At 71.9% G+C, this 84,479-nt stretch carries 70 protein-coding genes and 1 pseudogene (1 of these 71 running past the window's edge); 33 read left to right on the top strand and 38 right to left on the bottom strand.

Annotation, left to right across the window (positions count from 1 at the left end; translation table 11 throughout):
• The first annotated feature begins 30 nt into the window (after positions 1 to 30).
• The 3 genes from ACWC5C_RS11035 to ACWC5C_RS11025 all read left to right on the top strand — a co-directional run bounded on the left by ACWC5C_RS11035 (position 31) and on the right by ACWC5C_RS11025 (position 8,428).
• A complete protein-coding gene (locus ACWC5C_RS11035; protein WP_450875130.1) occupies positions 31 to 5,046 on the top strand; it encodes an SAV_2336 N-terminal domain-related protein in 5,016 nt (1,671 codons plus the stop codon).
• 204 nt (positions 5,047 to 5,250) lie between these two features.
• Positions 5,251 to 6,750, top strand: a complete 1,500-nt coding sequence (locus ACWC5C_RS11030) for an amino acid permease (protein ID WP_450875129.1) — start codon at positions 5,251 to 5,253, stop codon at positions 6,748 to 6,750.
• 61 nt (positions 6,751 to 6,811) lie between these two features.
• Positions 6,812 to 8,428 carry a GMC oxidoreductase gene (locus tag ACWC5C_RS11025; protein ID WP_450875128.1) on the top strand — a complete coding sequence of 539 codons (1,617 nt, stop codon included), beginning with the start codon at positions 6,812 to 6,814 and terminating at the stop codon, positions 8,426 to 8,428.
• A 61-nt stretch (positions 8,429 to 8,489) separates the two neighbouring features.
• Here ACWC5C_RS11025 and ACWC5C_RS11020 read toward each other — a convergent pair whose 3' ends face one another.
• Positions 8,490 to 8,717 (bottom strand): DUF5133 domain-containing protein, encoded by a 228-nt coding sequence (locus tag ACWC5C_RS11020; protein WP_450875127.1) that lies wholly within the window; start codon positions 8,715 to 8,717, stop codon positions 8,490 to 8,492.
• 55 nt (positions 8,718 to 8,772) lie between these two features.
• Positions 8,773 to 10,245 carry an MFS transporter gene (locus ACWC5C_RS11015; RefSeq protein ID WP_450875126.1) on the bottom strand — a complete coding sequence of 491 codons (1,473 nt, stop codon included), beginning with the start codon at positions 10,243 to 10,245 and terminating at the stop codon, positions 8,773 to 8,775.
• 93 nt (positions 10,246 to 10,338) lie between these two features.
• Between ACWC5C_RS11015 and ACWC5C_RS11010 the strand changes: the two genes are divergently transcribed.
• The gene (locus ACWC5C_RS11010; RefSeq protein ID WP_450875125.1) at positions 10,339 to 11,532 is read left to right on the top strand and encodes a cytochrome P450; all 1,194 of its coding nucleotides are present in this window, start codon (positions 10,339 to 10,341) and stop codon (positions 11,530 to 11,532) included.
• A gap of 12 nt (positions 11,533 to 11,544) precedes the next feature.
• Here ACWC5C_RS11010 and alc read toward each other — a convergent pair whose 3' ends face one another.
• From alc to ACWC5C_RS10990, 4 genes are all read right to left on the bottom strand, one after another.
• Positions 11,545 to 12,747 (bottom strand): allantoicase, encoded by a 1,203-nt coding sequence (gene alc / locus ACWC5C_RS11005; RefSeq protein WP_450875124.1) that lies wholly within the window; start codon positions 12,745 to 12,747, stop codon positions 11,545 to 11,547.
• Between the two features lie 114 nt (positions 12,748 to 12,861).
• Entirely contained in the window at positions 12,862 to 14,640 is a 1,779-nt protein-coding gene (gene gcl / locus ACWC5C_RS11000; protein ID WP_450875123.1) for a glyoxylate carboligase, read from the bottom strand.
• 26 nt (positions 14,641 to 14,666) lie between these two features.
• Positions 14,667 to 15,563, bottom strand: a complete 897-nt coding sequence (locus ACWC5C_RS10995) for a 2-hydroxy-3-oxopropionate reductase (RefSeq protein ID WP_450875122.1) — start codon at positions 15,561 to 15,563, stop codon at positions 14,667 to 14,669.
• Positions 15,564 to 15,605: 42 nt separating this feature from the next.
• On the bottom strand, positions 15,606 to 16,439 hold the full coding sequence (locus ACWC5C_RS10990) for a hydroxypyruvate isomerase family protein (protein WP_450875121.1): 834 nt from the start codon (positions 16,437 to 16,439) through the stop codon (positions 15,606 to 15,608).
• A gap of 396 nt (positions 16,440 to 16,835) precedes the next feature.
• On the opposite strand from ACWC5C_RS10990, the gene ACWC5C_RS10985 reads away from it, so the two are divergent.
• Complete coding sequence (locus tag ACWC5C_RS10985) at positions 16,836 to 17,036, top strand: DUF3311 domain-containing protein (protein ID WP_385437544.1); 201 nt, start codon at positions 16,836 to 16,838, stop codon at positions 17,034 to 17,036.
• Positions 17,033 to 18,526, top strand: a complete 1,494-nt coding sequence (locus ACWC5C_RS10980; protein WP_450875120.1) for a sodium:solute symporter family protein — start codon at positions 17,033 to 17,035, stop codon at positions 18,524 to 18,526. Before ACWC5C_RS10985 ends, ACWC5C_RS10980 begins: the two co-directional genes overlap by 4 nt.
• A 74-nt stretch (positions 18,527 to 18,600) precedes the next feature.
• On the opposite strand, the gene rpsN is transcribed toward ACWC5C_RS10980, so the two are convergent.
• From rpsN to ACWC5C_RS10920, 12 genes are all read right to left on the bottom strand, one after another.
• On the bottom strand, positions 18,601 to 18,906 hold the full coding sequence (gene rpsN / locus ACWC5C_RS10975; RefSeq protein ID WP_385437541.1) for a 30S ribosomal protein S14: 306 nt from the start codon (positions 18,904 to 18,906) through the stop codon (positions 18,601 to 18,603).
• The gene (gene rpmB, locus ACWC5C_RS10970) at positions 18,906 to 19,142 is read right to left on the bottom strand and encodes a 50S ribosomal protein L28 (protein WP_385437540.1); all 237 of its coding nucleotides are present in this window, start codon (positions 19,140 to 19,142) and stop codon (positions 18,906 to 18,908) included. Before rpmB ends, rpsN begins: the two co-directional genes overlap by 1 nt.
• Positions 19,143 to 19,213: 71 nt before the next feature.
• A complete protein-coding gene (locus ACWC5C_RS10965) occupies positions 19,214 to 20,713 on the bottom strand; it encodes an ABC transporter ATP-binding protein (RefSeq protein ID WP_450875119.1) in 1,500 nt (499 codons plus the stop codon).
• On the bottom strand, positions 20,710 to 21,531 hold the full coding sequence (locus ACWC5C_RS10960) for an ABC transporter permease (RefSeq protein WP_450875118.1): 822 nt from the start codon (positions 21,529 to 21,531) through the stop codon (positions 20,710 to 20,712). Before ACWC5C_RS10960 ends, ACWC5C_RS10965 begins: the two co-directional genes overlap by 4 nt.
• Complete coding sequence (locus ACWC5C_RS10955) at positions 21,528 to 22,481, bottom strand: ABC transporter permease (protein WP_450875117.1); 954 nt, start codon at positions 22,479 to 22,481, stop codon at positions 21,528 to 21,530. Before ACWC5C_RS10955 ends, ACWC5C_RS10960 begins: the two co-directional genes overlap by 4 nt.
• Positions 22,478 to 24,079: an ABC transporter substrate-binding protein gene (locus ACWC5C_RS10950; protein ID WP_450875116.1), complete on the bottom strand. Its 1,602-nt coding sequence runs from the start codon at positions 24,077 to 24,079 to the stop codon at positions 22,478 to 22,480. Before ACWC5C_RS10950 ends, ACWC5C_RS10955 begins: the two co-directional genes overlap by 4 nt.
• A 21-nt stretch (positions 24,080 to 24,100) precedes the next feature.
• A complete protein-coding gene (locus ACWC5C_RS10945) occupies positions 24,101 to 24,883 on the bottom strand; it encodes a class I SAM-dependent DNA methyltransferase (protein WP_450875115.1) in 783 nt (260 codons plus the stop codon).
• Positions 24,884 to 24,903: 20 nt separating this feature from the next.
• On the bottom strand, positions 24,904 to 26,148 hold the full coding sequence (locus tag ACWC5C_RS10940) for an MFS transporter (RefSeq protein WP_450875152.1): 1,245 nt from the start codon (positions 26,146 to 26,148) through the stop codon (positions 24,904 to 24,906).
• Positions 26,138 to 27,217: an enolase C-terminal domain-like protein gene (locus tag ACWC5C_RS10935; RefSeq protein WP_450875114.1), complete on the bottom strand. Its 1,080-nt coding sequence runs from the start codon at positions 27,215 to 27,217 to the stop codon at positions 26,138 to 26,140. The genes ACWC5C_RS10940 and ACWC5C_RS10935 overlap by 11 nt, the downstream gene beginning before the upstream one ends.
• Positions 27,214 to 28,305, bottom strand: a complete 1,092-nt coding sequence (locus ACWC5C_RS10930; protein ID WP_450875113.1) for a PLP-dependent cysteine synthase family protein — start codon at positions 28,303 to 28,305, stop codon at positions 27,214 to 27,216. Before ACWC5C_RS10930 ends, ACWC5C_RS10935 begins: the two co-directional genes overlap by 4 nt.
• Positions 28,302 to 29,147 (bottom strand): Rossmann-like domain-containing protein, encoded by an 846-nt coding sequence (locus ACWC5C_RS10925; protein WP_450875112.1) that lies wholly within the window; start codon positions 29,145 to 29,147, stop codon positions 28,302 to 28,304. The genes ACWC5C_RS10930 and ACWC5C_RS10925 overlap by 4 nt, the downstream gene beginning before the upstream one ends.
• Complete coding sequence (locus ACWC5C_RS10920; protein WP_450875111.1) at positions 29,144 to 30,400, bottom strand: ATP-grasp domain-containing protein; 1,257 nt, start codon at positions 30,398 to 30,400, stop codon at positions 29,144 to 29,146. The genes ACWC5C_RS10925 and ACWC5C_RS10920 overlap by 4 nt, the downstream gene beginning before the upstream one ends.
• A gap of 160 nt (positions 30,401 to 30,560) precedes the next feature.
• On the opposite strand from ACWC5C_RS10920, the gene ACWC5C_RS10915 reads away from it, so the two are divergent.
• Positions 30,561 to 32,063, top strand: a complete 1,503-nt coding sequence (locus ACWC5C_RS10915; protein WP_450875110.1) for an alpha/beta hydrolase — start codon at positions 30,561 to 30,563, stop codon at positions 32,061 to 32,063.
• A gap of 117 nt (positions 32,064 to 32,180) precedes the next feature.
• Here ACWC5C_RS10915 and ACWC5C_RS10910 read toward each other — a convergent pair whose 3' ends face one another.
• Positions 32,181 to 32,591 (bottom strand): hypothetical protein, encoded by a 411-nt coding sequence (locus ACWC5C_RS10910; RefSeq protein ID WP_450875109.1) that lies wholly within the window; start codon positions 32,589 to 32,591, stop codon positions 32,181 to 32,183.
• A gap of 470 nt (positions 32,592 to 33,061) precedes the next feature.
• On the opposite strand from ACWC5C_RS10910, the gene crtI reads away from it, so the two are divergent.
• The 3 genes from crtI to ACWC5C_RS10895 are packed head-to-tail and all read left to right on the top strand — an operon-like array spanning position 33,062 to position 36,605.
• Entirely contained in the window at positions 33,062 to 34,618 is a 1,557-nt protein-coding gene (gene crtI / locus ACWC5C_RS10905) for a phytoene desaturase family protein (protein WP_450875108.1), read from the top strand.
• Positions 34,615 to 35,604: a phytoene/squalene synthase family protein gene (locus tag ACWC5C_RS10900; RefSeq protein ID WP_450875107.1), complete on the top strand. Its 990-nt coding sequence runs from the start codon at positions 34,615 to 34,617 to the stop codon at positions 35,602 to 35,604. Before crtI ends, ACWC5C_RS10900 begins: the two co-directional genes overlap by 4 nt.
• Positions 35,601 to 36,605 (top strand): DUF5914 domain-containing protein, encoded by a 1,005-nt coding sequence (locus ACWC5C_RS10895; protein ID WP_450875106.1) that lies wholly within the window; start codon positions 35,601 to 35,603, stop codon positions 36,603 to 36,605. Before ACWC5C_RS10900 ends, ACWC5C_RS10895 begins: the two co-directional genes overlap by 4 nt.
• Here ACWC5C_RS10895 and ACWC5C_RS10890 read toward each other — a convergent pair.
• The 4 genes from ACWC5C_RS10890 to ACWC5C_RS10875 form a co-directional block, all read right to left on the bottom strand.
• Positions 36,554 to 38,155 (bottom strand): FAD-dependent oxidoreductase, encoded by a 1,602-nt coding sequence (locus ACWC5C_RS10890; RefSeq protein WP_450875105.1) that lies wholly within the window; start codon positions 38,153 to 38,155, stop codon positions 36,554 to 36,556. The genes ACWC5C_RS10895 and ACWC5C_RS10890 overlap by 52 nt on opposite strands.
• Complete coding sequence (locus tag ACWC5C_RS10885) at positions 38,152 to 39,366, bottom strand: lycopene cyclase family protein (protein WP_450875104.1); 1,215 nt, start codon at positions 39,364 to 39,366, stop codon at positions 38,152 to 38,154. The genes ACWC5C_RS10890 and ACWC5C_RS10885 overlap by 4 nt, the downstream gene beginning before the upstream one ends.
• A gap of 28 nt (positions 39,367 to 39,394) precedes the next feature.
• Complete coding sequence (locus ACWC5C_RS10880) at positions 39,395 to 39,877, bottom strand: sortase (protein ID WP_450875103.1); 483 nt, start codon at positions 39,875 to 39,877, stop codon at positions 39,395 to 39,397.
• A 244-nt stretch (positions 39,878 to 40,121) separates the two neighbouring features.
• Entirely contained in the window at positions 40,122 to 40,691 is a 570-nt protein-coding gene (locus tag ACWC5C_RS10875) for a TetR/AcrR family transcriptional regulator (RefSeq protein ID WP_450875102.1), read from the bottom strand.
• A gap of 88 nt (positions 40,692 to 40,779) precedes the next feature.
• Here ACWC5C_RS10875 and ACWC5C_RS10870 point away from each other — a divergent pair, with 88 nt between their 5' ends.
• The 3 genes from ACWC5C_RS10870 (at position 40,780) to ACWC5C_RS10860 (ending at position 43,607) form a co-directional block, all read left to right on the top strand.
• The gene (locus ACWC5C_RS10870; RefSeq protein WP_450875101.1) at positions 40,780 to 41,271 is read left to right on the top strand and encodes an FBP domain-containing protein; all 492 of its coding nucleotides are present in this window, start codon (positions 40,780 to 40,782) and stop codon (positions 41,269 to 41,271) included.
• 71 nt (positions 41,272 to 41,342) lie between these two features.
• Positions 41,343 to 42,818: a DUF1996 domain-containing protein gene (locus ACWC5C_RS10865; RefSeq protein WP_450875100.1), complete on the top strand. Its 1,476-nt coding sequence runs from the start codon at positions 41,343 to 41,345 to the stop codon at positions 42,816 to 42,818.
• Positions 42,819 to 42,956: 138 nt separating this feature from the next.
• The gene (locus tag ACWC5C_RS10860) at positions 42,957 to 43,607 is read left to right on the top strand and encodes a TetR/AcrR family transcriptional regulator (protein ID WP_450875099.1); all 651 of its coding nucleotides are present in this window, start codon (positions 42,957 to 42,959) and stop codon (positions 43,605 to 43,607) included.
• Positions 43,608 to 43,614: 7 nt separating this feature from the next.
• On the opposite strand, the gene ACWC5C_RS10855 is transcribed toward ACWC5C_RS10860, so the two are convergent.
• Positions 43,615 to 44,862 (bottom strand): ATP-grasp domain-containing protein, encoded by a 1,248-nt coding sequence (locus ACWC5C_RS10855; protein ID WP_450875098.1) that lies wholly within the window; start codon positions 44,860 to 44,862, stop codon positions 43,615 to 43,617.
• A gap of 155 nt (positions 44,863 to 45,017) precedes the next feature.
• Here ACWC5C_RS10855 and ACWC5C_RS10850 point away from each other — a divergent pair, with 155 nt between their 5' ends.
• The 8 genes from ACWC5C_RS10850 to ACWC5C_RS10815 all read left to right on the top strand — a co-directional run bounded on the left by ACWC5C_RS10850 (position 45,018) and on the right by ACWC5C_RS10815 (position 55,155).
• Positions 45,018 to 45,536 carry a hypothetical protein gene (locus ACWC5C_RS10850; RefSeq protein ID WP_450875097.1) on the top strand — a complete coding sequence of 173 codons (519 nt, stop codon included), beginning with the start codon at positions 45,018 to 45,020 and terminating at the stop codon, positions 45,534 to 45,536.
• Positions 45,506 to 46,930 (top strand): hypothetical protein, encoded by a 1,425-nt coding sequence (locus tag ACWC5C_RS10845; RefSeq protein ID WP_450875096.1) that lies wholly within the window; start codon positions 45,506 to 45,508, stop codon positions 46,928 to 46,930. Before ACWC5C_RS10850 ends, ACWC5C_RS10845 begins: the two co-directional genes overlap by 31 nt.
• The gene (locus tag ACWC5C_RS10840) at positions 46,927 to 48,447 is read left to right on the top strand and encodes a VWA domain-containing protein (protein WP_450875095.1); all 1,521 of its coding nucleotides are present in this window, start codon (positions 46,927 to 46,929) and stop codon (positions 48,445 to 48,447) included. The genes ACWC5C_RS10845 and ACWC5C_RS10840 overlap by 4 nt, the downstream gene beginning before the upstream one ends.
• A 12-nt stretch (positions 48,448 to 48,459) precedes the next feature.
• Positions 48,460 to 49,572, top strand: coding sequence for an ATP-binding protein (locus ACWC5C_RS10835; RefSeq protein ID WP_385437508.1), 1,113 nt, complete (start codon positions 48,460 to 48,462; stop codon positions 49,570 to 49,572).
• Positions 49,569 to 52,406: a hypothetical protein gene (locus ACWC5C_RS10830; RefSeq protein WP_450875094.1), complete on the top strand. Its 2,838-nt coding sequence runs from the start codon at positions 49,569 to 49,571 to the stop codon at positions 52,404 to 52,406. The genes ACWC5C_RS10835 and ACWC5C_RS10830 overlap by 4 nt, the downstream gene beginning before the upstream one ends.
• 109 nt (positions 52,407 to 52,515) lie before the next feature.
• Positions 52,516 to 53,634: an amidinotransferase gene (locus ACWC5C_RS10825; protein WP_450875093.1), complete on the top strand. Its 1,119-nt coding sequence runs from the start codon at positions 52,516 to 52,518 to the stop codon at positions 53,632 to 53,634.
• A 118-nt stretch (positions 53,635 to 53,752) separates the two neighbouring features.
• On the top strand, positions 53,753 to 54,310 hold the full coding sequence (locus ACWC5C_RS10820) for a carboxymuconolactone decarboxylase family protein (protein ID WP_450875092.1): 558 nt from the start codon (positions 53,753 to 53,755) through the stop codon (positions 54,308 to 54,310).
• Positions 54,307 to 55,155 (top strand): RNA polymerase sigma-70 factor, encoded by an 849-nt coding sequence (locus ACWC5C_RS10815; RefSeq protein ID WP_450875091.1) that lies wholly within the window; start codon positions 54,307 to 54,309, stop codon positions 55,153 to 55,155. The genes ACWC5C_RS10820 and ACWC5C_RS10815 overlap by 4 nt, the downstream gene beginning before the upstream one ends.
• A gap of 6 nt (positions 55,156 to 55,161) precedes the next feature.
• On the opposite strand, the gene ACWC5C_RS10810 is transcribed toward ACWC5C_RS10815, so the two are convergent.
• The 5 genes from ACWC5C_RS10810 to ACWC5C_RS10790 form a co-directional block, all read right to left on the bottom strand.
• A complete protein-coding gene (locus tag ACWC5C_RS10810) occupies positions 55,162 to 57,396 on the bottom strand; it encodes a transketolase-like TK C-terminal-containing protein (RefSeq protein ID WP_450875151.1) in 2,235 nt (744 codons plus the stop codon).
• 297 nt (positions 57,397 to 57,693) lie between these two features.
• On the bottom strand, positions 57,694 to 58,530 hold the full coding sequence (locus tag ACWC5C_RS10805) for a carbohydrate ABC transporter permease (protein ID WP_450875090.1): 837 nt from the start codon (positions 58,528 to 58,530) through the stop codon (positions 57,694 to 57,696).
• Positions 58,527 to 59,516: a carbohydrate ABC transporter permease gene (locus tag ACWC5C_RS10800; RefSeq protein WP_450875089.1), complete on the bottom strand. Its 990-nt coding sequence runs from the start codon at positions 59,514 to 59,516 to the stop codon at positions 58,527 to 58,529. Before ACWC5C_RS10800 ends, ACWC5C_RS10805 begins: the two co-directional genes overlap by 4 nt.
• 2 nt (positions 59,517 to 59,518) lie before the next feature.
• Entirely contained in the window at positions 59,519 to 60,820 is a 1,302-nt protein-coding gene (locus ACWC5C_RS10795; RefSeq protein ID WP_450875088.1) for an ABC transporter substrate-binding protein, read from the bottom strand.
• A gap of 99 nt (positions 60,821 to 60,919) precedes the next feature.
• The gene (locus tag ACWC5C_RS10790) at positions 60,920 to 62,164 is read right to left on the bottom strand and encodes an aminotransferase class V-fold PLP-dependent enzyme (RefSeq protein WP_450875087.1); all 1,245 of its coding nucleotides are present in this window, start codon (positions 62,162 to 62,164) and stop codon (positions 60,920 to 60,922) included.
• A gap of 236 nt (positions 62,165 to 62,400) precedes the next feature.
• Here ACWC5C_RS10790 and ACWC5C_RS10785 point away from each other — a divergent pair, with 236 nt between their 5' ends.
• From ACWC5C_RS10785 to ACWC5C_RS10755, 7 genes are all read left to right on the top strand, one after another.
• Positions 62,401 to 63,147 carry a FadR/GntR family transcriptional regulator gene (locus ACWC5C_RS10785; RefSeq protein ID WP_450875086.1) on the top strand — a complete coding sequence of 249 codons (747 nt, stop codon included), beginning with the start codon at positions 62,401 to 62,403 and terminating at the stop codon, positions 63,145 to 63,147.
• A gap of 48 nt (positions 63,148 to 63,195) precedes the next feature.
• Positions 63,196 to 64,047, top strand: a complete 852-nt coding sequence (locus ACWC5C_RS10780; protein WP_450875085.1) for a TetR family transcriptional regulator C-terminal domain-containing protein — start codon at positions 63,196 to 63,198, stop codon at positions 64,045 to 64,047.
• Positions 64,048 to 64,072: 25 nt separating this feature from the next.
• A complete protein-coding gene (locus ACWC5C_RS10775) occupies positions 64,073 to 64,567 on the top strand; it encodes a thioesterase family protein (RefSeq protein ID WP_450875084.1) in 495 nt (164 codons plus the stop codon).
• Positions 64,568 to 64,608: 41 nt separating this feature from the next.
• A complete protein-coding gene (locus ACWC5C_RS10770) occupies positions 64,609 to 65,781 on the top strand; it encodes an acyl-CoA dehydrogenase family protein (RefSeq protein ID WP_450875083.1) in 1,173 nt (390 codons plus the stop codon).
• A 7-nt stretch (positions 65,782 to 65,788) separates the two neighbouring features.
• Positions 65,789 to 67,876 carry an acetate--CoA ligase family protein gene (locus tag ACWC5C_RS10765; RefSeq protein WP_450875082.1) on the top strand — a complete coding sequence of 696 codons (2,088 nt, stop codon included), beginning with the start codon at positions 65,789 to 65,791 and terminating at the stop codon, positions 67,874 to 67,876.
• A complete protein-coding gene (locus tag ACWC5C_RS10760; RefSeq protein ID WP_450875081.1) occupies positions 67,869 to 68,654 on the top strand; it encodes a carnitinyl-CoA dehydratase in 786 nt (261 codons plus the stop codon). Before ACWC5C_RS10765 ends, ACWC5C_RS10760 begins: the two co-directional genes overlap by 8 nt.
• Before the next feature lie 74 nt (positions 68,655 to 68,728).
• Positions 68,729 to 68,914, top strand: a complete 186-nt coding sequence (locus tag ACWC5C_RS10755) for a hypothetical protein (protein ID WP_385437490.1) — start codon at positions 68,729 to 68,731, stop codon at positions 68,912 to 68,914.
• A 51-nt stretch (positions 68,915 to 68,965) separates the two neighbouring features.
• Here ACWC5C_RS10755 and ACWC5C_RS10750 read toward each other — a convergent pair.
• Positions 68,966 to 69,398 (bottom strand): annotated as a pseudogene (locus ACWC5C_RS10750) (hypothetical protein); the annotation flags it as partial.
• Positions 69,399 to 69,693: 295 nt separating this feature from the next.
• Between ACWC5C_RS10750 and ACWC5C_RS10745 the strand changes: the two are divergent.
• On the top strand, positions 69,694 to 70,704 hold the full coding sequence (locus tag ACWC5C_RS10745) for an alpha/beta hydrolase (protein ID WP_450875080.1): 1,011 nt from the start codon (positions 69,694 to 69,696) through the stop codon (positions 70,702 to 70,704).
• 682 nt (positions 70,705 to 71,386) lie between these two features.
• On the opposite strand, the gene ACWC5C_RS10740 is transcribed toward ACWC5C_RS10745, so the two are convergent.
• From ACWC5C_RS10740 to ACWC5C_RS10725, 4 genes are all read right to left on the bottom strand, one after another.
• Entirely contained in the window at positions 71,387 to 72,385 is a 999-nt protein-coding gene (locus ACWC5C_RS10740; RefSeq protein ID WP_450875079.1) for an aldo/keto reductase, read from the bottom strand.
• A gap of 28 nt (positions 72,386 to 72,413) precedes the next feature.
• The gene (locus ACWC5C_RS10735) at positions 72,414 to 73,208 is read right to left on the bottom strand and encodes an SDR family NAD(P)-dependent oxidoreductase (protein WP_450875078.1); all 795 of its coding nucleotides are present in this window, start codon (positions 73,206 to 73,208) and stop codon (positions 72,414 to 72,416) included.
• A gap of 51 nt (positions 73,209 to 73,259) precedes the next feature.
• On the bottom strand, positions 73,260 to 74,084 hold the full coding sequence (locus tag ACWC5C_RS10730) for an aldo/keto reductase (protein ID WP_450875077.1): 825 nt from the start codon (positions 74,082 to 74,084) through the stop codon (positions 73,260 to 73,262).
• Positions 74,085 to 74,233: 149 nt separating this feature from the next.
• Positions 74,234 to 75,454 carry an MFS transporter gene (locus tag ACWC5C_RS10725; RefSeq protein ID WP_450875076.1) on the bottom strand — a complete coding sequence of 407 codons (1,221 nt, stop codon included), beginning with the start codon at positions 75,452 to 75,454 and terminating at the stop codon, positions 74,234 to 74,236.
• Between the two features lie 169 nt (positions 75,455 to 75,623).
• Between ACWC5C_RS10725 and ACWC5C_RS10720 the strand changes: the two genes are divergently transcribed.
• The gene (locus tag ACWC5C_RS10720) at positions 75,624 to 76,091 is read left to right on the top strand and encodes a MarR family winged helix-turn-helix transcriptional regulator (protein ID WP_450875075.1); all 468 of its coding nucleotides are present in this window, start codon (positions 75,624 to 75,626) and stop codon (positions 76,089 to 76,091) included.
• A gap of 165 nt (positions 76,092 to 76,256) precedes the next feature.
• Here the strand turns inward: ACWC5C_RS10720 and ACWC5C_RS10715 are convergent, their stop codons facing one another.
• Entirely contained in the window at positions 76,257 to 78,782 is a 2,526-nt protein-coding gene (locus ACWC5C_RS10715; protein ID WP_450875074.1) for a SpoIIE family protein phosphatase, read from the bottom strand.
• Positions 78,783 to 78,817: 35 nt separating this feature from the next.
• Positions 78,818 to 79,651 (bottom strand): amidohydrolase family protein, encoded by an 834-nt coding sequence (locus tag ACWC5C_RS10710; RefSeq protein ID WP_450875073.1) that lies wholly within the window; start codon positions 79,649 to 79,651, stop codon positions 78,818 to 78,820.
• 83 nt (positions 79,652 to 79,734) lie between these two features.
• On the opposite strand from ACWC5C_RS10710, the gene ACWC5C_RS10705 reads away from it, so the two are divergent.
• From ACWC5C_RS10705 to ACWC5C_RS10695, 3 genes are all read left to right on the top strand, one after another.
• Positions 79,735 to 80,481 carry a GntR family transcriptional regulator gene (locus tag ACWC5C_RS10705; protein WP_450875072.1) on the top strand — a complete coding sequence of 249 codons (747 nt, stop codon included), beginning with the start codon at positions 79,735 to 79,737 and terminating at the stop codon, positions 80,479 to 80,481.
• A 61-nt stretch (positions 80,482 to 80,542) separates the two neighbouring features.
• Positions 80,543 to 81,826 carry an MFS transporter gene (locus ACWC5C_RS10700; RefSeq protein WP_450875071.1) on the top strand — a complete coding sequence of 428 codons (1,284 nt, stop codon included), beginning with the start codon at positions 80,543 to 80,545 and terminating at the stop codon, positions 81,824 to 81,826.
• Complete coding sequence (locus ACWC5C_RS10695) at positions 81,823 to 83,208, top strand: GntP family permease (RefSeq protein ID WP_450875070.1); 1,386 nt, start codon at positions 81,823 to 81,825, stop codon at positions 83,206 to 83,208. The genes ACWC5C_RS10700 and ACWC5C_RS10695 overlap by 4 nt, the downstream gene beginning before the upstream one ends.
• A gap of 24 nt (positions 83,209 to 83,232) precedes the next feature.
• Here the strand turns inward: ACWC5C_RS10695 and ACWC5C_RS10690 are convergent, their stop codons facing one another.
• Entirely contained in the window at positions 83,233 to 84,000 is a 768-nt protein-coding gene (locus ACWC5C_RS10690; RefSeq protein WP_450875150.1) for a glucose 1-dehydrogenase, read from the bottom strand.
• 116 nt (positions 84,001 to 84,116) lie between these two features.
• Positions 84,117 to 84,479 carry the 3' portion of a zinc-dependent alcohol dehydrogenase family protein gene (locus ACWC5C_RS10685; protein ID WP_450875069.1) on the bottom strand. It continues 654 nt past the right edge of the window, so the window shows 363 of its 1,017 coding nt (coding positions 655-1,017); its start codon lies off the right edge, out of view; it ends in the stop codon at positions 84,117 to 84,119.

Raw genomic sequence — 84,479 nt, 5'->3', positions numbered from 1 at the left:
GACCACCCCGTCGCCCCCAACCAGGACAGCGTGGCCCGCTGCATGCGGCTCGCCCTGGACGACGCCCGGATCAAGCCGGAGGAGGTCGACTTCGCCGCCGCGCCGGAACCGCCCCCGCCGCCCCCGGACCCGCCCACCCCGCTCCACACCCCCGACGCCGCAGCGACGGACGGCTCCGGGGACGGCGGCAGCACCCCCGGCGGGCGCGGCGGACGCGGCGAACCCGGCACCCGGGCCAAGGCCCTCCCGGTGCGCCGCCCGCCCGCGCTGCCCCGGCGGCTGGAGCTGGCCCGCGCGCTGCGCCCGCTCAAGCGGCGGGTCCGGGCGCCCGGGCGGCGCATCCTGGACGAGCCGCTGACCGCCGACCGCTCCGCCCGCGCCCGCCGCCCGGTCCCCGCCCTGTGCCACGCCTGCGAACGCTGGCTGGAGCTGGCCCTGGTGGTGGACGACAGCGTGTCGATGTCCGTATGGCGCCGTACCGTGGACGACTTCCGCGAACTCGTCGAGGGACACGGCGCCTTCCGGGACGTACGCCTGTGGCGGTTCGACGCCGACGACCCCGCCCTCGTCCTGCGCTACGGCACCGCCGGTGAGGACGGCGCCGACCAGGCGGCGGAGGGCCGTAACCCCGCCGAGCTGCACGACCCCTCCGGGCGTCGGCTGATCCTCGTCCTCACCGACGGGGTCGGCGACCTGTGGGGCACCCCCGACATGACCGCGACCGTACGGGAGTGGGCGCGCCGGTCGCCCCTGGCCGTCGTCCAGATGCTGCCGCCCGACCTGTGGCACCGCACCTGGCTGCCCCCGGTCCGCGCCGAGCTGCGCGCCACCGGCCCCGCCCGGCTGACCGTACGGCCCGAGGGCCCCGCCGCCGTCCACGCCGGAGCGGCCGCCGACCTCGCGCCGCTGGTCACCCTGGACCCCGAATGGTTACGCCCCTGGGCCCAGGCGCTGTCCGGCAGCCGCACCACCTGGCGGCCCGGCTCGGCCGTCGACCTCGGCCGGGAGCCCTGGTACGGACGCCCCGAGGCGGCCGCCGACGCCGCGCACCGCCTGCCGGACGACACCGCGGCCCCGGAACGGGTCGAGGAGTTCCGCACCTGGGCCACCCCCGAGGCGCTGAACCTGGCGTACCTGCTGTCCGCCGCCCCGCTCACCCTGCCGCTGATGCGCTGGCTCCAGCAGCATCTGCTGCCCGCCACCGGACCCGCCCACCTCGCCGAGGTGTTCCTCTCCGACCTGCTGGTGCGCACCGCCGCCCGCCGCCGGGGGGAGGACCCGGACCAGGTGGTGTACGCGTTCCGCGACGGCGTACGCGACGAACTGGCCCCCGGCCTCACCCGCACCGACGCCTACCAGGTGCTCACCACCCTCATCCAGGCCCCCGAGGCGCTCGCCGTGCCCTTCGGCGGCTCCCTCGACTTCCGGGTGCTGGCCGCCGACCCGAGAGGCCCGCTCGAACTGGCCGGTGGCCGCGCGTTCGCCACCGTGGCCGCGTCGGTGCTGGGCGGTCTTGGCGGCGAACTCGCCCCGTACGCCGCGCGGATCCACGCGGCGCTGATCGGCGGCCACCCGGCCGGGAGCGGGGGAGCGGCCGACGGGCCGGTCTTCGTGGAGTGCGCCCGGGTGGGCGGCCGGGACGTGGCCGTGACGACCTCCGGCGGCGAGCTGTGGATCTGGGACCTGGCCACCGGCCACGGCCGTCTGGTCACCCACCGGGGCGCGTTCGGCATCACCGCCCTCGCCTGCGCCACCACGGCCTCCGGCCGCAGCCTCGCCGTGACGCTGTCCGCCGACGGCGCGCTGACCGCCACCGACCTCGGCGCCGCCGTGGACCAGGCGCCCGAGGGGGGCCCGAACGTCTGGGAATGCCTCTTCCGGGGGGACATCACCCAGATCCGGCCGCCCGTGCTGGCCTGCCATGAACTCATGGGCCAGCAGGTCGTGGCGGTCCTCGGCCCGGGCGGGATCAACCTGCTGGACCTCGACAGCGGCGCCTCCTTCCTGCCCACCGTCCCGGTGGCCGAGCGGGTGAGCGCGCTGGCGCTGCTGACCGAAGGCGGCCGGTCCCATCTGCTCACCGGGGACGCCGAAGGCGTCGTGCGCGGCCGGGTCCTGGAGTCCGCCGAGGTGGTCGTCGGCGGCGGCGAGGCACCGGCCGGCGCGGCCCGGCCACCGGGGCGGCGCCACGTGCTCAGCTTCGGCTTCGGCGCCGCCGCGGACCCCTCGCTGGAGCCCGCCTGCCGCGGTCTCGCCGAGGCCTTCGAGGAGTTCGGCTGCCGCACCCGGCTCGCCATGGACGTCACGGCACGGGAGTTCCGGCGTACGGTCGAGGAGACCTCGGCCGGACTCACCGACGCGGACGCCCTGATCGTCCATGTGGCGGGCCAGTCGGCGGAAAGCGGGACGCTGTTCAGATCGCTGCCCACCGATCAGACGCGGGGGCGGCGCCTGATGATCGCGGACGACTGCCCGGCCGTACGGAACGCCCTCGTCCCGGTCTTCGGCTTCGACGCCGTCCTCATCTCCGGGCCGCCCGAGCGGGCCCCCGCCTGGGACCTCACCCTCGCGCTCGCCGAGTCACTGCGCCACTTCGCGGCCGGTCGCGGCAGGCGCGCCCGCTACGAGCAGTTCATCTCCTTCGGGGACGTGCTGGACCTCGCCCACGAACTCACCGACGGCCGCACCTCGAACAGCGTCGTGCTGTCGCAGCGGGACAACGACGACTTCCTGCCCAACCCCCGCTACCGCCCGTCCCTGCTGCCCCTCCTCGACCAGGGCCCGGCGGAACCACCCGAGACACCGGCCCTGCGGCAGCTCACCCACTGGATCGACAACCGGTCCGGGGGCGGGCTCGCCCTGGTCACCGGGGAGCCCTGGAGCGGCAAGACGACCCTGCTGGCCGCGCTGGCCACCCGGATGCGGCGCTTGCCCGGCCGCCCCACGCCGGTGGCGGTCTCCGCGGCCGGACGCGACGCCGCCGAGCTGGCGTGGGCCGTCGCACGGGAGATCACCATGCCCGGCGCCCCGGTGCCGGGCACGCCCGACCAGCTGGTCGCATGGCTCCAGCAGCTCACGGTCCCGCCCGTCGTCGTGGTCGACGCCCTGGACGAGGCGCGGGACCCGGAGGCCGTCGTGGCCGGACTGCTGCGCCCGCTCCTCGACTCCGCGGCCTGCCGACTGGTGGTCGCCACCCGATCGGGCCGCGCGATGTTCACCCTGATGGGCAGCGAACAGCACACCCGCATCACCCTCACCCCCTCCCCGGAACTCCAGCACCGCACCCTGCGCGAGATGTGCGACCGCGTGCTGGCCACCGCCCCCGCCTACCGCGCCGCCTCCGCCGCCCCCCTGCGCGAGGCGTTCGGCGAGGCCGCCGCCAGGGCGCTCGTCGAGCGGAGCCCGGTCGCCGAGCAGGTCCTCATCGCCCGCGCCTACGCCGGATTCATCGCCTCGCGCGGCGAACCGCTGGAGGACCCCGAGGACGCGCGCTGGGTGGGTTCCGGCGTGCCCCGCACCAGCGCCGACGTCGTGGCCCTGCTGCTGGCCGACGCCCGTAACCCCTGGACCGTGCCGGTGCTCACCACGCTGGCGGCGGCCGGGAACGACGCGCTGACGGACACCGAGATCCAGCGGCGCTGCGGGCCGCCCTCGCTCTACGAGGTACGGGAGGCCCTGGCGCCCGTACGCGGACTGCTGGACTCCCTCACCGACGGCCGGGACCGGACGCTGTACCGCCTGGCGGCCTCATCCGTCGCGGCACAGATCCTGGAGGCGCAGGGCCTCGACCCCGCGTGCGAGCCGACGCCCCGGCGGCTGTGGTCGAAGCCGGTTGCGATGGGGTTCTGCGCGGGCCCGGTCACGGCAATGGCCGCCACGGCCGGGCCGTCCGGACCGGCGCTCTGTTTCATGGGATCCGGCAGCTCCGTGCTGATGCTTACCCCCGTCGTCGCGGGTGAAGTGTTGGGGGCGCTGTCGGTCATGGAGGGATCGGAGGGCCAGCCCCTTCCGCAGCTGCGGTTCGTCGACTGGGGAGGCGACCAGGCGCTGGTCCGCAGCTCCCGGCAGCGCTGCACCGTGTGGCCGCTGAACGGTCCGACGCACCCCGAAAACCGCACACCCGAGGACCTGGGCCCCATCGAGGCGTTCACCGCCACCATGACCGCCGACGGGCGCCCCCTGGCGGTCGCGGTGAACGAGAAGGGCGCTCCCCGGGCCTGGCATCTGGACGACCGCACCCCCGCCGGTCAGCCGTTCACCCCCGCCCCCCGGGTGCTGGGTGTCCATGGCTTCGGCCATGGTCAGCACAACCCCACGGAGCTGTCGCACCAATGGCTCCTGGCCCTGCGCGACGGCGCGGAGCGGGTCGGCCACACCGGGCCCTCGGCGCCCTTCGACGTGCGCGTCGCGTACTACGGCGGCGCCTTGCGCACCGCGGGCGGGAAGACCGACAACGGCAACGGCGACAGCGGTAATGGCGGCAACGGCAACGGCCGGGGACGGCTGCGCCGCCTCGCGGACGCCCTCGTACGGGCCGTGGGCATGCCGAACGCCCTGCTGCCCGGCATGGGCAGGGAGCTGTACGTCTATCTGCACGACCCCGCGCAGCGGGCCCAGGCGCGGCACATCGTCGCCGAGGCCATCGCCGCACGGCGGCCGGACGTCGTCATCGCCCACTCCCTGGGCTGCGTGGTCGCCTACGAGGCGCTGTGCGAACGGCCCGACCTCTCGGTGGACCTGCTGGTGACCCTGGGCGCGCCGTTCGGCCTCGACCTGGTCTTCAACCGGCTGGAACCCGCGCCCGTCGACGGCCGGGGCCAGCGCCCCCCGGGCGTACGGCGCTGGGTGAACCTCGTGGGCACCGACGATCCGCTGGCCACTCCGCGCGACCTGGCCGAGCGGTTCGAGGGCGTCTCGGTCAACATCCAGTGCGAGGGGCTGGGCCTGGACACCGTCCGCACCCAGGGCTACAGCTATCTGCACAGCGTCGAGCTGGCCACCGTCCTCTCCGAGCACCTGGGCCGTGGTGACCGCCGGGATAAATAGTGTGCCAAGCGGCTCATGTTATTACATGTGTATGAAACCGGGGGCCTCGATGCGTGACACCTGTCGATGGTCGGGGTGTGGTCGGACACCTAGGTTTCACTGAACCGCAACCCACCCCACATCCGCCTCCACCAAGGCTTCGGTCCTGCTCAGGGCCGCTTTTCGTGCTGCCGATCCCGCCGTCATGAGAGACGAGGAACGATCATGAGCGCCCATAAGCCGATCACTACGGACGCCCGCGCCCCCGGCGCCGACTCGCCGCCGGGTGCGGCCCCGCCCGGCGGTTCCGGTTCCGGTTCCGGCTCCGGTCTGCAGGCCGGGCTGAAGAACCGCCATCTGTCGATGATCGCCATCGGCGGGGTGATCGGGGCCGGGCTGTTCGTCGGCTCCGGGGCGGGGATCGCCGCGGCCGGGCCCGGCATTCTGCTGTCGTACGCCCTGGTCGGCACCCTCGTCGTGCTGGTGATGCGGATGCTCGGCGAGATGGCCGCCGCCGATCCGGTCTCCGGTTCGTTCTCGTCGTACGCGGACCGGGCGCTCGGCCGCTGGGCGGGGTTCACGATCGGCTGGCTGTACTGGTTCTTCTGGGTCGTGGTGCTGGCGGTGGAGGCCACGGCCGGGGCCGCCATCCTCACCGGATGGGTGCCCGCGGTGCCGCAGTGGGCGTGGGCGCTCATCGTGATGGTGGTGCTGACCGCGACGAACCTGTTCTCCGTGGGTTCCTACGGGGAGTTCGAGTTCTGGTTCGCGGGCATCAAGGTGGTCGCGATCGCCGTGTTCATCGTGGTCGGCGGGCTGGCGGTGTTCGGCCTGCTGCCGGGGGGCTCCGACGGTGCGATCGGTGCCGCGAATCTGACCGGCCATGGCGGCTTCCTGCCCAATGGTCCCGGTGCCGTGCTCACCGGGGTGCTGATGGTCGTGTTCTCCTTCATGGGCAGCGAGATCGTCACCCTCGCGGCGGCGGAGTCCACCAATCCGCGCAAGGCGGTCGCCCGCGCCACCAACAGTGTGATCTGGCGGATCGCGGTCTTCTACCTCGGTTCGATCGCCATCGTGGTGACGCTGCTGCCCTGGGATTCCCCCGAGGTGAAGAAGAGCCCGTACGTGGCCGTGCTGGACCACATCGGTATCGCCCACGCCGGTCAGCTGATGGACGTGATCGTGCTGACCGCCGTGCTCTCCTGTCTCAACTCCGGCCTGTACACGGCCTCCCGGATGGCGTTCTCGCTCGGCGGTCGCGGGGACGCGCCGAAGAGCTTCAGCCGCACCACCGGGCGTGGTGTCCCGGCCACGGCGATCCTCGCCTCGGTCGTCTTCGGCTTCGTGGCGGTGTTCTTCAACTACGCCTACCCCGACACCGTGTTCCAGTTCCTGCTGAACTCCTCCGGCGCGGTGGCGCTCTTCGTATGGCTGGTGATCTGTTTCTCCCAGCTGCGGATGCGCAGGATCCTGGAGCGCGAGTCGCCGGAGCGGCTGACGGTGAAGATGTGGGCATACCCGTATCTGACCTGGGTCACCATCGGCATGATCGTCTTCGTGGTCGGCTACATGTTCACCGATCCGACCGGCCGTGAGCAGATGATTCTGTCGCTGCTCGCCGCGGCGGTGGTGCTCGGTGTCGCCGTGGTGCGCGAGGTCCGGCGGAAGTGCACACCCGAGGCGCCCGAGTCGGCCGAGGAAGCACCCGCGAAAAATCTGACGTAGCGTCAAAAGACCATGTGCGCGCAGGATGGGCGGAGTGGCCGACTCCGCCCATGATGCGGCCATGGAAGGAAAACTGACACGTCGTCACTTTCTGGGGCTGGCGGCCCTCCAGACGGCCGCCGCCCTCGGTCTCACCAGAATCGGCCTCACCCCGGCGGCCGCCGCCCGGAGCGCCGACTACGCCCCCGCCCTCGTCATCGGATCCGGCTACGGCGCGGCGGTCGCCGCGCTCCGGCTGGGCGAGGCGGGCATCCGCACCCTGGTCATCGAGATGGGCCGACTCTGGGAGGCGCCAGGGTCAGGCGGTTCGGTGTTCTGCTCGATGACCGCCCCCGACCACCGCTCCATGTGGTTCAAGCGCAGGACCGAGGCGCCGCTGTCCACGTTCCTGTGGCTGGACGTCATCAACAAGGACATCACCCCCTACCCCGGGGTCCTGGACCGCGTCCGGCACCCGAACATGTCCGTCTACGTCGGCCGCGGGGTCGGCGGCGGATCGCTGGTCAACGGCGGTATCGCGGTCACCCCGCCCCGCGCGTACTTCCAGGAGGTGCTGCCGGGCGTCGACGCGGACGCCATGTACGGCACGTACTTCCCGCGCGCCAACCGCATGCTCGGCACCGCCGCCATCCCCTCCGACTGGTTCGAGACCACGGAGTGGTACCAGTACGCCCGGGTCGCCCGCGCCCAGGCGAGCGCGGCGGGGCTGAAGACCGTCTTCGTGCCCAGCGTCTACGACTTCGACTACATGCGGCGCGAGGCCGCCGGGACCGCCACCAAGTCCGCGCTCGGCCAGGAGGTCATCTACGGCAACAACCACGGCAAGCGCAGCCTCGACAAGACCTATCTGGCGGCGGCGCTCGGCACCGGGAACGTCACCATCCACACCCTCAGCCGCGCCCGGGCGGTGCGGCGGGCCGCCGACGGTACGTACGTCGTCACCGTCGACCGCATCGACACCACCGGCGCCGTCACCGCGACGGACGAGATCGCCTGCCGCTCGCTCTTCCTCGGCGCGGGGAGCCTCGGGACGACCGAACTCCTGCTGCGCGCCCGCGAGACCGGCGCGCTGCCCGCGCTGAACGCGGAGGTCGGCCGGGGCTGGGGCGGCAACGGCAACGTCATGCTGGGCCGCGCCAACCACATCTGGAACCCCACCGGGGCCCATCAGTCCACGATCCCGGTGACGGCCATCGACGACTGGTCCAACGCGGCCAACCCGGTCTTCGCCGAGATCGCCCCGCTGCCCGCCGGAACCGAGACCTGGGCCAGCCTCTACCTGGCCATCACCAAGAACCCGCAGCGCGGCACGTTCACCTACGACGCCGCCAAGGACGCCGCCGTACTGAACTGGAGTGCCACCCAGAGTGCCCCGGGTATCGCCGCCGCGAAATCCCTCTTCGACCGGGTCAACGCGGCCAACGCCACCATCTACCGCTACGACCTCTTCGGCGACACCCGCGCCTTCGCCGGTGACTTCTGCTACCACCCGCTGGGTGGCTGCGTCCTGGGCCGCGCCACGGACACCTACGGCCGGGTGGCCGGTTACCAGCGGCTCTATGTGACCGACGGAGCCCTCGTCCCGGGCTCCATCGGCGTCAATCCCTTTGTGACGATCACGGCCCTGGCGGAACGCACCATGTCCCGTGTCCTCGCCGAGGACGACGTCGGCCGCTAGCGATACGCGGCCCCGGGACGTACCGCATCGCGCCCCGGGGCATCACGTCACGTACGTGGCGTCACATGCTCAGCACGGAATCGTCCTGGACGCGGGCGCCGGGGAGCTGGTGCCGGGCGGCGATCAGGGCGGTGTCCACATCCCGGGTCCCGGTGGAGACGCACAGCGTGTACGCGACGTCGTCCATGCGCTGCCGCACCTTCGGGCTGCCCACGTCGGCGTGCAGGGCCTGCAGGGTCTCGTACTGCTCGACGAGATTGCGCAACACGGCGGGGTGGGCCATCAGCATGGGGGCTCTCCTCGGGTGATGAGACTGCTGGACAGGGGGCTGGTCGCGGATCCGTCTACCCGGCGCGCGTGGCCCCATGCGTGGCCGTCGCGGGCGCCGCCGCCACGGGTGCGGCAGGGCGCTGCCGGGGCAGGAAGGCGGCGAGGACGAAGGCGAGCAGGGCCGCTCCGGCACCGATGGCCATGACCACCCGGAAGCCGTCCTGGGCGGGGAGGGTGACGGGGCCGAGCGTGGTGGTCATCTCGGCCAGGACGACGCCCGCCACCGCGCTGGAGATCGAGGTGCCGATGGACCGCATCAGGGTGTTGAGGCTGTTGGCCGCGGCCGTCTCCGTCACCGGCACGGCCGCCATGACGAGCGCGGGCATGGAGCCGTAGGCGAGCCCGATACCGGCGCCGATGACACAGGACACCAGGACGAGGTGCCAGATGGCCGACATCAGCACGATGTTGAGGGCGTAACCCGAGGAGACCACGACGGCGCCGATCATCAGCGTCACCTTGGGGCCCTGGTTCTTGGAGATACGGGCCGACAGCGGCGCCATGGCCATCATCACCAGACCCGACGGCGCCATGACGAGGCCGACGGTCAGCATCGTCTCCCCGAGACCGAAACCCGTGGCCTTCGGCATCTGGAGCAGCTGCGGCATCAGCAGGGACATCGCGAACATGGAGAAGCCGAACACCGCGGAGGCGAGGTTGGTGAGCAGCACCTGACGCCGCGCGGTGGTGCGCAGGTCCACCAGCGGCCGCGCGGACCGCAGTTCCCACCGGCCCCACAGCGCCAGCGTGAGGGCCGAGGCGAGGAAAAGACCGAGGGTGAGCCCGCTGGACCAGCCCCAGGCGGCCCCCTTGGAAATCGCCAGCAGCAGGCAGACCAGCGCGACCGACAGACCCGCCGCCCCCGCCACGTCGAACCGTCCGCCGCTGCGCACCGCGGATTCCGGGACGAGCCTGGCGACGAGCACGGTGGCGAGGACGCCGAATCCGGCGGCGGTCCAGAACAGCACATGCCAGTCGGCGCGTTCGGCCAGCAGTGCGGCGGCGGGCAGGCCCAGGGCGCCGCCGACCCCGAGCGAGGCGCTCATCAGGGCGGTGGCCGCGCCGAGCCGTTCGGCGGGCAGTTCGTCGCGCATGATGCTGATGCCGAGCGGTATGACCCCGGCCGCCAGGCCCTGCAGGGCGCGTCCGACGACCATCGGGGCCAGGGAGTCGCTGAGGGCACCGACGACCGACCCCGCCACCAGCAGGCCCAGGCTGATCAGGAGCATGCGGCGCTTGCCGTACATGTCTCCCAGCCGCCCGATCACCGGTGTCGCGACGGCGGCCGCGAGCAGGGTGGCGGTCACCGCCCAGGTGGCGTCCGAGGCCGAGGCGTTCAGCAGGCTGGGGAGCTTGGGGATCAGCGGGATCACCAGGGTCTGCATCAGCGAGACCACGATCCCGGCGAAGGCCAGGACCGCCACGACGGTGTTCGCCCGCGGCGGTCCGGAGGCTCCGGCGGCGGGTCTGGGCAGGGCGTCGGACATGGCGGAGCCTCCGTCTGGGACAAATTTAAATCAGCTGGTTGACTTAATGTACCGGACCGGGAAGGCTGTGACACAGCAGAGGAAGGGACAGGCATGACGCTTGCGGAGTTTCCGATGGCCAGGGCGGCGGGCTGCCCGTTCGACCCGCCTCCCGCGCTGCGGGAGGCGACGGAGGAGGGGCCGCTCGCGAGAGTCCGGCTGTGGGACGGCAGCACGCCGTGGCTGGTGACCCGGCACGCCGAGCAGCGGGCCCTGCTGGGCGACGCGCGGGTCAGCGCCGACGCCGCCCGGCCCGGCTATCCCAGCTCGGCCCCGCTGCCCCCGGGCGGTACGGGCTTCAGCTTCATCCTGATGGACGACCCCGAACACGCCCGGCTCCGGCGGATGGTCACGGCGCCGTTCGCCATCAAGCGGGTGGCGGCGATGCGTCCGGCCGTGCAGAAGATCGTGGACGGGCTGATCGACGAGCTGCTGGCCGGGCCCGCTCCGACCGACCTGGTACGGGCGTTCGCCCTGCCGGTGCCCTCGCTGGTGATCTGCGAGCTGCTGGGGGTGCCGTACGACGACCACGACTTCTTCCAGGAGAACAGCAACGTCCTCATCAACCGTGAGGTGACGCCCGAAAAGCGGTCGGCCGCCCACGCGGCGCTGCTCGGCTACCTGGACGGCCTGATGGGCGAGAAGATCGCCCAACCCGTGGACGATCTGCTGTCCGGGCTGGCCGGACGGGTCACGGCGGGTGAGCTGACCCGCGAGCAGGCGGCCCAGACGGGCGTACTGCTCCTGCTCGCGGGCCACGAGACCACCGCGAACATGATCGCGCTGGGCACCCTCGCCCTGCTGGAGAATCCCGGACAGCTCGCCCTGCTGCGGGAGTCGGACGATCCGAAGCTCATCGCCTCGGCGGTGGAGGAGCTGCTGCGCTACCTCAACATCACGCACAGCGGGCGGCGCCGGGTGGCGCTGGACGACATCGAGGTCGCGGGCCAGGTGATCCGGGCCGGGGAGGGGATCATCCTGGCCAACGACATCGCCAACCGCGACCCCGAGGTCTTCCCCGACCCCGACCGGCTGGACATCGAGCGCGACGCCCGCCGCCATGTGGCGTTCGGCTTCGGGGTGCACCAGTGCCTGGGCCAGCCGCTGGCCCGGATGGAGCTGCAGGTCGTCTACAGCACGCTCTACCGCCGCATCCCCACCCTCCGGCTGGCCACCGATCTGGAGAAGATCCCCTTCAAGCACGACGGTTCGGTCTACGGCGTCTACGAACTGCCCGTGACCTGGTGAACCCGCCCCGGCTCAGGCCGGGTTCACGCCCAGGAGGCTCCGTACCCGGGCGGCGAAGAGCGGGTCGGCCCCCTCCAGGGCCTTCCGCAGCCCGGCCTCGTCGGCGAAGGGCCGCGCGGCCGCGAACTCCCGCGCCCGGTCCGCCGGGGCGCCGCACTCGGCGGTGAGGACGGCCGTCGCCTGGTCCGTGGGCAGCGCGTCGAACCAGCGCAGCCCGAGCGCGGCCAGGCCGTCCGGGGTGGGCGCGCCGAAGAGCCGGAGGCGGGCCAGCCCGCCGTCGGGGTGGATGTCCAGCCGGACGTGGGTGACCGGCTGGGTGGTGGTGATCCGGAAGCGGTGCGGGGTGTCCCGCTGCAACCGGGTGCGCGGCAGCAGATCGAACCACGCGCCGGCGGCGTCCAGGTCCCCGGCGGTGGCGTCGATGCCGCGCAGCCGGGCCGAGCCGGGGGAGTTGCCGATGAAGTACGAGGTGTCGATGGTCGCGTGGGTGATACGGCCGCGGGTGGCGAGCTGCGCCACGATCCAGTCGTTGCCGTCGTCGCGGCGCCTGCGGGTCTCCCAGCCGTCGCCCATGACCCGGGGCAGCCCGGGGGCGAGGACGTTGTTGGGCGGGGAGTAGAACCGGTTGCTGGCGTCGATGACCTCGCCGCCGTTCTCCACGGCCGCCAGGTCGAAGGCGGCGGGGTTAAGGAAGCGCGGATCCGGCACCACCTGTCCGTGGACGCGCAGCCGCGCCACCCCTCCGTCCGGGTGGATGTTCAGCCGGACATGGGTGAAGCGCTGTTCCACGTCCACGGCGAAGCGGTGCTCGCTGTCACCGCCCAGGGCGCTCTTGGGGACGATGCTCACCCACGCGGCGTCCGCGATCTCCTCGGGCGTGGGATGGCCTTCGACCGCGCACGCCTCGAGAGAGCAGTGTTCGGGGTAGTTGCCGGTGAAGTGGGCCGTGTCGACGACGACGCCGTGGATCACGCCGGGGGTGCCGAGGCGGACGATGGCCCAGTCGTGGTCCCCGTCCTCGAACTCGGGGCGGCGTCGCCGGGTCTCCCAGCCGTCCATGATCTGGCCCTTGTGGCCGAAGGTGTGGGGCTGGAAGACCGGTGCCGCGGGGCGGAGCAGGTTCTCCTTCTCGGCGAAGAACTCGTCGTTGGCCGCGATGACGCCGCCGCCGAGCGCGCGGGCGGCGAGGTCGGGCAGCAGGGTGAAGTCCGTCATGTCTCTCCTCGGCTCGGGAGCCGTTGCCTGAAGCCTCCCGGCGGCGCGGCTTCGACCGCGTGGATCACGCCGCCGGGAGGAGTGTGAGGGTGCCGGGCGGGGCCGCCCGGGGTGTCATCCGATGGCGGTGCGGACCGCCGTGGGGGCGTGTTCGGGGCTGGTGGCCAGCTCCTCGAACTCGTTGACGTTGTCGAGTTCGGTGCCCATGGACACGTTGGTGACGCGCTCCAGGATGACCTCGACGATGACCGGCACCCGGTGTTCGGCCATGAGCTTCCTGGCCTCTTCCAGGGCGGGCGCGATGCGGTCGGGTTCGAAGACCCGGATGGCCTTGCAACCGAGCCCTTCGGCGACCTTCACGTGGTCGACGCCGTAGCCGCCGACCTCGGGGGCGTTGATGTTGTCGAAGGAGAGCTGGACGCAGTAGTCCATGTCGAAACCGCGCTGGGCCTGGCGGATCAGCCCCAGATAGGCGTTGTTGACGACGACATGGAGGTAGGGGATCTGGAACTGGGCCCCGACCGCGAGTTCTTCGATCATGAACTGGAAGTCGTAGTCGCCGGAGAGGGCGACGACGGTGGCCTCCGGGTCGGCCGTCGCCACGCCCAGCGCGGCCGGGACGGTCCAGCCCAGCGGCCCGGCCTGCCCGGCGTTGATCCAGTGCCGGGGGCGGTAGACGTGCAGCATCTGGGCGGCCTGGATCTGGGAGAGGCCGATCGTGGAGACATAGCGGGTGTCCGGCCCGAACGCCCGGTTCATCTCCTCGTAGACCCGCTGCGGTTTGACCGGCACCTGGTCGAAGTGGGTCTTGCGCAGCATCGAGCCCTTGCGGCGGCGGCAGCTGTCGGCCCAGTCGGCGCGGTCCTTGAGGGTGCCCGCGGCCTTGAGTTCCCGGGCGGCCTCGACGAACAGCCGCAGGGCGGCCCCGGCGTCGGAGACGATGCCGTAGTCGGGCGCGAACACCCGGCCGATCTGGGTGGGCTCGATGTCGACGTGGACGAAGGTGCGGTCCTTGGTGTACGTGTCGACGCCGCCGGTGTGGCGGTTGGCCCAGCGGTTGCCGACGCCGAGGACGAAGTCCGACTCCAGCAGGGTGGCGTTGCCGTAGCGGTGGGAGGTCTGGAGACCGACCATGCCCGCCATCAGCGGATGGTCGTCGGGGATGGAGCCCCAGCCCATCAGCGTGGGCACCACGGGCACCCCGGTCAGCTCGGCGAACTCCACCAGCAGATCGGCCGCGTCGGCGTTGATGATGCCGCCGCCCGCCACCAGCAGCGGCCGCTCGGCGGCCTGGAGCAGCCCGATCGCCTTGTCGATCTGCGCCCGGGTGGCGGCCGGTTTGTGGATCGGCAGCGGCTCGTAGGTGTCCGGGTCGAACTCGATCTCGGCCATCTGGACGTCGATGGGCAGGTCGATCAGGACCGGCCCGGGGCGGCCGGACCGCATGAGGTGGAACGCCTGCTGGAACGCGCCCGGCACCTGGGCGGGCTCCAGCACGGTCATCGCCATCTTGGTCAGCGGCGCCGCGATCGAGGCGATGTCGACCGCCTGGAAGTCCTCCTTGTGCAGCTTGGCCACCGCCGCCTGGCCGGTGATGCACAGGATCGGGATCGAATCGGCGCTCGCCGAGTACAGACCGGTGATCATGTCGGTGCCCGCGGGGCCGCTGGTGCCCACGCAGACCCCGATGTTCCCGGCCCTGGCCCGGGTGTAGCCCTCGGCCATGTGCGAGGCGCCCTCGACGTGCCGGGCCAGGACGTGGGTGAGGCCGCCGTCGCCGCGCATCGCGGCGTAGAAGGGGTTGATCGCCGCTCCGGGGAGACCGAAGACGTGGGTGGTGCCCTCGCGCTTGAGGATTTCCACCGCCGCCTGGGCCGCTGTCATACGCGCCATGGGGTTGCTCCTGTGGTTCCGGGGGTTCAGTGGATGTCGCGGCCGGCCAGGCGCTCGACGCCGCGCAGCAGTGCGGAGTGGTCCAGGCCGCCGTCGCCGCAGGCGCGGGCGGAGGCGACCAGCTGGGCGACGACGGAGCCGACGGGCAGCGGTGCGCCGACCGCCCGGGCGGCGTCGGTGACGATGCCCATGTCCTTGTGGTGCAGATCGATGCGGAAACCGGGCTGGAACGTACGGTTCAGTACGGCGTCCCGCTTGCGGGCCAGCACGGTCGACCCGGCCAGGCCGCCGCCCAGCACCTCCAGCGCCGCCCCCAGGTCCACCCCGGCGTTCTCCAGGAACACCACGGCCTCGGCCAGCGCCTCGAGGTGGACGGCGACCATCAGCTGGTTGGCGGCCTTGACCGTCTGGCCGGAGCCGTGCGGGCCGACGTGCACGAGGGTGGTGCCCAGCGCCTCGAACACCGGCCCCGCCTCGGCGAAGTCGTCCGGCTCGCCGCCGACCATGATGGACAGCACGCCCTCGACCGCTCCGGCCTCACCGCCGGAGACCGGGGCGTCCAGCGTGCGGACGCCCTTCTCCTTGGCGGCGGCCTCGACCTCCAGGGAGGTCTGCGGGGTGATGCTGCTCATGTCGATCAGCAGGGTGCCCGGCGTGGCGTGGGCCAGGACGCCGTCCTCGCCGAGGACGACCTCCTTCACCTGCGGGTCGGCAGGGACCATGGTGATGACGACCTCGGCGTCGCGCACCGCCTGGGCGATGCTGTCCGCGCCGTGGCCACCGGCCGCGATGAGCTTGTCGACGGCGGGGCGGCCGCGGTTGTAGCCGGTGACGGTGTGCCCGGCCCTGACCAGGTTGGCGGCCATCGGGCCGCCCATGATGCCCAGGCCGATGAAGGCGATCTTCCGTGGTGTGGCGGTCATCGTGGCGCTCCTTCGTATCGTGGCGGTTGTTCGGACACCGGGTCAGGCCTGGGCGGAGCTGCCGCGCCGCTCGCGCGGGAGCCAGTCGAAGCTGTCGGCGCCCGGGCCCTGGGCCTTGTACTCCAGGCCCACCCAGCCGTCGTAGCCCGCCTTCTCCAGCGCGGTCAGCTGCCCGTCGAGGTCCAGCCCGCCGGTGCCCGGGGCGCCCCTGCCGGGCGCGTCCGCGATCTGGACGTGGCCGACGCGTCCGGCGTGGTCGGCGATCACCCGCGCCACGTCGTCGCCGTTGACGGCCAGGTGGTAGAGGTCGGCGAGGAGGCGGAGGTTGCGGGCGCCGGACGCGCGCTCGACCCGGTCGATGACGCCGAGCGCGTCCGCCGCGGTGAGCAGCGGATACGCGGGGGCGCCGCTGACCGGCTCCACCAGGACCGTGCCGCCGATGCGCCCGGCGGCCTCGGCGGCGAGCGCCAGGTTCTCGGTGGCGAGGGCGTCCTGCTCGGCCGGGTCGGCTCCCTCGACGCGGTTGCCGTAGAGGGCGTTGAACGCGCGGCAGCCCAGCTGTTCGCCGATGGCCACGGTCACGTCGATGTTGTCGCGGAACTCCGTGCCGCGGGCGGGCCAGGACACCAGGCCGCGGTCGCCGCCGGGCATGTCCCCGGCGAAGAAGTTCAGCCCGGTCAGCCGGACCCCGGCGTCCCGCACCGCCCGGATGAAGGCGTCGATGTCCTTGTCCTCCGGCACCGCCACGGTGTGGGGCCACCAGAACTCGACGGCGTCGAACCCGGCGGCCTTCGCCGCGGCCGGGCGCTCCAGCAGCGGCAGCTCGGTGAACAGGATCGACAGGTTGACCGTGTACGGGAGGCGGTGGTCGCTCATGTCTCACATCCCAGGAAGGAGAGTGCTCCGCAACTTCCACGATGCGGATAGTGTTTTTTGCTTAGCGGAATAACAACCCGCGAGGTGCGCTGGCGTCAAGCCCCTGGCGGCGGTTGATGGCGATGGGCCCGCTTCAACAAAATGTTTGATCCATCCGGTCCGTGCGAAGCGTTGACATGGCTTCGCGGCGGACCTATACATCTCCCAAGTTGAAAAAAGTTTTCCGCGAAGTGGAATGGCCTGGATGGGGAGAGGTGACCACCCCCTCCCATGGGCCGAGCCGTCCCCCGGTGGCAGCACCCCCAGCACCCCGGCGGGACCGTCCCACGCTCGTGTCATCCCCAGAGGAGCCCCGCCCCGTCTGTGGAGTGCGGCCCGCCCCAGGAGGTTCTTGACGTGAAACCCATCCATCTGCTCGGCGCGATCCCGTTTCTCGGGATCCTCGGGGGGATCTTCTTCGTCAACCGGGTGACGCCCTACGTCCTCGGTATGCCGTTCATCCTCTTCTGGCTGGTCCTGTGGGTCGTGCTGATCTCGGTGACCATGGCCGTCATCTACCGGCTCGACCCCGCCAACCGTGAGGAGACCACCTCGTGATCGCCCTCGCCGTCATCGGCCTCTTCCTCGCCGCCTCGCTGCTGCTGGGGCTGCGCGCCCGCCGCGGCAGGGACATGGACCTCGAACAGTGGTCGGTCGGCGGCCGCGGCTTCGGTACGATCTTCGTCTTCCTGCTGCTGGCCGGCGAGATCTACACGACCTTCACCTTCCTCGGCGCCTCGGGCTGGGCGTACGGCAAGGGCGCCCCGGCGTACTACATCCTCTGTTACGCCTCACTCGCCTATGTGCTGTCCTACTGGCTGCTCCCGGCCGTGTGGCGGTACGCCAAGCAGCACCGGCTGATCTCGCAGTCCGACTTCTTCGTGGCCAAGTTCGAGAGCCCGCTGCTCGGCGCCCTCGTGGCCCTCGTCGGTGTCATCGCGATGGTGCCGTACCTCGTCCTGCAGCTGAAGGGGCTCGGGATCATTGTGTCCGTCTCCTCCGACGGACGCATCCCCTCCCACTGGGCCATCGTGATCGGCACGGTCGCCCTGACCGTCTACGTCACCATCTCGGGCATCCACGGTTCCGCGTGGACCGCTGTCATGAAGGACGTGACCATCCTCGCGGTCGTCCTGATCCTGGGCATCTATCTGCCGATCCACTACTTCGGCGGCTTCGAGAACATGTTCCAGGCGGTCGACAAGAGCCAGGCGGGCTTCCTCACCCTGCCTTCCAGCGGCATGAGCACCTCGTGGTTCTCCTCCACCGTGTTCCTCTCGGCGCTCGGCTTCTACATGTGGCCGCACACCTTCAGCGCCGCCTACAGCGCGCAGAACGAGCGTGTCTTCCGCCGCAACGCCATCTTCATGCCGCTCTACCAGCTCATCCTGCTCTTCGTCTTCTTCGTAGGCTTCGCCGCCATCCTCGTCGTGCCCGGCCTCAAGGGCGCCGACGCGGACCTCTCGCTGCTGCGCATCACCACCGCCACGTTCCCCTCGTGGTTCGTGGGCATCGTCGGCGGCGCGGGGCTGCTCACCGCGCTGGTCCCCGGATCGCTGCTCCTCATGACGTCCGCGACCTGCCTGGCGAAGAACGTCTACCGACTCGCCCGCCCGCAGAGCAGTGACCGCCAGGTGACCCGCCTGGCACAGTGGCTGGTTCCCGCGCTCGCGCTGGTGTCCCTCTACTTCACCTTCAACGGCGGCAGTTCGATCGTGTCGCTGCTGCTCATGGGCTACGCCCTGGTGACCCAGCTCTTCCCCGCCCTGCTGGCGAGTCTGGCCAAGCGGAATCCGGTCACCAAGCAGGGAGCGGCCGCGGGCATCCTCGTCGGAGTGGTCACGGTCGCCGCCGTCACCCTCTCCGGCGCCACGGTCGGCAGTCTGCTGCCGGGATTCCCGCAAGCGATCAAGGATCTGAACGTGGGCGTCATCGCGCTGGTCCTCAACACCGTGGTGATGGTGGCCGTGTCCGCCGCCACCCGCCCGGCGGGGCGCCCCAGCCCCGCGCCGCAGGCCCAGCCCGAGGCCACGGCCGGTGCGGGCTGATGCCTCGCTGATGGCTCATGGATACGCCGCCACCCCCGGCCCGGCCGGGGGTGGCGGCGTGTGTACGGGCGGCGTCACCAGCTGCTCTTGGTCACCCCGGGCAGCTCGCCCGCGTGCGCCATCTCGCGCAGCCGGATGCGGGACAGACCGAAGGCGCGCAGATGGCCACGGGGGCGGCCGTCGACGGAGTCCCGGTTGCGTACGCGGGTGGCGCTGGCGTCGCGCGGCTGGCGGCGCAGCTCCCGCTCGGCGGCCAGGCGTTCCTCCTCCGGGGTGTGCGGAGCGGCGATGAGCGCCTTCAGCTGGGCGCGGCGCTTGGCGTAGCGGGCGACGATCGCGCGCCGCTGCTCATTCTTGGCGATCTTGCTCTTCTTGGCCATCAGACCTTTCCTCCCCGGGCGCGGATGCGGGCCACGGCGGCCTCGACGCCGATGCTGTCGACGGTCTTGACGGCCCTGGCGCTGAGGGTGAGCCGCACATGGCGGCCCTCGCTGGCGAGCCAGTAACGCTTGCGCTGGATGTTGGGGTCGAACCGGCGCTTGGTGCGGCGGTGGGAGTGCGAGACATGGTTGCCGAAGCCGGGCTTCCGGCCGGTGAGTTGGCAGTGGGCGGACATGGGTCCTCTCCGGGGTCGTGTCCAGGGGTGTGGCTGCCACCGTAGCAGCTAGATGAAAATGATAACCAAAACTAGTGCTCGACCACCTCACCCGCGTCCAGCACCACGGTCCGCGTGGCGAGCGAAGCGGTGTCCGTGTCGTGGGTGATGAGGATCAGCGCCAGGTCGTCGCGGTCGCGCAGCAGCGCGGCGAGCAGATCGAGGAGGCCGCGCCGGGTGACGGTGTCCAGGCCCGAAGTGATCTCGTCGCACACCAGCACCCGGGGCCGGGCGAGCAGGGCACGGGCCAGCGCCGCCCGCTGGAGTTCGCCCCCGGACAGCTGCCCGGGGAGCCGCTGTACCAGCTCGTCCGCCAGCCCGAGGCGGGCCAGGGTCGCCCGTGCCTCGGCCCGCGCCTCGGCCGGGGCCGCGCCCCTGAGCCGTACCGCCGTGCGCGCCACCTGGTCCAGCACCGGCCGGTGTTCGTCGAAGGCGGCCCGTGGGTCCTGGAACACGTACTGGACGGCGGCGGTCTGCTCCCGGGTGCGGACGCGCAGGCTGCGCGGCAGTGGCGTCCCGTCGAGCAGCACCTGCCCGTCGTGGTCCCGGTGGAGTCCGGCCAGGCAGCGGCCGAGGGTGGTCTTGCCGCTGCCCGAGGGGCCGAGGACGGCCAGACAGGTGCCGGTGCGCACGGTGAGTTCGCCGGTACGGAGCACAGGGGTCGAGCCGTGGCGGGCGGTCAGGCCGCGCACCCGCAGGACGGCGTCGCCGGGTGGCACGGGAGCCGTGGTACCGGTCGCGGGCGCGTGTGTCGTGGTCGAGGGCTTCGTGGCCCCGGTCGCGGGTCCCGTGGCCCCGGTCGTGGATCCGTGTGCCGCGAGGAGTTCGCGGGTCCAGGCGTGGGCGGGGGAGTGCCACACCCGCTCGGCCGGTCCCGCCTCCACCACCTTCCCGTCGCGCATCACCGCCACTTCGTCGGCCAGGGTCCGCACCACGTCGAGGTCGTGGCTGAGCAGCACCACCGCGATGCCCTGCGCGGCCACCGAGGACAGCCGCTCGACGATACGCCGCTTCGCCACCGGGTCCTGCCCGGTGGTCGGTTCGTCCGCGACCACCACCCGGGCCCCGAGCAGCAGCGCCTGCGCGAGCACGACACGTTGCTGCTGGCCGCCCGACAGCTGATGCGGATAGCGGCGCAACATCGCGCCCCCGTCCGGGAGTTGGGCCTGCGCCAGGGCGGTGAGAACACGTTCGCGTGACCCCGCGCGGCGCTCGGAGCGCGGCAGCTGCCGCACCTGGCCGCGCGCGATGTCACCGAGCAGCGCGCCGACCCGGCGGGCCGGGTTGAGGACGGCGGCCGGGTGCTGGGGCACGTATCCGGCCAGGCCGTCGGCCACCCGGACCCGGCCGGTGACCTTCGCCCCCGGCGGGTACTCGCCGAGCAGCGCGAGGCCCGTGGTGGTCTTGCCACTGCCGGACGAGCCCACCAGCGCGATGACCTTCCCGGGCAGCGCCCGCAGGCTCACCCCGTCGACAATGGCCCGGCCGCCGGTCTCGACGCGCAAGTCCTCGATCTCCGCGACCGGCTTCATGTCCGTTCCCCCTTCTCCAGTCGCCGACGGCGTTCCAGTACGGCGTCGCACAGCAGGTTGCATCCCGTGGTCAGGGCGACGATCAGCAGCGCGGGCACCACGGCCGCCCAGGGCTGGACGAACAGCCCGGTGCGGTTGCGGTCCACCATGACGGCCCAGTCCGCGGCGTCCGGCGCGACGCCGATGCCCAGGAACGCGGCCGTGGCCACCAGATACAGCACCCCGGTGAGCCGGATACCGGCGTCGGTGGCGAGGGTGCGCAGCACCGACCGGCCGACATAGCCGAAGCCGATCCGCCACCATGTCTCGCCCTGCATGCGCAGCGCCTCCACGGCGGGGCGCGAGGCGGCCTCGGCCGCGGCGGCGCGTACGGTCCGGGCGGCGTCCGGGATGGTGGCGAGCGCCACCAGCAGGGCGAGCCCCACGGCGCCCGGCGGGACGGCGGTGGCCACCAGCAGGAGCAGCAGCAGCGACGGCACCGCGAGCAGCACATCGAGGGGACGCATCAGCAGGTCGTCCAGCCACCGCCGATGGGTCAGCGCGGCCAGCAGCCCGACCGGCAGGGCGATCAGATAGGTGAGGGCCGTCGCGGCGAACGAGACCAGGACCACCGGGCGTCCGCCGAGCAGGATCTGCCGCCCCACGTCGCGGCCGGTGAAGTCGGTGCCGAGCCAGTGGCCGCCGCCGAGCGTGAAGGACACGCCGCGCGGCCCGGCCTCGCCCGCGAAGAGCGGCCCGAACAGGGCCAGGGCGAGCGGCACACCGGTGAGCACGACCGCGACCGCGTAGCGCCCCCGCTTGCCGGGGTGGGTCCTCACGCCGCCACCTCCGCCCGGGGAGCGAACCGGTGGGCCACCAGATCGGCGCCGGTGTTGAGGACGACGGTGATGAGCCCGAACACCACCGCGAGCCCCTGGACGATGGGCATGTCGCGCTCGGCGACCGCGTTCAGCAGGACGGTTCCCAGCCCCGGGATCACGAAGAGGCCCTCCACGACGATGACCCCGCACAGCAGCCAGTCCACGGTGCGGGCCAGGTGCTGGGCGGCCGGGGCGACCGCGTTCGGCAGGGCGTGCGCGTAGCGGACCCGGACGCCGGAGACGCCGTACCGGCGGGCCTGGGCGGCGTACGGCGAGGCCAGCGCGTCGATCATCCCGGCGCGCACCAGCCGGGCCAGCGAGCACACCGGCCGGGACAGCAGCACCAGCACGGGCAGCGCCAGGGTGGCGGGGTGGGCGAGCAGATCGGTGCCGTAGCCCACGGCGGTCGGCGGAAACCAGCCAAGACGCAGCGCGAACACGGTCACCAGGAGGGTGCCGAGGGCGAATTCGGGGACGGCGTACACCCCGAGCGCCACCGAGCTGATGACCCGGTCCGTACGGCGCCCCTCGTGGCGCGCCGCGAGCACCCCGAGGCCGACGCCCAGCGGCACCAGGAGTAGCAGCGTGAGCCCGGCGAGGAGCAGCGTCGGCGGGATGCCATCGGTGACGTACGAGGTGACGGGGCGGCCGGAGACCAGCGAGGTGCCCAGGTCGCCGTGGAGCAGCCCGGACGCCCAGTCCAGCAGCCGCGCGTACGCGGGGCGGTCCAGGTCCATGGCGTCCCGGATGGCGGCGATCCGCGCCGGGTCGGGCTGGTCCCCAGCCAGCGCCACGGCCGCGTCGCCCGGCAGCGCCTCGGCCAGCGCGAACACCAGCAGCACCACGGCCACGGTCTGCGCCGCGCCGAGCAGCAGCCGCCGGGCGAGCCAGGAGCGCAGACCCGTCACCGCAGCCAGACCTTGTCGAACCGGGCCCAGTCCAGGGTGTTGGCCGGTGCGTCGCGCGCCACGCCGCCGACCGTGCGGGCCGTACCGATGATCCAGTCGGCGAACCCCCAGACCAGGAAGCCCCCTTCGGCGTACAGACGGCGCTGCATGCGCGCGTACACCGCCGCCCGCTGCTTGGCGTCCCTGGTGGACTGGGCCTGCTGGTAGAGGGCGTCGAAGTCCTTGTGCTGCCAGTGGGTGGCGTTGGTGGTGGAGCCGGTGAGCAGCCGCTGGGAGATATGGGATTCGATGGGCATGGCGCCGGAGCGGTAGCTGCACAGGGTGCCGGAGTCGAGGATGTCGTTCCAGTACGAGTCCTTGCTGCCGTTGCGCACCGTGATGGTGACCCCGGCCTTGGCGGCCTGGTCGCGGAAGATCCCGGCGGCCTCGGTGAATCCGGCGGCGACGGCCGAGGTGTCGAGGGTGACCCTGAGGTCTTCCGCGCCCGCCTCTTTCAGCAGCTCGCGGGCGCGTCCGAGGTCCTGTTCGCGCTGCGGCAGGCCGTCGGCGTAGTACGCGTAGCCCTTGCCGAAGAGGTCGTTGCCGATCTCGCCCGCCCCGGACAGGGCGCCGTCCACCAGCTCCTTCCGGTCGGCGATGAGGAAGAACGCCTCGCGGACCCGCTGGTCGTCGAAGGGCGGGCGGTCGGTCTTCATGGCGAACGCCTGCATGGCGCTGCCCTTCAGCCGGACGATCTCGATCTGGCCGGTCCCCTCGTGGGCGCGCGCCGTGGTGGGGTTCAGCTCGTGGGCGTACTCCACCTGGCCGCCGAGGAGGGAGTTGACGCGCGCGGACTCGTCGTTCGCGACGATGAATTCCAGCCGGTCGAGGTAGGGCGCGCCGTCCCAGTAGGCGTCGTTGCGCCGCAGCACGGTGGAGCGGCCGGGGGAGAACGAGACGAGGCGGAAGGGCCCGCTGCCGACCGGCGTCCGATCGAAGTCCTCGGCGCCCTCGGGGACGATGTACGCGCCGAACGCGGCGAGCACATTGGGGAATTCGGCGGTCGGGCGCTTGAGGACGAACTCGACCGTCCGCCGGTCCAGCGCCCGGCTGGCCTTCAGATCGATGGGCTCCAGCGACGCCTTGGCGCGGAAGGCCTTCTCCGGGGTGGCGATGCGGCGGTAGCTGTAGAGGACATCGCCTGCGGTCACCGGCTTTCCGTCGTGGAAGGCGGCATCCCTGAGCGTGACCTTCCAGCGGTCCAGGCCCGCGTTCGGCTCCCACGACGTGGCGAGGCGCGGCCGGGCCACGAGGTTCGCGTCGTAGTCGGCGAGCTTGTCGTAGAGCGCCTTGGCGCGGGCGGCGTCGGCGAACAGGGCGCCCAGGTGCGGATCGAGGCTTTCGCTCGCCCCGCCACCGGCGAACGCGGCGCGCAGCCGCCCGCCGCGCTTCGGCTTGCCCTCGCCCGGTCCGGGCGCGCCGGAGGGAGCGCCGCCACATCCGGTGAGGGTGAGCGCGCCGAGCGAGGCCGCGCCCGAGGCGGCGAGGAAGCCACGGCGGTGGAGGCCCGGGTGGCGGAGGCCCGGGTGGCGGAGGCGGGGCGCGGGGTCGTCATGCATGAGGTGTCCTTGGCTAGGCGGTCAGGGGTTTTCCAGCCGGGCGATGAGGTGCAGCCGGTCGGCGTCGGCCCTGTCGCCGGGGGTGTCGCCGTCCCGCCACGGCGGTTCGGTGCGCGGGCCCGGCCCGTCGTACAGGGCGAGGACGGTGAAACCGTGTGCGGCCAGGAAGTGGCGCAGCTCCTGGGGGAGCAGCAGCCGCCACGCGGAGCGCTGCTCGACCGGTGGCGAACCGTCGTCGGCGGTCCACACCCGGGTGCGGCGCAGCAGTTGCGCGGTCCGGTCGACGCGGAGGGTGGTGGTGGACCGGTAGCCGGTTCCCCGCCAGGTGAACGCGTTGACGGCCGGAGTGTCCAGGAGGTCGGTGCGGCCCAGGAAGTAGGCGCCGTTGCGCATCTCCGCGACGAGCAGGCCACCGGGTGCCAGAGCGCGGTGGCAGGAGGCGAGGAAGCCGTCGAGTTCGTCGTTGGTGTGGCAGTACAGCAGGGCGCTGTCCAGACACACGACGGCGTCGTACGTGCCGAGTGCGAAGCCGCGCAGATCGGCCCGGCGGTACTCCGGCCCGGGATGCCGCTCGCGCGCGTGGTCGAGCATGGCGGTGGACATATCGGCGCCGGTCACCGTGCGGCCCGCGCGGTGCAGATGCGCGGCGTCGCGCCCGGTGCCGCAGCCGAGGTCCAGGACGCGCGGCCCCGCGCCGTACCGCCGCAGGGTGTCCTCGGCCCAGCGCCCGGCCAGCCGTTCGGGGTCCGGGAACCGGGCCTCGTACAGCGCGGGGCTGTCGGTCAGCAGATTGCCGGATCCCATGTCGCAGCTCCTGTCCCCGCTCACGCGGCCGCCACCAGGGGCTCGGTACGGGCGGGCAGCGCGCCCGTGCGGTGCAGCCAGGCGACGCCGCCCGCCGAGGCGAGGCCGAAGCACAGGCAGCAGGCCCACGGCAGCCACGCGGCGCCGCCCTCCCCGGTGTCCATGGCCCAGCCGACGGCCGTGTTGCCCACGGCAGCGGCGATGCCGGACACCACGTAGAACACCCCGAAGTAGGTGCCGGTCAGCTCCGGCCGCCCGAAGCCCGGGATCAGGTCCATCACGAACGGCTGGGCGGCCATCACCCCGAGGTAGAGCAGCAGCGCACCGGCCAGCACCGGCAGCGCGTACAGCACCGCCGTGCCACGGCCACCGGGCGAGGCCCCCGCCACCAGCATCGGCGGTACGAACGCCAGCCCCATCAGCGCGAGGCCCGCGCCGATCCACCGGCCCCGGCTGCCACGCCGCTTCAGGGCGCGGGTGACGCGCAGTTGCAGCGCCAGGTTGGCGACCGTGCCGACGAGGAACACCAGCCCGGCCGCGCCGTCCCAGCCGGTGGCCTGGCGCGCCCCGGCGGGCAGCAGCAGATACAGCTGGTTCTCCAGGGTGAACATGCCGACCATGGCCAGGGCGAACGCCAGGAAGGCCCGGTTTCCCACCACTTCCCGCCAGTCCGAGAGGACACCGCCGGACGACGGCTCGACCTCCCGGGCGGGCAGCACCAGCGCCTGCGCCACGGTCAGCACCGCGAAGATGGCGGCGGCGGTGAGCGCCGAGGCGCGGAAGTCCACGAGCAGCAGGGCGCTGCCGAGCAGGGGCCCGATGAGGGCGCCGGTGGTGGCGAACACGTTGAACAGAGCGAACGCCTCCGCCCTGCGCCCGCCCGCCTCCCGGGCGAGATACGCGCGCACGGCCGGGTTGAACAGCGCCCCCGCGAGGCCGCTGAGCACGGACGCGGCCAGCAGTACCGGCAGTCCGTCGCCGAGCGCGAACAGGGCGAATCCGGCGGTGCGTACGGCGCATCCGGCGATGATGACGTTCCGCGCGCCGAGCCGGTCCGCGGCCGATCCGCCGATCAGGAACAGTCCCTGCTGGCTGAGGTTGCGCACCCCGAGGACGATGCCGACGACCGCCGCCGACATGCCCAGATCCTCGCCGAGGTGGGTGGCGAGATACGGGATGAGCAGATAGAAGCCGGTGTTGACGCCGAGCTGGTTGACCAGCAGCAACCGGATGGCGAGCGGGAAGCCGCGCAGTTCACGCCACATTTTCACGGCGGCCCTCCTCTCCCGTCTCCTCGGTGGTGGCCAGTGGCCGTACGCCGAGCCCGGGGTGGCCACTGGCCCGCACCACGCCGTCGGTGCCGCCGATGCCGGTCCACGGGTCGCGGGCCAGCAGCAGGTGTCCGTCCAGGTCGGTCCAGCGGGCGTGGCCCGCGAGGTGGACGGCGGGGGCGATCCCGAGGGTGCTGGCGGTCAGGCAGCCGAGCATCAGCGCGGTGCCGCTGCCCTCGATGAGCGAGGCGATCCGCAGCGCGGCGTGGACACCACCGCACTTGGCGAGCTTGACGTTGACACCCTGGACCCGTCCGGCGAGGCGGCGGACGTCCTCGTAGGCCACCGCGTCCTCGTCGGCGATGACCGGGAGCGGCGCGTGCGCGGCGAGCCGGGCCAGCGCCTCGGGGTCGCCCGGCGCGATGGGCTGCTCGACGGCCTCGACGCCCAACTCGGCGCATTGGGGCAGTAGTTGGCGCGCCTGGGCGGTGGTCCAGGCGCCGTTGGGGTCGAGCAGCAGCCGGGCGTGGGGTGCGGCGGCCCGTACGGCCCGTATCCGCGCCAGGTCGTCCTCGGGGTCCGGGGTACCGGCCTTGACCTTGATGACGGAGAACCCGCTGTCGGCCAGGCACCGGGCCCGCACCGCCGCGCGCTCGGCCGCGACGATGCCGATCGTGCGGGCGGTGGCGGCGTACGGCTCGGCGGTGGCGCCGACGAGCCGGTGGACGGGGTGTCCCGCGCGCTTGCCGCACAGGTCGAGGAGGGCGGATTCGACGGCCGCCGTCACCGCGGCGGGGCGGTGGCCCGGTTGCTCCTCCCACAGGGCCCGCAGCGCGCTCTCCGGGTCGGCGAACCGGCCCAGCTCCAGGGCCGCTTCGTGCAGCAGCCGCTGGAGGGCGGCGGTGTCCAGGCCGTAGTACGCGCTGCTGACGGCCTCTCCGTGGCCGCGCTGCCCGGCGTGTTCGATCCGCAGCCACACGGCGTCGCGCGCGGCCATGGTGGAGCGGGAGATGCGCAGTGGCTCGGCGAGGCGGAGCGTCACGGTGCGTTGGCTGACGTTCACGGGCTCTCTTCCCGGGTCGGGGTCCCGCCGGTCAGCGGGTCGGTGACGGTGGTGCAGCGGGCCCAGCCGGTGGCCTCGGCGGCGTGCGGGTGGGCGATCTGCACGGGGCGGGTGGCGGCGGTGGTCAGGTCGACGCCGTGGGCGGTGGTGAAGTCGTCGTCGTAGACGGTGCCGAGGTAGCGGTGCGGCCCGTCGGGGAAGACGGTGGCGACGACGGCGCCCGGGTGGACACGGGCGGCCCAGGCGGACACCAGCGCGACCGCGCCGGTGCTCCAGCCGCCGCTGACGAAGCTGCCCCGGGCCAGCCTGCGGCAGGAGTCCGCCGCTTCGGCCGGGCCGATCCAGTGGACTTCGCCGAAGGCGCCGTACGCCACGTTGCGCGGATGGATGCTGCTGCCCAGACCGCGCATGAGCCGGGGCCGGGCGGGCTGGCCGAAGATGGTCGAGCCGGTGGCGTCCACGCCGATGAGCCGCAGCCCGGGCCAGCGAGCGCGCAGCGGGCGGACGAGGCCCGCGCTGTGGCCGCCGGTGCCGACGCTGCACACCAGGATGTCGAGGTGGTCGAGCTGGGCGGTGAGTTCATGGGCAAGGGAGGCGTAACCGGCCGTGTTGTCGGGGTTGTTGTACTGGTCGGGCCAGTACGCGTCCGGCAGCAGGGTCCGCAGCGCGCGCAGCCGGGCGAGGCGCGCGGCCTGCCAGCCGCCCTCGGGCGCCGGGCGGTCGACAAGTTCCAGCTGGGCACCGTAGGTACGCAGCAACCGCCGCATCGACGGTTCCAGCTCGGTGTCGCACACCAGCACGATGGGGTGGCCGAGCGCCTGGCCCGCGAAGGCGAGCCCGACGCCGAGGGTGCCGGAGGTGGACTCCACCACCGGGGCGCCGGGCCGCAGTTCCCCGCGCTCCCGGGCGCCGAGCAGCATGGACACTGCGGCGCGGGCCTTCATGCCACCGGCGCCGAGCCCTTCGAGCTTGGCCCAGAAACCGGGGTGGGGGCAGGGCAGATCGGTGGTGACCCGGGCGAGCGGGGTGCGGCCGAGCAGGGCGAGGAGGTCGGGGTTGGCGGTGGTGTGCTGGACGGCCGTGGTCATGCGGAACCCCCATAACAGTGAATGAGCCCGGGGCCGCCGTCGAGCCAGAAGAAGGGGTACGGCTCGGCGCACACCGCGCTGACCCCGGCGCCCAGGAAACGCGGCAGGATCGCGCTGCCGGTCTGGGCGAACATCACCAGCGGCTTCCCGTGGCGCAGCGCGTGTTCGCGCAGCGGCTCGAAGGTGCCGTTGCCGAGTGTCATACCGGAGGCGAGCACGGCGTCGCAGCGGTCCAGCTGGGCCAGCGCGTCGGTGACGACCGGCTCGCCCCACTCCGTCGTACCGCCCTTGAGATCGCACGCCACATAGCCGAGGCCGCGTGAACGCAAGGCTTCCAGAAGGGAGTTGACGACTCCGACCACCAGCACGGTTTGGCCCGGCGCCGGGCCGAGCAGCCCGGTGACGGCCTCGGCGCGGGCACGGGACTTCTCCAGCGAGGTACCGGCGGCCAGCGGCTGGGGGTATGCACCGGACGCTGGGGAGGTGTGCGGCAGCGTCCGCAGGAGATAGGCGTCGAGTGCGGCGATACGGACCGGTGTCAGCTCGTGGCGCAGCAGCCGCGCCACGTCCGCGCCGACGCAGTCGTCGATCGCCTCGTCGGGCAGCGCGCCCGGCTCGACCGCGCACGAGCCGACGGCCTCGCCCAGCCGCAGGCTCAGCACCTCGTTGCGGTAGCCGCCGCTGCGGCCGTCGTGGCGTACGGCCTGGCGCGTGGTGAAGGCCACGGCGATCCGCTGGGTGCGCGGATCGGGCCCGAAGGCGCCGTCCAGCACCCGGTCGACCAGGTCTTCGTACGAGGCACACGGCGGCGCGGCGGTGAGCGGGCCCGGGCGTGCGGTCACCGGGCCACCAGCCGCGGGCGCAGTCCGGACAGCAGCGCTTCGACCCGGTCGCGGGCGCCGGGCCCCTCGGGGTCGCCCGCCATGACGTGGCCGAGGTACGCGTTGTTGTTCCCGGCCGCCGTGACGGCCGCGCCGGGCTCGGTGAGCTGGACCTCCAGGACGTCCGGCGCCTCCCGTACGGTGTCGCCGCCGTCGATCGCGGCCAGGGTGCCCGTGGTGTCCGGCACCAGAAAGCCGATGGCGGCGCTGCGCAGCCCGGTGTCCCAGCCCCGCAGGTCGGGCCGGTGGCCGAGGGCGACGTCCACGCAGGCGGTGGCGAGGTCGATCCCGGTGACGTGGCGGATGAGTTCGGTGATGCGGTTGCCCGCGGGGCGCGGGTTGACCTCCACCACGCGTGGCCCGGCTGCGGTCAGCTTGATCTCGGTGTGCGCCACGACGCCGTCCAGACCGAGCGCCTTCAGGGCGGACAGCGCGGTCTCGCGCGCCGCCCGGTCGTCGGCGGGCGCGAGGGTGGCGGGGAACATGTGGCCGGTCTCGATGAACGCGGGCGCCCCGCCGACGCTCTTGTCGGTCACCCCGATGACCTCGGTGGTGCCGTCGTACGACACGGTTTCGACGCTGACCTCCGGGCCGTCGAGCAGCTCTTCGAGCAGTACGGCGGGGGAGCGGCGCTGTCCCCGGGCGTTGACCGGGAAGCCGTCGAGCGCGCGCCACGCGTCCCGCAGCGCGGCCTCGTCGTCGACGCGCCGTACGTACATCCCGGCGCACAGGTCCACGGGCTTCACCACCAGCGGATAGCCGATGTCGCGGGCCGCGTCGGCCACCTCGGCCCAGCCGGAGCGGACCGCGAACCGGGGTCCGGGCAGTCCGGCGGCGTCGAGGGCGCGCCGGGTGGCGTCCTTGCGGCAGGCGGTCTCCACCGCCTCGGCCGAGGGGCCGGGGAGGCGCAGGCGGTCCGCGATGCGCGCCGCCACCGGCAGGTAGTAGTCGCACGAGGTGATGACCCCGTCGAAGCCGAGGGCCGTGTGCAGCCGCTCGGCCTCCGGTAGCAGGGTGCCGGGGTCGTTGGTGTCAGCGGTCAGCACATGGCGGGCGGCCAGCAGCGGGTGAGCGGTGCCCTCGGGTGCGGAGCGCAGGTAGTGGTGCAGGTCACGGGTGAGGAAGGTGAACTCGTGCCCGCTCTCGCGGATCGCCCGTGGCAGCAGCCTGCTCATCGATCCGACCCAGCTCTCCACCATCAGCAGATGAGCCACAACTCTCCTTCGTCGCCGTGCGGTTGGTTTCCGGGCAGGCCGGGCCGCGCCCTTGGCGGCAGGGGCACCCGTCTTGACCGCCTAGACGATATCGATAATCGTTTTCATTGTCATCTGATGATCCGACCGGATCCTCTGAGCTGAGCTGATTGCGAGACACATGAATCCGGCTGTACGACGCACCGTCCTGTGGTGCGCGCTCGCGGCAAGCGCCGCCGCCCTTCTCCCGTCCACCCCGGCCCGCGCCGGGGCCCCCGTCCGTGCCGGGATCCCCGCCTCGCCGCTGCGTTTCGGCGCCTGCCCGGCCTCCGTACCCGACCCGCCCGCGCCCGCGCGCGTCACCTGCGCGCGGCTGACCGTGCCGCTCGACTGGCGCCACCCGGGTGGCGAGCACATCCGGGTCGCCGTCTCCCGCGTACGGGCCTCCGGAACCCCGGCCGAGCGGCGCGGCATCCTCATGGTCAACCCCGGCGGACCCGGCGGCTCCGGTCTGCCGTACGCCGTCACCAAGCGGGCCAAGCTGCCCGAGAGCGTGCGGCGTTCGTACGACATCATCGGCTTCGACCCGCGCGGTGTCGGCCACAGCGCCCCCGCCGACTGCGGCCCCATGGGCGGCCACTTCGACACCCCCGGCGCCGACCCCGTGCCCACCGGCCGCGCCGCCGAGCGGGCCCACCTCGTCGCCCTGCGGCGCATGGCGGACGACTGCGCCAGGGGAGCGGGCCACGCCCTCCGCCACCTGTCGACGGAGCAGACCGCACACGACATGGACGCCCTCCGCGCGGCGCTCGGCGAGCCGCGTACCGGCTACCTGGGCGTCAGCTACGGCAGCTACCTCGGCGCCGCCTACGCCGCCCGGTTCCCCGGCCGGGTGGGCCGCATGGTGCTCGACAGCGTCGTCGGCCCCGAGGAGTGGTACGACTTCGACCTGACGCAGGCCCGGGCGCTGCTGCGCCAGCGCGAGGTGTTCTTCGGCTGGGCGGCGCGCCACGCGGACCGTTTCGGGCTCGGCGACGGTACGGACGCGGTACGCGACGCCTACCGCCACGCGCGGGCCCGGCTGACCGGCGGTGTCGGCCCGGCCGAGTTCGACCGCGCCGTGTACCACGCGCTCGGCCGCACCGAGCGCTGGACGGACCTCGCCGACGGAATCCGGGCGACCCTGCGAGACGGCGACACCGCGCTCCTCCGCCCGGACGCCCCCTTCGACGGCGCGGAATCGCGCAACTACGAAGCCGCCAACCGCATCGTGAAGTGCGCGGACGGCCACGCCCCCGCACCCCGCCAGGTGGTGGCCGATGTGCGCCGTATGCGACGGCTCGACCCGCAGCCGGTCCTCACCGGGATCGAGGCGTCCACCTGCGCCTACTGGCACCACCGCCCGGCCCACCGCACCCCGCTCGGCGGCCCCGGCGCCCCGCCCGCCCTGCTCATCGCCTCCGCACACGACCCCGTCACCCCCATCGAGGGGGCGCACCGGCTCCGCCACCGGCTGCCGGGCTCCCGGCTGGTGACACTCCACCAGGACTACTCCCACGGCGTGTTCGCCAGCCGGGGCAACCCCTGCGTCGACCGGGCGGCCGCCACGTATCTGGTCGACGGCCACCTCCCGGCCGCCGATGTGCACTGCACGGGCCCCGGCCTGCCGGAGCCGGGGCGGTGAGGCGGTTAGGGGCCCGCACGGTCGAATTCGTTCGGCCGTACGGCCCCGGGCGCGGGTGCGCGGCCCGGCCGTCAGAAGACTGAAACCATGCACCGCCGCCCACCAGCCCTGCCCCGCTCAACAGCGGCCCACCGCGCCACCCGGCCGTGCGGCGGCGTGACGCCCCGCGCCCCAACCACCCACCCGGCTGCCGCCACCGGCCGGAACACGCCCGGTGCCTACCCCGCCACCGGGCGCGTCCGGGGCCGGGGCCTGGGCGAACTGCCCCGCTCGGTGGCTGGCCACCCCGCCGCCCGGCTGTATGGCCCGCCGGGCTGCGGCGTGACGTCCCGCGTCCGCACTGCCCGCCGGGGTGGCGGCGATCCGCGCGCCGTCACCGGCCGGAACGTGCCCGGTGTCTGCCGCGCCACCCGGCGGGTCCTGGGACGGGGCCTGGGCGAACTGCTCGGCTCGGCGGCGGGCCACCGTGCCGCCCGACGCGTCCCGGGCCGTGCCCGGGGCCGCCTGCCCTGCTCGGCGGCAGGCCACCGGGCCGCTTGGCTGTACGGCGCGCCGGGCTGCGGCGTGACGTCCCGCGTCCCGGCCGCCTGTCCGGGTGGCGACGAGGGATCGTGTGCCTGCACCGGCTGGGACGTGTCCGGTGCCCACCGGGCCACCCGACGCGTCCTGGGCCGTGCCCGAGTTGGCCTGCCTCGCTCGGCATCAGGCCACCGGGTTGTCCGGCTGCACGGTCCGTCCTCGGCCCGTGGTGTGACGTCTCCCGCCCCGGCCGCCTGCCCGGGGGACGGCGAACCGGGCGCCGCCACGGGCCGGAGTGGGCCCGGTGCCTACCGCGCCACCGGTCGCGCCGGACACGCCCCGGGTGGCCCGCCCCGTCCGGCGCGACTGCCCGCCCCCGCCGGGCGCGGCCGACGCGCCCCGTCCGGTACGCATCCGGGTTTCGGCCCGGGGGACGGGAGGCTCGCTGGCGCGGGCGCGGGACGCGAAGGGGGTGGGGCGTGAGGACCGTCGGCGGGGCCACGGGGCATGTCGTGGTGGTCGGGGCGGGGCTTTCCGGGCTCGCCGCCACGTTGCATCTGCTGGGCGCCGGGCGGCGGGTGACGGTCGTGGAGCGCGACACCGGGCCCGGTGGGCGGGCCGGGAGCCTGGAGCGGGGTGGCTACCGCTTCGACACCGGCCCCACCGTGCTCACCATGCCGCATCTGCTGGCCGAGGCGCTGGCCGCCGTGGGGGAGGAGGTGTCCGACCGGCTCGAACTGGTCGGGCTGCACCCCGCCTACCGGGCCCGGTTCGCCGATGGCAGCAGCCTCGACGTACACACCGGCGCGGACGCGATGGAGGAGTCCGTACGCGCCTTCGCCGGGCCGCGTGAAGCGGCCGGATACCGGCGGCTGCGGGCCTGGCTGGAAGCGCTGCACCGGGCCCAGATGGCCCGCTTCATCGACGCCAACTTCGACTCGCCGCTCCAGCTGCTCCACCCCGACCTGGCCCGGCTGGCCGCGCTCGGCGGCTTCGGACGGCTCGACCCCGGCATCGGCCGTTTCCTCCGCGACGAGCGGCTGCGCCGGGTGTTCTCCTTCCAGTCCCTCTACGCGGGCGTGCCACCGGCCCGCGCACTCGCCGCGTACGCCGTCATCGCGTACATGGACACCGTCGCGGGCGTGTACTTCCCCCGTGGCGGCATGCACGCCGTGCCCCGCGCGCTGGCCGCCGCGGCCGCCGACGCCGGTGCCGACCTGCGCTTCGGGCAGCGGGTCACCCGGCTGGAGCGGCGGGCCGGGCGGGTCACCGCCGTCATCACCACGCACGGCCGCGTTCCCTGCGACGCCGTCGTCCTCAGCTGCGAACTGACCGAGGCCTACCGGCTGTTGGGCCATACCCCGCGCCGCCCGCTGCCAGCGCGGCGCTCGCCCTCGGCCGTCGTCCTGCACACCGGCACCGACCGCACCTGGCCGGAGCTGGCCCACCACACCCTCTCCTTCGGCGTCGCATGGCGCGCCACGTTCGAGGAACTGACCGTGTCCGGGCGGCTGATGAGCGACCCCTCGTTCCTCATCACCCGGCCCACCACCCACGACCCCGACCTCGCCCCGCCCGGCCGCCACGTCCACTACATCCTCGCGCCCTGCCCGAACACCGACATCGGGCCCGGCGCCACCGCGTGGCGCACCCTGGGCCCGCGCTACCGGGACCGCGTCCTCGCCGAACTGGAGCGCCGCGGCCTCACCGGGCTCGGTGCGGCCATCGAAGAGGAATGCCTGGTCACCCCAGCCGACTGGACGGCCCAGGGGCATGCGGCGGGCAGCCCGTTCTCGCTCGCCCACACCTTCGGCCAGACCGGCCCCTTCCGCCCGGCCAACCTCGTACGCGGCCACGAGAACGTGGTGCTGGCGGGCTGCGGCACCACCCCCGGGGTGGGCGTCCCGACCGTGCTGATCTCCGGAAAGCTGGCCGCCGCCCGCATCACCGGCCACCACTCCCGCCCCGGCCCCGGCCCCCGCCGCACCCGCACCCGCACCCAGCCGCGGGCCCTCCAGCGGCAAGGAACCCCATGACCCGACACGAACTCGACGCCGCCGGGATCCACGACCCGGCGCTGCGCGCCGACTACCTGCGGTGCCGCCTGCTCAACGCCCGCCACGGCAGGACGTACTTCCTGGCCACCCGGCTCCTGCCCGCCGCCCGGCGCCCCGCCGTGCACGCGCTTTACGGATTCGCCCGCTGGGCCGACGACATCGTGGACGACCTCCAGCCAGCCCCAGCCCGGCGCGCGGACTGCCTGGACCGGCTCGACACCGAGTTGCGCCGGGCCCTGCGCACCGGCCGTGCCGACGAACCCGTCGTACGGGCCCTGGCGCACACCGCCGCCACCTACCGCATCGACCACCGCCACTTCACCGACTTCATGGCCTCGATGCGGGCCGATCTGACCGTCACCGACTACCCCACCTTCGCGGACCTGCGCCACTACACCCACGGTTCGGCCGCGGTGATCGGCCTCCAGATGCTGCCCGTACTCGGCCACGTCGTGCCCCGCGAGGCCGCAGAACCGCACGCGGCGGCGCTCGGGATCGCCTTCCAGCTCACCAACTTCCTGCGGGACGTGGGGGAGGACCTGGACCGTGGCCGGATCTATCTGCCCGCCGATCTGCTGGCCGCGCATGGAGTGGACCGGGAACGGCTGCGGTGGAGCCGCCGCACCGGGCGGGCGGACCGGCACATCACCGCCGCGCTGCGCGACTTCGCCGCGCTGACCCGCGGTTACTACCGCCGGGCGCTGCCCGGCATCCCGATGCTCGACCCGGTGGCGCGGCCCTGCATCCGTACCGCGTATGTGCTCTACGGAGGCATCGTCACCGCCGTGGAGCGCGACGGCTACGCGGTGCTGCACCGGCGGTCGGCGGTGCGGCGGCGGGTACGGGCCGCGGTGGCGCTCGACGGGCTGGTGCGGGTCGGCGCCGCCCGGCTGCTGGCCGCCCGTACCGCGCGTACGGGACACACCCCGCACGGCGGCCCGCTCCCCGTCGAGGAGGCCGCGTGACGCCACCCGTACGCCACCGCTTTCCGCTGTCCCTGCGCCGCCGCGCCGTCGCCTGGGACCGGCAGCGGGACACCTGGCGGGAGGCCAGGCCCGCCCTGATCGCCGCGGCCCTGAAACGCGCGCAGGACCGCCCGTCGGGCAACTGGTACGTGCTCGGCGCGTCCGCCGCCATCACCCCCGGCCGCCCCTTCGGCCGGACCATCGCCCACACCGAGGTGGTGGCGTGGCGGGACGCCACCGGACGGCTCCGCGCCGGGCCCGGTGCGTGCCCACACCTCGGGGCGCCGCTGAAGGACGCGGTGGTCAGCCGGGGCAGGCTGATCTGCCACTGGCACGGCCTAGCCCCGTACGAGGACACCGCCACGGGCTGGTCGCCGCTGCCCGCACACGACGACGGTGTCCTCGCCTGGGTACGGCTCGACGCGGCCGGTGGCGAGGAGCCGCTGGAACGCCCGGTGCTGCCGCCCCGTCCGGCGGCCGGGGCCACGGTCGCCGCCGTCCACGACGTCACCGGCACCTGCGAACCGGCCGATGTCGTGGCCAACCGCCTCGACCCGTGGCACGGCGCGTGGCTCCACCCGTACTCCTTCGTCGACCTCACCGTCGAGGAACCCGACGAGCAGCCGGACGGGGCGGAAGACGCCCTCGCCGTCCAGGTGTCCTTCAAACTCGCGGGCCGCGTGGTCGTCCCCGTCCGCGCCGTCTTCTCCGCACCCGGACCCCGCACCGTCGTCATGCGCATCACCGACGGCGAGGGCCGCGGCTCCGTCGTCGAAACCCACGCCACCCCGCTGACCGCCGACCACCGTGGCCGCCCCCGCACCGCCGTCATCGAGGCCGTCCTCGCCACGTCCGACCGCCCCGGTTTCGCCGTCGCCCGCGCCGCCGCGCCCCTGCTGCGCCCCCTGATGCGCGCCGCGTCCGGCCGTCTGTGGCGCGACGACCTCGCCTACGCCGAACGCCGCTGGGCCCTGCGGGCGGCGGGCCGCTTCCCGGGCTGACGGGTGGTCAGCGTCAGATCCGTCAGCCGGTGCACACCGCGCAGCACCGCCGTGCGGCCGTGGCGGGGGACCGTCCACAGCCGCTGGCCGCGCACCCCCCAGCGGGCGAGCAGCGCGTTGGCGGCCAGGAAACCCGTGGTGGCGGCCCGTTCCATCAGCGCGACCGGCAGATCGGTACGGACCAGGTCCCCGGCGAGCACCACCGCCGGATCGGGTGTGCGCACCGTGGGCCGGTCGCGGTAGCCACCGACCGGGAAGGCCGGGCAGTCGGCGCGCCACTCGTGGCGTACGTCGACCACCGAGGCATCCCGGGTCTCGGGGTAGACCCGGCCCAGCTCCTCCCTCAACTTCCGCTCCACGGAGGCCTGTTCGGCGGCCGGGTCGACCGCGTACGCGTGCAGCTCCAGCACCGATCCACTCGTGGCGGCAGCCCACCGGGCCGCCTCGCCCTCCCACCGGGACACCACGCTGACGTTGTCGAGCGGGCCGTAACCGCTCGTACCGAGGAAACCGGGGCGGCCGGTGGCCGTGGGGGTGTCGAGCCACAGACGGGAGACCAGGAACGGCGGCGCCGTCCGCAGGGCCGCGATCCGGTCCCGCCACTCCGGGTCGCCGAGGCCCGGGGAGTTCGCGACCAGCCCGCGCAGCCCCGCCGTGTCCAGGGCGAGCACGACCCCGTCGTACGCCTCCCCGTCCACCGCCACCCGCCCGCCGTCCAGCGGCCGCACCGACTCCACGCGGCCGCCCAGCCGCACCCGGGTGCCGTGGCCCTCCAGATAGCGCCGCAGCGGCTCCCACAGCGCGTACGGAAACGGCTCGCGCACCACGTCGAACAGCAGCCCCTCGCTCGATCCGAGGAAGTAGATGTGGAACATCACCGCCAGTTCGGCCGCCGACAGCTCGCCCGGATCCACGAAGAAGCTGCGGGAGAACACCTCGAACGCCAGGTGGCGGGCGGCCGCCGGGAAGCCGACCGCGTCCAGGAACTCCGCCGCGCTCAGCGCGTCCAGCCGCTCGTGGACACGCGGCAGCCGGACGTCGAACAGCGGCAGCGCGGCCACCGGATCCATGCCCGCCAGGTCCCGCCAGCCGAACGATGGGCTGCGCGCGACGAAGCCGAGCGCGGACCACGGCGGGGTGCGCGGGACACCCGCGAAACCGTCCCGCAGGCCCGAGCTGTGCCACAGCGGATAGTCCGGCAGCCCGGTGAGCATGCTCAAGGCCGGGTCGATCCGGCGCAGCAGCCCGCGCAGGTTGTAGTACTGCCGGAAGAAGGCGTGGAACCCGCGGCACATCGTCGCCACCGACCCGTCCGCGAGCGTCGTCGGCCATCCGGCCAGCCGCCCGCCGAGCATCGCGTGGCGTTCGTACAGCACCACCGCGACCCCGCGCTCGGCCAGTCCGGTCGCCGCCGCGAGCCCCGCGATCCCGCCGCCGACCACCGCCACGCGTGGCGCATCTCCGGCCGGGACCCGGGCCCGCCCCGCCGCCACCGGCAACACCTCGGCCCGCCGATCCCGTCCCCGCCGACGCCCCGCCACGCCGGTCACCGTTCTGCGGGGCGTGGCGCGGGCGGCCGCGACCGGTCGGCCCGCCGCCGTAGCCAGGGCAGTTCGGCCACCGTCCGCAGCATGGGAAGCACCGGTGTCCGCACGCCGACCATGACGTCCTCCGCCACGCCGGTTCGGCCGTCGAGGAAACGCAGCAGACGGGCGGCGGGGACGTGGCGGAAGAGACCGGTGAAGACCTCCGCTCCGGCTACCCGGCCGGTGGCCAGGGCGCGCAGCATCGCCGCGTCCATGGCGAGCGCGCGGGACGGATACGGGGCGGGCGGCGCCGGGTGGCGGCCCGTGGCGAAGGCCGCCGCCACCGCGCGGGACTGGCGCTGCACCGCGGCGAAGGTGTAGCCGGTGGCCGGGCGGGTGGCGCCGCCCGCGGCGCCGATCCGGAAGACGGCGGCGCCCGCGTGGCGGGGGAAACGGGCATCCGTCATGGGGATGACGCCCTGCTCCGTGGAGAGCACCCGGAAGGGCGGCAGCCGCAGCACGGCGCCGGTGTAGTGGCGCAGGGCCGCGTCGTACGCGGCGTCGTCCAGCACCCCGGGCGAGAACTCGGTGTACTCCACCAGCGCCTCACGGTCGCTCAGCGGCAGCACATAGCCGAAGGACAGGCCCCGGTCCGGGCGCGGGGTGCGGAAGTCCATCAGCTCGGCCACCGAGGGGTCCAGGGCCGGGGCGGCGCAGCGGATGAACCAGCCCCGGAAGTGCTGGAGCAGCGTCGTACGGGCCGGTGGCAGGGCGGCCGCCGGGCGGGAGTCGAAGGCCCACCGGGTACGCCACTCCACCGGGCGGCCTCCGGCGCGGGCGCCCCGCACCACGGCGCCGCCCGCGTCGTCGCGTACTTCGTCCACCACCGCCTCGACCCGCCGCACCGAGGGTGCCGCGGCGAGCCGGGCGGCCACCCAGCGCTCGAAGTCGCGCGACCGCAGCATCTTGTAGACGAAGGGCGCGATCTCGCGGTCCACCGGGTGGCCATCGGCGCCGCGCACCCTGACCCGGCTCCAGCGGGCCGCCAGCGCCCCGTCGAACTCACCGCCCGGCTCCTCCCACCAGCACCACGTCCGCTCCGGTGGCCGCAGCGGCCCGTCCGGCGCCTCGACCAGCAGCACTCGGGGTGGGGAGGGCAGGGTGGCGAGCCGGTAGGCCAGCGTCAGCCCGGCCGCGCCCGCACCGACGACGGCCACGTCCGCGTCCCACGCCACCACCGGTTTCCGGCTGATCCGCCCGGGACTAGCGGCGGACGCTTCGGTGGCGGCGCATCATGAGCACGCTTCCGGCCGTGATGGCCAGGACGGTGCCGCCGAGGAGGGTCGGCTTGTTCTCGCCGATCGCGGCAGGCCCGAATCCGGCGTCGACACCGCCACTGGGGTGGCTGCGCTTGACCTTGACCGTGTCCGTGATCTTGATGCTCGGCGGACACTTCACGACCACGTCGTGGCGGCCGGAGTCGGCGTCCTTCGGAATCCGGAAGTGGCCGGTGAGCACACCCTTGTGGCCCTCGCCGAGCAGGTGGAACTCGTCTCCGCCCGCGGAGCCCTTGCCGTAGGTCACGTCCGAGCCGCAGGCGGTCGTGCTGACGGTGACCGTGGAGCCCGGAGCGCTCTTCTTCGGGTTGATGCGAAGCTCCGAGTCATCGGCGGCGGCGGCCGGGCCCTGCAGCGCGAGGGCACAGAGAACCAGGCCGATGCCTGTACCGGCGGGTACGTAACGCATGAAGATCCTCCAACGGAGCAGTGGCCGTCCTGATCGCGCGGCACCTGTGAGGTGTTCCGCTCATGAGACAACCGACAGTCCGCCACCGCCGCAACACGAGGCGTGACCGCGCGAGGCCACGACCACCGCCTCGCTTGATCGTTTACGCAGGTCACCGGAGCGACGGCCGACGCTCGGCGGGAAAGCCCGCAGGGGAGCGAATGGGCTATTCAGCGAGTGGCGCCCGTGTGCTTTCGGCGGGTGATCAGGGCGCGGGCCAGTTGCGCAGCAGGGCGTCGAGCGAGTCCAGGACCCGGGTCCAGGACTCCGCCGAATCGGGGGCGCTGTGGCTGAACCCGCCCGCCAACTCCAGGCTGACGAAGCCGTGGAAGACGCTGCCGAGCAGCCGGACCGCATGGGTCTGGTCCGGCTCGGTCAGGTCGTAGCCGCGCAGGATCGCCCGCGTCATCTGCGAGTGCCTGCCGCCCGCGCTGGCGGCCGCCGCCTGCGGGTCGAGCCGGAACTGGGCGGCGGCGTAGCGGCCGGGATGCTCGCGGGCGTAGTCGCGGTAGACATGGCCGAAGGCGATCAGGGCGTCCTTCCCGGCCCGCCCGGCCAGGGCGTCGGCGGCCCGGTCGGCGAGTTCCTCCAGGGCGAGCAGGGCGATCCTGGTCTTGAGGTCGCGGGAGTTCTTCAGGTGCGAGTACAGGCTCGCGACCTTGACGTCGAACCGCCTGGCCAGCTCCGATACGGTCACCTGCTCGAAGCCCACCTCGTCGGCCAGCTCCGCCCCGGCCCGGGTCAGACGTTCCGCGGTCAGCCCTGCGTATGCCATGCCCTCCCTCTCCGTCGACTCCGTCACCTGCGGTGGCAGAGACATTATCCATTTGCCTAAGACCTTTAGGCAACTTAGCCTCCCGCTCATGAAGCCACTGACCGAGCAAGAGATCCGTTCCGCCTTCGTCAACTGCACCAAGGGCGAGGCGAAACGCCTGTCCGTACCCCGCGATCTGGCCGACCGGCCCTGGGGCGATCTGGACTACCTCGGGTGGCGCGATCCGCAGGCCTACGACCGTGCCTACCTCGTCACCACGCTGGACGACCGCCCCACGGCCCTGGCGCTGCGCTGTCCCACGCCCGCCTCCTGGCAGACGCAGCGCGGGATGTGTTCGCTCTGTCTGACCTCCCACGCGGGTGGCGTCTCCCTGATGGTCGCGCCGAAGGCGGGGAAGGCCCGGCAGCGGGGCAACTCGGTCGGTACGTACATATGCGGCGACCTCGCCTGCTCGCTGTACGTGCGCGGCAAGAAGGACGCGGGCGCGGGCGCGCGGCTCCATGAGTCGCTGACCGTGGAGGAGAAGATCGAGCGGATGGTGGCCAACGTGGCCGCGTTTCTCGCCAAGGTGACCGCCTGAGCCGGTGGCGGCGGACCGGTCGCGTGGCTATAACCTTCCGTCGAACGCGTCCGACATGACAGAGGAGTTCCATGCGACGCAACACGCGTAGACGGTCGAAGACCGCGAGACGGGCGATCGTCGCCACCGCCGCGCTGGCCCTGGGGGCGGGCGGCCTGGTGACGGTCAACCTGTACGCCTCGGCCGACGCGGGCGATTCGCGGCCAAGTGGCAACCGCGACCGGGCGTTATCCGCCCAGGCCTCCACCATCGACTGCCCCGACGTCGGCCAGCGCCTGAGCGCGGTGCCCCAGCGGGCCAGGGCCGAGGTGGACCGGGAACTCGCCCTGCTGGACAAGCAGGTGGCCGAGGCGTACCAGCGGCTGGCCGGTTCCCAGCGGGCGATCCAGCAGGACGCCAACTTCGCGCAGAACGCGATCATTGGTCCACTGAAGGACAAGCGCACGGCGGCCATCGACCGCATCTCCATCGCCATCGGCCGCGTGGCCGCCACCCCGCAGGGCCTTAAGGGACTCGCCCCCTGCACGCTCAAGGCCACCGGCGATCAGCAAGGTGGCGGGCAGGGCGATAACGAGGGCGGCGACGAGGGCGGCGAGCAGGGCGGCAACCAGGGCGGCGAGCAGGGCCAGAACGGCAACGGCCCGGCCGCCGCGGACTTCGTGGACATCACCAGCGTCCAGCCCAACGTGCGCACACCGCGCCCGGCGCGGAACGCCTCCAAGGGCCTGTTCGCCACCGCCTGCGGTGTCAACGCCAACAAGCTCTACAACACCGACAACGTCATCGTCGCGCCGGGCGTGTCCAACGGCGCCCACCACACCCACGACTACGTCGGCAACCAGGCCAACAACGCGTTCGCCGACAACAACGCCTTCGCCCGTGGCCGCACCAGCTGCAAGAACCAGGGCGACAAGTCCTCGTACTACTGGCCGGTGCTGCGCCTCCAGGACGGCACCCGGGAGTTCGACGCGGACCGGCAGGGCGGTGGCGCGGAGGGCAACACGGGCCGCATCCTGACCGCCAAGAAGGTCACCCTGGAGTACGCGGGCAACCCGCGCGGCAAGGTCGTGGCGATGCCCAAGTTCCTGCGCATCATCACCGGCGACGCGAAGGCCTTCAGCAACGGCACGGCGAACGCCAACGCCGCCTGGAGCTGCACCGGATTCGAGAACCGGCAGCTGAAGGACAAGTACCCGATCTGCCCGCAGGGCAGCGATGTGGTGCGTACGTCGAAGTTCCAGAGCTGCTGGGACGGCAAGAACGCCGACAGCGCCAACCACCGCTCCCACGTGGCGTTCACGGACGCCGAGGGCCGCTGCCCGAAGGGCTTCGTGGCGATTCCGCAGCTGGTGCAGCGCCTGGTGTACGACGTGGACGCGCCGAGCCTCAAGGACAACGGCAAGACCCGGCCGTTCTACGCGGTGGACGGGTTCCCCGAGCAGCTGCACAAGCCGGTCACCGACCATGGGGACTTCATCAACGTCTTCGACGAGCGCGTGATGAACCAGATGGTGCGGTGCGTCAACACCGGACGCACCTGCCGCTGAGGTGACGAGGGGCCCTGCCGGTGGCCGTATAGGCGGCCTCCGGCAGGGCTCGCGACGCCGCCCGGCGCGCCACGGGGTATGCTTTAAAGCGTTGGCTTTAATGCGGGTGGTGTGCGGAGCGGGGACGCGGTGGTGATGATGGCAGCCAGAACGAGGCAGGACGAGCGGGTCAGCGCGACACGGGAGGCGCTGCTGACGGCGGCGGAGCGGCTGTTCGCCGAGTACGGCGTGCACGCGGTCGCCAACCGCCAGATCAGCGCCGCCGCCGGACAGGGCAACAACGCCGCGGTCAATTACCACTTCGGCACCAAGACCGACCTGGTCCGCGCGATCGTCCGGCGCCACGCCGAGCGGATGGAGCGGATCCGCGCGGGGATGCTGGCCGACATCGGCGACTCCACCGAGCTGCGGGACTGGGTGGCCTGCGTGGTCCGCCCGACCACCGAGCACCTGGCCGCCCTGGGCCACCCCAGCTGGTACGCGCGGTTCATCGCCCAGGTCACGGCCGACCCCGCGCTTCAGGCCGTCACCACCGCGGAGGCCTTCGCCGCCGCGCCGTCGCTGCACCCGCTGCAGGACGGAATGAGCCGCTGCCTGCCGGACCTGCCCGCCGAGGTGCACGCCGAGCGGGCGGCCATGACGCGCCACCTCATCACGCAGATGACCGCCGAGCGGGAACGCGCCCTCGCCGACGCCACCCCCACCTCCCGCACGACGTGGCACGCCACCGCCACCGGCCTCATCGACGCCATCGTCGCCCTGTGGCAGGCCCCGGTCACCCGGTCCTAGGGGCGCGTCAGGCGGGCGCGTACTCGACGCGGATGGCGGTCTCCAGCGCCCGGTGGAACTCCTCGGCCTCGGCGGTCGTGGCGTGCCGGGACAGGACGAACGCCGGGTACCCGGTGAAGTCCGGGTAGGGCCGCACCACATCGCCGGGGAAGAGCATCTGCACGACGTGGTCCACCCGGGGGTCGGCGCGCAGCTCGTCCAGGCCGTGGATGGCGGTGATCCGCCCCGAACCGCCGCACGGCACGATGTAGTTGGCGGCGGCGCCCGTGGCGGCGGGGGAGTGGCCGGGGTGGAACGAGCGCGGCGGCTGCCCGGTGGCGATCCGCAGCGCGTCCGCGGCGAAGTCCAGCCCGGTGACGTTCCGCACGATGTACCCGGAGACCCCGGAACCGCCGATGCGGGCGCCCAGCTCCAGCAGATACGGCCGTCCGCCGCGCAGCCGCAGTTCGGTGTGGGTGGGGCCGTCGGTGATGCCGAGGGCGGTGTGCGCGGCGGTGACCTCGCGCCGGATGGCGTCCCGTACCGCCTCGGGCAGGACGGCCGGGGCGCGGTAGACGCTCTCCTCGAAGTACGGGCCCTCGGGTTCGCCCTTGTAGCCGATGGCGCACACCGTCACCTCCCCGTGGTGGGCGAGGGATTCCACGGCGAACTCGGGCCCGTCGAGATACTCCTCCACGATCAGGCCCTCGCCCAGCGTGTGTTGGCAGATCTGCCAGACCTCGTCGACCACGGCCCGCAGCTCGTCCGGGCGTTCCGCCTTGGTGACACCGAGGCTGGAGAAGCCGTGCGCGGGCTTGACCACCACGGGAAAGTCCAGGTGGGCGGCGTCCTCCCAGGCGGAGGCGTCTTTCAAGGCGACGAAGCGGGGCGCATTGAGCCCCGCCGCGGCCAGCCGTTCCCGCATCACCCGCTTGTCCTGCGCGCCGAGCGCCGCGTCCCGTCCGATGCCGGGCAGCCCCAGCAGCCCGGCGGCCTCCGCCACGAACGGCACGGCCGGGTCGTACAGGGTGCAGATGCCCTGGAACGGGGTGGTCTCGTGCAGCTTCCGCAGCGTGGCCAGGGCGCCCGCGCGGTCCCCGTCGATGTCCAGGCGCAGTACGTCGGCCACGGCCGGGGACAGCCGGTCCGGGGCCACGGTCTCGTCGGGGCGGGGGACCAGGATGAGGCGGATCCCGGCGCGCTCGGCGCTCTCGAAGACCCAGGGCAGCGTCGTCCGCTGGTACACCAGGACGACGCAGGGCTGCTGTGTGCTCACGATGTTCCCCGATCCCTTGGCGATCCGGCCGCTCGGCTGCCCGGCCGGTGCCGAGCAACGTACCGGAGCGGGCGTTGTCAGTGGGCGCACGTATGTTCATTCGTGCCGCGCCGCTCGGGTGCGGAAATACCCCTGTGCGCAGAGGAGATGGCGCGTTGTCAGATTGGGAAGCGTCGAATTGGGAAGCGTCGAGCACGGCACGGGTGATCCCGCCCGCACGGCCGCGCAAGCTCGCCAAGGTCCCGTTCGTCGAGCTGGCCGACGGACGTCTGCAGGGCGTGGTGTCCAGCGGCTCGGACATCGGGCGGGTCTACGTCTCGTCGGTCGCGGCCACCACCTACGCGTACGCCTGCAGCACCAACAACAACCGGCCCTGCGGCGGTGCGCACGGCTCGTACTGCAAGCACATCATGGCCCTGATCAGCGAGGCGGTGCTGCAGTACGGCGCCGAGCGCGTCGCCCGCTATCTGCGGGTGGAGGGTGCGGACGGGGAGCCCGCCGGGCTGGCCATCGCCGTCGCCATGATGGAGACCCACCCACCGCAGGGGGACACCCGGGCCGCCGCGGTGGTCTTCAGCCGGTTCCTGCGCCACCTGGCCTATCTGGAACTCGCCCCGGCCACCGCGCCGTTGCCGGAGATGCAGTGGTTCCCGTCGACCAGGGCGGTGGCGTGATGCGCGCCGATCTGCTCGCGCAACCCATCGCCGACCTCGATGCGGCCCTGGCCGCCGTCGACGCCTTCGACCAGGCACTCGTCGCCGGTCTGCTCCGCCCCCACCCCGACCGGTCTGCCGCGCTGACGGATCTCGCCGATGCCGTCGCCGGGACGCCGCTGGCCGCCAGGGTCGCCGAGGCGGCCGAGAAGGCGGCGGCCGGAGCCGCGGGCGAAGACCACTTCGTCGCCCTCGCCGCCGCCCGCACCGCACTTCTCGGGTCCGCCCACGACGCGCTGATGACCCGGGCCTGGGAGGCGATCGCCCGGCCGCGCGGCGAGGAGACCGCCACGTCGCCCGCGCCCGGCGGGCAGGAAGCGGTGAACCTGCTCGCCGCCGCCCGCTCCTACCTGTCCGACCTGGCACGATCCGGATGGCAGGGCATCGACCACGATGTGGTGTCCGGCTCGGCGCAGATCGTCTCCGCGATGCTGACCGACCCGGCCCTGCGGCGCCTGGCGACGCTGCTCGACGGCTTCGCCACCGAACTCGCCGCCTCCTGCCCCGGCGCTTCCCTGGACCGTGTCCCGGCGCGCCGATGGGCCGACCTGTGGGCGCGGGCGCTGCTGCTGACGCTGCCCGGTGCGGCCGTCGCGTCCGAGACCGGCACGGCCACCGGCCGCCTCCTGCCCCTCGGCGTCGATGTGCAGGAGCACGCCACCGCCGCACAGGCCCAGGTCCACGCCGTGTTCGAGCCCGCCGACGGCGCCGCGCCCCGCCTGCTGCGGGCCAGCGTGTCGGTGCCCAAGCCCGATACGGTCGTCGGCGTCGGCATCTGGCAGCTGCTCAGGCCCGCCATGTCGCTCCTGGACGCCGTCAGCGAGGGCTGGTCGGTGAACCTCACCGAGATGCCGGTCACCGCCGAGGGCGACCTGATCTGGAGCGACGAGCACGCACAGCCGGGCGAGCCCGCCGCCCCGTTTGCCACCGCCCGCGTCGCCCTGGCCACCGCCACCGACGCGCCGACCGCGCCCCTGGACCGGCATCCGGCGCGCATCGCCGTCCCCGTCTTCCTGGAGGGTTACGCCGCCCAGAAGGGCGACGGCACGCTGACGTTCACCGTCGCCGGGCACCCGCTGGCCGTCGACACCGACCGCATCCCGACCGCCGGTCCGCTCACGCCCGAGGCCGTCGCGGCGTCGAGCGCGTGCATCGGGCTGCTCCGCTGGGACGCGGGGGCGTACCGCCTCCAGCCCCTGGCCGTCGAGAAGACCGTACGGAAGAACACCGTCGCCATCCACGCCGGGCAATGGGCCGGGCGCACGACCGACAAGGCCGGGGTCAAGGCCGAGAAGGCCGCCACCGACGCCGTGACGGCGCTGCGGGAGCGGGCCGGGAGGCTGCTGCGGAAATGACGGAGCGCACCACCGATCACGACCCCGGTACGGACCCCCAGGACTCCCAGGACCTCCAGGACTCCCAGGACCCCCACGGCAACCGCCGTCAGCTCCTGTACTGGCGGCTCCTCGCCCGCCTCTTCGACCCCGAGGAGCAGGCCACCCTGGAATCGGCGAGCCTCGCCGTCGTGGAGGACATCGGGCTGCCGCCCGCCCTGCTGGACCCACAGGCCTCCGTCGACTCGATCGTGCAGCGCCACCCGGAGCTGGCCGCCGAGTTCGACGGTCTGATGACCCCCGAGCCCGGCGATGACGGAGCACGCGACCGGGCCGCCGAAGTACGGCGCGCGGCGCTGGCCTCGAAGGTCTTGCTCAACGTCTTCGCCCGCGCCTCCGGCACGGTCACCGCCGGACAGCTGGCCCGCTGGCAGTCCGACGCGGGCTGGCTGGAGCGCGCCCTCGGCTGCGAGCCCGGCGAGCTGCGCGGCGGCCGCTCCGGCCCCGGCGGAAAGTCCGGCGGAAAGTCCGGCGGAAAGTCCGGTGGGAAGTCCGGCGGGCGGGCGGCGGGACCGGGCGTCAGCCCGACCGGCACCGGCGGCCCGGGTACGACGCCCGACCTCGGCAAGCTCATCCCGGAGATCGGCCCGGACATCGGCCCCGAACTCGGCGCACTGGAAGCCGACCTCGTCAAGCGGATGCGTCTGCGCGAGGTGCTGGCCGACTCCCAGCTCGCCGCGCGGCTGACCCCGAGCATGTCGCTCATCGAGCAGCTGCTGCGGGACAAGGGCAACCTCTCGGGCGTGGCCCTGGCCAACGCCAAGGCGCTGATCAAGCGTTTCGTCGACGAGGTCGGCGAAGTGCTGCGCACCCAGGTCGAGAAGGCCACGGTCGGCGCCCTGGACCGCTCCGTTCCGCCCAAGCGGGTGTTCCGCAACCTCGACCTCGACCGCACCATCTGGAAGAACCTCACCAACTGGAGCCCGGAGGAGGAGCGGCTGTACGTCGACCGCCTCTACTACCGGCACACCGCCCGCAAGACCACGCCCCAGCGGCTGATCGTCGTCGTGGACCAGTCGGGCTCGATGGTCGACTCCATGGTGAACTGCACCATCCTGGCGTCCATCTTCGCCGGGCTCCCCAAGGTGGACGTCCACCTCATCGCGTACGACACCCAGGCGCTCGACCTGACGCCGTGGGTGCACGACCCCTTCGAAACCCTGCTGCGCACCAACCTCGGGGGCGGCACCGACGGCACGGTCGCCATGGCCCTGGCCCAGCCGAAGATCGCCGAGCCCCGCAACACCGTCGTCGTGTGGATCTCCGACTTCTACGAATGGCAGACCGAACCGCTCTTCGAGAGCATGGCCGCCATTCACCGCTCGGGAGCCAAATTCATCCCGGTCGGCTCGGTGACCAGCTCCGGACGCGGCAGTGTCAACCCGTGGTTCCGGGAGCGCTTCAAGGACCTCGGCGCGCCGGTGCTCTCCGGCCATATCACCAAGCTCGTCCACGAACTCAAGACGTTCCTCACCTAGAAAGGCCCTGTGATGTCCGACCTGTTGCGCGCCCCCGCCGAGATCAAGTACGCCGAGGAGCTGGACTGGCTGGAGTCCATCGACGACAGCCCCAAGCCCTTCTCCTGGCGGCTGTCCCCGAAGATGATCCGCCTGTTCATCCTGGGCTCCGAGCGCTCCGACGGCCTGGACCGGGAGATCGCGCAGAAGTGGTTCGGCGACCGCAGCTTCGTCGAGCGCTCCATCGTCACGCTCGCCTCCGACCGGGGCCTGCTGCTCATCGGAGACCCCGGCACCGGAAAGAGCTGGCTGGCCGAGCTGCTGTCCGCCGCGATCTCCCGCAACTCCACACTGGTCGTGCAGGGCACGGCGGGCACCACCGAGGACCACATCAAATACTCCTGGAACGTGTCCATGGTGATCGCCAAGGGCCAGTCGCGGGAGTCGATGATCCCCTCGCCGATCATGACCGCCATGGAGACCGGCGCGATCGGCCGGTTCGAGGAACTCACCCGCTCGACCAGCGACGTCCAGGACGCGCTGATCTCGATCCTCTCCGAGAAGTACATCTCGGTCCCCGAACTGGACAGCGACGGCATCGTCTTCGCCAAGCCCGGCTTCTCGGTCATCGCCACCGCCAACAGCCGCGACCGGGGCGTCAACGACCTGTCCTCGGCCCTCAAGCGCCGGTTCAACTTCGTCCGCATCCCGGTGATGACGAACAAGAAGAGCGAGGCGGAGATCGTCCGCTTCCGCACCGAGGAACTGCTGCGCCGCCACCAGATCGAGCTGGACGTGCCGCCGACACTGCTCGACGTCCTGCTGCGGAGCTTCGCCGATCTGCGCGCCTCGGCGGCCTCGGCGGGCAGCGACGACGAGAAGCTGGAGTCCGCGCTGTCCACCGCCGAACAGATCGGGGTGCTCGAGGACGCGATCCTGCACAGCAACTTCTTCGGCGAGCGCGCCCTGACCGCCCACACCCTCGCCACCTCGCTCGTCGGGTCGCTTGCCCGGCGCGAGCCCGAGGATCTGGCCATCCTCAACAAGTACCTGCACGGTGTCGTGGAGCCGCGCAGCAAGGACGAGGGCGGGTCCTGGCCGGAGTTCCTGGAGGGCGGCCGCGACGCGATCGCCACCCTGTCATGAGCGGCACGCACCAGGGGGCACACGAGGTGACACAGGAAGGTTCGCAAGACGGGCCCTTCGAGGCGCTGCGCGCGCAACTGGGCGAGGCCGCCGCGACATTCGCCGACGGACCCGACGCCCTGGAAGGCATCCTCCTCGGCCTCGTCGACGACGTCGACCGCGCGGTCGGGGAGCCGCTGGAGATCTTCCCCGTCTGCCACCACTCGCCCGCCTCGGCGATCGCGATGGCCCGCCGTCTGCGCCAGAAGCAGCCGAAGGTCGTGTACCTGGAGCTGTGCGAGGACATGGCGCCGCTGCTGACCGAACTGCGCAACTGCAGGCTCCCGGTGGCGGTCCAGGCGTTCGCCACCGATGTCGACGGCTTCCCGCCCGAATGGTCCCCGCTGTCGGTCGTCGCACCGGTCACCGAGGCCTCGGCCGAGTACCAGGCGATCGCGTACGCGCTGGACACCCCGGGCGTCGAGCTGGTCCTCGTCGACCGCTCCTCGGACCATGTCTTCCAGTGGGACCAGCGCGGCACCGACACCGGGGAATCGGCCGACCCGGAGGCTCCCGCCACCGAGGAAGAGGCCGCGCTGCACGGGGACGCGGTCGGCGTGGAGATCGGCGACCTGCGGCCGCGCTTCGCCGAGCTGGAGGAACACCTGCTGCGCCACGGCAAGGTGCGGCACTGGTCGGAGTGGTGGCATCAGTACGTCGAGCTGCCGCTCGGCGACAGCGACCACGACACCTACCGCCAGGCCATGTTCCTGATCGGCAGCCTCTTCCGGCGCCTCGCCCCCGGCGATACGCACCGGGTGCGCGTGGACGAGGACCGCGAGCGCTACATGTGGACCAGGATGCGCGAGCACCTGGCCGCGACCGGCACCGATCCCGCCGACTGCCTCTACGTGTGCGGCGCCTTCCACGCGGCCAGCCGCGTCGAGGAGTTCGGCGTCGACGGCGCCGACACGTACCGGATCAGCCCGCGCACCGCCACCACCTGGCAGTACGGCCTGATCCCCTCCAGCCACGCGGCGATCGAGGCGCAGTTCGGCCTCGCCGCCGGGTCGGTGTCGATCGCCGCGACGGTCTGGGCGAAGAACGTCAAGCGCACCCGGGTGGAGCCGTACCGCCTGGCGGGACAGGCGGGGACGAAGAAGCCGAAGCCCCGGAAGACCGCGGCGGTCCCTGCGGCGGCCCCCGCACCGGCGGATCCGCCCTCCGACAAGCTGACCGGCTTTCTGCGGCGACCACCCGTCCTGGACCGGCTGGACGAGGCCGAACTGCTCGGCTGGTCGGTGGAGATCGTGCGCGCCGCCCGCCGCAACGGCTACCTCGCCTCCACCGCCGACGCCATCGCCGTGTTCGAGACGTCGATCCTGCTGGCCGGGATGCGCGACCGGACCAGGCCCACGCCGTACGACTTCCAGGACGCGGCCGTCACCTGCATCGAGAAGGACACCGTGCCCGGTCGGCGCGATGTGCGCCGTCTCGTCGAGATCATGATGGGCGGCGACCGGATCGGGAAGGTCGGCTACGATGCGCTGCCACCGCTGGCCCGCGATGTCCACGACAGGCTCGCACCGCTGAACCTGAAGCTCCAGCAGCGCGGTGTGCAGCGCGCGCTGCTGGACATCGCCTCCCGGCCGGAGCTTCAGCCGTGCTCCGACGTGCTGTGGATGCTGCGCTATCTGATGCCGCACGGCACCGCGCGGCCGATCATGGGCGAGCGGACGCTGGGGGAGCGGCCGATCCAGGAATCCTGGGACGTGGCGCTGGGCACCCATGAGCGGGCGCTCATCGAGCTGGGCTACGAGGGCGTCAGCATCGAGCAGGTCCTGGAGCAGCGCCTTCGCCGCACGGCGTACGACCCGAAGGCCACCGCGGCCACCGTCCTCCAGGCCGTCGAGGACGCGACGCTGTACCTGGGCAGCCGCCGACTCGCCGACGAGCTGGGCACCCGCGCGCTGGAGGTGCTGTCGGCCGAGCGCAGCGTCGACGGGGCGCCCGATGTGCTGCGCCGGGTGCGGCGGCTCCTGGCGTACTACCGCACCAGCGAGCCGGTGCTGCCGCCGTGGATCGAGTCCTTCGCCAAGACCGGATACGCGCACTACTGCACCCTGCTGCCGACGGCCTTCGCCGACGAGGACGCCACCGTCCGCCAGGTGGCGGCGACGCTGGGGTTCCTGTTCAGCATGGAGAGCCTGGCGCTGTCGCTGGGCTGCGACCGCACCCAACTGGAGCTGGCCGTCGCCCAGTCGCATCCCCGGGAGCCGTCGAAGACGGCGCTGCTGTGGGCGGCGCAGCAGCAGCTCGGACACCTCTCCCGCGCGGATCTGCGGGCGAGGTGTGACGAACTGCTGGGCAACCCCCTGGTGGTGCCCGCCTATCCGCGCTACCTCAGCGGCTTCGTCCACGCCCTGGAGCCCGTCCCGGGCCTCACCGACTTCGTCGTGGAGGCGGTGTCGAACGCCTTCGGACGGCTGCCGGACGAGGTGCTCCTGCCCTGGCTGCCGACCCTGATCACCACCCTGCGAGCGGACGGCGCCGACCTGGCCCCGCTGCTGATCCGCGAGGCGGGGCGGATCTTCCCCGGCCGCCTCGCGGCACTGGACACCTGGGTGCCGCCGTGGCGGGCCCAGCCGGAGCCGCGCGCGGCCCGGTCCGCGTCGCGCGCGGAGGGCGGCCGCCGCAGCGCGCTGCTCGCCGCCCACCCCGCGACGTGCGACGCGGTGGCGAACCTGCTGGGCTGCGACGGCACATGGGAGGCGGCGGATCCCCGCCCGGCGGGCGCCGCACTGGCCGGTCGCCACCCGGAGACGGCCACGGCCCTGGCGGCCCTGCTGCGGTGAGGCTGAATGGAGGATTCTGCTCACCGCTGTGGAGCAGTGCGATCGGTCACCGTACGACACGTATTGAATACTTTACGTTTCGTACATCGGTGAGCGGAAGCGATGGACCATGGCGGTAGTGCAGAGACCTGACCTTCCTGCGGAGCAGCTCGTTTCGCCGGTCAATTCACACAACGAATGGGATCCGCTGGAGGAGATCATCGTCGGGCGCCTCGACGGCGCCGCGATCCCCTCCAGCCACCCCGTCGTGTCCTGCAACATCCCACGGTGGGCGGGCCGGTGGCAGGGGCTCGCCTCGGGCATCAAGTATCCGCGCATGCTCATCGAACCGGCGCAGCGGGAACTCGATGAGTTCATCGCTCTCCTGCGCTCCCTCGGCGTCACGGTCACCCGCCCCGACGCCGTCGACCACCGGCAGCGCTTCGGCACCCCCGACTGGTCGTCGCGCGGCTTCTGCAACACGTGTCCGCGCGACAGCATGCTCGTGATCGGTGACGAGATCATCGAGACGCCGATGGCGTGGCCGTGCCGGTATTTCGAGACCCACTCCTACCGTGCCCTCCTCAAGGACTACTTCCGCCGTGGCGCACGCTGGACCTCGGCCCCCAAGCCGCAGCTCACCGACGCCCTGTACGAGCCGGAATTCCGCACCCCGGAAGACGGCGAGCCCATGCGCTACATCCTCACCGAGTTCGAGCCGGTGTTCGACGCGGCCGATTTCGTCCGCGCGGGGCGCGACCTCTTCGTACTGCGGAGCAATGTCACCAACCGCATGGGCATCGACTGGCTGCGCCGTCACCTCGGATCCGGATATCGCATCCACGAGATCGAGAGCCGCTGCCGCACACCGATGCACATCGACACCACCTTCCTCCTGATGTCGCCGGGCAAGGTGCTCATCAACCCCGAGTACATCGACGTCGACCGCCTGCCCGACATCCTGAACTCCTGGGACGTCCTGATCGCCCCCGAGCCCAACCCCATCGAGGAGCGGCTGCTCAGGCTCACCTCGATGTGCGGAAAGTGGCTCAGCATGAACATCCTCATGGTCGACGAAAAACGCGTGATCGCCGAGCGCCACCACACCGACATGCTGCGCGCGCTCGAAGGCTGGGGCTTCGAACCAATCCCCTGCGACCTGCTGCACTACGCCCCGTTCGGCGGCTCATTCCACTGCGCGACACTCGACGTCCGGCGCCGTGGCACGCTCGAATCGTATTTCCACTGAGCAGCGAGCCGACGGTGAACACACGCCGGAGCACCGAATGCGGCACCGCGATGTCACACTCCGGCGGCCTCCCCTGTCACACCTCCGGAAGCCTTCCGAAGCGACACAGGAGACCCCCATGGCCCGGATCTCGCTCACCCCGCCCAGCACCCTGCTCAACCGCCTCGGCGCCTGGTACTCCCGGCGTACCTACGGCAAGGTGCTCGACCCCGGGCTGGCCCTCGGCCACAACGCGCGGGTGCTGCTCACCTACGTACGGCACGAGCGCGGGGTCGCCAAGTGGAACCGGCTCGACCAGGGCCTCAAGCACCTCGCCGTGATGGCCGCGGCGGCCAAGATCAACTGCTCGTGGTGCATGGACTTCGGCCACTGGGAGGCCCGCTCCCTCGGGCTGCCCCTGGACAAGGCCGGCAAGGTCCCGCAGTGGCGTGAGCACCGGGAGGACTTCACCGAGCTGGAGCTGCTCGTCCTGGACTACGCCGAGGCCATGACCGAGACCGAGCTCCGTGTCACCGACGAGCTGGCCACCGCCCTGCTCGAACGGCTCGGGGAGGCCGCCTTCGTCGAACTCACCGCCATGGTCGCCCTGGAGAACTACCGCTCGCGCGTCAACAGCGCCTTCGGCCTGGTAGGCCAGGGCTTTTCGGACGCCTGCGCGGTACCGTCCCGGATGTGATCGACACAACCACCTTTGAGCAGCACCGACGGATGCTGTTCGGTATCGCCTACCGCATGCTCGGCAGTGTCGCCGACGCCGAGGACCTGGTGCAGGACACCTGGCTGCGCTGCAGCCAGGTGTCCACCGCCGTGGACAACCCGGCCGGGTATCTGACCCGTACGGTGACCAACCTGGCCCTCAACCGGCTCACCTCGGCCGCCGCCACTCGCGAGCAGTACGTCGGGCCCTGGCTGCCCGAGCCGCTGGTCACCGAGCCCGACGCGGCCGAGGACGTGGAGCTGGCCGAGTCCGTCTCGCTCGCCATGCTCGTCGTCCTCGACACCCTCTCGCCGCTGGAGCGGGCGGTCTTCGTGCTCAAGGAGGTCTTCGGCTTCTCGTTCAAGGAGATCGCCGGAATGCTGGAGCGCGGCGAGGCGGCCGTGCGGCAGGTCGGCCACCGGGCCAGGGCACACGTCCAGGCCCGGCGGCCGCGCTACGACACACCGGACGAGGTGCGGCGGCGGGTCACCGATGAGTTCCTGGCCGCGTGTCTCGGCGGCGACCTGAACCGGATGATGGAGCTGCTCGCCCCCGATGTGACGTCGTGGAGCGACGGCGGCGGCAAGGTCAAGGCCGCCGTCCGCCCGCAGCACGGCGCGGACAAGGTCGCCCGCTTCCTCGCCGCCGTCATCACCCAGCCGATGGACGACCCCCGCGTCCACGCGGTCGACGTCAACGGCCACCCGGGCCTGCTCCTCACCGTCGCGGGCCGCCCGGACACCGTCGTCTGTGTCGAGGTCGCCGACGGCCGGATCACGGAGATCCGCGTCATCCGCAACCCGGACAAGCTGCGCCACCTGTGAGCAGGGTCAGTCGATGAGGTCGAGGGCGGCGGTCAGAACGCTGTCGCTGTCGATCCCGTGGTACCGGTAGACGTCGTCGAGGGCGCCGCACTGGCCGAACCGGGTCACACCGAGGGTGGTGACGGGCACCTGGTGCACGGTGGCGAGGAACGCCAGGGTGTGCGGGTGGCCGTCCAGCACGGTGACCAGCGGGGTGGCGCGGTCGGCGGGGAAGGCGCGGTCGAGGATCCAGTCCGGGTCCTCGGCCAGGCCGCGCCGGGCCTGGAGGGCGCGGAACAGCAGATCCGGGCTGGTCACGCACACCACATCGGCGCCGTGGCCGAGGGCGTCGAGCCGTTCGGCCGCCGCCAGGGCCTCGGGGATCAGCGCGCCCATCGCCGCGAGGGTCACCACCGGCTCGGCGTGGCGCCGCAGCCGGTACGCGCCCGCCACCACCTGGCGGCGCCGCCGCTCACGCGCGGCGGGGTCGGTGGGCACGGCGGCCAGGGACTGGTCCACCGGCCGGGTCGACAGCCGCAGATACGCCGAACTCCCCTGCGGGCGGCCGAGGTTGCTTAAGGAGGCCAGCAGACACCACTCGGTGTCGAGGGCGAAGGCGGGCTCGTACGACACACACCCCGGCTGTTCGATGCCCAGCGACGGCGTGGTGATCGACTGGTGTGCGCCGCCCTCCGGGGCGAGGGTGACCCCGGACGGGGTGCCCACCAGGATGGACTGCCCGCCCGCGTACATCCCGAAGGACCACGGCTCCAGCGCCCGGTTGACGAACGGGTCGTACACCACGCCGATGGGCAGCAGCGGCTGCTCCCAGCGGCTCCAGGTGGCGCCCAACTCGCCCAGCAGGCCGACCAGGTTGGTCTCGGCGATGCCCAGCTCCACATGCTGCCCGGTCGGCTTCTCCCGCCAGTGCAGGATCGTCTCGGCGTCGTCGGCGAACCAGTCGGTGCCCTCCGTGGCCGACCACACGCCGACCTTGTTCAGCCAGCCGCCCAGGTTGGTGGTCGAGCTGACGTCCGGGCTGACGGTGACGATCCGGCCCGCCGCCTCGGGGGCCCGGCGGGTGAGGTCCAGCAGTGTCCGCCCGAGGGCTTGCTGGGTGTGGCCGGTCCCGGTGGGCGCCGGGCGGCCGAGGTCGGCCGGAACGGCGGGCGGCTGCCGCGGCTCGCGCTTCGGCCGGTGCAGCCGCTCGGCGGCGGCCGCGCACAGCGACGCCTCCGCCGAGCCGTCGGGGAAGCGGGCCCAGGGACGGTCCGGGTCCGCCCCCAGCCGCTCGGCCAGCGGGCCCATCTGGTCGGCCGTCAGCAGCGAGGAGTGGTTCTGCGGATGGCCCTCGGTGGGCAGCCCGTGCCCCTTGACCGTGTACGCGAAGATCACGGTCGGCCGGGTGTCGTCGATGGTGTCGTACGCCTCCAGCAGGGCACCCAGGTCATGGCCGCCCAGGTTGCGCAGCGCGGCGAGCAGCGTGGCGTCGTCCAGGTGCGCGATGAGCCCGGCGATCGGGGCGGCGGTGGAGCCGCTGCCGGGCAGCCGCTCGCGCAGCTGTGCGGCGGTGCAGCGCAGCAGCCGCTGGTATTCGGGGTTGTCCATGGCGTCGATGCGTGTGCGCAGGGCGTCGCCGCCGGGCCGGGTGAACAGCTCGCGCAGCAGATGCCCGTACTTGACGTTGAGCACCTGCCACCCGGCGGCCGTGAACATGCCCTGCAGCCGCCCGGCGGCGATGCCGGGCACCACCCGGTCCAGGGACTGCCGGTTCAGGTCGACGATCCACGTCACCTCGCCCAGCGAGGACACCACCGGATCCTGGACCGCCTCCCAGATGGCGCCCTCGTCCAGCTCCGCGTCACCGAGCAGGGAGTACTGCCGCCCGGTCCCGGCGCCGCCGAAGCGGCCCTCCACATAGCGCCGGGCGAGCGCGCCCCACAGGGGAGCGGTGGCGCCGATGCCGACCGAGCCGGTGGAGTAGTCGACCCGGTCGGGGTCCTTGGACCGGCTGGGGTAGCTCTGCAGCCCGCCGAACGCGCGAAGCGTCGTCAGGTACGACTCGTCCAGCTCGCCGAGCAGGTAGTTGACGGCGTGCAGCACCGGTGACGCATGGGGCTTGACCGACACCCGGTCCTCGGCGGTCAGCGTGTGGAACCACAGCGCCGTCATGATCGAGGCCATCGACGCGCTGGACGCCTGGTGGCCGCCCACCTTCAGCCCCGTGGGGTTCGGCCGGACCCGGTTGGCGTGGTCGATCATGGCCGTGGACAGCCACAGCACCCGGCGCTCGACCGCTTCCAGCGTGCCGAGCGTCCCCGGGTGGCCCTTCCCGGCCGGGTCCTTGCCCGGGGCACCCGAGAAGGTCGCGTCCATGACCACATTGACCACCTCCACCGCCTGGATCCGACGTCCAGGAATGCCGTGTGATGCGAGAAGTAGACAGAGACCGCACCTGCTGCGCAACATGTCGTCTTCCGGCTGGGCAATCTGCTCACCGCACCGGGGTGAAAGCGCCCTCGACCGAGCAAAATGATCAATATCCGGAGCGGAGCGGCCTCACCCCTTCACGGCGCCGGAGGTGAGCCCCTGCACGATGTGGCGGCTCGCGAAGGCGAAGAGCACCATGGTCGGCAGGATCGTGAACACGGCCGCCGCGGACATCGAACCCCAGTCGATGTTGAAGCTGGAGATGAAGCCGTTGAGGGCCGTCGGGACGGTCTTGTTGGCGTCGCTGTTCATCAGGGTCACCGACAGGAACAGCTCGTTCCAGCAGTTGACGAAGTTGAAGATGAACGCCGCCACGATCCCCGGACGCATCACCGGCAGCAGCACCCGGAACAGCGCCGAGAACCGGGAGAGACCGTCGATCATCGCGGCCTCCTCCAGCGCGTCGGGGATGTTCTCGAAGAAGCCGCGGAGCATCACCGTACAGAAGGGGATGCACACGGCGACGTAGACGAGGATGAGCCCGAGCCGGTTGTCGACCAGCCTCAGGTCGGTCATGAGCAGATACAGCGGGCCCAGCGCGATGAACGCGGGGATCATCTGGGTGACCAGCGCGGCCGTCAGCAGCGCGGACTTGGAGCGGAACTCGAAGCGCGCCAGCACATACGCCGACAGCATGGAGATCGCGGTGGCGGCGGCGCCCGCGACGGCCGCGACGATGAGGCTGTTGGTGAGATAGGTCCCGAAGTCGGCCTTGTCGAACAGCTCGCTGTAGTTCTCCAGCGAGAAGTGCTCGGGCCAGTAGGCGATGGGGAACGCGAAGATGTCGCCCGGCGCCTTGAGCGAGGTGATGGTGATCCAGTACAGCGGGAAGACGGTGAACGCCAGCCACAGCCCCAGGAAGACGACGCGGACGGCCCGGCCGGCCGGGGTCTCTTTGCCGGTCACGGCCTCACCTCTCGCTTCTTCTCACGGGTGGCCAGCAGGAAGAACACCGTGAACAGCAGCAGCCCCGCGACCACGAGGAGGCCGAGCGCGGAGGCCTTGCCGTAGTCGCCCTGCTGGGTGATCTTGATCATCCAGGTGGTCACGATGTGGGTCTCGTTGTTGGGCCCGCCACCGGTCATCCCGAAGATCAGATCGGGGAAGTTGAAGATCCAGATGATCCGCAGCAGCACGGTGAGCACCAGCGTGACCCGGATGTAGGGGATGGTGATCTGGAAGAGCGTGCGCACCTTCCCGGCCCCGTCCAGCGCCGAGGCCTCGTACAGCTCGTCGGGGACCGACTGGAGCGCGGCCAGGATCATGATGGCGAAGAAGGTGACGCCGTACCAGGTGTTGGCGATCAGTACGGCGATCATCGCCTTGTGCGGATCGGCCAGCCACGCCACCGGCTCGTCGATCAGACCCGCCTTCTGCAGCAGATCGTTCACGACGCCGAACTCACTGTTGAACATCCAGCGGAACAGGATGCCGATGAGGAACCCGGAGATCGCCCAGGGGAAGAAGACCAGCGCCTGGTAGACGCCCCGGAAACGGAACCGGCGGCGCAGCCACAGCGCCAGCGCGAAACCGATCACCAGCTGCGGCACGATCGAGCCGATGACCCAGAGGCCCGTATTGCCCAGCACGGTGTCCCAGTTGGGGTCGGAGAAGACCGCGTGGAAGTTCTTGAGCCCCACCCACGAGGTGTCGGTGAGATCGTTGAGATCCCAGTGGCGGAAGGCCATCTGGCTGCCCGCGACCATGGGGTAGTACGTGAACACCGCCACGAAGATCGCGGCCGGTGCCATATAGGCGGCGATGAGCAGGCCCCGGCGGGTCGTGAACTCCCTTCTGCGGCCGCCCTGTTGCCCGCTCCGGGCGTGCGGGTCGGCCTTCTTCCGGACCGGCCGGGGCGCCTTCGGAGTGGTGGTCGCTGAGGTGGCGGGCATCCCTACTTCTCCTGCTCCCACTTCTCGGTCCAGTACGCGTCCCAGCCCTCCAGCAGCTCCTTTGGCGTCATCTTGCCGCTCACCATCTTCTGCACATCGGTGTCGGACTTCTGCTCCCACTCGCGCCACCAGGCCACTCCGCGCGGCTGGCTGACGTTGAGATAGGTGTCGGGGCGCTTGGTCATGGTGACGTAGGACGACCAGGGGCCGGTCTTGTAGAACGGGTCCTCGGTGGCCGACTTGAGGATCGGCACCAGGCTGTTCTTCTTGGTGAAGTCCGTCGACGCCTTGCCCTGCGACAGGAACTTGATCAGCTTGACGGTCTCCGCCTTGTGCTTGCTGCCCTTCGCGATGCCCCACCCGGCGGTGGCCAGCGGCTGGACGGTCTTCCCACTCGGCCCTGCCACCAGGGGAGCGGTGTCCCACTGGCCCTTCGAGATCGACTTGGACTCGGAGACGGTGGCGATCACCTCCGGATCCTGGAGCAGGAAGGCCGTGGAGCCGTTGGAGAAGGCCTCGACCATCTCCGGGTAGCCCCAGGAGACGGACGACTTGGGGGAGGCCTGCTTGAAGAGCTTCAGGTAAGTCTGGAGGGCGTCCACGGCCTTGGGCGAGGAGAAGATCGTGCGGCCGTCCTTCAGCCTGTAGCCGTTGGACGGGTCGACCTGGTCGGCCACGTACGCCTCGATGACGGCGGTGGCGTTGCTGTTGGCGTTGGCCCCGCCCCGGAACGCGTAGCCGTAACGCCGCTTCGCCGGGTCGTTGATGGCGGACGCCTGCTTCAGCAACTGCTCCCAGGTGGCCGGGGGTTCGCTGAACCCGGCGTCCTTGATCAGGTCGGTGCGGTAGAAGAGGCTCAGCCCGTAGAAGCCGTAGGGGACGAAATAGGTGTGGCCCTTGGCGTCCTCGGCGGCCTTGACGGCGTTCTCCGTCATGGCCTGCCAGCCCTGCCACCCCTTCAGGTCCTTCCTCATGTCGTGGAGCCAGCCGTTGTTCGACCACGGGCCGACGGTGATGTCCCGTACCTCCAGGGCGTCCACGCCACTGCCGGACTGGAGCATCTGCTGGATCTTCTGGTCGGCCTGCTCGGTGGGCGGCGAGATCAGATTGACCTTGATCTTGGGGTTCCGCTTCTCGAAGTCGGCTATGAGCCCGCTCAGCAGATCGGTGCGGGCGGGGTTGGTCAGGCTCTCGACCATGTTGAGCGTGACCGTGCCGTTCGCGCCCGGGTTCATGGTGGAACAGCCGGTCAGGACCATCGTGGCGGCGGTGCCGAGGGCGAGGGCTGCCGTCCTTCTCCTCATCGTGCTGACCTCTTCCTTGGGTGCGGGCCGCGCTGGGAGCGGCCCGGGGGAGGGGCGTACGTGTCGGGCCGCTACGCGCACGGCGTACGTGTCGAGCAGCTACGGCGCGCCGTGCCGCCCGCGAGCCGCGCGGGCCCACTCGCCGAGGACGGGGACGCAAGCCTCGGCGAAGTACTCGTAATCGGCGGCGGTGTTGTAGACGTGGGCGGACACCCGCAGATAGCCGATGCCACCGAAGCTGGTGAAGGCCGCCTCGACCCCCAGCTCCCGGGCGACCCGGTCGCGCAGCGCGTCGGCCTCGACGCGGGTGGGGCCCAGCCCGTCGGGCAGCCGCACCAGCCGCATCCCGGGGACCGGCATGCCGACGTCGACGGCGCTGTCCGCGCCGGTCAGCTCGGTGAACGCGGCACCGATGACCTGCGCCGCGTAGCCCGCCAGCTGGTCCATATAGCGGCGGGCGCGCTGCCAGCCCCAGGTGTGCTCGATGAAGCCGAGCGCCGTCGGCGCCGCCAGGTAGCAGGTGGCGTCCACCGTGCCCTGCTGGTCGAAGCGGTCGGGGTACGGATCCTCTGCGCCCCACGAGTCGATCGGCGGGTGGAGCCGCTCGCGCAGCGGACCCTGGGCGACGAGGGCCGCCGTACCGCGTGGCGCGCACCCCCACTTGTGCAGGTTCCCGATCCAGACATCGCAGGTCAGCCCGGAGAGCGGGGCGGGGAGCAGACCGGGTGCGTGCGCCCCGTCCACGAGCAGTGGAATCCCGCGCCGCCGCGCCTCCGCGCCGATCCGCTCCACCGGCATCCGGCGGGCGGTCGCCGAGGTGATCTGGTCCAGCACGATGAGGCCGGTCGCCTCGGACACCTCGGCGAACACGGCCTCGTACGCCCGCTCCTCGTCCGCGTCGAGGGGCACCCGCGCGGTGCGGACTCTGCCCTCCCATCGGTCGCGCGCCAGCCGCTCGGCGCCCATGGTGACGGCCCCGTAGCCGTGGTCGGTGACGACGATCTCCCCGCCACGGTGCCGGTCGAGGGCGGCGTACACGGTGCTGACCCCGGCGCTCGCGTTCGGCACCAGGGCCAGGTCGTCGGCGGCCACCCGCAGAAAGCGGGCGACCTCCACCCTGGTGTCCGCGACCCGCTGCGGCAGCGCCGGGAACCACACCACCGGGGAGCGCTCCATCTCCGCGCGCAGCTGCTTCTGCCGCTCCTGCGCCACCAGGGGAACGGCGCCGAAGGAACCGTGGTTCAGGTGTCTCATGGCGGGGTCCAGCGACCACGCCCGGTCGGCGGGCCTGCCGTCGGTCAGCAACAGGGGACGTGGCGCCGCGATGACATCGGTCTCGCTCACATGACTCCCGATCTGCCGGGGTCCGGGTGTTCCGGTCAGGAAGGGGGAGAGATCTGACGATGACCAGAACACATATGATGACTCGGCATCCTGCAGCACGGATTCCGCGCAATCAAGGGGTCTGCGGCGCGATTCATCAGATGACTTCCGATCGACATCTCCGACACATCTGATGAATCGGTACAGTGCGGTGAAGGGCGCAGGACGGCGCCCCGCCCGTTTCGGGAGGAAATCGGATGTCCGCAGTCGACAAGGCGTTCCACGGCCTACGGCACATGATCGCCACCGGACGCCTCGGCGCCGGAGGGCGCGTTCCGCCCGAGGGCGAGCTGTGCGAGGAACTCGGCGTGTCCCGGGGCTCGTTGCGCGAGGCCGTGCGGATGCTCGCGGCCCTGGGTGTGATCGAGCCGAGGCACGGCTCCGGCACGTATGTCTCCCAGCTCAGGCCGGAGGACATGATAGGCAGCCTGTCGCTCACCCTGGAGCTGCTGCCGCTCTCCGGTCTGCTGGAGATGTACGAGATCCGGCGCGTCCTGGAGGCCCATGTCGCGGCGCAGGCCGCCGCCCGCAGCACACCGGAGACGGTACGGACGCTCTTCGCGCTCATCGAGGCCATGGACGCCACCGACGACCCGGCCGAGGCCTCGGACCTCGACCACCGCTTCCACGCCGAGATCGCCACCGCCGCCGGAAACCCCGCCCTCGCCTCCCTGCTCGCGGTCTTCCGCGCCCGCTCCCGCAAGTACCAGATCTTCACCCTCCCCGAGGGCGAGACGATGCGGCGCAAGAGCGATGAGGACCACCGCGTGCTGGCCACCGCGATCGCCGACCGCGATCCGCGCGCCGCCGCCGGAGCAGCCGAGGCCCACGTCGCCCAGACGGAGCGGTGGCTGCGCGCCTTCATGCCGCCCATGGAAGAAGCACCCATGGAAGAGGCTCCCGAGGAAGAGGGTGACCAGGGCGCCGCGTTGCGATGCGATTGACGCGTCAGACTATTGCGGGTTTCGCAACGCGCCCCTAGGGTCGGCGGCATGCTGCACACTGCGGACGCGACGCGTCAGCGGGTGCGTGAGGTGCTGCGCGGATACCCGGGCAGCCAGCGCGCGTTCGCCGACGACATGGGGCTGGACCCCACCAAGCTGTCCAAGTCGCTGACCGGCGCCCGGCGGTTCACCCCCGCCGAGCTGACCCGGATCGCCGAGATCGGCGACGTCACGGTGAACTGGCTGATCAACGGCAGCGACGAGGCGGACACCGTGTCCGCCGTACCGCAGCGCACCGCGCGGCGACCGGAACCCAGCGGCGACACCGGCCGGTACCGGCAGATCCTCGACGCGGCCTGGCGCCTCATCGCCGAGCGCGGCTACCACGCGGTGCGGGTGTCGGACGTCGCGGAGGCCTGCGGTACGAGCGCCGCCACCATCCACTACCACTTCCCCGGCCGCGACGGCCTGCTCACCGAGGCACTGCGCCATTCGGTGAAGCAGGCGTTCGACCGCCAGGTCGCGGAACTGCACGGCATCGAGGACGCCCACCAGCGGCTGCTGCGCCTGGTCGAGCTGCAACTGCCCACCCCGGGCGCGCTGCAGCGGGAATGGTCGATCTGGCTGCAGGTGTGGAACGAAAGCGCGCTGCGCCCGGAGCTGCGGGTGCTGCACACCGACTCCTACGCCCGCTACCACGACACGGTCGCCCGCACGATCGCCGAAGGCCAGGCCCAGGGCGTCTTCACCGACGCGGATCCCGAGGAACTGGCGGCGACCCTGACGGCCCTGATCGACGGACTGGGCATCCAGGTGCTCACCGGCCGCCCCGGCCGGACCGCCGAGCGGATGCGGCGGACCCTCTACGACTTCGTGCAACGCGAGATCCTCCGCGGCTGAGCGACCTCAGGAACAGGAGCCGGGTATGGCCCACAGCGACGACATCCCCGCACCGTTGTCCCTGCACTACACCACGGTCGACGCGGCCTGGGTGGACTACAACGGCCACATGAGCGAGTCCTGCTACCTGCTGGTCTTCGGGGACAACGCGGACGCGTTCTTCCGCTACATCGGCATCGACGAGCGGTACCGCGCCGAGGGCCACTCGCTCTACACGGTGGAAACCCATCTGCACCACCGCCGCGAAGTGGCCGAGGGCGAGCCGATCCGGCTGACCCTCCGCGTACTGGACCACGACACCAAGCGCGTGCACATCTTCCACGAAATGCACCACGGCACCACCGGCACCCTGCTGGCCACGGCCGAACAGATGCTGGTGCACGTCGACATGGAGCAGGGAAGGTCGTGTCCCCTGCCGACGACCCTGCTCCAGCGGCTGGCCGCGATCCAGCAGGCCCACACCACCTTGCCCCGGCCCGAGGCCGTGGGCCGCCCGATGGGCATCCGCCGCCGCGACTGAAAGACCTCTTCGCTCCCGCCCCGCCGTCCTGAGGAGCCGCCATGGATTTCGAACTCACCGACGAGCAGCGCATGATCGTGGAGACGGTGCGCAAGTTCGTCACGACCGAGCTGGAGCCGCACGAGGACGAGGTCGAGCGGCTTGACGAGGTGCCGCCCGAACTGGCCGAACGGATCCGCCGAAAAGCCCTCGACGCCGGGCTCTACGCGGCCAACATGCCCGAAGAACTGGGTGGCGGCGGCCTGGACGCCACCAGCATGACCCTGGTCGAACGCGAGCTGGGCCGCGCCGGTTACGCCCTGCAGATGCTCGTCGCCCGGCCGAGCAACATCCTGCGGGCGTGCGAAGGGGAGCAGCGCGAGCGCTATCTGCTCCCGACCATCCGTGGGGAACGCCACGACTGCCTCGCCATGACCGAACCCGGCGCCGGATCCGACGTACGCTCGATGACCACCCGCGCGGTGGCGGACGGCGACGACTACGTCCTCAACGGCACCAAACACTTCATCAGCCACGCCGACGCGGCGGACTTCGTGATCCTCTTCGCCACCACCGGCGCCACCGACGCGGCGCCGGAACCAGGGCGCGGGCGGAAGAACCCGATCACGGCGTTCCTGGTGGACCTGGACACCCCCGGGCTCACCGTCACCCGTGGCTCGGCGTGCGTATCGCACCGGGGCTACCACCAGTGCGAGCTGTCGTTCACGGACTGCCGTATCCCCGTGGGCCAGCGCCTCGGCGAAGAGGGGCGTGGCTTCGACCTGATGGGGGAGTGGCTGGGCGCCAGTCGGCTCAGCGTCGCCGCCACCAGTGTCGGCCGCGCCCGGCGCGTCCTGGACCTCGCCACGGGGTGGGCCGCCGAACGCAGCCAGTTCGGCCAGACGATCGGCCGCTTCCAGGGCGTCGGCTTCCCCCTGGCGGACATGGCCACCGAGCTGGAGGCCGCCGAACTCCTCACCATGCGGGCGGCGTGGAAACTCGACCAGGGCACCATGACCGACCGCGACGCGGCGATGGCGAAGCTGTACGCGTCCGAAGCGCTGGGCCGCATCACCGACCGGGCGGTGCAGATCTTCGGCGGCATGGGGCTGATGGCGGAACTGCCGCTGGAACGCTTCTGGCGGGACGCGCGCGTGGAGCGCATCTGGGACGGCACCAGCGAAATCCAGCGCCACATCATCTCCCGGTCCCTGCTGCGCCCCCTCGGATCGTGACCCGGCGATGGGCACCAGGGACAACCTCCGGCGCCTGCTGAGCCCGCGCCACATCGCCGTGTTCGGCGGCGACACCGCCGCCGCCGCGATCCGGCAGTGCCGCCGCGCGGGCTTCACCGGGACGATCTGGCCGGTCCATCCCCGGCGTACGAGCATCGAAGGCCTGCGTTGCTACCCGAACGCCGCCGCGCTGCCCGACCCGCCGGACGCCTCGTTCCTCGCCGTACCGAGGGACGCCACCGTCGAGGTGCTGGCGGAACTCGCCGCACGCGGCGCGGGCGGCGCGGTCTGCCACGCGGCGGGCTTCGCCGAGGACGGGGAGACCGGTGCGCGGTGGCAGCGCGACTTCGTCCGTGCGGCGGGGCGGATGGCGGTGATCGGGCCCAACTGCATCGGGATGCTCGACTACCTCGACGGCGCCGCGCTCTGGGCCGACCAGCACGGCGGGCGACGGGTGGACCGTGGCGTCGCCATCATCACCCAGAGCGGCAACATCGGCCAGAACCTCACCATGCAGCGCCGATCGCTGCCGCTCGCCCGACTGGTGACGGTCGGCAACGCCGCCGTGACGGGGGTGGCCGAACTGGTCGAAGCCCTGCTGGAAGACCCCCGGATCACCGCGATCGGTCTGCACCTGGAGGGCATCGACGACCCCGCGGGGCTGTCCCGGGCCGCCGTACGCGCCCTCCAGCGGCGCGTGCCGATCGTCGTGCTGAAAACGGGCCGGTCGGAACTGGGCGGCCGGGCCAATCTGAGCCACACCAGCTCCCTGGCCGGGTCCGATGTGCTCTGCGACACCTTCTTCCGGCGCCTGGGCATGGCCCGGGTGCACCAGGTCGCCACCTTCCTGGAGACACTGAAGTATCTGCACGTCCACGGGCCGAGCACCGGAGCGCGAATCGCCTCCGCGAGTTGCTCGGGAGGCGAGGCGTCACTGCTGGCCGACCTCGCCCACGACCACGACGTCGAACTGCCACCGTTTCCGCACGACACCGCCCGGCGGCTCGGGGAGGTGCTCGGCGACCGGGTGTCCGTCGCCAACCCCTTGGACTACCACACCTACATCTGGGGCGACTTCGACGCCCAGCGCGACTGCTTCCGCGCCTTCCTCACCACCGGATTCGACATGCATCTCCTAGTGCTCGACTTCCCCCGCGCGGACCGCTGCTCCCCGGAAGCGTGGCAGACCACCCTGGACGCCTGCCTGGCCGCGCGCCGCCACACCGGCGCGCCCGCCTGTGTGGTCAGTACGCTGCCGGAAGGGCTGCCGGAGCCGGTGCGCACGCGGCTGCTGGACGAGGGCGTCGCCCCGATGCAGGGCATCGCCGAATGCCTGACGGCGATCGCGGCGGCGCGCCAGACCGGGCTGGCCCAGGAGACGGCCGATACGGCCCTGCCGCTCGACTCGGCCACCCCCGCACCGCCGCCCGGCTCGCCGCCGCTCGACGAGTGGCGCGGCAAGCGGACCCTCGCCGAGTGGGGCGTTCCCGTTCCCTCCGGCTCCGTGGCCACGTCGGCCGAGAGCGCGGCCGAGGCGGCCCGGGACATCGGCTTCCCCGTGGTGGTGAAGGCGCTGTCGGAGACGATCGCGCACAAGAGCGACGTCGGCGGGGTGCGCCTCGGGCTGTCCGGGGAACAGCAGGTGCGCGAGGCGGTGGCCGCCATGGCGGGGCTCTCGGACCGTTTCCTCGTGGAGCGCATGGCCGAGGGCGCGGTGGCGGAACTGATCGTCGGCGTCCACCGGGACCCGCAGTTCGGCCCGGCGCTCACCCTCGGCGCGGGCGGCACGATGGTCGAACTTCTCCACGACGCGGCCACCCTGCTGCTGCCCGTACGGCGCGACGAGATCCGCGCCGCGCTGCGACGGCTGCGCGTCTGGCCGCTGCTGACCGGCTTCCGTGGCCAGCCACCGGGTGACGTCGACGCCGTCATCGACACGGTGGCCGCCGTGGCCGACTACGCGCGCGGCCACGCGCACACACTCGTGGAACTCGACATCAACCCCCTGCTGGTCCTTCCCGGTCACGGCGGCGTCGTGGCCGCCGATGTGCTGATCAGGCTCGGGACCGACGAACGAGGAGAAGCGCATGGCTGACCCGGTACGCATCGAGGCCGACGGCGGCGTCCTGCTGGTGACCCTGGACCGCCCCAAGGCCAACGCGATCGACGTGGCCACGAGCCGCGCGCTCCACGCCGCCTTCGACAGGCTGGCCCGGGACGAGTCGCTGCGCGTGGCGGTGGTCACCGGCGCCGGTCAGCGGTTCTTCTCGGCGGGATGGGACCTCAAGGCCGCGGCGTCGGGGGAGGCCATCGACGCCGACCACGGCCCCGGCGGCTTCGCCGGGCTCACCGAACTCTTCGACCTCGACAAGCCCGTCATCGCGGCGGTGAACGGCCTCGCCCTCGGCGGTGGCTTCGAACTCGCCCTGGCCGCCGACCTGATCGTCGCCGCCGACCACGCCGAGTTCGCCCTGCCGGAAGTGACCCTCGGCATGATCCCCGACTCCGGCGGCGTGCTGAGGCTCCCCCGGCGCCTCCCGCAGGCGGTGGCGGGCGACCTCCTGCTGACCGGACGCCGCATGCCCGCATCCGAGGCGGAACGCTGGGGTCTGGTCAACCGCGTCGTCGACGGCCCCGACCTCCTGGAGACGGCCCTGCGGCTGGCCCGCGACATCCGCGCCGGGGCGCCACTGGCGGTGGCGGCCATCAAGGAAATCCTCCGGACCACGGCGAATTCCACGATCGAGGAAGGCTACGCCCACCTGCGCCACGGCGACCTGCCCGCATACCGGGCCATGCTGACATCCGACGACGCGCGGGAGGGACCGCGCGCATTCGCCGAAAAACGTACCCCGAGGTGGACCGGCCGCTGAGCCACTTCCCCGCCTTTTGCCATCAATGCTCAAAAGCCTTCGGAAGATGGGGAGTTCGGGTAGCGTCCCCGGACATGAGCAACCAGATCAGCATTGACCGAGCCCCGGGTTCCGAGGGCGGCATCAGCATTACCGTCAATCTCACCGCGGAAGCCCTCAGCGCGCTCCAGGCGAATGGCCAGTATTCCGAGGCGCTTGCCGAGGGGCAGGTTTCCGGCGCCGGACCGGTCCTGGAGAAGATTTCCTTCAATGTCTCCTAGAAGAGTGTCGTAGAAACGTATCGTAGAAGCGTGTCGTAGCGAGGCCGCTCCTCAGGCCGCCGGATAGGGAAGCAGTTTCTCGGCTGTCCTTTCCCAGGAGGTCTTGAGTTCCGCGAGGAGTTCCGGCCTGTCGGGAGCGAGATCGGCCTGCTCCCGTACGTCCTGGGCGAGATTGAACAGCTGGTCCTTGCCATCGGCGTCCTGGTAGTCCTTCCAGTCGCCGCGCAGCAGGTAACCGGCCAGGCTCGTGCCGTCCAGCGGATAGGCCGGGTCCGGCCGGGCGCCGCCCAGCTCCAGCAGGGCGAACTTCTCCCCGCTGAGCGGCCAGTTGGGGACGCTCGTACAGGTCGTACTCGCCGAGCTGACCGAGCTTGGAGAAGTACTCCAGGACGCCGCCGAAGTTGCCGAAGAACTCGTCCCAGCCGGACTTCGTGGGGCTGTAGTCGGGCAGCCAGCCGCAGTGCCACTTCCCGATCAGCGCGCTGCCACCCAGCAGGCCGTGGAAGAGACGGCGGGACATCCTGGGATCGTTCATGCTGATCAACGGTGGAGGGCGGCGGCGTCCCGGACAACACCTGGCGAGCTGCCCTCATGCGATGGTCATGCTCGTACACACGGCCGCGATACAAGGCTGTTGCCCGTGGCCGCCCTCACCGCGCCCTCGGCTGAGCAGGATGTCGGCGGCACCCGGCCGGTAGAATCCGCCACGCGACGGCTGACCTCTCGCTGCGGGCGGCCGGCGGCGGGGGATCCTCCTTCCGCGACCCTGGGAGCCGGCCATGCAGAACACCTCCCCCGACCCGGCGGCCACCGCACCGCTCGGGCCACCGCCGCCGTTCGATCCGGAACTCGCCGCGGCCCTCGCGGTCATCACGCGGATGCTGCCGCCCGGCGGGTCCGGGGCCGATCCGGGCACGACGCCCCCTGAGGACGTGCCCGGGATGGAACCGGTGACGTACGCGGACCTGGAGCGCGACGGCGCCTTCCGGGTCGAGGAGCGGTCCGTACCCGGCCCGGCGGACGCGCCGGACGTCGCGCTGCTGATCTGCCGCCCGGCCGCCCCGGCCACCCCCACACCGGCGCTGTACCACATCCACGGCGGCGGCATGATGGTCGGCGACAACCGGACGGGCCTGCCCGAGATGCTCGACCTCGCCGAGGAGCTGGGGCTGGCCGTGGTGTCCGTCGAATACCGGCTGGCACCTGGCACGCCGTATCCGGGCCCGGTCGAGGACTGCTACGCGGGCCTGAGGTGGACCGCCGAGCATGCCGAGGAGCTGGGCGTCGACCCGGAGCGCATCGTCGTCGCCGGTGGCAGCGCCGGTGGCGGCCTCGCGGCGGCCGTCGCCCTGCTGGCGCGCGACCTCGGTGGTCCGGCCCTGTTCGGGCAGCTGCTGATGTGCCCGATGCTGGACGACCGCAACGACACCCCGTCCGCCCGCCAGATGACCGGGGTCGGGGTGTGGGACAGGGTCTCCAACGAGGCCGGGTGGACGGCGCTGCTCGGCGCCGCCCGTGGAACGGACGCCGTCTCGCCCTACGCCGCACCCGCCCGCGCGACCGACCTGTCCGGGCTGCCGCCCGCGTTCATCGACGTGGGATCCGCCGAGACCTTCCGCGACGAGGACGTCGACTACGCCACCCGCCTCTGGCAGGCCGGGGGAGGGGCCGAACTGCACGTCTGGCCCGGCGCCTTCCACGGTTTCAGCGGAATGGCCCCGCACGCCGCCATCTCCCACGACGCCCGCGCCGCGCGACTGCTGTGGCTGCGCAGACTCCTGACGAACTGACCGCCCCGCGGCCCTCTGGTGCGGCCCAGCACCGATGTGGTGAATTCTCGTATTTCGCCTTCTAGGCTCCTGAAGGGTGTGTAAGTGTATCGACACCTCGCTAGACGGAAGAATTGGGAGGGGGCCCAATTTGTGCAACCTATTGGACGAGGCGTGGCTGACCGTGACTGATACGGACACCGCTTCCGGGGCTGGTGTACCGCGAGAGGCCCTGAATGCCTACCTCGACCGGCGTAGCCATCTCTTCGCCCAGGTGTCGCACACCTGGCATTCGCGTAGGTGGCCGATCAGGCCCTCCCCACCGCTCCCCCCAGCCTCTTCACCGGCCGGACGGTGAACGAGGACGGCAACACCTACCGTCTCAGCACTCCCTCGCCGGGCAGCCCTGCGGAAGGCCGCCTGAACGCGGCGCATCGCATACGACGGAAAAGCCGTTGACCGCGTTCACAAGGCGTACGACTGTCGCTCAGGAGTGAGCTGAACAGGGGAAGGATCCGAGATGGAGGATGATGAATGGCCCAAGCGCCCGTGGCGTGATCCTGCGTGGTGGCTGGTCGCGATCGCGGCTCTTGGATTGTTTCATCAGATGATGGTCAACCTGTTTCGGTAGTCCAGCTCCGTACGCCGACGATCGGCGCCGCCTTCGTTGGAATCCGGCTTCCGAACTCATGGGCGCACGGGCTCACGGCGCGGCGGGGTCGAGCAGGCCGGCCGCCCGGAGTTCGTCCCAGAAGTCGGTGGGGACCTCTTCCCGAAGGGCTGCCAGGTCCTCGGCGATGCGCGAGGGGCGGGTGGCGCCGGGGATGACGGCCGCGGCGGCGGGGTGGGCCAGGGAGAACTGGAGCGCCGCCGCCTTGACGGTCACGCCGTACCGCTCGGCGAGGCCGTTGATCCGCCGGACCTTCTCCACGATGTCGGCCGAGGCCTTCTGGTACTCGAAGTGGGTGCCGCCGGCGAGGACACCGGAGCTGTAGGGCCCGCCGACGACCATGCCGACGCCCTGCTCCTGGGCAGCGGGCAGGAGCCGCTGCAGTGCCTGGCGGTGGTCGAGGAGGGTGTAGCGGCCTGCGAGCAGGAAGCCGTCGGGGCGGGGCTCGTCCAGGGCGAGGGTCAGCTCGACCGGCTCGACACGGTTGACGCCGAGCCCCCACGCCTTGATGACGCCCTGGTCGCGCAGGTCGTCCAGGACGCGGAAGGCGCCTGTGCGGGCGGTCTCGAACTGAGCCAGCCAACGGTCGCCGTGGAAATCCTGGGCGATGTCGTGCACCCAGACGATGTCCAGCCGGTCGGTGTTCAGCCGCCGGAGGCTGTCCTCGATCGAACGCTTGGTGGCGTCGGCCGAGTAGTCGTCGGTCACCTTGTTCGGGCGGCCGTGCTCGAACAGGCCGCCCTTCTCGCCGAGGTCGCGGCCGGAGGGGGCCTCGGCCTCGTCGTGAATGATCCGGCCGACCTTCGTCGACAGGACGAAGGAGTCCCGCGGGTGCTGGGCGAGCATCTCCCCGAGACGGATCTCGGCGAGGCCCGCGCCGTAGAACGGAGCGCTGTCGAAGTAGCGGATCCCCTGGTCCCAGGCGGCCCGCAGCGTCGCCTGGGCCTCCTCCTCCGGGATCGCGCGGAACATGTTGCCCAGCGGTGCGGTACCGAATCCGAGGCGACCGGGCAGCAGCGTGGTGAGGCTCATGAGGAGCACCTTTCTTTCTGCGGTGGTGTCAGGGCAGGATCGAGTCGATGTAGCCGCCGTCGACCCGCAGTGCCCCGCCGGTGGTGGCGGAGGCGTAGGGGGAGCTGAGGTAGACCACCATGTTCGCGATCTCTTCGGGCTCGATGAGGCGCTGGAGCAGGGACTGGGGGCGGTGCTCGACCATGAACTGGTGCTGTGCCTCGTCCCAGGGCAGTTCGTCGCCGACGAGCTGGCGGACGAAGTCCTCCACTCCGCCGGTGTGCGTGGGTCCGGCGATCACGGAGTTGACGGTGACACCCGTACCGGCGGCCTCCTTGGCGAAGCCGCGGGTGACCGCGAGCAGCGAGGTCTTCGTCATGCCGTAGTGGATCATCTCAGCGGGGACGACGACGGCGGAGTCGCTCGCGAGGGAGAGCACGCGGCCCCAGCCCCGCTCCGTCATGCCGGGCAGATAGGCGCGGATCAGTCGTACGGCGGAGAGCACGTTGACCTCGAAGTAGCGGCGCCACTCGGCGTCGTCGATCTCCAGCGGCGGGGTCGCGCCGAAGATGCCGAGGTTGTTGACGAGGATGTCCACCTGCGGAACGGCGTCCAGGACGGCCTGTGTGCCGTTCTCGTCCGCCAGGTCCCCGGGTGCGGCGACGATGGCGTCGTTGCCCGTCTCGGTACGCAGACTCCGCACGGCCTGTTCGACGGTCTCGGCGCGCCTGCCGTTGACGGCGACGCGCGCTCCGGCGCGCGCGAGCCCGGCGGCGATGGCGTAACCGATGCCTTGGGTGGAACCGGTGACGAGCGCGGTCCGGCCGGAAAGGTCGATATTCACGGTGCTATGCCCTCCTGGAGGGGTGAACGGTTGATGTCGGTCGATCAGTTATCAGTTGAGGGTGTCGGGGTCCGGGCCCGTGCGCGTACCGGCGTCGAGGCCGGTGATCGCGGCGATGTCGTCGTCGCTCAGCTCGAAGCCGAAGACGTCGAGGTTCTGCCGGATGCGCTTCGGGGTGACCGACTTGGGGATGACCACGTTGCCGGTTTGGAGGTGCCAGCGCAGCACCACCTGGGCGGGGCTGACGCCGTACGTGCCGGCGATGTCCACGAGGGGCTGGGCACCGAGGACGGCACCCTGGGCCAGCGGGCTCCATGCCTCGGTGGCGATCCGGTGCTCCGCGTGGAAGGCGCGCAGCTCGCTCTGCTGGAGGGCGGGGTGCAGCTCGACCTGGTTGATCACCGGGGTGATGCCGGTGTGCTCCAGCAGGCGCTGGAGGTGGGGCACCTGGAAATTGGACACGCCGATGGCGCGGGTCCGGCCGTCGGCGAGCAGCTTTTCGAAGGCGCGCCAGGTGTCGAGGTACCGGTCACGGGCCGGGGTGGGCCAGTGGATCAGGTAGAGGTCGACGTGGTCCAGGCCGAGCTTCTCCAGGGAGGTGTCGAAGGCCGCGAGGGTCGCGTCGTAGCCCTGGTCGTCGTTCCACAGCTTGGTCGTGACGAACAGTTCCTCGCGGGGGATGCCGGAGGTGGCCAGCGCGCGGCCGACTCCGCGTTCGTTGCCGTAGATGGCGGCGGTGTCGATGCTGCGGTAGCCCGCCTCCAGGGCGCTGCTGACCGAGGCGGTGGTCTCGTCGTCGGGGACCTGGAAGACACCGAAGCCCAGCTGCGGCATCGCGACACCGTTGTTCAGTGTCACCTTCGGAATCGACGTCATGGGGGGGATGTCCTTTCTATGGCTGGGAGGGTTCAGAGTGCCTGGAGGGCGGCCGTGGCGAAGCCGTGGTCGTCGGGCTTGACCAGGTCCACCAGGTTGCGTTGAGGGTGTTGTGGAGAGGGGCGCTTCGCCGTGGCGGCGCGCCGGGGTCAGTGGTGGACGACGGCGGCGGCCGACGTGTCCGCCCGCCCGGTGACGGGCTGCCGCGACCGGGCGGTGAGGGGCCCGGATCGGTGCTCCAGGCGCTGTGAGACGAACGCGAGGACGAGAGCGGCGGCGGCGAGTACGGCGCCCACGGCGTTGGGGGCGGTGTAGCCGTACCCGGCGGAGATCACGATGCCGCCGAGCCAGGCGGAGAGGGCGTTGCCCAGGTTGAAGGCGCCGATGTTGACGGCCGACGCCAGCGTGGGGGCGCCGTGCGCGTAGTCCAGGACCCGCTTCTGGAGCGGCGGGACGGTGGCGAAGCCCAGCGCGCCGATGAGGAAGACGGCCACGGCCGCCGCGATCTTGTTCGGCGCGGCGACGGTGAACAGCGCCAGGACGACCGAAAGACCGCCCAGGGCCGTGAAGAGCATCGGCATGAGCCGCCGGTCGGCGAACCGTCCTCCGGTGAGGTTCCCGGCCACCATGCCCAGTCCGAAGAGCACCAACAGCCAGGTGACGGAGGAGCCCGCGTAGCCGCTGACCTCGGTCATCATCGGCGCGATGTAGGTGATCGCGGCGAAGACGCCGCCGAAACCGAGCACGGTCATCGCCATGGCCAGCAGCACCTGGGGGTTCTTGAACGCCGCGACCTCGTGCCGTAGCCGTACGCCCTCGGGCTTGGGCAGATCCGGGACCAGCTTGGCGACGCCGGCCAGGCCGACGACACCGAGCGCCGCGACGATGAGGAAGGTGACGCGCCAGCCCGCGCTCTGGCCGACGAACGTGCCCAGCGGGACGCCGACCACGTTCGCCACGGTCAGCCCGGTGAACATCAGGGAGATCGCCCCGGCCTTCTTCTCCGGTGCCACCAGCTCGGCGGCGACCACGGAGCCGATACCGAAGAAGGCGCCATGGGCCAGCGAGGCCACGACCCGGCCGATGAGCATGACGGCGAAGACAGGAGCCACGGCGGAGATGGCGTTGCCCATGATGAACAGGCCCATGAGCAGCATGAGCATGTTCTTGCGGGAGATCCTGGTGCCGAGGGCCGTCATGATCGGCGCCCCGATCATGACGCCGAGCGCATAACCGGTGACGAGCAGCCCGGCCGTCGGCACGGACACCCCGAGGTCTCCGGCGACCTGGGGCAGCAACCCCATGATCACGAATTCGGTGGTCCCGATCCCGAAGGCCCCGATGGCCAGGGCCAGCAGTGCGAGCGGCATGACGTGTGTCCTTACGGTGCAGACGATGAATAGACGCGCAAGCGCCTTACGGGCACTGACAATAATTGCACACGCCTTATATGTGCAAGCGCGCTATAGTGGCGTACGTGACTAAGGGGTGCCGTTCCGCGGTGCGCCCCCGTCGATCGGCCGGACCGAGGGAGCCGACATGACCGCCACCGACCCCGCGATGACCGCTCTCGCCCACAGCTGGTCCGCGCTCTCGCTGCTGCACGGGCGCATCGAGGGCCGCATCGAACGCGCGCTCCAGGCGGCACACGACCTGAGCGCGCGTGAGTACGCCTTGCTCGATGTCCTCAGCCGACAGCACGAGGGCGAGGGCGGCCACTTGCAGATGCGCCAGGTCGCCGAATCCGTCGTCCTCAGCCAGAGCGCGACCACCCGCCTGGTCACCCGGCTGGAGGACCGCGGCCTGCTCTCCCGCTACCTGTGCACCACCGACCGGCGCGGCATCTACACCGACGTCACCGACGAGGGCAGGCGCCTGCTGGACGAGGCCCGCCCCACCAACAACGCGGCCCTGCGCGAGGCCCTCGACGCGGCGACATCCGTGCCCGAACTCGCGCCCCTCGTCCACGCGGTCGAGCAACTGCGGAGCCGGCCGATCCCTGTGTGACCTTCCCCAAGGCATCCACGGCGCGTCAGCGTGATGACACGATCAGCGTCGTCACGATCAGCGTGCACCATGGCGTGCCCGAGGGCGAGGAACAGCGCCACCCCACCCGCGATCGCCCACAGCTGTCCGGTGTGGACCAGCGCGAGCCGCAATCGAACGAACGGCTCACGGCGGCCGAACTGGCCCTTCGAGGTCGTCGTCCCATGCTGTCGCCATCGCCGCCCGCAGGGCGGCGGTTGAGGTCTCGAAGGACTGCTCGGCCCAGACCGTCTTGCCCTCGGGGGTGTACCGGGTGCCCCAGTCCTTCGCGGTACGGGCGACGAGGAAGAGTCCGCGGCCACCCTCGTCCGTCGTGCGAGCGAGGCGCAGGTGGGGGGAGGTGCTGCTGCAGTCGGAGACCTCGCAGATGAGGGCGCGCTCACGGATCATGCGCAGGCGGATCGGCGGGGAGCCGTACCGCAGGGCGTTGGTGACCAGCTCGCTGACCACCAGTTCGGTGGTGAAGGCCAGGTCGTCCAACCCCCACTGGCCCAGCTGCCGGACGGCCCAGCCACGGGCGTCACCGACGGCGGCCGGTGCGTCAGGCACCTCCCAGGAGGCGACCTGGTCGGCGCCAAGGGCATGGGTACGGGCCAGGAGCAGGGCCACGTCGTCGGCGGGAGGGCTGAGGGGCAGCGTGGCCATGAGCTTCTCGGACAGGGCCGCGAGGGACTCCTCGCGCTGTGACAAGGCGGTCCGCAGTCGTTCGACACCGGCGTCGGCATCGAGGTCCGGAGCGGTGATGAGGCCGTTGGTGTAGAGGGCGAGCACGCTGCCTTCGTCCAGCGTGAAGGTGGCGGCTTCGAAGGGCAGGCTGCCCAGACCCAGGGGAGGGCCGCTGGGCAGATCGAGAAGTCGGACGGTGTCGTCGGGTGCGACCACGAGGGGTGGCGGATGCCCGGCCCGGGCGACGGTGCAGCACCGGGTCACCGGGTCGTAGACCGCGTACAGGCAGGTGGCTCCTACGACTCCGGCCTCGGCGGCGGGTTCGCCGTGGCCTTCTCGCTCGGTCAGCCGTCCGATCAGGCCGTCCAGATGCGCGAGGGTCTCATCGGGCGGCAGGTCGAGGTCCGCGAGCGTCTGCACCGCGGTACGCAGCCTGCCCATGGTGGCGGCGGCGTGGATTCCATGCCCGACTACGTCCCCGACGACCAGTCCGACGCGCGTCCCGGACAGCGGTATCACGTCGAACCAGTCGCCGCCGACTCCGGCGCGGGGATCGGCGGGCACATAGAGCGAGGCCGCTTCCACCGCGGTCTGGTCGGGAGTTCCCTGCGGCAGCAGACTGCGCTGGAGGGCGAGGGCGGCATGGTGCTCGCGTGTGTACCGGCGGGCGTTGTCCACCGAGACGGCCACCCGGTTCACGAACTCCGCGGCGAGGCCCAGGTCATTGGCGTGGAAGGGCTGCGGCCGCTCCCGGCGGCAGAAGGCCGCCACGCCCAGGGTGGTGCCTCGGGCACGCATCGGCACGACCATCAGGGAGTGGAAGCCCCACTCACGCATCCACGCCGTCGTGTCGGGGTCCTGAGCCCCGTCGGCGCCGGGGTCCGGGTCCGGGTCCCGGTCCAGCCGCGCCAGCAACCGTGGCGTGCCCGCTCTCAGGGCCAGGGCGATGGGTGCCGACGCGGGGTAGGTGGCCATGTCCCCTGCCCTGACCGACGTTTCCGGACAGCCTGTTCGCAGGGACCGCTGGCCCGCCCGGCGGAGCACCGCCGCGGTACGGCCGTTCCGCGCCGGGGGCGGCTCGTCCCCCCGGAACACCGCGTCGAGCAGGTCGACGCTGACGAAGTCGGCGAGATCGGGCACCGCCACATCGGCCAGGTCCTGGGCGGTGCTTCCCACGTCCAGCGTCCGGCCGATGCGCTCGCTGGCCTTGTCCAGCAGGGCCAGCCGCCGCCGGGCCAGGTAGCGGTCCGTGACGTCGATGACCATCACGCACAGACCCAGCACGCCGCCTTTGCCGTCGTCGAGCCGGAAGGTGGACGTCAGCATCGCCTGTTCGCGGTCGGGGTCCCGCTGCGGATGGCCCACGTACTCGCGCCCGAGCGCCGGGGTGCCCGTGGCCAGGACCCCGTACATGTCCGACTCGACGGCCTCGATGTCGAAGCCCGTCCCCATCTCGTCCAGTGACCGCCCGAGCCACTCCTCGACCGGGATTCCACTGGAACGCGCCGTCGCCGCGTTCACCCAGACATACCGGAGGTCTGTGTTCAGGACTCCCATGCAGATGGGCGAGAGCGTGAACATCCGCTCGATCACCGAGCCGCTCGCGCCCCACCACGGCACCCCCGCCGCGCTGACCGCGCTGACCACCCAGCGTGCGTGTCCCGCACCGTCCGCCACCGCGTTCACCCGTACGCCCAGGTTCACCGGCCGGCCGTCCTGCCGCACGGCCTGTACCAGGCCACTCCAGCCGCCTTCGCCCTTGAACCCGTCCATCGCGGCCATAACGCCGTGCCATTCCTCCGGCACGGAGAGCAGCCCCCTCACCGGGGTGCCGAGCACGTCGGCCGACTGAAATCCAAGAAGGCGCGTGGCCTTGGCGCTCCACCCGGTGATGACCCCACGGTCATCCAGGAGCGCCGTGGCCGTCTCCGCCGTGTCGAAGAGGACACCCGGTACATCGCGTCCCGGGCCCGTCGTTGGCACCATCGCCCATCGCCATCTTCCGCCCCACCACTGCCAGATTACTCGGCCGCCGCGACGGCAGGTGTCCAGTCGAACAGCCGGGCCGGGTTGGCGCACAGGATCCGCTGGGCCTCGGCGGTGCTGAGTTCCGCCGTGAGCCAGGTCAGGGTGGAGCCATAGCCTCGGCCTTCCTCGTGCCGGGTCCAGGGCCAGTCGCTGCCCCAGAGCATCCGTTCGCCCCCGCCCGCGCCGAGCAGGCTCCGCAGCATCGCTGTGGCCGCCCGTGGCGCCGACCGGTACGGTGCGGCCGCCTTCACCCACACATGCCGCGCGGCCAGCAGGCGGGAGAGCGCGGCCGAGCCCGGGTAGGACAGCGACGAGGCCGCTGGCAGCCCCAGATGGTCGACGACCACCGCGCCGGGCCAGCGGAGCAGCCATGGTTCCAGCTCGTCCCATTGCCGCTGGCGTGCCTGCACTTCCAAGTGAAGCCCCCGCGCGGCGAGTTCGCGGGCCAGCCGCCGCCATGGTCCCTCGCCCAGCGGGGGCACCGGACGGCCGATCAGATTGAGGCGGATCCCGCATACGCCCGCCTCCGCGAGCCGGTCGAGTTCTTCCCCCGGGGTCCGGGAGGCGATGACGGCCACGCCCCGGAGGCGTTCCGGCGCCGCGCCGAGGGCGTTCAGCAGGTAGGAGTTGTCCGTTCCGAGGAAGCTCGGCTGCACCAGGACCCCGGCCGCGAGGCCGTGCGCGTCCAGCAGCGACAGGTAGGCGTCCACCGTGGCGTCGTAGTCCGGGCTGTACCGCCGCTCGTCCGCCAGCCGCAGACCGCGTGTGAAGACGTGGGCGTGGGTGTCGAAGGCCGCGGGCGGCGGCTGATGATCGGTGGAGGTCACGATCCCAAAGAATAGTCCTATGAAGGACTAGACGTCAGCAGGAATCGGGACCATGCTTTCTCGCCATGCAGTCGATGCCGCCCATGCCAGAGAGTCCGGGAGAGGCCGCCCTCGCCCGGACCGACCCCCGCCTGCCGCTGCACGCCCGGCTCCGTGAGGTGATCGCCGAGCGCGTCCGCTCCGGGGAGTGGTCGCCCGACGAGCCGCTGCCCGCCGAGTCCGCCCTGGTCACGTACTACGGAGTGTCCTTGGGGACCATGCGGCGGGTGTTCCGCGACCTGGTGGACGAGGGGCTGCTCGAACGGCGCCAGGGGACCGGAACGTTCGTCCGGAGGGCGTCCCTGGACGCTTCCCTCTTCCGCTTCTTCCGGTTCGGGGCCGCCGGGAGCGGGTTCCCGCGAAGCCGCATCCTCTCCGCCGCCCGGCAGGTGAGTACGCCGACCATCGCCGCCGCCCTCCAGGTCACCCCCGGCAGCGAGGTGCTGCACTTCCACCGGCTGCGGATCCTCGACGAGCAGCCCGTCCTCGTCGAGGACATCTGGCTTCCGCTGCCCCTGTTCGAGCCGCTCGAGCGCATCGGCGCCGACGATCTCGGCGACCTGCTGTACCCGACGTACGAACGCCACTGCGGACAGATCGTCGCGGCCGCCACGGAGGACCTCACGATCGAGGCGGCCACCGCGGCCGACGCGCTGCTCCTCGGCTGTGGACGCGCCGAGCCGGTGGTCGTGGTCGAACGAGTCGCACGCTCCCATGACGCCAAGCCGCTGGAGTACCGCCGCTCGCGCGGGCTGGCGCACACCTTCCGCTATCGCATCGACATCCGCTGACCACCGCCTTCCCCGCTCACTTCCCCGCTCACGCTTCCCGCACCACGAAGAGAGCCGCCGCATGTTTGCCTGGTACCGGGACACCGACACACCACAGAAACGAGCGTTCTGGGCCGCCTTCGGAGGCTGGACACTCGAAGCCGCCGACGCCCAGATGTTCGGACTCGTCCTGCCGACCCTGCTGGCCACCTGGCACCTGAGTACCGGAGCCGCTGGCACGCTCGCCTCCGTCACCCTGATCTTCACCGCGGTCGGGGGATGGCTCGCGGGCTGGGCCTCGGACCGCTACGGGCGCGTCCGGGTGCTGCAGTGGACGATCATCGTGTACTCCGTCGCCACGGTCCTCATCGGTTTCACCGCCGACTACTCCCAGCTGATGGTGTTGCGCAGCGTTCAGGGCTTCGGTTTCGGCGGCGAATGGGCGGCGGGAGCCGTCCTGGTCAGCGAGTACATGGGGACCCGCCACCGGGGCCGGGCCCTGGGGGCCGTGCAGAGCGGGTGGGCGCTGGGCTGGGGCCTCGCCCTGGCGACGTACACCGTCCTGTTCAGCCTGTTCCCGGAGGGGTGGGCCTGGCGGGTCATGTTCTGGCTCGGCGCGCTCCCCGCCGTTCTGGTCATCGCCATCCGCCGCAAGGTCACCGATCCGCCCCTCTACCGGCAGCGGGCCGCGAAGGACGGGAACCGGGTGTCGCTGCTGCGGATCTTCAAGCCGGACCTGCTGCGGGTCACGCTCCTCGGCGCTCTGCTGGGACTCGGCAGCCACGGCGGCTACTACGCGCTGACCACCTTCCTGCCGACGTACCTTCGCACCACCCACCACCTGTCGGTGCTGGAGACCAGCGGCAATCTGGCGGTGTTCATCGCCGCCGCGTTCCTCGGCTATCTCACCTCGGGCACCCTCGCCGACCGGATCGGCCGCCGGAAGAACATCATGTTCTTCGCGGTGATGTGCCTGGCCTCGGTCGTGGCCTACCTGTTCCTGCCGATCAGCGACACACAGATGTTCTTCCTCGGCATTCCGCTCGGCTTCTTCTCCGCCGGTATCCCCGCCGGTCTCGGATCGCTCTTCGCCGAGCTGTACCCGACCGCGATGCGGGGCACCGGGCAGGGCTTCTGCTACAACTTCGGCCGCATCGTCGCGGCGGCCTTCCCCGCCTTCGTCGGCTTCCTCAGCGACAAGCTCGGGATGGGCACCAGCATCGGCCTGTTCGCGGGGAGTGCGTACGGCGTCGCCGTCATCGCCGTGGCCCTCCTCCCCGAGACCTCGCACCAGGAACTCGACACCCCCGCACACCGCGCCGACGAGGCGCCCGCACCACCCCTCGTGAAAGGCACCACCATATGACCACGCACGCCTGGTCACTGCTGCTCATCCTGACCGTGGCGATCGCGGTGCTGATCGTTCTGATCAACTCCCGCCTGCGCGTCCATCCGTTCGTCGCGCTGATCATCGTCGCCGTCGGCACGGGACTGGCGGCGGGCGAACCCGTCGAGAAACTCGCGGTGTCCATCGAGGACGGCGCGGGCGGCACCCTCGGCGACGTCGGCATCACGCTGGCGCTGGGAGCCATGCTCGGCCGCCTGCTGTCCGACTCGGGCGCGACCGACGTCATCGCCCACGCCATCGTCGACCGGTCCAGCGCACGACGGCTGCCGTGGCTCGTCGCGGGCGCCGCCTTCGTCATCGGCGTGCCGATGTTCTTCGAGGTCGGCCTGATCGTGCTGCTGCCCCTCATCTTCAGCGTGGCGCGCAGGCTGGAGGCGCAGGGCGGCACCAAGGGTTCCCCGTACGTCCTGCTGGGTGTGCCCGCCATCGCGGCGCTCTCCACGCTGCACGGCATGCTGCCGCCCCACCCCGGCCCGCTGACCGCCATGACCGGCCTCCACGCCGACCTCGGCCTCACCCTCCTGGTCGGCGTCATCTGCGCCGTCCCCACCATCGTGCTGGCCGGTCCCGTCTACGCCCGGTGGATCGCGCCCCGGCTCGCCGACGTCCGCCCGGACGCCGCGCTGATAGCCCAATTCACCGGCACGGGACGTACGGACACCCGCCCCCGCTCCCCGATACCCACCGGCCTCGCCGTGTCCGCCATCCTCGTCCCCGTCGTCCTCATGCTGCTGCGCACCCTCGCCGAGACCACGCTGAACGAATCCAGTCAGCTGCGCTCCGCGCTGACTTTCGTCGGCGAACCCCTCATCGCGATGCTCGCCGGATTCCTCTTCGCGCTGGGCGCGACCGTCATGCGCGGCAACGGCCAGGGCGAGGAAACCCGCCGCTCGATGACGGGCAGTCTGCAGTCCGTCGCCTCCATCCTGCTCATCATCGGAGGCGGCGGCGCGTTCAATCAGGTCCTGCAGGATTCCGGCATCGGCGACGCCATCGCCTCGGCGGCCGAGGGAGCCCATATGAACCTGATCGTCCTGGGCTGGCTGATCGCCCTGCTCCTGTCCCTCACCACCGGTTCGGCCACGGTCGGCATCGTCTCCGCCACCGGCATCCTCGCACCGCTGATAGGCACCGGCGGCGGTCTCGAGGCGTCCCTCCTCGTGATCGCCATCGGTTCCGGCTCGCTCGGCCTGAACTACGTCAACCACGCCGGATTCTGGCTGGTCAAGGAGTCCTTCGGCATGAGCCTGACGCAGGCCGCGAAGACACAGACCGTCGTACAGACACTGGTGAGCGTGCTCGGTCTCGGAATGGCCCTCCTGCTGTCCGCGTTCGCCTGACAGCCCCCGCCGGGTCGGCGGTCGCTACCGGGCGACGTAGCCGCCGTCGACGGGGAGGGCGACGCCGAGGACGAACCCGGCCCCGGGGCTGCACAGCCACAGGACGGCCTGGGCGATCTCCTCTGCGGTGCCGAGCCGGTTGATCGGCTGGTTGGCTTCGGCCTCGGCGCGGTCCAGCTCCCCCTTGGCGATCATGTCGCTGACCATGGGGGTGTCGATGGTGCCGGGGCAGACGGCGTTGACACGGATGCCGCGCGGGGCGTATTCGAGGGCGGCGCTGGTGGTCAGGCCGATGACTCCGTGCTTGGAGGCGTGGTAGGAGGCGCGGCCGGGGATGCCGACGAGGCCGCCGAGGGAGGAGCAGTTGACGATGGCTCCGCTGCCCTGGGCGCGCATGTGGCGCAGTTCGTGCTTCATGCTGGCCCAGACACCGCGGAGGTTGATGGCGTTGACGCGGTCGAACCGCTCGGCGGGTTCGTCGGCGGCGTCGCTGGGCGGGATCTGGATACCGGCGTTGTTGTAGGCCATGTCGAGGCGGCCGAAGGTCTCCACGGTGCGGTCGACCGCGGCGGCGACCTGCTCCTCGTCGCTGACGTCGCAGGCGAGGGCGAGGACGTGGTGACCTTCGTCGGTGAGCCCTCTCGCGCCCGCGTTCAGCGTGGCTTCGTCGATGTCGGTGAGGGCGACGGCGGCGCCCGCCTCGGCGAAGGCGCGGGCGGTGGCCAGACCCATGCCGGAGCCCGCTCCGGTGACGAGGGCGACCTGCCCGCTGAAGTCATAGGTGGGGTTCATGCTGTGTTCTCCGAAGTGGTGGCGGGGCTGCTGAGCCGACGCGGGCAGCGGTTCGATGGCGACGTGGTCGGCGGTGGCGAGCCGGATGTTCATGAAGTCGTCCTGGGGCGTGTGGGTCAGGGCTCGAGGAGGGTCTTGATGGCGCGGCGCTCGTCCATCGCCTGGTAGCCCTCGGCGACCTGCTCCAGGGGGAGGGTGTGGTCGAAGACCTTCCCGGGGTCGATCCGGCCGGAGAGGACCAGATCGATCAGCTCCGGCAGGTAACGGCGCACGGGAGCGGGACCGCCGCGCAGGCCGACGTGGGAGAAGAACAGCTCCTGGCCGTCGACCGCCACCTCGTGGGGGACGCCGACGAAGCCGACGTTGCCGCCGGGCCGGGCGGTGTGCAGGGCCTGCCGCATGGCCTCCGGGGTGCCGACACACTCCAGGACCGAGTCCGCGCCGAGGCCTTCGGTGAGGTCCTTGACGCGCGCGACACC

The organism is Streptomyces sp. NPDC001700, from assembly GCF_053596435.1.
Note: the sequence above shows the minus strand (reverse complement) of the source record. Positions and strands in the feature narration are given on the sequence as shown.

Coding starts and splice junctions, on each gene's coding strand:
- ACWC5C_RS10870 (WP_450875101.1), top strand. CDS start 40,780: ATGAAGCCACTGACCGAGCAAGAGATCCGTTCCGCCTTCGTCAACTGC.
- ACWC5C_RS10725 (WP_450875076.1), bottom strand. CDS start 75,454: ATGCCGCTCGCACTGCTGGCCCTGGCCATCGGGGCCTTCGGGATCGGG.
- ACWC5C_RS11020 (WP_450875127.1), bottom strand. CDS start 8,717: ATGCTGATGGCCCACCCCGCCGTGTTGCGCAATCTCGTCGAGCAGTAC.
- ACWC5C_RS10880 (WP_450875103.1), bottom strand. CDS start 39,877: ATGCGTTACGTACCCGCCGGTACAGGCATCGGCCTGGTTCTCTGTGCC.
- ACWC5C_RS10700 (WP_450875071.1), top strand. CDS start 80,543: ATGTTTGCCTGGTACCGGGACACCGACACACCACAGAAACGAGCGTTC.
- ACWC5C_RS10875 (WP_450875102.1), bottom strand. CDS start 40,691: ATGGCATACGCAGGGCTGACCGCGGAACGTCTGACCCGGGCCGGGGCG.
- ACWC5C_RS10705 (WP_450875072.1), top strand. CDS start 79,735: ATGCCAGAGAGTCCGGGAGAGGCCGCCCTCGCCCGGACCGACCCCCGC.
- alc (WP_450875124.1), bottom strand. CDS start 12,747: ATGACGGACTTCACCCTGCTGCCCGACCTCGCCGCCCGCGCGCTCGGC.
- ACWC5C_RS10795 (WP_450875088.1), bottom strand. CDS start 60,820: ATGAGGAGAAGGACGGCAGCCCTCGCCCTCGGCACCGCCGCCACGATG.
- ACWC5C_RS10730 (WP_450875077.1), bottom strand. CDS start 74,084: ATGACGTCGATTCCGAAGGTGACACTGAACAACGGTGTCGCGATGCCG.
- ACWC5C_RS10810 (WP_450875151.1), bottom strand. CDS start 57,396: ATGATCGACCACGCCAACCGGGTCCGGCCGAACCCCACGGGGCTGAAG.
- ACWC5C_RS10950 (WP_450875116.1), bottom strand. CDS start 24,079: ATGCATGACGACCCCGCGCCCCGCCTCCGCCACCCGGGCCTCCGCCAC.
- rpsN (WP_385437541.1), bottom strand. CDS start 18,906: ATGGCCAAGAAGAGCAAGATCGCCAAGAATGAGCAGCGGCGCGCGATC.
- ACWC5C_RS10930 (WP_450875113.1), bottom strand. CDS start 28,305: ATGACCACGGCCGTCCAGCACACCACCGCCAACCCCGACCTCCTCGCC.
- ACWC5C_RS10865 (WP_450875100.1), top strand. CDS start 41,343: ATGCGACGCAACACGCGTAGACGGTCGAAGACCGCGAGACGGGCGATC.
- ACWC5C_RS10780 (WP_450875085.1), top strand. CDS start 63,196: ATGCTGCACACTGCGGACGCGACGCGTCAGCGGGTGCGTGAGGTGCTG.
- ACWC5C_RS10785 (WP_450875086.1), top strand. CDS start 62,401: ATGTCCGCAGTCGACAAGGCGTTCCACGGCCTACGGCACATGATCGCC.
- ACWC5C_RS10915 (WP_450875110.1), top strand. CDS start 30,561: ATGAATCCGGCTGTACGACGCACCGTCCTGTGGTGCGCGCTCGCGGCA.
- ACWC5C_RS10740 (WP_450875079.1), bottom strand. CDS start 72,385: ATGAGCCTCACCACGCTGCTGCCCGGTCGCCTCGGATTCGGTACCGCA.
- ACWC5C_RS10760 (WP_450875081.1), top strand. CDS start 67,869: ATGGCTGACCCGGTACGCATCGAGGCCGACGGCGGCGTCCTGCTGGTG.
- ACWC5C_RS10940 (WP_450875152.1), bottom strand. CDS start 26,148: ATGTGGCGTGAACTGCGCGGCTTCCCGCTCGCCATCCGGTTGCTGCTG.
- ACWC5C_RS10695 (WP_450875070.1), top strand. CDS start 81,823: ATGACCACGCACGCCTGGTCACTGCTGCTCATCCTGACCGTGGCGATC.
- ACWC5C_RS11015 (WP_450875126.1), bottom strand. CDS start 10,245: ATGTCCGACGCCCTGCCCAGACCCGCCGCCGGAGCCTCCGGACCGCCG.
- gcl (WP_450875123.1), bottom strand. CDS start 14,640: ATGGCGCGTATGACAGCGGCCCAGGCGGCGGTGGAAATCCTCAAGCGC.
- ACWC5C_RS11030 (WP_450875129.1), top strand. CDS start 5,251: ATGAGCGCCCATAAGCCGATCACTACGGACGCCCGCGCCCCCGGCGCC.
- ACWC5C_RS10900 (WP_450875107.1), top strand. CDS start 34,615: ATGACCCGACACGAACTCGACGCCGCCGGGATCCACGACCCGGCGCTG.
- ACWC5C_RS10965 (WP_450875119.1), bottom strand. CDS start 20,713: ATGAAGCCGGTCGCGGAGATCGAGGACTTGCGCGTCGAGACCGGCGGC.
- ACWC5C_RS10990 (WP_450875121.1), bottom strand. CDS start 16,439: ATGAGCGACCACCGCCTCCCGTACACGGTCAACCTGTCGATCCTGTTC.
- ACWC5C_RS11010 (WP_450875125.1), top strand. CDS start 10,339: ATGACGCTTGCGGAGTTTCCGATGGCCAGGGCGGCGGGCTGCCCGTTC.
- ACWC5C_RS10775 (WP_450875084.1), top strand. CDS start 64,073: ATGGCCCACAGCGACGACATCCCCGCACCGTTGTCCCTGCACTACACC.
- ACWC5C_RS10945 (WP_450875115.1), bottom strand. CDS start 24,883: ATGGGATCCGGCAATCTGCTGACCGACAGCCCCGCGCTGTACGAGGCC.
- ACWC5C_RS10755 (WP_385437490.1), top strand. CDS start 68,729: ATGAGCAACCAGATCAGCATTGACCGAGCCCCGGGTTCCGAGGGCGGC.
- ACWC5C_RS11025 (WP_450875128.1), top strand. CDS start 6,812: ATGGAAGGAAAACTGACACGTCGTCACTTTCTGGGGCTGGCGGCCCTC.
- ACWC5C_RS10715 (WP_450875074.1), bottom strand. CDS start 78,782: ATGGTGCCAACGACGGGCCCGGGACGCGATGTACCGGGTGTCCTCTTC.
- ACWC5C_RS10995 (WP_450875122.1), bottom strand. CDS start 15,563: ATGACCGCCACACCACGGAAGATCGCCTTCATCGGCCTGGGCATCATG.
- ACWC5C_RS10830 (WP_450875094.1), top strand. CDS start 49,569: ATGAGCGGCACGCACCAGGGGGCACACGAGGTGACACAGGAAGGTTCG.
- ACWC5C_RS10820 (WP_450875092.1), top strand. CDS start 53,753: ATGGCCCGGATCTCGCTCACCCCGCCCAGCACCCTGCTCAACCGCCTC.
- ACWC5C_RS10765 (WP_450875082.1), top strand. CDS start 65,789: ATGGGCACCAGGGACAACCTCCGGCGCCTGCTGAGCCCGCGCCACATC.
- ACWC5C_RS10720 (WP_450875075.1), top strand. CDS start 75,624: ATGACCGCCACCGACCCCGCGATGACCGCTCTCGCCCACAGCTGGTCC.
- ACWC5C_RS10745 (WP_450875080.1), top strand. CDS start 69,694: ATGCAGAACACCTCCCCCGACCCGGCGGCCACCGCACCGCTCGGGCCA.
- ACWC5C_RS10860 (WP_450875099.1), top strand. CDS start 42,957: ATGGCAGCCAGAACGAGGCAGGACGAGCGGGTCAGCGCGACACGGGAG.
- ACWC5C_RS10835 (WP_385437508.1), top strand. CDS start 48,460: ATGTCCGACCTGTTGCGCGCCCCCGCCGAGATCAAGTACGCCGAGGAG.
- rpmB (WP_385437540.1), bottom strand. CDS start 19,142: ATGTCCGCCCACTGCCAACTCACCGGCCGGAAGCCCGGCTTCGGCAAC.
- ACWC5C_RS10825 (WP_450875093.1), top strand. CDS start 52,516: ATGGCGGTAGTGCAGAGACCTGACCTTCCTGCGGAGCAGCTCGTTTCG.
- ACWC5C_RS10800 (WP_450875089.1), bottom strand. CDS start 59,516: ATGCCCGCCACCTCAGCGACCACCACTCCGAAGGCGCCCCGGCCGGTC.
- ACWC5C_RS10770 (WP_450875083.1), top strand. CDS start 64,609: ATGGATTTCGAACTCACCGACGAGCAGCGCATGATCGTGGAGACGGTG.
- ACWC5C_RS10840 (WP_450875095.1), top strand. CDS start 46,927: ATGACGGAGCGCACCACCGATCACGACCCCGGTACGGACCCCCAGGAC.
- ACWC5C_RS10690 (WP_450875150.1), bottom strand. CDS start 84,000: ATGAACCCCACCTATGACTTCAGCGGGCAGGTCGCCCTCGTCACCGGA.